The following is a 115,343-nucleotide window of genomic DNA, read 5'->3' as shown; positions in this document are numbered from 1 at the left end:
TCGCTACAAATAATTAATTTAATACAAAGAACTATTCATTACAAGAAATAAACGCTTCACTAAAAAATTGAAAACTAAAGTATTTAAATTAGTAAATTTATAACCAAATTTAAACCCTATTGAAATTACTAAGAATTTTATACTTATTTCTTATTTTTTGTAATGCTATTTCTAGTAACGCACAAGAACCAGTATCTATACATTTAACAGATAAAGATGGTTTACCAGACATAGAATTTTATTCTATGATAGAAGATGAAGATGGTTTTATTTGGTTCGCATCAGATAAAGGGCTGCATAGATATGACGGAAAAGTATTTAAGCAATTCTCTCATCCAGATAAAAAAGGAAGATCTCTTTTTAACCTAAAAATTGATTCGAAAGGAAGAATTTGGTGTAATAATATTGCAGGCCAATTTTTTTATGTAGAAAATGATAAACTTGTTTTATTTAACGATTATCAAAAAGAATTAAAAGGTCAACTTGCAGACTATAACTTCTTTAATAAAAAATTGTTAATAAGGCAGCGAGACAATATTGTTTGTATAAATATCAATACAAAAAAGAGAGAATCTATTTTTAGTAAAGCAAATACTACTAGCATAGGGATTACATTGCCCAACAAGTACCTTTTTTTAAATAGAGATAATAACGTTGTATTGTTAGATACTCTGTTTAAAAAATCTAAATTTAAATTAAAGAACAAAGAAAAACTCACATATTTTTCTCATTTTACAATACATAACAATAATGTATTAATTGCTTTTAAAGACAACATCTTAAACAAGTCGCTATTAGTTTCTTTAGATATAGAACGTAAATCTACAACTCAAATTAAACTTCCACCAAAATTAAAAAACTCTAAAATTGATAGAATAACAATTATCAATAATCAATTATACATAGCAACTAATAAAGGAATTTTTATTACAGAATTTAATCAAGGCCAATTAATTCTTAAGACTCATTTTTTAAAAGATAAAATGATAACCGATATTATTGAAGATAAAAATAATATCATTTGGGTAGCTACATTAAAGAATGGTGTATTTGTAATACCTAATAAAAATCTAAAGCAATATAACACTTTTAAAAACGTACAAATTATAGAGAAAAAAAACGATTCTATTTGTTATTTAGCCAAAAGAAATGGAGAGTTATTAGAACTAAATATTAAAACAAATAAGCTACATAAAAATTTAGTTACAGATAAAACTCCAATAAGAGCTTTAAGCTATAATAAAAACAACAACACACTTCTGTACTTATCCGACTATCAAAATTTAGTTTATTTTGGTAATTCTAATCAAAAAAGAAAATTAAATAAATTCGGTTCTATAAAATCTGTAACTTTTATTAAAGACACTACGTATCTTATTAGCTCTTCATCGGGTACAAAAGTTGTTCATTCTAAAAAGAGTCACGAAATTAGTCATATTAGATCTCACGAATCTATTTATTCTAAATTAAATAAAAAAATATTCTTAGCAGATGTAGAAGGTTTAAAAGTTTATGATGAAAATTATTTAAGAGAACCAAACATTACTTATAACAATAAACCTATTTATGGTTTTAATATTGTAGAAACAAACAATGGGCTAATATGGGTTGCAACATATGATAACGGTATTTTAGGTATTCAAAACAATAAAGTTATCTATATTTTAAATGAAAAAAATGGTCTTGCATCTAATGATATTAATTGTATAACTGCAGATAATGAAAGTTTGTGGATTTCTACAGATAAAGGTTTGCAATATTATAATAGCAACTTAAATGAAGTAAAAGTATTAACCAAGCAAGACGGTATAAACTCTTATAAAATTAAAGATTTAGAAATTTTAGGTGATTTTTTAATATACACCAATAATTTAGGTGTTTATGGCTTTAATAAGACTAAGATTTTTAAGCAGAAGAAGCCACCATCTATTTATATTACAAAGATATCTATTCAAGAAAAACCAGTAGAAATTAAAAAAAAATATGTTTTAAATTACGATAAAAGTAATATTGATATAAGTTTTAACACCAAAGAATTCCAATCTGTTAAACATACTATTTATGAATATAAATTTGCAAAAGATAAAGATTGGACGGTTTTAAGGGAAGAAGTAGATTTTGTTAAATTTATAAATTTAGCACCAGGTAGTTATATCTTTCAATTACGCGGAAAAAATAAATTTAGTAAGAATTATTCGGAAACAATAAAATTAAATTTTGAAGTACTTGCCCCAATTTATCAAAGATGGTGGTTTATTTTAATTGGTTTGCTTTTAATTGTACTGCTAACGATTACTTATGTAAACACAAAAACAAAAAGGTTAAAAAGATTGCAGGCAAAAGAATTAGAAAAAGAGAGAATTAGTAAAGCTTTGGTTTTTTCTCAATTAGAAAATCTTAGATCGCAAATGAATCCTCATTTTATATTTAACGCTTTAAATTCTATTCAGGATTACATCATTTTAAACGAAAAAAAATTAGCTAGACAGTATTTAGTTAAATTTTCTAGATTAATAAGAACCTATTTAGAACACAGCCAAGAAACAAATATTACTCTAGAAGAAGAAATTAAAGCGTTAAAACTCTATTTAGAATTAGAAAAAGATAGATTTAATAACGAACTTATTTTTACTATTTCTGTAGATGATAAAGTAAACACAAAAACAATATTTGTACCTTCTTTATTTATACAACCTTATGTAGAAAATGCCATAAAACATGGCTTATTACATAAAAATGGTTGTAAACTTTTAAATTTATATTTTTCATTGAATTCAACAAACAAAAAAATTATTTGTACTGTTGATGATAACGGAATTGGCAGAAACGCCTCTGAGATTATAAAGAATAGAACTAAATTTCCTAAATCTTTTGCAACAAAAGCAAACCAAAAAAGAATAGATCTCATAAACTCTACAACTTCAGAAAAGATAGAAATAGAAATTATAGATAAATTAGACAACGCTAGTAACCCAAAAGGCACCAAAGTAATACTTAAAATACCAATACAATAAGTTTATGAAAGTTTTAATAATAGATGATGAAAGCCATGCTAGAAATGTTTTAGCCACATTGTTAGAAGAAGAATGCAATGGTATAGATACTATTTATCAAGCCTCTAATTTAAGTGAAGGTGTATCCATCATAAAATCAAAAAAACCTCAACTCGTTTTATTGGATATTGAAATGCCCCAACAATCTGGTTTAGAAATCTTAGATTATTTTAAAGGTGAACCCATAGATTTTAAAATAGTATTTACAACTGCCTATAATCAATACGCAATTGAGGCGTTTAAAACTTCTGCCGTAGATTATTTACTTAAACCTATAGATTCTGATGAACTAAAATCTGCTGTAAATAAAGTAAAAGCAATATCAGAAAACTTATCAGTAAAAGATAAAATACTAACTTTAGAAAAATCTTTTCAGCAATTAGCACTTAATAAAATTGCGTTAGACTTACCAAGAGGTATTAAGTTTATATCGCATGACAAAATTTTATTTTTTGAGGCAGATGGTGTATACACTAAAGTGCATTTGATTAATGGCTCATCAGAAACCATTTGTAAAACTTTAAAACATTTTACAGATCAATTAGCAAACAAACCTCTTTTTTACAAACCTCATCGTTCCTATTTAATTAATTTAAAATTTATGGACGAACTTATTAAAAAAGACGGAATACACATTGTTATGCAAAATAAAAGAACCATACCAATTGCCAGAGATAGAAAAGATGCGTTTTTAAAAATGGTTAATAATACATTTTAGCACTTTAATAAAATTTACGGTTCACTAAATTTTTTAAACGGTTCACAAAATAATTTACTCTAACAACTAGTACTTTTTTCATTTTTACATCAACAAATTAAAAAAAGAAAAAATGAAATTAAAATTACTATTATTAGTGTTATTTGTAACGGTAACAACTTTTGGACAAAACTGGTCTCAAGTTGGTACAACACAATTTACCAACTTTGCCTCTGATGGCGCCATAGCAACAGACCCATCAACAGGTGAACCATATGTAGCTATTGTAGAACCGCTAAGTTCTAGTAAAATATCTGTTAAAAAGTTTGATGGTACGAATTGGGTTCCTCAAGGTACATTGGTAGGTGAAAATGCAATAAATATAGCTTTAGCCATTAATCCTATCAACAATCAACCAGTAGTTGCATATAGAGACACAACAGATTCTACTTTGTATGCCTATACATTTAATGGTACATCTTGGTCTTTGATAATGAATTATAATGTTACTCTTAAAAACCATAAAGTTCAAATTCAATTTAACGCAGCGGGTGATATGCGATTTTCTGGACATGAAAGCAATGATAGATTTGTAGTTGTTGAAAAGAAAGTATCGGGTTCTATAACCAAATATTCGGCTCCTAAATATTTTGGTACAGAAAACAAGTTCGATTTTAATTCATTTAATAGGTTTTATATCGCCAATAGAGTAAATCAAACAAGAACAGCATGGGAAATGCATAAAATTTCTGTTGACAGATACGGTGTAACAGACTTTACAATTAGACCAAATACATACAGAGGAAACCCAGAATTAACTCTAAAAAATATTTCTGGAATATCTGATAATGATTATGTTGCTGCTTTCGATATATCTGCTAGATATAATAATACAAGTGGTATGACAGAACCTGTTAATGAGGTAGTAATCTATAATAACACATCCGAAGTAAAAAGAATTGGTGCCATAAATGATATTGTTCAATTCAGAAAAAACTTTGTAAATAATCAATTATATATCATGTATGCAGAAAAAAATTCTGCAGAAATCTCTTTCCAAAGCTATAATTCTAATACGAGCAGTTGGTCTAACTTACCAAACACATCAATTATTAGTAACAGCTCTAACTTTTTTATAAATATGACCATAGACAAAGTAAACGGCTCTATTTATATAATTTACTCAGACGGAACAAAAGCCTCGGTTAAGAAGTTTACAATAATTAAACCTGCTAATCAAGCTATAATTTATGTAGATAAAAACTCGTCGAATGTAAATGGAAACGGAAGCTCTTGGGCAAATGCAAATATTAGTTTACAAAGTGCTCTAGAAAATATTAGCAGTTCAACTACAGAAATTTGGGTTGCTAAAGGAACGTATACACCAGACGCTTCTGACAGAACAAAATCTTTTAACATAATTTCGAATAACAGTATAAAGTTATATGGAGGTTTTGATGGAACAGAAACCTTAATTTCAGAAAGAGACGTTGAAAACAACCCGACAATTTTATCTGGAGATTTAAATAATGATGATTTTGGTGCAATTACATTTACTAACGCTACTATGGCAGAAAATAGTTACAATATTGTAAAGGTTAGTGCAGAAGATGTTTTAATAGATGGTTTTACAATTAAAGGTGGATTTGGAAACGGCCCCTCGGCAATTGAAAAAGAAGGAAGCGCAATAACACTTTTACCATCTGTAAAAAACTTTGTTTTAAATAATAGTAATATTTTAAACAATTCTAATAGTCGTGGCGGAAGTATAAAAGCTATCGATGGTTCTTCTAATGTTTCAGTGCTATTTTCAAATTCAGTTTTTGGTAATAATTTAGGTGCTTTTGCCAATGTTTTTTACTGTAGACCAAATACTGGTAAAACATTAAATTTCACGAGTATAAACTCTCTTTATGTAAACAATATTACAGATAATGTAAATGGTTCTGGAGTTATTTGGTTTAGAAATGATAGAGCTTCATCTAAAATAAATGCAAAATTTATAAATGACACATTTGCTAACAATACAGGTGATAGAGTACCATCTGCTGGTAATGATTTACCAATTATTAATGTAGGGTTATCAAGCGGTACTGTTAAAACAGATATCTCAAATAGTATATTTTGGAATAACACAGACGGAAATGGTGATATTATACCAGTACTAGGTAGAAATGGCAACGAACCTTATCCTTCGGTTACAGACATGCTTGTGAGTAATAGTCTAGATTCTGATAATTTTTCTAAAGTAACTTACAAACAGAATATTATAACATCAGACCCTTTATTTAAAAACTCAAAAGTTTTTAGTTTACAAGCAAACTCTCCTGCTATAAATATGGGAGATAACTCTAAAATACCCGCAGATATTAACGCAGATATACTTGGTAATACAAGAATATTTGATACAACTGTAGATCTGGGAGCTTATGAGTTTGGAGCTTCTGCTGTAGCAGGATTAGATGATATAAATAAAATTGAATTTTCGGTGTACCCAAACCCAACAATAAATACTTTAAATATTAAGATAAAAGAAGATATAAAGCTAGTTGAAGTATATAATTTACAAGGACAAAAAGTACTTTTAAGCAGACTAAAAAAAATAACCACTAGCAAACTTAGTACCGGAATTTACCTTTTAAAAATTACAACAACAGGTAATAATATTGGCGTAAAAAGATTTGTAAAAGAATAAAATCCCCCAAAAAAAGAAAAAGTCAATAAAACGCAATCATTAAATTGATTGCGTTTTTTTGTATTGTAATATATTTGTAAAAAATATACAACAATGAAAAAAGTATTCTTCATATTCATTTTCCTAATCAGTATTGTTTCTTGTCAGAAAGAAGAAAATACTAACTTCAAAATTGGTGTAATTTCAGACTGCCAATATTGCCATTGTGATGTAAAATGGGATCGTTACTATAAAAAAGCACCTACAAGATTAAAAGAAGCTGTAGCCACTTTAAATAGAGATTCTTTACTTTACACCATTCATTTAGGTGATTTTATTGACAAAGATTTTAAAAGCTTAGATAGTATTTTACCAACTTGGCATAAATTAAAATCAGAAACATATCATGTTTTAGGAAATCATGATTTTGAAGTAAAAGATTCTTTGAAAAAAGAAGTAATTAAAAAATTAAATTTAAAAAATAGATATTACAGTATCGTAAAAAACGGTTGGCGATTTATTGTTTTAGACGGTAATGATTTAAGTTTTTTTGGAGCTCTTTCTAAGGATAAAAAAAGACAAACTGACTCAATTTTTAATTTACTAAAGGATAAAAACCTACCTTTTGTAAAAAAATGGAATGGTGCATTAAGTTTAAAACAATTAAGTTGGATTAAGAATGAATTAGATATTGCAACAAAAAACAACGAAAAAGTAGGGTTTTACTGCCACTTCCCTATCTTTCCAATAGATCAACATAACATTTGGAATAGAGAACAATTCTTAGCGCTAATTAAACCTTATGACAATGTTAAATTTTTCTTTAACGGTCATAATCATGCCGGAGCATATGAGTTAAAAGACAACGTGCATTATTTAACCTTTAAAGGAATGGTAGATACAGAAAACACATCTGCTTTTGCAAACGTAGAATTTAAAAAAGATTCTATAATTGTAAACGGATTTTACAGAGAACCTTCTAGAAAATTAGTGATTAAATAATTACGATTGAAAACCTATAATAAAAGTAATTTTTTTAAACATACTTTTTGTGAATTTACACAAATTGATGATTTCGATTTACCAAAAAAGACTGTTTATGTTAGCAAATCGAATAGTATGTACTTCTATACTGATGAAGGTGTTTATAGAAAATCAAACCATTGGGGAAGAGTTGCTAATTGTAGATGGAAATTGATTGCAAATAAAAATTATAAAAATCAGAATACGGTTACTGCTTTTGCTAAATGGGACGACTTCTACCCTATTAATTCATCAGAAAAAAACTTTTATATTGATGTGAATTTTGATAAAAAAACAGTTGTAATTCGTCCTAAAAAAGAGAAAGAAGTTCTTTATTTATTTTCCTTATCCGAAGCTCAAAAAAGAAGCAAACAAATAATGCATTTATTTAAGAATGATAAATGGGCAAAATATTTTGACAATGATATTGAAATTCTGAGAGTGAAAATTATTGCAGATTTTATCAATTCTAACCTAGCTCTATCAGAAATAAAAAGAAGATTCAAATAAGAAATCATCTGTTTTCTGTAAATTTGTTTTTCTCAATATAAAATCTAAAAGTTTTAACATCAATATGAACATACCACAAACTAGTTTTCCAAGAGTTGTAATTATTGGTGGCGGTTTTGCAGGTTTAGCTGCAGCAAAAGGACTAGAAAAACAAGAGTTACAAGTTGTGCTAATAGATAAACACAATTATCATACTTTTCAACCTTTATTATATCAAGTAGCTACTGGTGGTTTAGAGCCAGATTCTATTGCGTTTCCGTTAAGAAAACGTTTTAATGATGTAGACAATTTCTATTTTAGATTGGCAGAGGTAGATAAAATAGATACAGACAAAAACACTATAGAAACTTCTATAGGCAATTTAGAATACGACGAATTAATTATTGCAACAGGTTCTACAACTAACTTTTTTGGTAATACCAACATCCAAAAATATGCAATGGAAATGAAATCTGTACCTCAATCTTTAAACATTAGAAGTTTAATCTTAGAAAACTTTGAAGAAGCACTTTTAACATCTAATTACGAAGAAAGAAAAGCTTTAATGAATTTTGTAATTGTTGGTGGCGGACCAACAGGCGTTGAGTTGGCTGGTGCTTTGGCAGAAATGAAAAAAGGAATTTTACCTAAAGATTATCCAGACTTAGACATACGTCAAATGCAAATAAATTTAATACAAAGTTCTGGTGAAATTTTAAAAGGAATGAGTGCCCAAGCTTCTGAAAAAGCAGAAGATTTTTTAATAAAGTTGGGCGTTAATGTTTGGAAAAATTTACGAGTTTTAGATTACGATGGTAAAACTGTAACCACGAACGGAGAAGATCATTTTAAAGCAGAAACCGTAATTTGGGCAGCTGGTGTTAAAGGACAAACTATTGATGGTTTAGAAGCAGAATGTGTAATTGAAAGAGCCGCAAGAATTAAAGTAAACGAATACAATCAGGTTTTAAATTATACTAACATTTATGCAATTGGCGACGTTGCTTGTATGTCTAATGACAAAAATCCGTACGGACATCCAATGATGGCACAACCTGCAATACAACAAGGTAATTTAGTTGCCAAAAATATTATTGCTAAATTATTTAATAAAGAGTTAAAACCATTTGTATACAACGATAAAGGTTCGATGGCTACTATTGGAAGAAATAAGGCTGTTGTAGATTTACCAAAATGGAAATTTCAAGGTGTTTTTGCTTGGTTTGTTTGGATGTTTGTTCATCTTTTTTCTTTAATTGGGTTTAGAAATAGAGCCATTGTTTTTTTAAATTGGGTGTATAATTATATTCGTTTCGATAGAGAAACTCGCTTAATAATAAGACCTTTTAAAAATAAAAATTTTTACTCTTTTAAAGAATAATTATGGCTTCTAAAAGAATCGTAAAATGCCCTAATTGTGGTGTATTTAATACAAATAGAGAATATTGTAAAAATTGCAATACTTTAATTTCTCATCAGAAAAAGAGAGAATTAAAAAAACAAGCTGTAGAACAAAAAGAAATAGAAAAAGTAATTTACGAAAAAGAGAATCCTAATTTAGCAGAAAGACTTAAAAATCACTCTAATATTTTTTATAGAATATTCGGTTGGATGTTGTATTCTGTAATTACAATTGTTAGTTTAATTGGTGCAGGTTTGGCTTGGTTTATAGCAATGGTTGCTGCAGGTTAGTATGAAAAAAATATTGTTTTATTATTTTCTTTTTTCTTTAATAACAGGTACTTCTGTTTATTTTTTACAATATTTTGCTATTCGATTACCAAATATAATTCGTTTTTATTTAAATGATTTTTTAATAATTCCCATTGTTTTATATTGTTGCTTAATTGTACTTAAATGGTCTAGAAATGATCCAAATTATAAGTTAAGTTTGCCAATAATTTTATATTTGTGCGTGCTATATAGTGTCTTGTTCGAGTTTGTTTTCCCTAAATTTATGGCAAGATATACCAAAGATTTTATAGACATTATTCTTTATTTTACCGGCGGAATTACGTTTTATATTCTTCAGAAAAAACAACATGAATTCAGGCAAAATAGCAAATCATAATATTGTTCGTTTAAATAAAGCTATAGTATTTATAGAAAATAATTTATCAGAAAAACTGTCTTTAGAAATTATTTCTAAAGAAGTAAATTCTTCTCCTTTTCATTTTCATAGATTATTTAAAATTATTGTCGGCGAAACTTTGCAAAATTTTATAAATAGATATCGAATTGAAAAAGCGGCTTCAATTTTAATTCATCAAAAAGAAAAAAGTATTACAGATGTTGCCATAAATGTTGGTTTTGACAGTTTATCTTCTTTCTCTAAATCATTTAAAAATTTCTACGGAATTTCGCCAAAAAAATTTAAAACCGAAAGTGTTTATAAGTTTAGTCAAATCAACAAAACAGAAAGCAAGATTGGAAAAGTAACTGTTACTTTTGAGCAATATATTTGCAATCTAAATAACACCTTAAATTGGTTAAAAATGAAAACATCACCAGAAATTAAAAAAATACCACGATTAGATTTAGCTTACATTTCTTATAAAGGAAAAATGGAAGCCATTGGCAGTGTATATAATAGATTGGTTAAATGGGCAACGCCAAAAGGATTGATAAATAATGAAACTAGAATGGTAACAATTTACCACGATAGTCCTAAAATTACAGACCCAAATAACCTTAGAATGAGCGCTTGTATGGTTTTAAATGATCCGATTGATTTAGATGGAGAAATTGACCTTAGAATTTTAAGTCCAACAAAATGTATTGTTTCTAGGTTAGAAATTGCACCTCATCAATTTCAGCAAGCTTGGGAAGCATCATTTGCATTTATGGTAAAAACTGGTTACGAAAAATCTAAAACAGATCCTTTTGAAATCTATTACAACAATGCTGCAGAACATCCAGAAAACAAGTTTATTGTAGATTTATGTATTCCTATTAAATAATATTACGGTTCATCAATTAAAAATTACAACTCGGTACTTGTTTTTATTTTTAAGATTGATATGGTTTCATCTTTGTATCATCAAAAAAAACCAAACAGATGAAACGCATATTATTTTTACTACTTATAATTAGTCAAATATCATTATTTGCCCAAACAACCATTTCTGGTAAAGTTACAGATTCTAAAAACATTCCTATTGAAGGCGCTAATGTGTATTTAGATGGAACTTATGACGGTTCTTCTACCAATGAAAAAGGAGAGTTTTCTTTCCTTACATCAGAAAAAGGAAACCAAACAATTGTTATTTCTTATATTTCCTTTGAAACATTTATTAAAACTGCTAATGTTACTTCGTTAAAAAATTTAAAGGTAAAACTAAGAGAAGATGTAAATTCGCTAGATGCTGTTGTAATTAATGCCGGAACTTTTGAAGCCGGAGAAAAAGCAAAAGTTACTGTATTAAAACCGTTAGATATTGTTACAACTGCCAGTGCTTTGGGCGATGTTATGGGAGCTTTACAAACTTTACCTGGCACCTCTACCGTAGATGAAGATGGAAGATTATTTGTGCGTGGTGGCGAAGCAGAAGAAACTCAGATTTTTATAGACGGAATGCGTGTATTTACACCATATGCTCCGGCGGCTAGAAACATTCCTACCAGAGGTAGATTTTCTCCGTTTTTATTTAAAGGAATCTCTTTTTCTACAGGAGGATATTCAGCGGAATACGGACAAGCTCTGTCTAGTGTTTTACAATTAAATACTATTGATGAACCTATAGAAGAAAAAACCGATTTATCTTTTATGACATTGGGTTTAGGTGTTGGTAACACACAAATTTGGGGTAGTAATTCTTTTAGCATAAACGCTTCTTATATAAATTTAGCTCCTTATCAAGAAGCTTTTCCAGACAGAAATACTTGGAATAAGCCTGTGCAATCTTTAAGCGGAGAAATGGTATACAGACATAAGTTTAAAAATGAATCTTTACTAAAATTATATGGCGCTTTTAGTTATACTACTTTCGATTTAATTCAAGAGGATATAAACTTCGAAAACGGATTTCAATTTGGACTAAAAAACAGAAACTTATACTTTAATGCTTCGTATAAAAATAAATTTGAAAACAATTGGAGACTAGAAACTGGGTTAAGTTTTACCAACGATTATTCTGATGTAAACATTTTTGATGATACAGTTTTAGACAATGAAAACTCTATGCATGTTAAGTTGAAATTAAGAAAAAGGTTTTCTAATCGTTTTAAATTAAGTTTTGGATCTGAGTATTTTATTACAAATTTTAATGAAGATTACATTTCTAACACTAACAATCTTTATGAATTTGATTTTGACAATAATATTTTTGCATCTTTTGTAGAAACAGACATATTCTTTTCTAAAAGTTTAGCTGCAAAAGTTGGGTTGAGATTAGAAAATTCTGAGCTTTTAAATCAATTTACCGTTTCTCCTAGAATTTCTGTGGCGCATAAAATAAGCAACAACTCTCAATTTTCTTTAGCCTACGGACAGTTTTACCAAAACCCAAAAAATGATTATTTAAAATTCAGTCAAAATTTTAAAGCAGAAAACACATCGCATTTAATTGCCAACTATCAAGCTACAAAACAAGGACAAATATTTAGAATTGAAGCATATTTAAAAGACTATAATAATCTTGTTAAATTCGATGGAAATACAGCAACATTTTCTAGCAATTATAACAATAACGGTAATGGTTACGCCAAAGGTTTTGATGTATTTTGGCGACAAAACAGAAAAATTAAAAATACAGATTATTGGGTTTCATACTCTTATTTAGATACAGAAAGAGATTATAGAAATTATCCAACAGCGGCTACACCAAGTTTTGCATCTAAACATAATTTGTCTTTAGTAGCAAAACATTGGGTAGAAAGCTGGAAAAGTCAACTTGGTTTTACTTACAATTTTGCTTCTGGCAGAAATTATACAAACCCTAATGAAATTGGTTTTCTTAATAACAAAACAAAAAACTACAACTCTTTAAGTGTAAACTGGGCGTACTTAATAGATCAACAAAAGATACTTTACTTTTCTGTAAACAATGTTCTAGGTACTCAAAATGTATTTGGTTATAATTACAAAAACACACCAGAACCAAACGGAAACTTTAACAGGCAAGCAATTATACCAAATACAGATCGTTTCTTTTTTGTAGGTTTCTTCTGGACTATTAGTAATAACAAAAATACAAATCAATTAGATAATTTATAAAAATTACAATTCGGTTATTAAAAACAACAATTCGGTATGTTTCTTGTTTTAAAGTAGAAAAAACATTCGATATTTACAGTATTAAACAAATTAAAAAAACATTATGAAAAACATTCTTGTAATAATCGTGCTTCTTTTTACTGGTTTATCAACTACAAAAGCACAAGAAACAACAGTAAATTTAACTATTAATATTTCTGGTTTAAATTCTGATAAGGGAACTTTAATGGTAGGACTTTACAATAAGAAAGAACTTTTTCTAAAGAAACAATTTAAAGGAAGTCTTGCTAAAATAAAAAACAAAAAATCTGTAGTTATTTTTAAAGATTTGCCAAAAGGAGAATATGCCGTTTCTTTTGTACATGATGAAAATAATAATAAAAAAATGGATACCAATTTTTTAGGAATACCAAAAGAGGATTATGGTTGCTCTAATAACGCTACAGGATTTATGGGACCACCAAAATACAGCGATGCAAAATTTATACTTTCTGAAGATAAAACAATACACATCGAAATCTAAAAATTAACCAAACCACAAAAACTTTTTTAAAATGAAAAAATCTATTTTAATTATCGCAATTTTCATTGCGACAGGAATTGCCGCACAAACAAAATACCAAAAAGGAATGCAAAAAGCGTTTTCTCTTTGGGAACAAGGTAAAATGACAGAAAGCTCTCAATTATTTGAAAGAATTTCTAAAGCAGAACCTACAAAATGGTTGCCGGCATATTACACTGCAACCGTAGAAATATTAAGTAGTTTTGGTTTAAAAGATGAAACAGCTTTAAAAGCTAAATTAACAAAAGCACAAGAATTTTTAGATATTGCAAAAGCAAACTCAGAAAACAACCCAGAAATATTAATTACACAGGCATTTTTAAATTTAGGTTATATAGCTTTTGATGGTCAAAAATACGGAATGACTTTATCTGGTAAAACAAATCAACTATATGCTAAAGCACTACAAATTGCGCCAAATAACCCAAGGGTAATTTTAGGAAATGCAGAATGGAATATGGGAACTGCAAAATATTTTGGCAAATCTACAAAGCCATATTGTTCAGAAATTAAAAGAGCAATTGAATTGGGAAAAAAAGAAAAAATTGAAATTGAATTTTATCCGAAGTTTATGCAAAATAGAGCGGAAGAAGTTTTAAAACAATGTGAATAAGATAATTTTTTATTGAAAATAAAAAAACTTGAGAATTATCTCAAGTTTTTTTTATGCCTTTTTAATTTTATTAGATTCTGGGTCTACATACAATTTCTTTTTACCGTTTGGTAATTTTATTTTTGCATCATAAAAAGTGCCATAAATAGTTTTTCCTTCAATTACTACAGACTTTTTGGGCTCTAAATACTCATAAATACAGTGTCTGTAAGCATCTAAATATTTTGGTTGAATACGAGTTAAAAACTCCGAATAAACCTCATCAAAATCTTGGTTTATTTTAGATTGTAACCACCTATTCACCAAAGTTGTATCTAAATATGTTTTTTTAGAGTTTTTACCTTGCATAGATTCTTTTGTAGGTAAATCTTCTAAATTTGAATACTTACCTCCTCTTCTACTCGAAAAATCTCCGGTTTCTTTAAACTTAGCTCTAGATCCAGAAGCTTTTCTAAGTAACCATTTAGACATTACCCTATTATTTTATTTATTAAGTCTTGTTTCGCTTTTTCATTGTCTCCAAAAAGCCATTGTAAAACATTGTCTTCCCAAATTTCTTCTTTTTCACTTTCAGAGATTATTTCTTGTTCTATTGCTAAATCTAATATTTTACCAGGATATGATGATTGTTTATCACTTTCCATTTCACCTAAAGGATAAGGATCGTCTAAGCCCATTAAAACTTGATTAGTTCCTTGTCTTTTAAACATTAACTTAAGAGAATCTGTATCGTGTACAAGTGTATCAAAAAATATGTTTTTATGCCCTACTGCTTTTCTAGGATGCGTTTTGCCTTCGAACAAATCTGGTCTTCCGTCAAAACCTTGAATTCTTCTACCCAAATTCATTTGTGCCAATTGCCCACCATGAGCAAAACAAGTTCTAATATTTTTAAAACGTTCTTGCATACCATTTAAAGTATAGAAATGATAAGCATCTCCACATTGTGCCAGCATCCAAATTAAATGAAAACGCCAATTTGTGTTTTCTAATTTAATCATCTTATCACCATCATAAGGATGAATTTCTATTGCCAGTTTGTATTTATCTGCTAACTCGAAAATTCGATCGTTTTCTTCATCAAAAACACAACGCCATTGCCCAATAGAATCCATAAAATGTGTTGGTAAACACAAAACTTTTAAATCTAATTCTTCTACACAACGTTTCATTTCATCTAAAGCTCCGTATATAAATCCTGGGTGTACTACAAATCCGCAAGTAAATTTAGAAGGATGCTCTCTTTGTACTTTTGCGTTAAAATCGTTTTGAAAACGCAACGCTTTTTTCATTTCTTCTAAACGCAAACCATTACCATATAATTGAGAGAGATTTAAAACAACCGCATGATCTATCTTATTTTTCTCCATCCAAAGTAGTTTCTCGTCTAAGAAAAAACTAGAATCTGTTACGGGTCTTCGCCAACCTTTTTGTAACATATGTTTACGCTCATCATCTACCCAAAAAATTTCCTTTTCCTTCATAAATTCAGGAATTTCTTCTGGGTAAGGTAATAAATGAGAATGACCGTTAATACGTAATTTGCGTTTCATTTACTATATTTTATTTGGTGGTTGCATTACAGTACCACAATTACTACAGGTACATTTTTCTTTATCAGAATAGTATTTATCGAAAATTATTGGCATATCAGTCTCAATATTATCCAAAGGAAATTCTTCTCTATACAATTGGTTTCCACAATTTTCGCAATACCATTCTAAAGCATCTAACATTCCTTCAGAACGCGGATATTCTATAACCAAACCAACAGTATTTTCTTTTCTTTGTGGTGAATGTGGAACTTTACCTGGTAATAAATAAATATCACCTTCATTAATTTCAACATCAATTTGTTTTCCATCAGAATCTATAATTTTTAAAATCATATCTCCTTCTAATTGATAGAAAAACTCTGGAGTTTCGTTGTAATGATAGTCTTTTCTATTATTTGGCCCACCAACAACCATTACTATATATTCGCCATTATCCCAAACTTGTTTATTACCAACAGGTGGTTTTAATAAATGACGATGTTCATCAATCCATTTTTTAAAATTTATAGGTTGTACTAAATTCATTTTATTGATTTTTAGATTATTGGATGTATTGATTGTTTGACTTTAAAATTACTAATTTTTAATGTTTTTTTAAAATCTCTTTTTGTTTGCTTTTAATTACTAAATTCTGCAAACAAGTTTAGCCCTGATTGAAACGGCATCCTTTTTTCTTTTTCTGAAAAAAGATATAGTGAAAAGCAGGAAATAGCTTCTTATAACTATTTTGGCGTTCCCTAAAGGTCGGGCTTTTCGCTGTATCTTTTATTCATTCTTCATAAAAGGATGTCGCTTCAATCCCTAACGCAAGATTCTGTATAAATTTACAAAGATTTAGTTCTTCCACCATCAACAGGCAAATTAATTCCGTTTATATAACCTGCTTGTTCACTAGCTAAAAAAGTTATTGCAGCGGCTGTTTCTTCTGGTTTTGCAAAACGACTTGCAGGCACATAACTTTTTAACTGATTCACAATATTTACTTCAGTTGTATTTGCTTGGTTAGCCTTCATAGTAATAATTTGATCTAAACGTGCAGTATCTGTAAAACCAGGCAACACATTATTTACTGTAATTTTAAATTGCCCTAATTCTGTAGCCAACGTTTTTGCCCAATTACCAACTGCATTTCTTATGGTATTAGAAACTCCTAAACCAGGAATTGGTTCTTTTACAGATGTTGAAATTATATTAATAATTCTTCCAAATTTTTCTGATTTCATAAATGGAACAACTGCTTGCACCAAAATTTGATTGCAAACAATATGCATTTGAAATGCGTATATTAACTCTGTAGAAGTTGCAGATAATAATTCGCCTCCTTTTGGACCACCAGTATTATTCACTAAAATATGAAATTTTAAATCTGATGTATCTAATGCTTTTTGCAACTCTTCTGGTTTAGAAAAATCTGCCACCAAATAATTATGATTCTGATTGTTATTTGGTAATTCTGATAAAACAGCTTTTAATTTTTCTTCATTTCTAGCAACAAGCGTAATATTTACTCCTTCTTTTGCTAATGCAAATGCAGTTGCTTTTCCTATTCCTTGTGTACTACCACAAACTAAAGCGTTTTTATTTTGTATATTTAGGTTCATTTCTTACTTATTTATTTTCAATAATCATTTGTTTAATCTTCACAGCTTTTTCAAAATGATCTAATTCGTGTGTTTTAATCCACCAAGTTGCAACTTCCATTAACAATTTCGGATTCTCATTTTTATTTTTGAAAAATGCATAGAAAGACAAACCTACATTTTCTCCTTTTTTAGCAATTTTATCATTACAAACTTCTATTATTTTTTCTCGTATTTCTTTATTCATAACTAATACAAACGTTTTTTGGCTCTGTAAAAAAACGCAATGCTTCAAAGCCTCCTTCTCTTCCTACTCCACTGTCTTTTGCGCCACCAAAAGGTGTTCTTAAATCCCTCATTAACCAAGTATTTACCCAAACAATTCCTGTGTGTAATTGTTTAGAAAACTGCATGGTTCTGTTTAAATTATTTGTCCATATAGTAGCAGATAATCCATATTTTACATCATTAGCTAAATACAGTGCTTCTTCATCTGTTTTAAATGACATAATTGTTACAACAGGACCAAAAACTTCTTCTTGATTCAATCTGCAATTATTGTCTGCAACCTCAATAATTGTGGGTTGCAAATAATAACCATTTTCGAAATTTTTTATTTCAACTTTATTTCCGCCAAAAAGAATTTTTGCGTTTTCTTGTTCAGCAATATCAATATAACTTTTTACTTTTTCTAAATGTTCTCTCGAAACCAAAGCGCCAATATCTGTGTTTTCTTCAGATGGATTTCCGACTTTTAATTTAGATACTTTTTTAATAAAATCTTTCTTAAACTTCTCGTAAATTTTTTCTTCTACTAAAATTCTACTTCCGCATAAACAAATTTGACCTTGATTTGCAAATGAAGAGCGAACTGTAGTTTCTAACATCTTCTCATAATCGCAATCTGCAAAAATGATATTTGGATTTTTTCCTCCTAATTCTAAAGATAACTTTTTAAACATTGGTGCCGCAACTCTAGCAATATGAGCTCCTGTTTTAGTTCCTCCAGTAAATGAAATCGCTTTTATATTCGGATGTTCTACAATTGCTTGCCCTGTTGAAGTTCCTAAACCGTGTACAATATTTAAAACGCCTTTTGGTAGACCAGCTTCGTTACAAATTTCGCCTAATAAATACGCTGTCATTGGCGTAATTTCACTTGGTTTTGCAACCACACAATTTCCTGCTGCAATTGCAGGTGCAATTTTCCATGTGAATAAATACAATGGTAAATTCCATGGAGAAATACAACCGACTACTCCTATTGGTTGTCGTAAAGTAAAATTCACTGCATTTAAACCAACACTTTCATGTGCTTCAGATGAAAACTGTGTTATTGCATTTGCATAAAACTGAAAATTTGCTGCAGCTCTTGGTATATCTATTGCTTTTGCTAAACTAATTGGCTTACCATTATCTTTAGATTCTGCTTCTGCTAAAAAATCTAATTTTCCTTTTATTAATTCTGCAATTTTAGACAAGATTTTACTTCTTGTTGCTAATGTTGTGTTAGACCAACTAGGAAATGCATTTGCCGCAGCTTCAAAAGCTTTTTCTACATCTTCTTTCGAAGAATTTGGAATTTGTCCGTAGATTTCTCCTATTGATGGATTGTAGTTATCAATATATCCTCCCTTTATTGGATCTTCAAATTTTCCGTTTATGTAGTTTTGGATTTTCAATATATATTTAAATCTATTTAGGTTCAATAATTAAAAATACGGCAGTTTCATTACCAATATTTAACACTTCGTGCGATGTTCTTTCTTCATTTGAAAAACTATACCCTGTTGGTACATCTACCTCTCTTACTCCTTTAGCGTCTTTTATTTTAAACTTACTTCCAACAAGCGTATAGCCAAAGTGTTTTTTATGGTAATGTTCTTCGTGACCAACTCCAGGAGCAAACGTACATTTTAACACTCTTAACTCTGCACTATCTTGCAAAACTTCACAAACCTTTTTTCCTTTCCAGCCTGCTTCTAAAGGATCAGGAAGCGCAGTTTTTGGTTTACAAGAGTAAAAGCTAATTATTAAAAAACAAAAAGCGAACTTTCTTATATTGAGACTTGTTTTTAATTTAAACATCTATTGTTTTTTATAAGCCGTTACTTTAATCTCTACCACTAAATCTGGATGTGGTAATTGATGCACTGCAACTGTGGTTCTTGTAGGGCCAGTTTCTTTATCAAAAAATTCTGCATATGCTTTATTATAGCCTGCAAAATCATTCATATTTACTAAAAAGGTAGAAACATCAACTACATCTTTTATACTTGCGCCAACAGTTTGTAAATTTTTATCAATATTTTTTAAAACTTCTCTTGTTTGTGTTTCTGCATTTAAATATTTTGTTCCCATTTCGTCTATAATATCTACTCCTGCTATAGAATTATCTGCTCTTCTAGAACTTGTTCCTGAAACGAAAATAAAATCTCCAACAACTTTTACATGTGGATAAGCGCCTCTTGGTGTTACTTTTTTTTCTAACATATTCTTTTATTTTGACAGTTCTAATAATTTTAATATTGTATTATAATTTCTAGTTGTTGCGGTAACATTCAATTTTCTTTCGAATAAATGATTAGATAGTTTTGTTTTTGCAAAACCTGTTTCACAATAAATATAAACCATATCATTATCTATTAAATATTTATCGTTACTAGAATCTTTTACTTCAATTTTTGTTTCATATACTTTTCTGTTTAAGAAAACAAACGCAACTATTTTGGTGTTGTCTGTTGGAAAAGGGTATTTAGCAATTGCTTTTTTCCATTCGGGAATTGTTCTTGCAATTACAGGAATATCTAAACCAAATTTGGTTTGAATTCCTTCTTTAATTTTATTACAAGTTATAGATTTACCTTCTATTGATTCTAAAATAATGTTTCCGCTTTGAATATATGTTTGTACATTTTTAAAACCTAAATTGTTTAATAAATCACGAAGTTCTGCCATTGGAATTTTGTTTCTTCCTGACACATTAATTCCTCTTAATAAAACAATATATTTTTTCATTTACTTTATAAAAGTGCTATTTATTATTTCTAATTAATTGCTTATATGAATTGGTTTAGCCCTGATTGTAGCATTTGTTTGAGCTCTTTTTTATTCTTTTCTGAATAAAAAAAGCGAGTGCGAAAAGCAGGAATAGCTTCAAAAAAATTACATTCCTGCAATTTTATCTTCTTGTAAAATAGTATTTGTTTCTATTATAACTTTCTCTAGAATAACTTTTAATTCTTCTTTTGTCATATCTAAATGCGTATGAATTGTATCGTCTGCAATTAAATTTAACAATGCTTTATCTTGCGCTCTACCTCTTTTCATGGCTTCATTATAACCTATATTTTCATTAAAAGTTACTAAAGAATATTTAGAAGAATATTGTGTTGGAAACGTTTTTTCCAAATCCATTTCTATTTTTCTTTTTTCTTTAAAAAGCGGATTTGCAACATGGTCTTTCATCTCGTGAAAATTATCTATAGCCAAGTCTGCAATGGCATCTGTGTCTTTTTTTCTTGCCTTTTGATAAGTTTTAAAAACTGTTTCCCAATCGCCTAAATCTTGATTTAAAATTTCATCTAACACAAAAACATCTTCAAAGGAGGCATTCATTCCTTGTCCGTAAAACGGCACAATTGCATGAGAAGAATCGCCAATTAACAATGTTTTATTTTTATAACTCCAAGGCGAACATTTTATAGTTCCTAAAGGGCCAGTTGGGTTGTTTATAAATTCTTGTTTAATATTTGGTATTAGTGCCAAAGCATCTGGGAATTCTTTCTCGAAAAACTCGGTTATTTTTTCTTCTGATATTAAATTCTCGAAATTAAATTCGCCTTCGTCATAACTTAAAAATAAAGTTACTGTAAAACTGCCATCCATATTTGGTAGAGCAATTAACATAAAATCTCCACGAGGCCAAATATGTAAATGTGCTTTGCTTATTTGATGCTTTCCAGATGAATCTGCAGGAATTTCTAATTCTTTATAACCATGATTTAGATAGTTTTGAGAATAGCTAAACAAGAATTTTCGTTCTGAGATGTAGCTTTTTCTTAAAGAAGAACCTGCGCCATCTGCACCAAAAATAACTGCTGATTCTACAGAAAATTCTTCTTGAGTTTTGTAATCTTTAAAATGAGCAATATTATTTTCTATATCTACATTTTTACATTTTTTATTAAAGTGAATGATAACATTTTCATGCTTTTCTGCTTCATCTAATAAAATTGCATTTAAATCTCCTCTAGAAATAGAGTTTATGTATTCGTTTTCTCTTCCTGAATAATTAGAAGAAAATGTATTTCCTTCTCTGTCGTGCATTAACCTACCATACATTGGTATACAGATTTCTCTAGCTTTTTCTTCCATTCCGCATAAACGTAATGCTTTTAAACCTCTGTCTGATAATGCTAAATTTATAGATCTTCCGGCAGAAATATCTACTGTTCTTAAATCTGGTCTGCTTTCAAAAACCTCTACTTTAAAACCTCTTTGTGCTAGTCTTAATGCTAATAAACTTCCGCATAAACCTGCACCAATAATTAAAACATTTTCTTTCATCATATATCTATTGCTCTAATTTAATTTATCCTTTAAAAATTGATAATCATCATATTCTAATTTTAACTTAGACAATGATATTTTTTCTATCTGATTATCTTGATTTACAAAACTTAATAGATCCGTTTTTGTATTGAATTTTATTTTAGAAAAATCTTTATATATAAAATTAACTTTTATGTTTTCTTTTATGGAAACTAAAATTCTTTTATCAGTAATTATAAAATAATCGTTACTTTTTTCCATAAATAAACTTAAAATACCTAATACTTGATATTGCCAAAAACCAATATCACTTTTAGTTTTTATTTTAACTAGAATATCTTCTCCTTTAATATGTTTGTTAAGCATATTCATATTACAACAGTCCTTTTAATATAGTTACCATTCTAAAAACATCTTCAAAAGAATTATACATTGGTGTTGGTGCACAACGTATAACATCTGGCTCTCTCCAATCTGTAATAATATTATTTTCTGTTAATTTTTTATGTAAACTTTTATCAGCATTTTTAACTTGTATAGATAATTGACAACCTCTTTCTTTAGGATTTATGGGTGTAATAATTTTAATATCGTCAGAATTAATTTCATTAATTAAAAACTCGAAATAACCTGTTAGTTTTTCTGATTTTTCTCGTAAAACTTCCATTCCAACCTCATCAAACATATCTAAAGATGCTTTTATGGCTGCCATAGATAATATTGGCGGATTTGATAATTGCCAACCTTCTGCACCTTCCATTACATCAAAAGGCTGACGCATGTTAAAACGTGTTGCTTTGTTATGATTCCACCAACCTGCAAAACGAGGTAAATCTTTATTTTTAGCATGTTTTTCGTGCACAAATAAACCTGCTAAACTTCCTGGACCAGAATTTAAATATTTATAGGTACACCAAGCGGCAAAATCTACACCAGAGTTATGTAAATCAGGAGAAATATTTCCTGCTCCGTGCGCTAAATCTATTCCTACAACACAATTTTTTGCATGTCCAATTTCTGCAATTCTTTTCAAATCTAAAAACTGACCTGTATAATAATTTACACCACCAATTAGTAACAAAGCAATTTCATCTCCTTGTTCTTCAACAATAGTTTCTAAATCGGCTATATTTAATAATTCTTCTCCTTTTCTTGGTTTCCATTCTATAACATCTTCTTCAGAAAAACCATGAAATTTTAATTGCGATTGCACAGCATATCTATCTGAAGGAAATGCATCTGATTCTATAACAATTTTATATTTTGATTTTGTTGGTTTATAAAATGAAACCATTAGCAAATGTAAATTTGTAGTAAGCGTGTTCATTACAACTACCTCTACTGGTTTTGCCCCAACAATTTTAGCCATTTTATCTGTTAGCAATTCATGATAATTTAACCACGGATTCTTTGCCTCAAAATGCCCTTCTACTCCTAAATTTGCCCAATCTTCTAACTCTTGATTAATGTATTCTTTGGTAGATTTTGGTTGTAAACCCAATGAATTCCCTGTAAAATAAAGCCAGTTATTACCATTTTTATCTTTTGGTATAAGAAATCGATTGCGTAAATAAGAAAGTTTGTCTTCTTTATCTTGCTCTTTTGCAAATGCTAAGTTGTTTTGATATTTCATCAATTATAAAAAAATGAGTGTCTTCAAATATAAAACAATCTAATTTTAGAATTAAATTAATCTGAATAAATTACTACCTTTATTTTTTATTTTTAATCAAAAATTTACAATGAAATTTTATAAAACTCTGTTTATATTTATTGGTATTCTTATTGTTTCCTGCAGTGGCAAAAACGCACTTTTGGTTACAGGTCTAGAAGGTGTTAGTAAAAGTATTAAAGCACAATACGCTCCTGATAAAAGAGTCGCAATTTTTGATATTAGTTTTGATAATTCTGATAATAAAATAATAGCCACAGGAATGACAAATTCTAAAGAGGCTTATCAAAAATTAGTAGATAGTTTAACATCTTTAGATGTTTCTTATATAAATAATATACGTGTTTTACCAGATACTGTTGTAGGTAACAAAATGTTTGCCGTAGCAAGAAATTCTGTTATCAATATTAGATCTGCGCCAAAACATTCTGCAGAATTAGGTACGCAGGGTTTATTGGGCATGTCTTTAAAAATTTTAGATAAAGAAGGTGATTTCTACAGAATTCAAACACCCGATAATTATATTTCTTGGGTTGATAAAGGTGGTATTCAGAAAATGAATAAAGGTGAATTTGATACTTGGAACGCCTCTAAAAAAATAATTTTTACAAAGAATTTTGGCTACGTTTATGCCTCTAAAAATAAAAATGCTGAAATTATTTCTGATATTACTTTGGGCGGACTTTTAAAATACCTTTCTGAAGATGCTACTTTCTATGAAGTTAAATATCCTGATAATAGAACCGGATTTATTAAAAAAAGTGAAGCTGTTGTTTATGAAAATTGGTTAACAAACCTGCAACCGTCAAAAGAAAATGTAGAAAAAGTTGCAAAAAACCTAGAAGGTTTCCCTTATTTATGGGGCGGAACTTCTTCTAAAGGAATTGATTGTAGTGGTTTTACTAAAATGGTGTATTTAATGAATGGTTATGTAATTCCTAGAGATGCTTCACAACAAATTAATGCAGGTAAAGAAGTTGACGAAAAACTAAATTTCGAGAATCTAGAAAAAGGCGACTTACTCTTTTTTGGAACTGAAGCTACAGAAACTAAAAAAAGACGGGTTGTACATGTTGGTATTTGGTTGGGTAATAATAAGCAAGAATTTATTCATGCATCTGGCAATGTACATATAAGTTCTATGGATTCTTTACAACCTAATTTTGACCTATTTAATAAAAAAAGGTACTTAGGAAGCAAACGTTATTTAGGAATAAAAGATAAAGAGATTATCAATCTTAAAGAGAAATTAAAATATTAAAAAATAGTTTAAATTTTAAAAAGCCTTTCGATATAAAATTGAAAGGCTTTTTTGTTGTGTTGATTGTGATTTTGATTTTGATTGTTATTAATAAAGAACTCTAAATCTAATTGTTCCTTCAATTTTTCTTAACTCTTCTATAACTTCTTTGTTATACTCTTTATCTAAATCTGTAATTACATAACCTACCTTTGGGTCGGTAGATAAATATTGACCGTTTATATTTAATTCGTATTCTGCTAAAACCTTATTAATTTTAGCCATTACACCAGGTACGTTTTTATGAATATGTAAAAATCTATGAGCATTTGTTTGTCTTGGTAAACGAATGTTTGGAAAATTTACGGCGTCTACAGTATTACCAGAGTTTATGTACGCCATTATTTTACTAGGTACAAAATCTGCAATATCTCTTTGTGCTTCTTCTGTACTTCCACCAACATGCGGAGTTAATATAACATTTGGCAAGCCTTTTAATTCAGTATAAAACTCTCCATTCTTTCTTGGTTCTGACGGATAAACATCAACTGCTGTACCTGCAATTTTACCGCTTTTTAAAGCAGTAACTAAAGCCTCTATATCTACAACAAAACCTCTTGATAAGTTTACTAAATGTGCGCCATCTTTCATTTGAGAAATTTCTTTTTCGCCAAAGAAATTTTTATTTGCAGCATTATCATCTACATGTAAAGTAACAACATCAGAAATTGCCAATAACTCTTCTAAAGTGCTCATTTTCGTTGCATTTCCTAAAGCTAATTTATCTTCTACATCATAATAATAAACATCCATACCTAAAGCTTCTGCTAATACAGATAATTGTTTACCAATATTACCATAACCAACAATACCTAATTTTTTACCACGAACTTCTTTAGAACCTTCTGCTGTTTTGTTCCATTGACCATTATGAATTTCTGTACTTCTTTGAAAAACACTACGCATTAACATAATAATTTCTCCTATTGCTAATTCTACAACAGAACGTGTATTACTATAAGGTGCGTTAAAAACAACAATTCCTTTTTCTTTACAAGCTTCTAAATCGATTTGTTTTGTACCAATACAAAAAGCACTAACAACCATCAACTTTTCTGCTGCATCTACAACTTTTTGTGTAACATTTGTTTTAGATCGAATACCTAAAACATGTACATCTTTAATTTTTTCTATCAATTCGTCTTCAGACAAACTTTTAGATACAGTTTCTACAGAAAAACCATCTTTTGATAACTTTTTAAAAGCATCTGGATGTACGTTTTCTAATAATAATATTTTAATTCTGTTTTTTGGGTAACTAATATTTCTTGGCAAATCGTTTACGTATAAAAATTCATCTAAATTTGGGGCAATATGGTCTGCATTTTCTGTTGTCTTTTCTCTAGAAACATTTTCTGTGTAAGCAAAAAACTTATCAGCAATACCTGCTTCTCTAGTTACATAATCGCTATAACCATCGCCAATCACTTGTATTTCTCCGTCTAAATTCATGTCTTTTAAACATTGAATTTTTCCGTTATGTTTTGATAAAGGATTTTCGTCATCAAAACCAATTATCTCTCCATCTTCTGCAAATGTAAATGTATTTGCATATACACGTTCAGAAGGAATATTGTATTCTTTAACAATAGGATCTATAAATTCTTTGAAACCACAGGAAATTACATAAATATCGTCTGCAAAGTTTTCAAAAAACTCTTTATTACTTTCTATAGATTTAGAAACTTGCTTTTTTAAAGCTGCTACTAAATTACTTAAATCTGCTTTATTGGCTTTTAATAATTTAATTCTTCTTTCTAAAGACTCGGTAAAAGAAATTTCGCCATCAATACCTAAATTGGTTATATCTATTATTTCTTGAATTATAGCTTCTTTTCTAGGATTGTCTGTTAAGGTAATTTCCGCCAAGACATCTAAAGCCTCTACTTTAGTTAATGTACTGTCAAAATCGAAAATATAGTTTCTTTTCGTGGTAATCATTATAAAATATTGATTAATTATTCTTGGTAAATCTACAAATATAGTGGGTTAATAGAAAGCCCAATTAAAGTTTTATGATATCCTTTGTTATTAACATCAATAATATTAAAGTTCATAAAAAAGCTAAAAAAAAAACTTATAAATTACAGAATCCTAAAAGAATTAGCCACCAAATTATGGGTAAAGATTCTACCCAAAAAGAACTGTAGTATTTAGATTGCTTAATTTTAGATCGCATCAAGAAAATTAAAACTAAAAAAAAGAAAATCATAAAGGCGTTTCTAGAAACTCCGTTATTATTTATGGCATATTCTAAAACAAGAGCTATAATCATTAATGATAAACCTAATCTCTTTGTTTTTTGAATTCCTATTTTTTTAGGAAATGTTTGTAAAGAAATTGCATCATATTTTACATCTCTAATATCAAAAGGAAGTATTAAAACAATAACAATTAAAAACCGTTGAAACATTAATAGATATAGTTTAATATTTAATTGAAAACCTACTTCTACACATGGAATTAAAACCGTAAAACCTGCCCACACAATTGAGACTACTATAATTTTTAAATAACTTACTTCTCTTAATGTTTTATCGAAACCACTAAGAAAAGGTACCGCATACAATAAGGTTAAAAGATTAAAAGGAATAGTAAATAATAATGTATCTTTTTGAAGTTTTAATGCGAAAAAACACATTGCTAAGAAGCAAAAAAAAGAAAAAATCTGAATTACCTTTAAGTTCTTTGTTAAACTTCTATGATGCAACTTAGCAACACCTGCATATTTTACAAAATTGTAACCCGTTATAGAGCTAAAAAATATAAATAAGGCTAAATTATGATGTACAGAAAGTTCAAAATATTGTTCAGTAATTTTTACAAGCGAAAAAACAGCCAAAGCCACATGAATACTGGCATTTAGGTAAAAATTTAAAAATATTTTAAAAAACTTCATTAAACAAAAATAACACTTCTGTTCATAACATTAATTTTTAGTTAATAATTAACATCATTTTATACGTTTTCGGTTAGAAAATAATTTATTAAATCCCTATTTTTGAGCGGTCAAAAAAATACGTTTTTTTGAAGACTAAAAAACAACACTAAATCGATTGAAATCAATCGTTCACAAAACTTAATTAATGAATACAAATTCGTTTCAACTTAGACATATTGGTCCTAATAAAATGGAGCAAGAAAAAATGTTAAAAGCTATTAATGCAGATAGTTTAGAGCAGTTAATTAATGAAACTGTACCAGATAACATTCTTTTAAATAGCAAATTAGATTTAGAAGAATCTATGAGCGAGTATAAATACTTAGCACATATAAAAGCTTTATCAGAAAAAAATAAAGTATTTAAAAGTTATATAGGTTTAGGTTATAACGAAGCAATTGTACCAAGTGTTATTCAAAGAAACATTTTAGAAAATCCGGGTTGGTATACAGCTTACACACCATACCAAGCAGAAATTGCGCAAGGTAGATTAGAAGCTTTATTAAATTACCAAACAATGGTTTGTGATTTAACAGGTATGGAGCTTGCAAACGCCTCTTTATTAGACGAATCTACAGCTGCCGCAGAAGCAATGGCTTTATTGTTTGATGTAAGAGAAAGAGCTAAGAAAAAAGCAAAAGCAAATAAATTTTTTGTTTCTGATGAAATTTTACCGCAAACACTTTCTTTATTAGAAACTAGAGCTACCCCAATTGGTATAGAATTAGTTGTTGGAAATCATGAAGAGTTTAATTTTGATGATGACTTTTTCGGAGCAATATTGCAATATCCTGGTAAATTCGGTCAAATATTTGATTATGAATCTTTTGTTGAAAAAGCGAATAATAACGATATTAAAATAGCTGTTGCTGCTGATATTTTATCTTTAGTTAAATTAAAAGCTCCTGGAGACTTTGGTGCATCTGTTGTTGTTGGTACTACACAGCGTTTCGGTATTCCGTTGGGTTATGGTGGTCCACATGCAGCTTATTTTGCTACAAAAGAAGCTTACAAAAGAAGTATTCCTGGTAGAATAATTGGTGTTACAAAAGACATGAATGGTAAACGTGCCTTAAGAATGGCATTGCAAACCAGAGAGCAACACATCAAAAGAGAAAGAGCTACTTCTAATATTTGTACTGCACAAGTTTTATTAGCTGTAATGGCTGGTATGTATGCTGTTTATCATGGTAAAAATGGTTTACAATACATTGCAAATACAGTTCATAAAAACACAAATATATTAGCAAATGCTTTAGAAAACTTAGGTTTTAAACAACTTAATAAATCTTATTTTGATACACTTTTAATTGAAGTTGAAGCAGACAAATTAAAACCCGTAGCAGAATCTAAAGAGATAAACTTTAATTATGTAGATACAAACCATGTTTCTATCTCTATAAATGAAACTGTAGATGAAACTGCCTTAAAAGGAATCATTTCTTGTTTTGAAGAGGCTTTTAATTTAAAACCACAATCTTTACCAGAAGCTACAACTATTTTAGACGAAACTTTAACAAGAAATACCACTTTCTTAGAAAATGAAGTTTTTAACACGTATCAATCAGAAACAGATATGATGCGATATATAAAGAAATTAGAGCGTAAAGATTTAGCCTTAAACCACTCTATGATTTCTTTAGGATCTTGTACAATGAAACTGAATGCGGCATCAGAAATGTTGCCTTTAAGTAATCCTCAATGGGGAAACATACATCCATTTGTTCCATTAAATCAAGCAGAGGGTTATCAAGAAGTTTTAAAAAACTTAGAACATCAATTAAATATTATTACAGGTTTTGCAGGTACATCTTTACAGCCAAATTCTGGTGCGCAAGGTGAATTTGCCGGTTTAATGACCATTAGAGCTTATCACCAAGCAAACAATGATGCACATAGAAATATTTGTTTAATTCCTGCTTCTGCTCATGGTACAAACCCTGCTTCTGCTGTAATGGCAGGTATGAAAGTTGTTGTAACTAAAACGGCAGAAAATGGTAACATTGATGTAGAAGATTTAAGAGAAAAAGCAACGTTACATAAAGATAATTTAGCTGCCTTAATGGTAACGTACCCTTCTACACATGGTGTTTATGAAAAAGAGATTAAAGAAATCACTAAAATTATTCACGATAACGGTGGACAAGTTTATATGGATGGAGCAAATATGAACGCTCAAGTTGGTTTGACAAATCCTGCTACAATTGGTGCAGATGTTTGTCACCTTAACTTGCATAAAACTTTTGCCATTCCTCATGGTGGTGGTGGTCCTGGGGTTGGCCCAATTTGTGTTGCTCCACAATTAGTTCCGTTTTTACCAACAAATCCAGTAATTAAAACAGGTGGAGAAAGCGCTATTACAGCAATTTCTGCGGCTCCTTGGGGTTCTGCTTTAGCGTGTTTAATTTCTTACGGATATATAACAATGTTAGGTGCAGAAGGATTAACTAATTCTACTAAAAATGCTATCTTAAATGCTAACTATATTAAAGAGCGTTTAGAAGGACATTACCAAACTTTATATACTGGCGAAAAAGGACGTGCGGCTCATGAAATGATTATTGATTGTAGAGATTTTAAACAAAATGGAATCGAAGTGGTAGATATAGCAAAACGTTTAATGGATTATGGTTTTCATGCACCAACAGTTTCTTTTCCTGTAGGAGGAACAATGATGATTGAGCCTACAGAATCTGAAAGTTTAGCAGAATTAGATCGTTTTTGCGATGCAATGATTTCTATTAGAGAAGAAATTAAAAATGCTTCTAAAGAAGAAGCAAACAATCCTTTAAAAAATGCACCTCATACGCAAGAAATGTTAACTTCAGATGAATGGGAATTACCATACACTAGAAAGCAAGCTGCATTTCCTTTAGACTATATCGCTGATAATAAATTTTGGCCAACTGTAAGAAGAGTAGATGATGCTTTTGGAGATAGAAATTTAATTTGTTCTTGTAATCCTATAGAGGATTATATGTAATAATTGATTAAATAATCATATAAAAAACCACCTAAAATTTAGGTGGTTTTTTAATATAATTATTTTATTTGACAATATCTCTTACAATCATTTTAGCATGAATTCTAGAGTTTTCTATAAACCATTTATGGGTTTCTAAACCTCCGCAAATTACACCTGCCAAATAAACACCATTTACATTTGTTTCCATTGTTTCTTCATTATAAACTGGTATTTTCTTATCATCGTTAGAAAATTGAACACCAACATCTTCTAGAAAATTAAAATTTGGTTTGTAACCAGTTAAAGCTAGTACAAAATCATTTTCTATCGTTTTAACGCCATTTTTAGTATTTAGAATTACATTTTTATCTGTAATTTCTTTCACTGTAGTATTGTAAAAAACCTTGATACTTCCTTCTTCAATTCTATTAATAATATCTGGTCTAACCCAATATTTTACACGTTGCCCAATTTCTTCTCCTCTAACAATTAAAGTTACCTCAGCACCTTTTCTGTAACACTCTAATGCGGCATCAACAGAAGAATTACTTGCTCCGATTACAGCTAATTTTTGACCTGCATAAAAATGAGGATCGTTATAATAATGAGAAACCTTAGGCAATTTTTCTCCTATAACATCTATTAAGTTTGGCAAATCGTAAAAACCAGTTGCAATTATAACATTATTTGTTTTATATGTATTTTTAGAAGTGTTAACTGTAAAATCCGTTTCAATTTTCTTTATAGAATTTACCGTTTCAAATAAATGCAATGCTAATTTATTTGAAGTTACAATTCTTCTATAATACTCTAAAGCTTCGTTTCTTCTTGGTTTAGCCTCTTTACTAATAAAGGGAATATTATCTATTTCTAATTTTTCTGAAGAAGAAAAGAACTGCATATTTACCGGATAATTGTATAAAGAATTTACAATAGGTCCTTTTTCTATAATTAGATATTTTAGATCTTTCTTTTTTGCTTCTAATCCACAAGCTATTCCTATTGGTCCACCACCAACAATAATAACATCAAATACATCCATAAAAATATTTTTACTTGTAATAAACTTCTTCTAAACTAACAACCTCTTCTTCTTTTCTTCTTCTAAAAATATGGCTTGGTGCTAATTCGGAAATAGAATGCAAACCTAAAGCCGCAATAATTTCTTTAATAGCTACAACAGTTTTTGAATGATAATTTTTTACACGAACATTCTTTTTCTCTACAACAAGTGCTTTAACCAAATCTTCATCTTGTGTTGCAACACCAACTGGGCAAGTGTCTAAATTACATTCTCTAGCTTGAATACAACCTAAGCTTAACATAAAACTTCTTGCCATACCAACTGCATCTGCGCCTAAAGCTAAATATTTTACCACATCAAAAGCATCTACAGCTTTACCACTTGCAATTATTTTAATTTGATCTTTTAAATTGTGCTTTTTTAATTGTTTATTAATAAAAACTAAGCCTTCAATTAATGGCGTACCAATATAGTTTGTAAATTCTAAAGGAGCAGAACCTGTACCTCCTTCTCCACCATCAACAGAAATAAAATCTGGATAATTATTATGCGTTGCAAATGCAGTAATCATTTCTGCAATCTCTTCATTATTACCAACACATAATTTAATTCCGACGGGTTTACCATTAGCTAATTCTCTTACCTTTTGTAAAAATTGAATTAACTCTTCATAATTTGAAAATGCAGAATGTCCTGGAGGAGAATCTACTTGAGTTCCTGGAGTTACAGATCTAATTTCTGCAATTTCTTGTGTGTTTTTTTTAGCAGGTAAAATTCCGCCATGACCTGGTTTTGCACCTTGCGAAAACTTAATTTCAATCATTTTAACTTCTGGTCTAATCGCATTTTTTTTAAATATTTCATCATCAAAAACACGTTTACCATTTATAGATTTTCCTGCACCAAAATAACCTGTACCTACTTGAAAAATTAAATCGCCGCCTTGTAAATGATACGGAGAAATTCCGCCTTCACCAGTATTGTGAGCAAAATCGCCCATTTTTGCTCCTTGATTTAATGCCATAATCGCATTTTTACTAAGCGAACCAAAAGACATTGCAGATATATTTATGATTGAACTTTTATATTTTTGTGTACATTTATCTGACCCGAAAGTAATTTTATCGCCAGTTATATCGTGATGTGCAGTAGGAAAAAGCGAATGTTTTACAAACTCATATCCTTTTTTGTAAACATTATGTTGCGTACCAAACGGAATTGTTTCTTTTTCTAGCTTTGATCTTTGATAAACAATACTTCTTTTTTCTCTATTTATAGGTGTTCCGTTTAAATTGTCTTCTATAAAGTATTGCTGTATTTTATCTCTTTCTTCTTCGAAAAACCAACGCAATCTTGCAACTAAAGGAAATGCTCTTAGTAAAGAATGTTTGGTCTGTAAACTATCGTAAATAGCAATTAAACTTAACAAACCAGATATTGATAGTAATATTATTGTACCTGTTTGAGGTATAAAATAAACTAAAAGACCAGCCAAAATTGTGATTCCTAATAATATTGCGAGTATGTTATTTCTCATTATATAAAGTATATTTTAAAAGGCTTAAAAATAATGAAATTAGTACGAAAATTAAACTTACTGTAGCAAATAGTTTGCGTTAGGGATTGAATTGGAAATCCTTTTTATGAAGAATGAATAAAAAGATTGAAAAGTAAAGCCCGACCTTTAAGGTAACGCCAAAAAAAAACTCTAACAAATTAATGCTAGAGCTTTTTGTATGGATAAAAACTTAAGAGAATTATTTCTTAAATTTTGCATATTTGTTTTTGAACTTGTCAATACGTCCTGCAGCATCGATAAGTTTAGATTTACCAGTGTAAAATGGGTGAGAAGTTCTAGAAATCTCTAATTTTACTAAAGGATACTCTACACCATCAACTTCTAAAGTTTCTTTTGTATCAGCAGTAGAACGTGTTAAAAATACGTCTCCGTTAGACATGTCTTTAAAAGCAATCAGTCTATAATTTTCTGGATGAATTCCTTTTTTCATTTTTAATATATTTAATACTTTAATGTTATGTTTGTAAGAGTAAAGTTGGTAAAGTTTTACTCAAATTTCTAAATAGCTGTTATTAACTATTTTGAGGATGCAAATTTAACCTTATTTTTTAATTTACAAATAAATAAATTGCTTTTATTTTAATAATGTTGTTTTTTATGCTTCTTTTAGTACTTAAAAGTTGTTTTTTATGCTGATTTTTTTGAATCTTTACGTTCTAATATATTGAAATCTATATAAATAATGAAGAAATTTTCTACTTTAGTAACACTCTTAACCACCTTATTTTTAACAATATCTTGTTCTAACGATTATAAATTTATTTTAGAGAAACCAAATAAAGCTGTTTTAAACGATTCTGTTACCTTAAAACTTACAGAAAAAAATAGCAAAGAAATAGAAAAAGTTCAATTTTACGTAAATGGTAAACAAGTAAATAGCAACAATAACATAGCTACAATTGACACCAAAGATTTAGGTGTTGGTAAGCACGCTGTAAATGCAATAGCTTTTTTTAATGGAAAAACTAAAAAAACAAACGGATTTATTGAAGTTTTTGCCAATTCAAAACCAGCTATTTATAAGTTTAAAATTATTAACGAATACCCGCATGATGCAAAAGCTTACACACAAGGCTTAGAATTTTATAATGGTTATTTATATGAAACTACGGGTCGTAGAGGGCAGTCTACTCTAAGAAAAGTGGATATTAAAACAGGTAAAGTTTTACAAAAAATAGATTTAGATAATAAGTATTTTGGTGAGGGTTTAACTGTTGTTAACGGAAAAATTATTTGGCTTACTTGGGAAAATAACAAAGGTTTTGTTTATGACTTAGAGACTTTTGAATTAGAAAAAGAATTTGCTTACAATAAAAGTAAAGAAGGTTGGGGTTTAACTCATAGCGATAAAGAGCTTATAAAATCTGATGGTTCTGATAAAATATGGTTTTTAGACCCAAACACACTTGAAGAAAAGCGTTTTATACAGGTATACACCAATGATCGTTCTGTAAATTATTTAAATGAATTAGAATTGGTTAATGGTAAAATTTATGCCAATAAATATCAAAAAAACACCATTGCCATTATTAATCCAGAAACTGGTATTGTAGAAGGTTTAGGAGATTTAAGAGGTTTAGAGAAGGTGATGTCTAAAACCCAAAAATTAGTTGAAAACGATGAGGTTTTAAATGGTATTGCATACGATGCAGAAAATAACAGATTATTTGTTACAGGTAAACATTGGGGTAAATTATTTGAAATAGAATTGATTAAGCAATAATTAGTACTATTTTTACGTATACCAGAACCTATACTTTAAAAACATTAATTTATGCGTAATTTTATTTCTTTCATAATTTGTATTACTCTAATTTCTGTAAGTTCTTGCAGAAAAGATTTCTCTACAATTGAAAGTTTTGGTGCTTTAGAATTTTCTAAAGACACCGTTTTTTTAGATACCGTCTTTACAAATATTGGTTCTGCAACTTATAATTTAAAAGTATATAATAGAAGTAATAACGCAATCACTATTCCGTATATTACTTTAGAAAAAGGAAACAGTTCTAATTATAGATTAAATGTAGATGGCATTGCTGGTAAAACATTTAATAATATAGATATTCTTGCTAAGGACAGTATTTATGTATTTATAGAAACTACAGTAGATGTTGCTGCGGAAACTAATCCGTTGTATACAGACAGAATTTTATTTGACAACGGAGATAAAGAACAAAATGTAGATTTAGTTACTTTGGTTGAAGATGCAAACTTTATATATCCAGGTAAAGACGCTATTTCAATGAAAATTGATAGTTTAACTTTAGACGGAGAACCGACCACAATTAAAGGACGTTTTTTAAACGATAGCGAACTTATTTTTAATAAGACAAAACCAACTGTAATTTATGGTTACGCAGCGGTTCCGGCAAATAAAACACTTACTATAGAACCTGGTGCTAGAGTCCATTTTCATGATAACTCGGGTTTAATTGTAGACAATAAAGCTACCTTAAAAGTAAACGGAACTCTTAATGAAAAAGTTATTTTTGAAGGAGATAGACTAGAAAAAAGTTTTAGTAAAATTCCAGGACAATGGGGAACTCTATGGATGCGAGCCGGAAGTAGAGAAAATGAAATAAAAAACGCAATTATAAAAAATGGTATCATCGGAATTTTAATTGATAGTATAGGCAGCAGCACATCGCCAACTTTAAAGTTAGAAAACACCGAAATTTACAACCATTCTAACTTCGGAATTTTAGCTAGAGAAACAAATATTGAAGGAAACAATGTTGTTATTGGTTCTGCAGGTCAAGCCTCTTTAGCTGCTACAATTGGAGGAACTTATAATTTTACGCACAGTACATTTGCTAATTATTGGAACAATGGTATAAGACAATTACCTGCTGTTTTAATAAATAATTTTTTCACTTATACAAACGAAACTGGTGAAGAAATCGCTGAAACTAGAGATTTAAAAGCTGCAAATTTTACCAATTGTATTTTTGAGGGAAACAACAGCATCGAATTTATTTTAGATAATTTAAATGCCGGTGGTTTGTTTAATTATACTATTAAAAATTGTATGATTCGTTTTAATGATACCAACAATTCTTTTGAAGGTGTTACTGAATTAGATTTTGAAAATAACCCTAACTTTAGCAATTTTATTTTAAACGGTAATCCTAATTTTAAAGATACTCAAAAGAGTAATTTTATAATTGGTGAGAATAGTGATGCTATAAATAAAGCTTTATCTACTCCTTTTAATATTGATATCTTAGGTGTAGATAGAACTACAAATCCTGATATTGGCGCTTATCAGCATATTATTTTTGAATAATTTTAAAGAATTACTTTTTGTAAACAACACCATTTTTCATCACAAAAACTACATTTTCCATTGTATTGATATTTTTAGTAGGATCTTCATCTACAGCAATTATATCAGCATAAAATCCTTTTTGAATTTGTCCAATTTCATCAGACATCTTTAATAACATCGCATTTGTAATTGTTGCAGATTGTATTGCTTCTATAGCTGGCATACCTGCCTCTACCATAAAACCAAATTCTTTACCATTATTACCATGCTTAAATACACCTGCATCTGTACCAAAAGCAATTCCAACACCTTTTTTATACGCTTTTGCAAAAGTTCCTTGAATCTGTGGACCAACTTTTAATGCTTTCGGAACAACTATTTCTGGATAAAAACCTTCTATTTTAGCTTTCTCTTCTACCTCTTTACCTGCCGTAATTGTTGGCACCAGATAAGCATCGTATTTTTTCATTAACTCCATAGTTCCTTCACTCATATAAGTACCATGTTCTATTGTTTTAACACCTCCTATTATTGCTCTTTTCATACCTTCATCTCCATGGGCGTGAGCAGCTACATGCATACCATAATCTTTAGCCGTTTCACAAATAGCTTTTATCTCTTCTATTGTGAACTGCGGATTATCGCCAGATTTGGCAACACTTAAAACTCCTCCGGTTGCAGTTATTTTAATACAATCAGCACCATTTTTATAACGCTGTCGTACGGCTTTTTTTGCATCATCTACAGAATTTACAACACCTTCTTTTGGCCCAGGATTTCCAATTAGTTTTCTACTACTTCCGTTTGTAGGATCTGCATGACCCCCAGTAGTTGCTAAAGATTTACCTGCTGTAAAAACTCTTGGCCCCATAATTTTACCAGAATTAATAGCATTTTTTATAGAAATATTTACTCCTGTTCCGCCCAAATCTCTTACCGATGTAAAGCCATTTAATAGGGTCGTTTTAGCAAAACCTACAGAATTAAATGCAACATCTGCCTCGTTTAAAATATAATTATTTAGCCTTGTATTTCTATTAAATTCTTGCTCTATATGAACATGAAAATCTATTAAACCAGGTAAAACTACTTTATCTTTTAAATCTATAACATTTGCAGTAGAATTTTTAGGAGCAACATAACCATCTAAAATTTTAGAAACTTTATCTCCTTTTACAACAATTGTTTTTTTAGAAAAAATTACACCAGATTTCGAATCTAATAATTTTCCGCATAAAATATACGTTGTTTGTGCATTAGCGTTTTGTAACATAAAAAGTGCTGTAAAAAGTAAAAGTATTTTCTTCATTAGTAAAAATTTTATCTTTAAATGTATGAAAAAATACCTAATTTGCTGGCTTTAAAATTAAATAATGAAAAACGTAGTTATTACAGGTACAAGTAGAGGAATTGGTTTTGAACTTGCCAAACAATTTGCAGAAAATGGTCATAATGTCTTGGCTTTATCTAGAAACATAAAGCCTTTATCAACATATAATCATAAAAACATTACAGTAATCTCTGTTGATTTATCTAATCCTGATGATTTAAAAAAAGTTTCTGAATTTGTAAACAACAATTGGCAAAGTGTAGATATTTTAGTTAATAATGCTGGTAAACTTATTAATAAACCTTTTACAGAACTTTCTTCTAACGACTTTCTAGATGTTTATAAAGTAAATGTATTTGGGGTAGCAGAAATTACAAAAATTATGATTCCTTTCTTAAAAAAAGGAAGTCATGTAGTTACTGTTAGTTCTATGGGCGGAATTCAAGGAAGCATGAAGTTTGCTGGTTTAGCAGCTTATTCTTCGGCAAAAGGTGCCGTGATAACTTTATCAGAATTATTAGCAGAGGAATATAAAGAACAACAAATTGCTTTTAATGTTTTAGCTTTAGGAGCCGTACAAACAGAAATGTTAGCAGAAGCTTTTCCTGATTACCAAGCACCTCTAACCGCTAAAGAAATGGCAGACTATATGTATAATTTTGCTTTAACAGGAAATAAGTTTTATAACGGTAAAGTTTTACAAGTATCTTCTACAACACCGTAATTAATCTTAATTTTGAATACAGATTATAAAAATTACATACCCAAAAAAGCAATTCCTTTTTTAGAATTTTTAATTAATGAACATAACTTCACTTTAAAAATTGTTAATCAAAGGGCTACAAAACATGGTGATTTTAGAAGTTTACCAAACGGTAAATTTCAAATAACTGTAAATAATAATTTAAATAAGTATCAATTTCTATTGACTTTAGTTCATGAAATTGCACATCATGTTACGCATCAAAAATTTGGAAGAGTTCAAGCACATGGTAAAGAATGGAAAGCCATTTTTCAGCACTTAATGTTGCCTTTTTTGAACCCTAATATTTATCCGAATGAAATTTTACCTCATTTGGCAAACTATTTAAAAAACCCAAAAGCAAGTACAGATTCCGATGTAAATTTATCTTTGGCTTTAAGAGGTAATGCAGCAGAAGTTGGCAAGCATTTTATTTTTAACATACCTTTAAACGGACTTTTTATCTTTAAAAACATTATTTACAAGCGCGGTAATAAAAGAAGAACTCGTTACGAATGTTTAAATATGTCTAATAAAAAAGTTTACTTATTCAATCAAAATGTAGAAGTAGAACTTTATAAAGATTTATAGTCTTAACATAAAAAAAGCTCCTAATTATAGGAGCTTTTTTATTATTTATCTCTTTTTATAAATAAAGTATCTAATTCCATTTCTTTTTGTAGCCAACTTCTTAACTCTCTTTCTTTTGGAGAAATAATACTATCAGGCAATTTTATATTCCACTTAATAGTTGCAACCGGAATCGTATCAATCTTAATAAAATCTTTAGAAGATAAAACACTCGCAAAACCAATTTCTTCGATATCTACATATCTAATTTTGGCATCTTTTGCTATTCTACTAAAAGCAACCACTTTTTGATTTTTATTTAAAGCATCTTGTTCTATTCTGTTATTTAAACTAGAAATGGTTTCCTCTAAATCTGCTATTTGTTTTTGTAAACCCGCAATAATATTTTTGCTTTTTTGCAGTTCTTCTCTTTTCTCTTTGTAGGCTGTTGTAATTAACTCAAAACTCTTTGTATCACTACCTTTTATATTAATTCTAAAGTCTTTTATTCTGTCATAATTAATATTATTTGCTAATTGATTATTCAAAATATTTTCTTCGCCTTCTGTAACTTCGTTAAAGAAACTTAAATTAATCACCTTATCTTCATAACTATAAGAATCATCTATTAATTGAAAGGATTTAATTTTATCAACTTCATTTTTTATAAAATTATTAACCTGAGTTTTAACTTGGTTTTCTTTAAAAACAGTAATAAACGTAAATATTGCAGGTATCATTACAGCAATACCGACAACTGTAGCAATGGTAGAATATCTTTTACGTTTAGCCGCATTTGCGTATTTATGCATTGGAAAACGTAATAATTTTAACACCAAAAATGTTGCCAACGCAATAAAAATAGTATTAATGGTAAATAAATACATTGCACCAAAAAAGTAAGAAAAATTACCTTTAGCTAATCCATAACCCGCTGTACATAAAGGTGGCATTAATGCTGTTGCTATTGCTACACCAAATATTACAGAAGCTATGGTTCCTCTTTTAGTTCTTGCTACCATTAATGCTAATCCACCAAAAAAAGCAATTAAAACATCTCTAATATCTGGACTAACACGTCCTAATAATTCTGAATTATCTTCACTTAAAGGAAAAAAGTAAAAGAATAAAAATGAAGCAAACAAACTTAAACCAATCATGGTTCCTAGGTTCATTAAAGACTTTTTAAAAGTATTAATATCATTTAAAGCAAAAGACATTCCTAAGCCTAAAATTGGCCCCATTAACGGCGATATTAACATGGCTCCAATTACAACTGCTGTTGAGTTTGCATTTAAACCAATTGATGCCACAAATACTGCAAAAAGCAAAATCCAAGCAGTAGCACCTTTAAAAGGTATATCAGCCTTAATAGCCTCTATAGTTGCCTCATGATCTGTGTCATCTCGAAAGTCAAAAAGTTCTATTAAAAACTTTTTTATACTTTCAACTAAACCTTTTGCATCTTTCTGAACGTTTTGTTTAGAGTTTTCTGCTGAATTTGGTGTAGGGTTTTTAAGATCTTCTTCCATTTATATGATTTTATAACTTTGGAAAGATACAAAAAAAGTGTTTTGATTCTTAAAATATATACTACTGTAGATAAATTTTATCCATCTCTAAACTAAAACTTTCTTGTTTCTTATTTCCTATTAAAAACGCAATTTCAGCAATACTGTTAGCAGAAAAATTTCCGATTGATAATTTTCTTCCTCTAAAGGCAGGATACATTTCTGAAAGCTTAATTTTTATAGTTTGCCACTCACCTGAAGTTGTAAAAGGCATTATGTAAGAATGCGCATTATTTAAATTATCTTTTAATCTAAATTGATACTTTTTACCATCTCCCTTTACCTTTAAAACTACCTCTGTGTAACTAAAATTTTTAAAGTTTATATTTTTATTTCTTAATGATGAAAACCCGCCATTATTATCTAAAGAGATTGTTCCGTAAAATTCTCCTTTACCCGCATCATTTAACTTAAAGTTTCCAATAGACTTACCTCCCATTACAACATCGTCTACTATTTTCCAATCATCAATATTTGCAGATTCTTTAAAGTCGAAAATTATTTGGTTTGACAAATTCATAGAGCTAAAATAAATGATTAAAATTATTTTGTTTATCAATTTTGGATAAATAATATTATTAAAATAATAATGAAACTATGTTGAAGTTGTATTAAAAAAAAACTCCACACAAAGTGTGGAGTTTTACTATCAAGTGACCGGGCTGGGGCTCGAACCCAGGACCCTCTCCTTAAAAGGGAGATGCTCTACCAACTGAGCTACCAGGTCATTCTTTTCGCTTAGCGGGTGCAAATATACACCTTAATCTAAATAAAACAAGTTTTTTTTTATTTTATTTCATTTAAATAAACCTGTCTAACTTTCTTTAATAAATTAGAAGAATAAACAAAACTTACAACCGACTCATTTTCAGTAGAAAATATATCTTCACTAGAACCTTCCCAAGCTTTAACTCCTTTATTTAAAAAAATAATTTTTTCTCCGATTTCTATTACAGAATTCATATCATGGGTATTTATTACTGTCGTAATCTTATATTCTTCTGTAATTTCTTGAATTAAATTATCTATTACAATTGCAGTTTGCGGATCTAAACCAGAATTTGGTTCATCACAAAACAAATATTTTGGATTCATAACAATTGCTCTTGCAATTGCCACTCTTTTTTGCATTCCGCCAGATAGTTCTGCAGGTAATTTTTTATTAGAATTCTCTAAATTCACCCTTTTTAAAACAGTATTTACACGCTCTAACATTTCCGATTGAGATTTCTTGGTAAACATTTTTAAGGGGAACATTACATTTTCTTCTACTGTTTGAGAGTCAAACAAAGCACTTCCTTGAAAAACCATACCAATTTCTTGTCTCCACTGCATTTTTTGTTCTTGAGTAAATTCAGTGTTTAATCTTCCGTCAAAAGCAACCGTTCCTTTCTCTGGAATATGCAAACCAATTAAAGACTTTAAAAATACTGTTTTACCAGAACCACTTTGTCCAATAATTAAATTTGTTTTTCCAGGTAAAAAAGTTGTTGTAATGCCTTTTAAAACTTCTGTACCATTAAATCCTTTATGTAAATTCTTTACTTCTATCATGTATTAAGTTAACAGCATTTGAGTTAAAAAATAATTTGCAATAACTATTAAAATGGTTGTCCAAACTACAGCTTGTGTACTTGCTCTACCAACAGCAATCGATCCTCCTTTTACATAATAACCATGATAAGAAGGCACAGTTGCAATTAAAAAAGAGAAAATTACCGTTTTAATTAATGCATATACTATTAAAAAAGGTTTAAAGTCTGTTTGAATACCAGTAATATAATCAGAACCCGCAAACAGTCCAGAGAGTACACCGGCAATCCAACCTCCAAAAATACCAAGTGCCATTGCTAAAGTTATCAAAAAAGGGTAGAAAAAAAGTGCCGCAATAATTTTTGGCAATACTAAAAAATTAAGTGAATTAATTCCCATAACTTCTAAAGCATCTATTTGCTCTGTAACACGCATTGTACCAATACTAGATGTTATGTAAGAGCCTACCTTACCTGCTAAAATAATACAACAAAAAGTAGGTGCAAACTCTAAAATTATAGATCTCTTAGCAGCAAAACCAATTAAAGAGTCTGGTATAAATGGGCTATCTAAATTTAATGCAGTTTGCAATGCAATTACACCACCTATAAAAAAAGAAATAAACATAATAATACCCAAAGATTTAATACCTAAATCTTCAATTTCTTTCATTAATGCTTGGTAAAAAACACGACGTTTCTGCGGTTTTCTAAAAACACGCTTTAACATCATAAAATATTTACCCACATGTTCTAAATACGTCATTTAAACTAATTTTAGGCTAAAGTATTAAAATATGATTAATTGAATGTTAATTATACAACTTCAAAATAAAAAATAATTACTTTTGATGAAATTTATAATATTTTTCAACTAATGAAGAAAGCTATTTTCTACCTATTAACATCAATTATTTTAGTCTCTAGTTGTACTAAAAGTACTACAAAAACATCAGAAAAACCAAAGTTAGTTATTGGTATTGTAATAGATCAAATGAGATATGATTATTTAACGAGATATGCTGACAGGTATTCTGATGGCGGATTTAATAGAATTTTAAAAAATGGGTTCTCTCTTGAAAATGCCCATTTTAATTATATACCAACATATACTGCTGTAGGCCATACATCAATATTTACAGGTACAACACCCAATAACCATGGAATTATTTCTAACAATTGGTATGATAAAAAATTAAAAGAAACAATATATTGTGTAGATGATAACAATTATAATACAGTTGGAAATGATGGTTATGTTGGAAAAAAATCTCCACATAGGTTGTATACAACAACGATAACCGATCAATTACAATTAGCTCAAAATATGCAAGGAAAAACAATTGGTATTTCTATTAAAGATAGATCTGCAATTTTACCAGTTGGCCATACAGCTAACGCTGCATATTGGTACGATGGCGGCGATAAAAATCAATGGATAACAAGTTCTTTTTATATGGATGAATTACCGAATTGGGTAAAAGATTTCAATAAAAATAACAATGCAGATTCTTATTTAAATACTACTTGGGAAACTTTATATGACATTGAAACATATACGCAAAGTAGAACTGATAGTAACATCTACGAAAATAATTTAAATGGAAAAGAAAAACCAGATTTCCCTAAAAATTTAAAAGAACTAAGAAGTAAAAATGGAAATTATAGTTTGATAAAAACAATTCCTGCGGGTAATACTTACACTGTAGACTTTGCAAAAGCAGTTATTAAAGGAGAAAAATTAGGTACTACTAAATTTACAGATTTTTTAAGTGTAAGTTTTTCTTCTACCGATTATGTTGGGCACAGATACGGTGTTGCTGCTGTAGAAACTGAAGATACATATTTAAGACTAGACAAAGATTTAGAAGATTTTTTTAATTTCTTAGATTCTGAAGTTGGAAAAGGAAATTATACATTATTTTTAACAGCAGATCATGCAGCTGTTCATGTTCCTTCTTATCTACAATCCTTAAAAATTCCTGCTCATTATATGAGTACAAAAGATTTTAGTGACTTCTTATTAGGTATTACTCAAAAATATTTTAATTCTAAAGAATTGATTGAAAATGTTTCTAATTATCAAATCTTTTTAGATAAAAATAAAATTGAATCTTTAGGTTTAAATAAAAATGATGTTGCGCAGAGAATTGCTGACGAAGTTGTAAATTTTGATAATATATATAAAGCTGTAACCGCAAGAACACTGCAAACTACTCAGTTTTCTACCGGAATATTAAGCTCTTTACAAAATGGATATAATCAGAAATTTTCTGGAGATGTTTTAATGATTCCTTATCCAGCAACATTAATTAGCAGTAGAAAAGGTACAAGTCATGGTTCTGGTTATTCTTATGATACTCATGTACCAATTATCTTTTATGGCAACGGAATAAATAAAGGAAGATCTACTAAAAAATATGACATTATAGATATTGCACCCACAATTTCTAATTTACTTAAAATCGAAGCTCCAAACGGAACTTCTGGAAAAATTATAGACGAAGTTCTAAAAAAATAATTATCTCTTAAAAACTGAATTATTTTGGTGTTTTTTTATTGCTTTTTTAGAGAGAACAACTCCTATGATAAGTGATATAAAAGCACCAATTGAAATTCCTGGAATAAAGTTTATAAATAGAAAAAAATCATAAGCACCATGAAATAATGTTGCTAATAATAAACCTATTAAATTCAATTGAACTCTATTCTTAGAAAATTTAGCTTTTCCCATAAAATATCCCATCAAAATACCAAAAGTTGCGTGTGCAGGAACAGCCGTAAAAGCTCTTATTAAACCTGTACCAGCACCATATTGAAAAGTATAAATTACATTTTCTAAAGCAGCAAACCCCATAGAAACCATTACTGCATAAACAATACCATCAAAAGGTTCATTAAATTCTTTATGTTTCTGTGCGTAAAATCTAACGATTAAATATTTAGAAAACTCTTCTACCAAAGCAACTACTATAAAAGCTTTTAAAAACTGATGAAATATATCTTTAGAATTTAATGCAGGAAATAATAAAGTAGCAGTATAACCAATAGCAAATGTTAGAATTACACTTATAGTTGCACCCAATACAAATGATTTTGCTAAAATTGCTACTGGTTCTTTTTCATATTTATCTTTAAAATAAATATATAATATTATGATTGTTACGGGCGCAATAGCCAAGAGTAGTAAATTCATGTTTCCATAGCAATTTTAGACTTGAGCTTAATTTTGTGGCAAGAACACTTCTGCCATCATACAACGTGCACTACCACCACCACATGTTTCTATCGTTTCTAAAGAACTAGAAATAATTTTGCAATGATTATTTATTTTAGCTATTTGGCTTTGAGTTAAAGAATCGTGAGCAGTTTTGCTCATTACAAGAAATAGCTCATCGTTAGCACCTCTAACTTGTAACATGTTTCCCGCAAAATTATGCATCTGTGCTTCGGTAATTTCAATTACCTGTTTACCATCTTCCTTTAGATGTTTTAAAACATTTTTCTTTTCTGACTTATTATCTATAGTTTCAAGACAGATTACAGCAAAAGTTTCTGCCACACACATCATAACATTTGTGTGGTAAATAGCTGCTCTCTCTCCTTTTACAGTCTGATTAGCAACAAAAACTACAGGTGTATATTCAAAATCTTCACAAAACTCTATAAATAAATCTTCGTCTGCTCTAGCTGAAAGAGCACAATATGCTTTTCGATTTACTCTATCTAAAATGATACTTCCTGTACCTTCTAAAAATAAATCTTCTTCTTCTGCAGAAGTATAATCAACAATATTTTCGATTAAAAAACCATTTTTTTCTAGTTCATTTAAAATATCATCTCTTCTTTCTAAACGTCTGTTTTCTGCAAACATTGGATACAGCCCAACGGTTCCATCAGAATGAAAAGAAATCCAGTTATTAGGAAAAATTGAATCTGGAGTGTCAAATTTATCAGTATCAGAAACTACTACAACATTAACTCCAAAACTTTTTAATTTAAAAACATAGGCATCAAATTCTTGTTGAGCTTTTTTATTTATTTCAGCATTTTTTAAATCAATGTCTTCCTGAAAATAGTTGTTTACGGCGGTTTGTTCATTCATCCTAAAATTTATAGGACGAATCATTAATATGGTATTTGTAGTTTGTTGCATAAATTTTAAATAAAGTACAAATATAAACACATATTATTATAGAATACGTATTAAATTTAAAAACCGTTTTCTTTTTTTGAAAACGGTTTTTAATAAATTTATTGTAATCTTTATTCTCTTATTAATGGCATTGTAGAACACCTTAGTAAGCCTTCTTGTTTTGCAATTTCTGAGTAAGCAACTTCTTCAACTATAAAACCTTTACTTCTAAGCCATGTATTTAAGCGAGTAAAGTTTTTTTCTGAAATAATAACATCTTCCGAAATCGAAAAAATATTACTATTCATGTTATACATTTCTTCCTTATCAATTTCGAATATATTTTCTTTTCCGAAGAAATCTACCAACCATTGATATTCTTTTTCAACTAAAAATCCGTTTTTATGAAGTATAGCTTTGTCTTTACCTATTGGTTGAAAGCAACAATCTAAATGCAACGCATTCTCTTTAGGATTTACATTATCTTTTCTTAATTCAAAAGATTTTACTGTTTTTTCTGGAAACAATTCTTGCAACGCAATTACAGCATCTGTATTAGTTCTTGCAGTAATAAAATCTGGGTAATCTTCTCCTGAGTAAGTTCCCACAAAAATATAATCATTCCAAGGCATTACATCACCACCTTCTACATGACATTCTTCTGGTAATTTTATAATATCATTGGCATCAATTTGAGTTAATACATGATTAATCGCCTCAATTTCTTGGTCTCTATCTGGTAAAATATTTGCTTTTACCAATTTATCTTCTATCACAAATGCTATGTCTCTAGCAAAAATTTGATTATAATCTTCAATAACTTTTGGTCTAAAAACTTTTACATGATATTTTTCTAAAATAGTTGCAACTGCATCTATTTCGGCAACCATATCTACTTCTTTTGGGTAAGTGCCCGCAAGAACATGTTGTTTACTTTTAGGGTCGTAACAATCTTCTACCTTAGGTGTAGGACCAACACTATTTGCTATTCCTAATACAACAGCTTTAAGTTTAGCTGTTTCATTTTTGATATTTAATTTTAACATATAAAAAATGTAAAAAAAAAGCCTCATATAATTATGAAGCTTTTTATTGTTAGTGTTTTTATTATCTATTTTCTATAGATGTAAAAGCTCTTAAGTTTTCACCAGTATAGATTTGACGTGGTCTACCTATTGGCTCTTTATTTAAGCGCATTTCTTTCCATTGTGCAATCCATCCTGGTAATCTACCTAATGCAAACATTACTGTAAACATTTCTACTGGTATACCCATTGCTCTGTATATAATACCTGAATAGAAATCTACGTTAGGATATAATTTTCTATCTACAAAGTAAGGATCGTTAAGTGCTTCTTGTTCTAATCCTCTAGCAATATCTAAAATAGGATCTTCTATACCTAAATCTTTTAAAACTTCATCAGCTGCTTTTTTAATAATTGTTGCTCGAGGATCAAAGTTTTTATAAACTCTGTGACCAAATCCCATTAAACGGAAAGGATCATTTTTATCCTTTGCTTTAGCCATATATTTCTTAGTATCTCCTCCATCTTCTTTAATAGCTTCTAACATTTCTAAAACAGCTTGATTAGCACCACCATGTAATGGTCCCCAAAGTGCAGAAATTCCTGCAGATAAAGAAGCAAATAAACCTGCATGAGAAGAACCAACTATTCTTACTGTAGACGTAGAACAATTTTGCTCGTGATCTGCATGTAAAATTAATAATTTATCGATTGCATCTTTAATTATAGGATTGATTACGTATTCTTCATTTGGCTCTTCAAACATCATTTTCATAATGTTTTCTACATATCCTAAAGATTTAGAACCATAATTTAAAGGCAAACCTGTTTTCTTACGCATTGTCCAAGCAACTAATACCGGAAATTTTCCTAATATTTTTACAATTGCATTGTACATTTCTTCTTCTGAATTTACATTTACTGAAGAAGGATTAAAAGCAGTTAAAGCACTTGTTAATGAAGATAATATTCCCATCGGATGCGCAGTCTTAGGAAAAGCATCTAAAATTTTCTTAACATCATCATCTACAACTGATTTTGATTTAATATCTGCATGAAATTTATCTAATTGCTCTTTTGTTGGTAATTCTCCAAAAATTAAAGCGTATGCAACTTCTAAAAAGTCTGCTTTTTCTGCTAAATCTTCAATAGAATAACCTCTATATCTTAAAATTCCTTTTTCACCATCTAAAAAAGTAATAGCACTTTCACAAGAACCTGTATTCTTATATCCAGGATCTATTGTAATAACCCCATTGGTAGCTCCACGCAAAGATTTAATATCTATTGCTACTTCATTTTCTGTTCCTTTTACAAGAGGAAATTCATAAGAATCTTCTCCAATTTGTAATTTAGCTATATCTGACATTTATAATGATTTTATTGTGTTTTTCTCAATTCCACGAAGATACCATATTTTATAGATAATTTATATTACTTTTTTATAGTTTTTCAATATTTTAAAATAATATTAACTTATGATTATAAAATAAAAAAACCTCGCATTAAATGCGAGGTTTTTTTATTTTAAAAAGGCTTTAAATTAAATTTTAAAAGCTTTTTCTTTAGGGAAATATGCTACTTCTCCTAATTCTTCTTCAATTCTTAATAATTGATTGTATTTCGCCATTCTATCAGAACGAGAAGCAGAACCCGTTTTTATTTGTCCACAGTTTAAAGCAACTGCTAAATCTGCAATTGTATTGTCCTCAGTTTCACCAGACCTATGAGACATTACAGATGTAAAACCAGCATTTTTAGCCATATTTACCGCTGCAATTGTTTCTGTTAAAGTACCAATTTGATTTACTTTAATTAAAATTGAATTTGCAATACCATTTTCAATTCCTCTAGATAAACGCTCTACATTAGTTACAAATAAATCATCACCAACTAACTGTACTTTATCTCCAATCTTATCAGTTAAGTATTTCCAACCTTCCCAATCATTTTCATCCATACCATCTTCGATAGAAATAATAGGATATTTAGCTGCCAATTCCGCTAAATAATCTGCCTGTTCTTGGCTAGATCTAATCTTTCCTGTTTCACCTTCAAATTTAGAATAATCGTATTTTCCATCCACATAAAATTCTGCTGCAGCACAATCTAAAGCAACCATAATTTCGTCTCCGAAAGAATATCCTGCATTTTTAACTGCTAACGCAATAGTATCTAAAGCATCTTCTGTACCATCTAAAGTTGGTGCAAAACCTCCTTCATCACCTACAGCAGTAGATAAATTTCTGTCATGTAAAACTTTCTTTAAATTATGAAAAATCTCTGAACCCATTTGCATAGCCTGAGAAAAAGTTTCTGCCTTTACTGGCATCACCATAAATTCTTGAAAAGCAATAGGTGCGTCAGAATGAGAACCACCATTAATTATATTCATCATAGGTACTGGTAATGTGTTTGCAGAAACACCACCAACATATCTATATAAAGGCATTCCTAACTCATTTGCAGCTGCTTTAGCAGCTGCTAAAGAAACTCCTAAGATTGCGTTTGCACCTAATTTAGACTTGTTTGCTGTACCATCCAAATCTATCATCAATTTATCAATACTATTTTGTTCAAATACAGAAACTCCTAAAAGCTCTGCTGCAATAATATTATTTACATTATCAACAGCTTTTAAAACACCTTTACCTATGTAAGCATCTCCACCATCTCGTAATTCTACTGCTTCATGTTCTCCTGTAGATGCTCCAGATGGAACTGCTGCTCTACCTAAAATTCCATTTTCTGTAGTTACATCTACTTCAACTGTTGGATTTCCTCTTGAATCAAAAATCTGACGTGCGTGAACGCTAATAATAATACTCATTGTATATTTTATTTAATTAATTTACTATTCTATATTGCTAATTTACAAAATATGATACTCATTTATTTGAGTTTGAACGTATTCTTACGAAAACGATTTCAATATTTTTTGATTAACAATTAACTTTAAGAATGGCTTTTTATCGTTTCTATAAACTGATCGAATAAATATTCTGAATCATTTGGTCCAGGACTAGCTTCTGGATGATATTGCACAGAAAATACAGGCTTATTTTTCATTTTGATACCTGCAACTGTATGATCATTTAAATGAATATGTGTAATTTCTATATCATTGTTACTTTCTGTCTCTTCTTTATTGATTGCAAAACCATGATTTTGAGAGGTTATTTCTCCTTTACCTGTTGCAATATTTTTAACAGGATGATTAATTCCTCTATGCCCATTATGCATTTTATAAGTAGAAATACCATTAGCTAATGCAATTACTTGATGACCTAAACAAATTCCGAATAAAGGTAAATCTCGTTTTATAATTTCTTTAGCAACTTCTTGTGCATCTATCAAAGGCTCTGGATCACCTGGACCATTAGAGATAAAATATCCATCAGGATTAAAAGCTTCTAATTCCGAGAACTTAGAATTGTAAGGAAATACTTTAATATAAGCTCCTCTTTTAGCTAAATTTCTTAGAATATTTTTCTTAATACCAATATCTAATGCAGATATTTTGATTGCAGCATTTTCATCACCTACAAAATATGGTTCTTGGGTAGAAACTTTAGAAGCTAACTCTAAACCTTCCATACTTGGTACTGATGCAAGTTGTTTTTTAAGTTCGTCGATATTATCTGTTTCTGTAGATATGATTGCGTTCATAGCACCATTGTCTCTAATATAAGCAACTAAAGCTCTAGTATCAACATCAGAAATTGCAACAATATTATGCTTTTCGAACCAATCTTTTAAATTACCATTAGAATCTACTCTAGAATGAGTAAAACTAAAATTCCTACATATTAAACCAGATATTTTAATTCCATCAGACTCAACTTCATCATCATTTACTCCATAATTACCAATATGAGCATTTGCAGTAACCATTATTTGACCAAAATAAGATGGATCTGTAAAGATTTCTTGATAACCTGTCATACCTGTATTAAAACAAATTTCTCCTGTTGATGTTCCTTCTATACCTACAGATTTCCCATAAAAGATAGTTCCATCAGCTAATAAAACTAGTGCCTTTTTTCTTGTTTGATATTTCATTAATATATAATTGTGTTTGTTGTTGGTGTAAAAATATAAAAAAAGGGATAAACGTAAACGTTTATCCCTTTTATATAATTTAAAAAATTTTCATTTTTTATTCTTCAGATTTTGCTTCTGTTGCAGTACCTTCTACTTGAGCAGACTCAGATTTTTTTCCTCTTCCTCTTCTTGTAGATTTTTTTGCTTTTTTACCATTAGGGTTATAGATTTCATTGTAATCTACAAACTCTACCATTGCCATAGGAGCATTATCTCCTTGACGGTTTCCTAACTTGATAATACGAAGGTAACCACCTGGTCTATCTCCTACTTTTACAGAAATTTCTTTAAATAATTCTGTAACAGCAAATTTATCACGTAAATAAGAAAAAACAATACGTCTATTATGAGTAGTATCAGTCTTAGACTTTGTTACTAATGGTTCAACAAAAACTCTTAAAGCTTTTGCTTTAGCCACTGTTGTATTAATACGCTTGTGCTCTATTAAAGAACAAGTCATATTAGCTAACATCGCTTTTCTGTGCGAAGTTGTTCTTCCTAAATGATTGTGTTTTTTTCCGTGTCTCATGACCTTGTTTTATTATTCATCTTGCATCAACTCTCTTTGAGGAGCAAAATATGAAAATTAATCTCTATCTAATTTGTATTTGCTTAAATCCATACCGAAACTTAAACCTTTAACAATTACTAATTCTTCTAGCTCTGTTAAAGACTTTTTACCAAAGTTTCTAAACTTCATTAAATCACTTTTGTTAAAAGAAACTAAATCACCTAATGTATCAACTTCTGCAGCTTTTAAACAATTTAATGCTCTTACTGATAAGTCCATATCAATTAATCTAGTTTTTAATAACTGACGCATATGTAATGATTCTTCATCATATGTTTCTGTCTGTGCAATTTCATCTGCCTCTAAAGTGATACGCTCATCAGAGAATAACATAAAGTGGTGAATTAAAATCTTAGCAGCTTCTGTTAAAGCGTCTTTAGGATTAATAGATCCATCAGTATCGATATCGAATACTAGTTTTTCATAATCCGTTTTTTGTTCTACACGGTAATTTTCGATTGCGTACTTTACATTCTTAATTGGTGTGTAAATAGAATCTGTAAAAATTGTTCCTATTGGTGCAGAAGCTTTTTTATTTTCTTCAGCAGGTACAAATCCTCTACCTTTTTCTATTGTTATTTCTGCATTTAATTTAACAGACTTATCCATGTTACAAATAACTAAATCTGGATTCAAAACTTGAAAACCTGAAATAAATTTCTGTAAATCTCCTGCAGTAAACTGCTCTTGACCAGAAATAGATACAGATACAGTTTCTCTATCTGTTTCGTCTATTTGTTTCTTAAAACGTACTTGCTTTAAGTTTAAGATAATTTCTGTTACATCTTCTACAACACCAGATACAGTAGAAAATTCATGCTCTACACCATCAACTCTTAAAGATGTGATTGCAAAACCTTCTAAAGAAGATAAAAGTACTCTTCTTAATGCGTTTCCTATTGTTAAACCAAAACCTGGTTCTAAAGGTCTAAATTCAAATCTTCCAGAAAAATCTGTAGATTCTATCATTATAACCTTATCTGGTTTTTGAAAATTTAAAATTGCCATTTTTTTCTTCGTTTTAATTGTTATTTAGTTGCGCGAAATATAAGTGTGAAGAAATACTTACAAATCCTTTGGCTAAATACCAATATGATTAATTTATTACTTAGAATATAATTCTACGATTAACTGCTCTTTAATGTTTTCTGGAATTTGTAATCTTGCTGGTACTTTAACAAAAGTTCCTTCTTTTTTATCAGAATTCCAAGTTAACCATTCGTAAACATTATTGTTAGAAGCTAAAGCATCCTCAATCGCTTGTAAAGATTTAGACTTTTCTCTAACTGCAACTACGTCTCCTTCTTTTAACCTATAAGATGGTACGTTTACTAATTCACCATTAACAGTAATATGTCTATGAGAAACTAATTGACGTGCACCACTTCTTGATTTAGAAACACCCATTCTGTAAACAACATTATCTAAACGAGATTCACATAATTGTAATAAAATCTCACCAGTAATACCTTGTGAAGCAGAAGCGTCTTTAAACAAGTTTCTGAATTGACGCTCTAAAATACCGTAAGTATATTTAGCTTTTTGCTTCTCCATTAATTGAGTAGCATATTCAGACTTTTTTCCTCTTCTTCTTGCATTACCATGCTGTCCTGGAGGGTAATTTCTTTTTTCGAAGTTTTTATCTTCTCCAAAAATAGCTTCACCAAATTTACGAGCTATTTTTGTTTTTGGTCCTGTATATCTTGCCATTTCGTTTTTGTTATAGATAGGGATTATGAATTAAGGCTTACTCCTTCGATAATCTATTTCCTATCAAGTTAAAATATTTAATTATACTCTTCTTCTCTTAGGAGGACGACAACCATTGTGAGGAATTGGAGTAACATCAATAATTTCTGTTACTTCGATACCTGCATTGTGAATTGATCTAATAGCAGATTCTCTACCATTACCTGGTCCTTTTACATAAACTTTTACTTTACGTAAACCTGCTTCCTTTGCAACGTTTGCACAATCTTCTGCTGCTAACTGAGCTGCATATGGAGTATTCTTTTTAGAACCTCTAAAACCCATTTTACCTGCAGATGACCATGAAATTACATCTCCTTTTTTATTTGTTAAAGAAATAATGATGTTGTTAAAAGATGCAGTTACATGCGCTTCTCCTATTGCTTCAATTATTACTTTACGTTTTTTTGAACTTGCTTTTGCCATAATTATTTAGTTTTAGTAACCTAGTTTTCTATTAATAATTGTTAATACCAATTTATAGATCTTATGTTACTTGTCTAACTTACTTTTTCTTGTTAGCTACAGTTTTTCTCTTACCTTTTCTTGTACGAGAATTGTTTTTAGTTCTTTGTCCTCTTAAAGGAAGACCAAGTCTATGACGAATTCCTCTCTGACATCCAATATCCATCAAACGCTTGATGTTTATCTGAACTTCAGATCTTAATTCTCCTTCAATTGTGAAAGTTCCTACTTGTTCTCTAATTGCAGCGATTTGATCATCAGTCCAATCTTGAACTTTAATACTCTCGTCTACCTTAGCTTCTGCTAAAACTTTTTTAGCTCTGCTGCTTCCAATACCAAAGATGTAAGTTAAAGCAATAACCCCTCTTTTATTCTTTGGAATATCAATACCTGCTATTCTTGCCATTACCCTTGTCTTTGTTTAAATCTAGGATTTTGTTTATTAATTACGTATAATCTACCTTTTCTGCGTACTATTTTGCAGTCGGCACTTCTTTTTTTAACTGATGCTCTAACTTTCATCTGTTTAGTTTTTTTTTAGTATCTGTAAGTAATTCTTGCTTTTGATAAATCATACGGACTCATCTCTAACTTCACCTTATCACCAGGTAAAAGTTTAATATAATGCATACGCATTTTACCAGAAATGTGAGCCGTTACAATATGTCCGTTTTCTAATTCTACACGAAACATAGCATTAGATAATGCTTCTGTAATTGTTCCGTCTTGTTGAATTGCTGATTGTTTAGCCATACTATTTATTTGATTTTCTATTGCTGTTTCCTGTCTTCATTAAACCATCATAATGATTGTTTAATAAATACGAGTTAATTTGTTGCATTGTATCAATTGCTACACCTACCATAATGATTAATGATGTACCACCGTAAAACATTGCCCATCCCTGTTGTACTCCAAACTGAACCACAATTGCAGGTAATATAGACAATGCAGCTAAAAATAACGATCCTGGAAAGGTTATTCTTGATAATACACTATCTAATCTATCAGCAGTATCTTTTCCAGGTCTAATGCCAGGAATAAAACCACCACTTCTCTTCAAATCCTCTGCCATTTTATTAGTAGGGATTGTAATTGCAGTATAAAAGTAACTGAAAATTATAATTAACAAAGCAAATATCACATTGTACTGCCACCCATTAGGATCTGTTAAACCAACTAATGCTGGAAATCTTTGACCTAAAGCTAATGGCAAAAACATGATAGCTTGAGCAAATATAATTGGCATTACACCTGCTGCATTTAATTTCAAAGGAATATAATCTCTTGAACCTGCAACATTTTGTACATTACCTGCAACTGTTCTTCTTGCATATTGTACAGCAATTTTTCTAACAGCTGTAACTAATAAGACAGTTAATAAAATCACTACAAACCAAACAATAATTTCAATTAAAATCATCATTAAACCACCTGCACCAGCATTTTCTGTTTTAGAAACAAATTCTTGCAAAAATGCAGCAGGAAAATTAGCAATAATACCCACAGTAATTAATAATGAAATTCCATTACCAATACCTTTGTCTGTAATACGCTCACCTAACCACATAGCAAAAATTGTACCTGCGGTTAAGATTATGATTGAAGATACCCAAAAAGTTAAACCACTCACTAAAAAAGCTTCTGGTGGCAAGTTAAATTGAGTTTTAATAGCTGTAATATACGTTGGTGCTTGCACTAACGTAATAACTATTGTTAACCATCTTGTAATTTGTGTAATTTTTTTTCTACCACTTTCTCCATCTTTTTGTAATTTCTGTAAATAAGGAACAGCAATTCCCATTAACTGAACTACAATAGAAGCAGAAATGTATGGCATTATACCAAGAGCCATTACTGACGCCCTAGCAAATGCCCCACCTGTAAATGCATTCAATAATCCTAAAAGACCTCCCGAAGTACTTTCTTTTAAAGCTGATAGTTGTAATGGATCTATACCTGGTAAAGGTACAGCAGCCATAAAACGATAAACAGCAATTAAACCGATAGTAAGAAGAATTTTGTTTTTTAACTCTTCAATCTTGAAAATTTCCTTTAGCGTATTAATAAAATTCATCATTTACGTGTTCTTATAAAGCAACAGCCTCTCCTCCAGCTGCTTCTATAGCTGCTTTTGCTGATGCTGTAAATTTATGTACAGTTATATTTAATTTAGCTTTTAACTCTCCATTTCCTAAAATTTTAACTAGGTCATTTTTACCAGCTAATCTGTTAGCAACTAAGATATCTAAATTTACTGTATCTGTTATTTTTCCACTATCAACTAAAGATTGTAATTTATCTAAATTGATTCCTTGATACTCCTTACGGTTTATATTTGTGAAACCAAATTTAGGTACACGTCTTTGAAGAGGCATTTGACCACCTTCAAAACCTATCTTTTTAGAATAACCAGAACGAGATTTCTGACCATTGTGACCTCTTGTAGCAGTACCACCTTTTCCAGAACCTTCACCTCTTGCAATTCTTTTTCCTTTTTTAATGGAACCCTCTGCAGGTGTTAAATTATGTAAACTCATTTTTTATAAATCTTATTTAATTTCTTCGAAAGAAACTAAGTGTTTAACTGTATTTACCATACCAATAATTGTAGGAGTTGCCTCATGCTCTACAGTTTGGTTCATTTTACGTAAACCCAAAGCCTCTAAAGTTCTTTTTTGACTTTGAAGACGTCCGATTTGACTTTTTACTTGTGTAACTTTAATTCTTGCCATCGTTCTTAGATTTATCCGTTAAATACTTTTTCTATAGATATACCTCTTTGCTTAGCAATAGAAGATGCACTTCTTAATTGTAATAATGCATCAAAAGTAGCTTTTACAGCATTGTGAGGATTAGATGATCCTTGAGATTTTGATAATACATCATGTACACCAACAGATTCTAATACGATACGTACAGCACCACCAGCAATAACCCCTGTACCAGGAGATGCAGGCTTAATAAAAATCTTAGCTCCACCAAATTTACCTTTTTGTTCGTGAGGTAAAGTACCATCTAAAATAGGAATTCTAACTAAGTTTTTCTTTGCATCTTCAACTGCTTTTGCAATTGCAGAAGAAACATCTTTAGATTTCCCTAAACCATGACCAACAACACCATTACCATCACCTACAACTACAATTGCAGAGAAACCAAATGCTCTACCACCTTTTGTAACTTTAGTAACACGTTGTACACCTACTAATTTATCTACAAGTTCTAACCCACTAGGTTTAACTCTTTCTACGTTTTTATAACCTTGCATATTTTCTTAAAATTTTAAACCAGCTTCTCTTGCAGCTTCTGCTAATACTTTAACTCTACCATGGTATAAATAACCATTTCTATCAAAAGCAACATTTTCTAATCCTGCTTTAGTAGCTTTTTCTGCAATTGCTTTACCTACCGCAGTAGCTGCTTCAATTTTAGAACTTGCTTTAATATCTTTATCTCTAGATGAAACAGCAGCTAAAGTTACTCCGTTTACATCGTCTACTATTTGAGCGTAAATTTCTTTGTTACTTCTATAAACCGATAATCTTGGTTTTGTAGCAGTACCAGAAATAATTTTTCTAATTCTACGCTTTATTCTAGCTCTTCTTTCTAGCTTTGATAATGCCATATTGCTATATTATTATGCAGATTTACCTGCTTTTCTTCTTAATAATTCACCAACAAACTTAACACCTTTACCTTTATATGGCTCTGGAGCTCTAAAAGAACGAATCTTTGCAGCTATTTGACCAACTAATTGTTTGTCAAATGAAGTTAATTTAATGATTGGGTTTTTCCCTTTCTCTGATACTGTTTCTACTTTCACTTCTGGAGCTAATTCTAAAACAATATTATGAGAGAAACCTAAAGCTAAGTCTAATTTTTGACCTTGATTTGAAGCTCTATAACCAACTCCAACAAGTTCTAATTCTTTAGTCCAACCTTTACTTACACCTTCAACCATGTTATTGATCAAAGCTCTCATTAAACCATGTTGTGCTTTATGGTCTTTGCTTTCCGATGCTCTATCTAATGTGATAACTCCATCTTCAATACTTACTGTAATTCCTTCAGAAATAGTTTGAGATAACTCTCCTAATTTTCCTTTAACAGTAATTACGTTGTCTTTAATGCTTACATCTACACCTTGTGAAATGCTAACGGGATTTTTTCCTATTCTACTCATTTCTTAAAAATTAATAAACGTAACATAAAACTTCTCCTCCAACATTTTCTTGACGTGCCTTTTTATTTGTCATAACACCTTTAGATGTTGAAACAATAGCAATTCCAAGTCCATTTAATACTCTTGGCATCTCTGCAGAGCCAACATACTTTCTTAAACCTGGCGTACTGATACGTTGAATTTTTCTAATTACTGACTCTTTTGTTTCCTTGTCATACTTTAAAGCTATCTTGATAGTTCCTTGAACTTTATCATCATTAAATTGATAACTTAAAATAAACCCTTGGTCAAACAAAATTTTAGTCATTTCCTTCTTCAAATTTGAAGCTGGAATTTCCACTACTCTGTGTCCTGCAGCGATTGCATTTCTAACTCTTGTTAGAAAATCCGCAATTGGATCTGTATACATACTTATTTATATTGCGATTACGGTTTTCAAATACCTCTATTTATGCTACAGATTTCTCTGTGATAAATGAACCTATAATCAGTTAAAATTCTTATACTCAAAAAAAATAGAGCGTGCAAAGATACACATTCTATTTTTATTTTTAAGCTTTATTTAAAATTTCTACCAACTTGCTTTTTTAACACCTGGTATTAATCCTTGATTTGCCATTTCACGAAACGTTACACGAGAGATACCAAATTGTCTCATATATCCTTTTGGACGTCCAGTTAATTTACATCTATTGTGCATTCTTACTGGTGATGCATTTTTTGGTAATTTTTGCAATGCTTCATAGTCTCCTGCTTCTTTTAAAGCTTTTCTCTTTTCTGCATATTTTGCAACTGTTTTTGCTCTTTTACGTTCGCGAGCTTTCATTGATTCTTTAGCCATTTCTTAATTTTTTTTGAATGGTAAACCTAATTCTCCTAATAATGACTTTGCTTCCTTATCAGTATTTGCAGATGTTACAAATGTAATATCCATACCGTTGATTTTCTTAACTTGGTCAATATTTATCTCTGGGTAAATGATTTGTTCAGTAATACCTAAATTGTAATTACCTCTACCATCAAATCCATTTGCTTTAATACCGTTGAAGTCTCTTACACGTGGCAAAGAAGCTGTAACTAATCTGTCTAAAAATTCATACATTTTATCACCTCTTAACGTAACTTTAGCACCAATTGGCATTCCTTTACGTAATTTAAATGATGCAACATCCTTTTTAGACATTGTAGATATCGCTTTTTGACCTGTGATTTTAGTCAACTCTTCTAAAGCATAATCTATTAATTTCTTATCTGCAATAGCAGCACCAACACCTTTAGAAACAACAATCTTTTCTAACTTTGGTACTTGCATTACATTTTTATAACTGAATTCTTCAGTAAGAGCTTTAATCACTCTTTCTTTGTATTCTGATTTTAATCTTGGTACGTAACTCATGATTATTCTTATTTTTTAGTTTTTTTAGAGATTCTAGTTTTAGTATCTCCATCAACCTGATAACCTACTCTTACAGCTACACCTTCTTCTACTAACATTACGTTAGATATATGAAGAGAAGCTTCTTTCTTTACAATACCACCTTGAGGATTTTGAGCATTAGGTTTGGTGTGTTTAGAAACTAAATTTACACCTTCTACTAAAACTCTATCCTTATCTTTGATAATTTGTAAAACCTTACCTTCAGATCCTTTGTGATCTCCTGCAATTACTTTTACAGTATCTCCTGATTTTAATTTAAACTTCTTCATTTTATTATAATGTTAAAGCACTTCAGGTGCTAATGATACTATTTTCATGAATTGTTTCTCACGAAGTTCACGTGCAACTGGTCCGAAAACACGAGTTCCTCTCATTTCCTCTGTAGGATTTAAAAGTACACAAGCATTATCATCAAATCTGATATAAGATCCGTCTTTACGTCTAACTTCTTTCTTTGTTCTTACAACAACTGCTCTAGATACTTGACCTTTTTTTACAGTTCCGTTAGGAGTTGCAGATTTAACCGATACAACAATCTTGTCTCCAATACTTGCGTAACGCTTTTTTGTACCTCCTAAAACTCTAATTACTAAAACTTCTTTAGCTCCAGTATTATCTGCTACTTTTAATCTTGATTCTGTCTGTAACATATTATTTAGCTCTTTCTAGGATTTCTACTAATCTCCAACGTTTAGATTTACTCATAGGTCTAGTTTCCATGATCCTAACTGTATCTCCTTCGTTGCAATCATTCTTTTCGTCGTGTGCAACGTACTTCTTAGTCTTTAATACGAACTTTCCGTACATTGGGTGCTTAACTCTCTTAGTTTCAGCAACAACAATAGATTTTTCCATTTTGTTACTAGAAACAACACCAATTCTCTCTTTTCTAAGATTTCTTTTTTCCATCTTTAAAACTGACTATAGAATTATTGTAATTCTCTTTTTGTTAATTCTGTTGCAATTCTTGCTACAGTTCTTCTTAAACTTCTCAACTGCAATGGGTTCTCCAAAGGAGTTATTGCGTGAGCCATTTTAAGATCAGTATAATTCTTTTGCAACGCTCCAAGCTTTTCATTAAGATCTGCTATAGATAATTCTTTTATTTCTGATTGTTTCATTGTATTTAGAATTAAGCGTTAATATCAAAATCTCTTGCTACTACAAACTTCGTTCTTACTGGAAGTTTTTGAGCTGCTAAACGTAAAGCTTCTTTTGCAACATCCATTGGTACTCCACCAATTTCAAACAAAATTCTACCCGGTTTAATAACTGCAACAAAATGATCTGGTGCTCCTTTACCCTTACCCATACGTACTTCTAAAGGCTTCTTAGTGATAGGCTTATCTGGAAATATTTTAATCCATAACTGACCTTCTCTTTTCATATGACGAGTAGCCGCAATACGAGCTGCTTCTATCTGACGCGAAGTTAATAAATTCTGGTCTAAAGATTTTATACCAAACATTCCGTTAGAAAGTTGATTTCCTCTACCAGAAATACCAGTCATATTTCCTTTCGCCTTCTGTACCTTACGGTATTTTACTCTTTTTGGCTGTAACATTTTTAATTTCTAATTTTAAAAATTATTTTCTTCTACGAGGTTGACGCTTAGATCTATCACCACCTTTAGAACCAGACTGTTTCTTAGACAATCCTACTAGTGGAGATAATTCTCTTTTACCATAAACTTCGCCTTTCATAATCCATACCTTCACACCTAATCTTCCGTATGTAGTATGAGCTTCTACAAGTGCATAATCAATATCAGCTCTAAAAGTAGAAAGAGGAATTCTACCTTCTTTAAAGTGCTCTGAACGTGCCATTTCTGCTCCATTTAAACGTCCTGAAATCTGAATTTTAATACCTTCAGCATTCATTCTCATTGTAGCCTGAATAGCCATTTTAATAGCTCTCTTATAAGAAATTCTATTCTCAATTTGACGAGCAACACTAGTTGCTACTAATCTCGCATCTAATTCTGGACGCTTAATTTCAAAAATATTAATTTGAACTTCTTTTCCTGTAATTTTCTTAAGCTCTTCTTTTAACTTGTCTACCTCTTGACCACCTTTACCGATAATAATACCAGGTCTAGCAGTAGTGATAGTAACGGTTACAAGTTTTAAAGTACGCTCTATAATTACTCTAGAAACACTTGCTTTAGATAATCTAGCATGAATATACTTTCTTATCTTATCATCTTCAGCAATTTTATCTCCGTAGTCATTACCACCGTACCAGTTAGATTCCCAACCTCTGATGATTCCTAAACGATTTCCTATTGGATTAGTTTTTTGTCCCATTTCTACTTTGATTATTTGCTTATTGTTTTAGTACCTAACTCTAAAGTAACGTGATTAGAACGCTTACGAATTCTATGTGCACGACCTTGTGGAGCTGGTCTTAATCTTTTTAACATTCCTGCGCTATCTACATAAATAGTTTTCACATATAATCCAGCATCTTCTATAGCTGCATCTTCATTCTTAGCTTGCCAGTTTGCAATTGCAGACAACAATAATTTCTCTAAGTTTATCGATGCTTCTTTAGGGCTAAATTTTAAGATTTGTAAAGCTTTTTCAACTTCAACACCTCTTACTTGATCTGCTACTAAACGCATTTTTCTTGGTGATGTAGGACAGTTAGTAAGCTTAGCGAAAGCACGTTGCTTTCTATCTGCTTTTAACTGATCTGCCATATTTTTTTTACGAACTCCCATTTCCTACTATTTTTTTCCTTTATTTTTTGCACCAGCGTGTCCTCTAAAAGAACGAGTTGGTGAAAATTCGCCTAATTTATGCCCTACCATGTTTTCTGTAACGTAAACCGGTACAAACTGACGTCCGTTATGAACAGCAATTGTTTGTCCAACAAAATCTGGAGTAATCATACTTGCTCTAGACCAAGTTTTGATTACTGTTTTGTTTCCACCTTCTACATTAGCTAACACTTTTTTCTCTAACTTATAGTGAACGTAAGGTCCTTTTTTTAATGATCTTGCCATAACTTATTATTTCTTTCTACGTTCTATAATATACTTATTACTAGCTTTGGTTTTAGATCTAGTCTTGAATCCTTTAGCAGGTATACCATTTCTTGATCTTGGATGCCCTCCAGAAGAACGTCCTTCACCACCTCCCATTGGGTGATCAACAGGGTTCATTCTTACTGCGTTTGTTCTAGGTCTTCTACCTAACCATCTAGATCTACCAGCTTTACCTGAAACAAGTAATTGATGATCTGAATTAGATACAACACCAATAGTTGCCATACAAGTTAACAAGATTAATCTTGTTTCACCAGAAGGTAACTTAACTGTAGCATACTTACCATCTCTTGCCATTAATTGAGCAAAAGAACCAGCAGAACGAGCCATAACAGCTCCCTGACCTGGACGTAATTCTATACATGAAATAGTAGTTCCTAAAGGAATTTCACTTAAAGTCATTGCATTTCCAATTTCTGGAGCAACATCTTTACCTGAAATAATAGTTTGACCTACTTTTAAACCGTTTTGTGCAATTACATAACGTTTTTCACCATCAGCATAACTTAATAGAGCTATAAAAGCAGTACGATTTGGATCGTATTCTATTGTTTTTACTGTTGCAGGAATACCTTGCTTATCTCTTTTAAAATCGATAATACGATATTTTTGTTTATGACCACCACCAATATTACGTGTTGTCATTCTTCCCTGATTGTTTCGACCTCCAGATCGTTTTTTCGGAGCAAGTAAACTTTTCTCCGGCTTATCAGTTGTTATGGTGTCGAACCCATTTACAACTCTAAAACGCTGACCTGGTGTTATTGGTTTTAATTTTCTAACTGACATTTTTGTCTTTTAAAGATTGTTATAAAAATCAATACTTTCTCCTTCTGCTAACTGTACAATTGCTTTTTTGTACCCACTCTTAATACCAGTTACTAAACCTTTTTTAGTAAACTTCGTATTTCTTTGAATTGGGTAATTTAAAGTTCTTACACTAGATATAGAAACCCCATAAGCAGACTCAACTGCTGATTTAATTTCTAATTTATTAGCATTTTTATCTACTACAAATGCATAACGATTAAATACTTCACTATCGTTTGTAGCTTTTTCCGTAATAATAGGTTTTATTAAAATACTCATTTCGAATCCCTATTTGCTTAAATTAGTGTTTATACCTTCTAAAGAACCTTCAGTTATAACAACTTTATTTGCATTTAACAAACCATAAGTATTAATTTCTGAAACTTTAATTACTTTAGAATTTTTCAAATTACGTGATGATAAGTACACATTTGCATTATCACTACCTAAAACAAATAAAGATTTTTTAGTATCTAACTCTAACGCTTTTAAAACGTTTAAAAAGTTTTTAGTTTTTGGATTTTCAAAATTAAAATCTTCAACTATTACTAAATTTTCATCATTTGCTTGAATACTTAAAGCAGACTTACGTGCTAAACGCTTTAAGTTTTTATTCAATTTAAAAGAATAATTTCTAGGTCTTGGTCCGAACATACGTCCACCACCTCTAAAAACACCAGACTTGATAGAACCTGCTCTTGCAGTACCAGTTCCTTTTTGTTTTTTTATCTTTCTTGTAGAACCAGCAATTTCTGCTCTTTCTTTAGATTTGTGCGTTCCTTGACGTTGGTTTGCCAAATATTGCTTAACATCTAAATAAATAGCATGATCATTAGGCTCAATACCGAATACATCTTTAGAAAGCTCAACCTTTCTACCTGTATCTTTTCCTGTAATATCTAAAACAGCTACTTTCATTATTTCTGAATAGTTACAAAAGCATTTTTGTGTCCAGGAACCGCTCCTTTAACAACAAGTAAGTTCTTTTCAGCAACTACTTTTAATACTCTTAAGTTTTGTACTTTCACTTTATCTCCACCCATTCTACCTGCCATGCGCATTCCTTTGAATACTCTTGCAGGATAAGATGCAGCACCAATAGAACCCGGAGCTCTTAAACGGTTATGTTGACCATGCGTAGCTTGACCAACACCAGCAAATCCATGACGCTTTACAACACCCTGAAAACCTTTACCTTTAGAAACACCAGAAACATCCACAAATTCACCCTCTTCAAAGTGATCCACAGATATAGAATCTCCTAATTTATACTCACCTTCAAACCCTTGAAATTCAACGACTTTTTTCTTTGCAGTGGTGCCAGCTTTTTTAAAGTGACCGTCTAACGCTTTGTTAGAGCTCTTCGCCTTCTTGTCATCGAAACCAAGTTGTAACGCATTGTAGCCGTCAACCTCTTCGGTTCTGACTTGGGTAACAACGCAAGGACCCGCTTCGATTACTGTACAAGGAATATTCTTCCCGTTTTCATCAAATAAACTGGTCATTCCAATTTTTCTTCCTATTAACCCAGACATTTAGTTAAAATTTTAGACGAATAGATATTTATCCAGCGCGTCTATATTAATAATTATATTTTTGAAACAATTGTTTCATTACACATCCTTAAATTTTCACCAAAAAAAACAGCGCAAACAAATTCAACGCTGATTTTGTTTTTTCCGTTTTTCCTTCGCGAAACGCTCCAGACATGTCACTATTAGTGATATTTCTATCAAAAACAGCATTACCCTACTCTATTTCGGGTTGCAAAAGTATAAAAAACTTTCGGTTTAACAAAATTAAACCGAAAGTTAATATTTTACTTAAACTTTAATCTCAACTTCAACACCACTTGGTAACTCAAGTTTCATTAAAGCATCAATAGTTTTCGAAGAAGAACTATAAATGTCTAATAATCTTTTGTAAGCAGCTAATTGAAATTGCTCTCTAGATTTTTTGTTTACGTGTGGAGAACGTAAAACTGTAAAAATCTTTTTATGTGTTGGTAAAGGAATTGGCCCGTTTACAACAGCACCAGTACTTTTTACCGTCTTAACGATTTTCTCAGCAGATTTATCTACTAAATTATAATCGTAAGACTTTAATTTTATTCTAATTTTTTGACTCATCTTAAATTATTTAGTCGATTAACCTTTAGATTTTGCAATTACTTCTTCAGATACGTTAGAAGGAGTTTCTGCATAATGTGAAAATTCCATAGTTGACGTAGCTCTACCAGAAGACATAGTTCTTAATGCGGTAACATAACCAAACATTTCTGATAATGGCACTAAAGCCTTTACAACTTTTGCTCCGTTACGATCACTCATATCATTAACCTGCCCTCTTCTTCTATTTAAATCACCAACAATATCTCCCATGTTCTCCTCTGGAGTTAACACTTCTAATTTCATTAATGGCTCCATAATTTTAGCCTTAGCAGCTTTAGCAGCAGCTTTAAAACCTAATTTAGCAGCTAACTCAAAAGATAATTGATCAGAATCCACTGCGTGGAAAGATCCATCCTTTAAAGTTACTTTCATAGAATCCATTTCGTATCCAGCTAAAGGTCCATTTTTCATAGCTTCTTTAAATCCTTTTTCTATAGAAGGTACAAATTCTTTAGGAACGTTACCACCTTTAATAATAGATTCAAAAACTAATCCCTGAACACCTTCATCAGCAGGCTCCATAGTAAATACTATATCAGCAAATTTACCACGACCACCAGATTGTTTTTTGTAAACCTCTCTATGATCTGCAGAAGCAGTAATAGCTTCTTTATACTCTACCTGAGGCTGACCTTGATTAACTTCAACTTTGAATTCACGCTTTAAACGATCTACAATTACATCTAAGTGTAACTCTCCCATTCCAGAAATAATAGTTTGCCCAGAAGCTTCATCAGAACGAACAGTAAATGTTGGATCTTCTTCAGCTAACTTACCTAAACCAATACCTAATCTATCAACATCGGCTTTTGTTTTAGGTTCAACAGCAATACCAATTACAGGGTCTGGAAAATCCATAGATTCTAAAACAATTGGATGCTCTTGAGAAGATAAAGTATCTCCTGTTTTGATAGATTTAAAACCTACCGCAGCACCAATATCCCCAGCTTCGATAAAATCAATTGCATTTTGCTTGTTTGCATGCATTTGATAAATACGTGAAATACGTTCTTTTTTACCTGAACGGTTATTTAAAACATAAGAACCTGCATCTAAACGACCAGAATATGCTCTAAAAAAAGCTAAACGACCAACAAAAGGATCTGTAGCAATTTTAAATGCTAAAGCAGCAAAAGGCTCATCTACACTTGGCTTACGTAATTCTTCTTTATCTGTATCTGGGTTTACACCTACAATACCTTCTTTATCAGTAGGCGATGGTAAATAACGACAAACAGCATCTAATAAGAACTGAACACCTTTATTTTTAAATGCTGAACCACAAATCATAGGAATAATTGCCATATCCATTACAGCAGCTCTAAGCGCAGCATGCACTTCTTCTTCTGTAATAGAATCTTCATCTTCCATAAATTTTTCTAAAAGATTCTCATCATAACTTGCTACTTCCTCAATTAAAAGTGCACGGTATTTACGAGCTTCTTCTTTCATATCCTCAGGAATTTCGATAACATCGAAAGTTGCCCCTTGAGTCTCATCATGCCATACAATAGCACGGTTCTTTACTAAATCTATAATACCTTTAAACTCATCCTCGTCACCAATGTTTAAAACAATTGGCACCGCATTTGACTTTAACATATCTTTAACTTGTTGACAAACTCCTAAAAAGTCTGAACCCTGACGATCCATTTTGTTAACAAAACCAATTCTAGGTACTTTATAGTTATCAGCTAATCTCCAGTTAGTTTCAGATTGTGGCTCTACACCATCAACTGCTGAAAATAAGAAAACTAAACCATCTAAAACACGTAAAGATCTATTTACTTCTACAGTAAAATCAACGTGCCCTGGGGTATCAATAATATTAAAGTGATATCCTTTTGTTTCTGGAGTTTTTTCTCCGTTTTCTATTGGAAAGTTCCACGTACAAGTAGTAGCTGCAGAAGTAATTGTAATACCTCTTTCTTGCTCCTGCTCCATCCAGTCCATTGTAGCTGCACCATCATGCACCTCACCAATCTTGTGAGAAACACCTGTATAATACAATACACGTTCTGTTGTTGTAGTTTTTCCAGCATCAATATGTGCTGCAATTCCAATATTTCTTGTAAATTTTAAATCTCTAGCCATTTCTATTAAAATCTGAAGTGAGAGAAAGCTTTATTTGCTTCTGCCATTTTATGAGTATCAGTACGTTTTTTAACAGCAGCTCCTTCTTCTTTAGCCGCAGCTAAAATTTCAGCAGCTAAACGCTGTGCCATTGTTTTCTCGTTTCTTTTACGAGTGTACAAAATCATCCATTTAATAGCCATAGAAACCTTACGGTCTGGTCTAATTTGCATTGGTATCTGAAATGTAGCACCACCAACACGACGAGATCTTACTTCTACGTGAGGCATTACATTAGATAAACCATCTTTCCAAATCTCTAAAGCTGTTTTTTCTTCTTCACCCTTTCTTTCTTCTACGATATCTAACGCATCATAAAATACTTTAAAAGCTACTGACTTCTTACCATCCCACATTAAGTTATTAACGAAACGCGTTACTAACTGATCATTAAATTTTGGATCCGGTAATAAGACTCTTTTTTTTGCTGCTCTTTTTCTCATGTCTTTACATTAAAAAAGTTACTAATTTACTTTTTTGGGCGTTTTGCTCCATACTTAGATCTACGTTGGGTTCTACCCTCAACTCCTGCAGTATCTAATGCACCACGTACTACGTGATATTTAACTCCTGGCAAATCTTTTACCCTTCCACCTCTAACTAATACTATCGAGTGCTCCTGTAAGTTATGTCCTTCTCCTGGAATGTATGCATTTATCTCATTACCATTTGTCAATCTAACTCTGGCAACTTTACGCATTGCTGAATTAGGTTTCTTTGGTGTTGTAGTATAAACACGAGTACAAACTCCACGTCTTTGAGGACAAGACGACAAAGCAGCCGATTTACTCTTCTTAGTTATTTTGGTTCTTCCTTTACGAACTAATTGTTGAATAGTTGGCATACTAAATAATTACTGTTTTTCGTTTATAATTAAACATTGTCTCTTTTTTAAGAGTCCGCAAATGTACAACTAATTTCTAATTATTCAAATATCAGTGAGTTATTTTTCAAAAAACATTTTTTTAATACATACATTATCTACAAAACTTATACTTTTGATAATATTAAACCTGATAACGATTAATGCCTTTTAAAAACTTATTAATTCTAACTCTCTGTACTTTTCTTGTGACCAACACACTAAACGCACAAGAATATGAGTTGAATATTATATCAACAAACAAATCAGAAAACACACTCTTAAATAAAATACCTTATTTAAGAAAAATTAATGACTCTATTATCATAACAAAAGAGCTAAGAAAAATCGAAATAGAATTACAAAAACAAGGATACTACACTCATATGATTGATAGTGTAAAAAAAGAAAACGAAACTTTTAATATATATATAAGTCTTAATAATCAAATTAATGATATTAGCATATCTTTTTCAAAATTAAATCCTGACATATTAAAGGTATTAAAAATACCAACCACTAAAGCAATTGTTCAAAGTAATAAAATTGAAGAATACCTAAATAAGCTATCCTTAAAATTAGAACAAAATGGTTTTAGCTTCTCTAAAATTTATTTAGAAAATTACACAACATCAAATAAAACAATAAAAGCTACTTTAACGATAACCAACTTAAAGAAAAGAAAAATAAACAATACGATAATAAAAGGTTATGAAAATTTCCCGAAGAAATATTTAAACAACCATTACAACATTAGCTCTAAAACGATTTTTAATAATAATTTAATAAACAAAGTAAGTAAACTTACCAAACCCTTAAATTTCATCAAAGAAATTAAAAAACCAGAAATACTTTTCACAAAAGACTCTACCATACTATATATGTATTTAAAAAAAACAAACAGGAGTAGTTTTGATGGATTGCTAAATTTTGCAAACAACGATAACGGTAAAATAAAATTTAACGGTTATTTAGAACTAAATCTCTTAAACATAATGAACAAGGGAGAAGAAATAAATCTTGAATGGAGAAGCTTAAATAATGACAGAAGTGAATTTTCTCTAAACTTTACTACTCCTTATATTTTCAAATCAAAGATATCACCACAAATAAAATTTAACATATATAGACAAGATTCAACTTTTACAAATACTAAGTTTGAAACTAACTTAAAGTACAAATTATCTGAATATTCAAAAATATCATTTAACTACACTACAGAATCATCGACAGAAATTATTCAAACTGACAATACAGAAACATTTAATAATAATTTCCTCGGGTTTGGTTATGAATATACAGTTCCTAATTATGATGAATTCAACTCTGACAAATTTTCACTTTCAATCAAACCATCTATTGGAAAAAGAAAAACTACATCAGAAAACACGTCACAAATTAAAATTGAATCGAGAGTTAGTTATTTATTTAATTTAAATAAAAAAAACAAATTATACCTTCAAAACAATGTGGGTTTCTTAAATTCCGACAACTATTTAATTAACGAATTATTTAGGATAGGTGGTAAAAATACTATAAGAGGTGTTTATGAAAAAAGTATATTTACGGAAAACTACATAACACAAAATATAGAATATAGATACCTAACTAAAAAAGACGCTTACCTATACACAATAACAGATTTAGGAATAATCTTTAATAAAGCTGACAATAAAAAATTATATGGAATAGGAATAGGGTATTTATTTAACATAAATAAATCAAAAATTAACCTTTCTATAACAACTTTATTAAAAACAAGAAGCCCGAAACCCCTTGAAAACACTCAACTTTCAATTAATTTCATAAATTTTTTCTAACTAAAAAATGCATTTTAGTTCTAAAATTAACAATTATTAACGTTTTCATTGTTTTATTAATAAAATATTTAGATATTTGACATAATTAATTCAAATCAAATAAATAATGAAAACAAAGTTAAAGGGAATTTTAACGCTGTTACTGGCGTTTGTTGTGCAGATTAGTTTTGCGCAAGAAAAAACAGTTTCTGGAACAGTATCAGACGAAACAGGTCCACTACCTGGAGTAAGCATACTTATTAAAGGAACTAGTAAAGGTACTGACACTGATTTTAATGGTAAATATAAACTTAAAGCAAACGTAGGTGATGTTTTAATTTATAGTTACATTGGTTACGAGACTGTTAATAAAACAGTAGGAAATACAAATACAATAAATGTTACATTAGAAGTTGGAGCTAACGTTTTAGACGAAATAATTGTAACTGGTTTAGGTATTTCGAAAAAAGAAAAAGCAATTGGTTACGCTGTTCAAAAAGTTGAAGGTGGTGCAATTGATAAAGCTAAAGAACCAAATTTAGTAAACTCTTTACAAGGTAGAGTTGCAGGTGTACAAATCCAAGGAAGTCCATCTTCTTTAGGTGGTTCATCAAGAATTACTATCCGTGGATCAAACTCTTTTTTAGGAGATAACCAACCTCTTTTTATTGTGGATGGTGTGCCAATTAGTAACGCTAGTTACTCTTCTAATGCTCAACAAATTGGTTTTGGTGGTGGTAGCTACGATTATGGTAACGCAGCTTCAGAAATCGACCCTTCTAACATTGCAGAAATGTCTGTGTTAAAAGGTGCTGCTGCAACAGCAATCTATGGTTCAAGAGGAGCAAATGGAGTTATCTTAATTACTACTAAATCTGGAAAGAACCAAAAAGGTATTGGTGTGTCTTTTGACTCAAGTGTAACTTTTGATCAAGTAAGAAATTTAATACCTATACAAACAACATACGGAGGGGGTTCAACTTATGATACAGCAAGTGGTTTTAACGAATTCACACAAGATGGTGTAGCTTATTTAGCACCAAACTACGGTAAAGATGGTTCTTGGGGACCAAAATTTAACCCAAATGTATTAGTAAGACATTGGGATTCTTGGGATCCAGGATCTAGTAATTACAAGGAGGTTAGACCATGGGTTGCTCCTGAAAATTCTTATGAAAACTTTTTTAACACTGGAGTTACATTAATCAATACTGTATCCTTATCAGGAGGTAATGAAAAAGGAAATTTTAGAGTAGGTTATACAAACCTAGACCAAAAAGGTGTTACTCCTGAAGGTAAATTAAAAAGAAATACAATTACTGTAAGTACAGATTATAATTTATCAGAAAAATTAAAATCTAGTGTAGCTTTCACTTATGTTAAAACTGAAGCGGAAAATAGAAATGCAACTGGATATAATAATGCAAACCCATTACAAGCATTTACACAATGGTGGCAATCTCAATTAGATGTAACTAGGTTAAGAGATCAACAAAATACTACAGAAGGTAACCAATACACTTGGAACCCTAAAGGAATTATTGAAGATGCTTCAGGAAACTTAATTTCATTTGACGCAACTCCAAACTTTTTCGATAATCCATCATGGGTAAGAGAAAACTATTTACAAGAAGATACAAAAAACAGATTGTTTGGTAACGCTAACTTATCTTACGCAATAACTGACAAGTTAACATTTACAACTCAATTTGGTACTGATTTATTTCAATTCAGCATTAGAGAAGGTATTCCATTAAGATCTTCATCAGGATCATCTTATTCTGAAACAGAAAGAAGATTTCAAGAAACTAACATGGAAGCTCGCTTAAACTATACTACAGATATCAATGAAGACTTTACTTTTAGTGGATTTATTGGTGCTAATAGAATGAGAAGCTTTTCTAAAAGAACTTCATTAGCAACTTCAGGAGGTATTGTTGTTGACAAATTCTTCAACATTGCAAACTCATCTGTTGACCCAACAATAAACACATTTGAAAGTCAAAGAGGAATTAACAGTATTTTTGGTAGTGCATCATTTGGATGGAATGATATGTTATTTTTAGATTTATCAGCAAGAAATGATTGGTCATCTACTTTACCAAAGAAAAATAATAGCTACTTCTACCCTTCAGCATCATTTAGTTTTGCTGTATCGGAATTAGAATCTATCAAAGAAAGTGATGTTATCAATTTTGCAAAAGTTAGAGCTAGTATTGCTCAAGCAGGAAATGATGCTGGTGCTTATAGAATTGCAGATGTTTACAATCCAATTAATCCAAATTTCGGAGGTAATACATTATACAACGTTCCTAATTCTCAACAAAATCCAGATTTAGTAAATGAATTAACAACAGAGGTTGAATTTGGTTTTTTAGTGAAGTTATTAAGAAATAGATTATCTATTGATGCAGCATACTATTCTAGAGAAACAGTTGACCAGATTTTCAATGTTCCTTCTTCTGCAGCAACAGGATACACATCTAGATTATTAAATGCAGGTACTATGAGAAATTCTGGATTAGAATTACAAATAAGTGGTACACCAATTAAAACAGAAGATTTCTCTTGGGATTTAGGTCTTAACTTAACTAGTCAAAACAATGAAGTAGTTGAATTATTAAAAGATGAAGAAGGTAATACTGTAGTGGAAAGTATTGCACAAGGAGCAACTTGGGCAGCTGACTTAAGGATTCAAGAAGGACTACCTTATATGGCTGTATTTGGACAAGATTTTGTATATGACGATAATGGTAACAAACTTGTTGGAGCAGATGGAGGATATCAATTTACAGATGAAAGAGTATATTTAGGATCTGCTATAGCAGATTGGACAGGAGGTTTTAGTACAGCATTTAATTACAAAAACTTTACATTATCTGCTTTATTTGATTTTCAAGTTGGAGGTGTTATTCACTCTACTTCATTACAATGGTCTAAATACTCTGGTATGCACCCTGAAACAGTATCTTTCAACGGAGAAAGTGACGTAAGAGCAAATGGATTACTTTTACCAGGTGTTAAGGCTGACGGAACACCAAATGATATTAGAATAAATCCACAAACTTATTATAGCAATACATTTAGAAGAGCAGCTCCAAATGTTTATGATGCAAGTTTTATCAAATTCAGAGACATCAGATTAAGTTACAGTGTTCCTAATAAGATTTTAGAAAAAACACCATTTACAAGCCTTAGTTTAAGTGCCTTTGGAAGAAACTTAGGTATCTTGTATTCTGATGTACCATATATTGATCCACAAGTTGTTACAGGTTCTGGAAATGCGCAAGGTTTAGAAAATGCACAAATCCCACCTACAAGCTCTTTCGGATTTAACTTATCAGCAAAATTTTAAAAATTATAAAAAATGAGAAAAATAAAGATATACGCTCTGTTATTATTAACAACCACAATGTTTCACAATTGTGATGATAATTTATCAGACATTAATATTGACCCAAACTCAGCAGTACAAGTTGATGCGTCAACATTATTAACTACTGCAGAATATACATTTTATAACGCTATGGCTGGTGTTGGAATAAATGCAAGTTGGGGGTTATTAATGACACAACAATGGGCTGAAAATGAATACACAGATGATAGTAGATATAATCAAGATGTAACTAGTTACAGCGGGACATGGAACGCTATGTACGCAAGTGTATTAAAAGAATTAGATGCTGCAAAAGAACTTGTTGAATTACAAGACGTATCAAGTGCCATAAAAGGTAATAGAATAGCTATCTTAGATGTAATGACAGCAGAAGTTTATGCTTTTCTTACAGATGCTTTTGATGCTGTACCATACACTGAAGCAATATCAGATATAAACACACCTAAATATGATAGTCAAGAAGAAGTTTATAAAGGAATATTAGCTACACTTGACAATGCTTCAAAATCATTCAATTCTTCTGCACCATCTTTCGTAAGTGGAGAAGTAATTTTTGATGGAAATATTGATAGTTGGAAAAAATTAACAAATTCTTTAATGCTTAGATATGCAATGAGAATTGTTGATGTAGATCCAGCAACAGCTAGTAATTATATAAATATTGCAAGTTCTAACTTAATATCAAGTAATAGCGAAAACGCCTTATTTGTATTTGATACAAATCCTGCTAGATCTAATCCTTTATTTATAAATAACGATCCTCAACTTGGTAACAGAGATGATTTCGCAGTATCAAAATATTTAGTAGATACTTTAGAAGGAATGGGAGACCCAAGACTAGAGAAGTACGCCAAAGAAACTCCACAAGGAGGTATTGTTGGTATGCCTTATGGTCTTTTAGATAACGATGCAACAGCATTAAAACCAACAACTTCTAGACCTAGTGATGCAGTTAGATCTGCAACAACACCTCACGTAATAATGTCTTATGCAGAAGTTCAATTTTTATTAGCTGAAGCATACCAGAGAGGAATTTTATCTGGTGATGCTGCTGCTGCTTATGAAAATGCAATTACTGCATCAATGAATTATTGGGGTATTACAGATGCTACAGCAATTAGTGATTACGTAACAAATAACCCTTATGATGCAGCAAACTGGAAAGAATCTGTAGGTGTTCAAAAATGGATTTCATTATACATGGATGGATTTCAAGCATGGAATGAGTGGAGGAGATTAGATTATCCTCAATTAGCGGTACCAGCTGCTGCAGTAATAAACTCAATTCCTGTTCGTATGCCATATCCTTTATCGGAAACACAAACAAATTCAGCTCAATTAAATGCTGTAACAACAAATCCAGGTGATATGACAGCTAAAGTTTGGTGGGATGTAAATTAATTTTTTTAGATCTTCAAAATTTAGGCCGTTTAAAATATTTATATTTTAAACGGCTTTTTTTATATTATTAAATTAATATATTATAAATTAATGATTATTTAACAAAAAGTAAAATAAGGCTCATGATATTGAAAACATTTTATGTTAAAAAATTGTTTATTTAAGTTTATTTTAAGACTTTTGGGACTAATTAATTCAAATAATTATACAATGAAGACAAAGTTTAATGGAATTTTAACGCTATTACTGGCGTTAGTTGTGCAAATATCATTTGCTCAACAAAAGACTGTTAGTGGAACAGTTACTGATGATTCGGGCGCTCTACCCGGAGTAAGTATAGTAATTAAGGGTACTTCTACAGGTACGGAAACTAACTTTGATGGTAAATATACTTTAAAAGTTAGCAAAGGAGATGTCTTAGTATTTAGATACTTAGGGTACAAAGTAGTTGAGAGAGTTGTCAACAATTCTAACAGTATTAATATTAAATTAGTTGAGGATGCTAATGTCTTAGAAGAAATAGTTGTTACAGGTTATACTACTATAACTAAAGCAAAAGCTTCTACTTCATCAACACAACTTAATGCAAGTGCTATTGAGAATAGACCTAGTGGTAACTTAGTAAATTCACTTGCAGGTCAAGTTCCTGGATTAGATATTTCGATTAGTTCTGGTCAACCAGGTGCAAACGCTTTAGTACAGCTAAGAGGTGTAAACTCAATTAATGGTAACACAGAACCACTTTTTATCTTAGATGGTACTCCAGTAGATGAGGATAACTTTAGAAGTATTAATCAAAATGAAATTGCTTCAGTTACAGTATTAAAAGATGCGGGAGCTACAGCAATCTATGGTAGTAGAGGTGCAAATGGTGTTATTGTTATTAAAACTAAAACTGGTAGAAAAAACGCTCCTTTAGCTGTTAATTTTAATAGTGTATATAGTATATCACAATTTCCTTCAGACAAATACAATCTTATGAACTCTCAGCAATATGCTACTTTAGAAAGACAGAGAGGTATAGGATTAGGTTCAGGAGCTAGTGTAGGTATATCTTACCCGGCAAACGGATCTCCTTTAACTGATGAGCAAATAGCTGCTTTACCAAATGGAAATTGGGAAGATGAATTTTTAAGAATGGGACAAACAAAGAACCATACGCTTACATTAACAAGTGGTGGTGAAAACTCAAGTCAATTTACATCTTTAGGTTACTTTGAACAAGAAGGAATCCTTGCTGTAAGTGATTTGAAAAGATTTAATTTAAGAAACAACATCAACGGAGGTTCTGATAAATTTAAATATGGAACTTCAGTTTCTTTAAACTATTCTACTAATAACACTCCTACAAGTGTAGGTACAAGTGGTATTAATCAAAATCCTTTTTTTGGAGCTAATGGTGCACTACCTTACTTGTTACCAGAAGAAACTCCTACTGTTCAAGAATTAGTAGATAATTTAATTTTTGGTTATAGTCCATACTTTATTCAAGAAAAATTATTTAAAGATGTTTCTTTAGTTGAAGAACTTAAAATAATTGCATCTGTAAATGCAAGTTTAAATCTTACTGATAATTTAGTAGCAAGTGTTAATACAGGTGTAGATTATCAAGCAACATCTTTTGTTGGTACAAGAGACCCTGAAGGTTTTAATGCACAATATTTCAATCCTGAAAACCCAGGTTTTTCAAGTCAAAATTCAAGAAGAAGAGCTGCTTTTAATACAACAGCTTCTTTAAACTACAATATAGAATTTGACAAGCATACAATAAATGCAGGGATATATACTGAATATTTCAAAGCATTCTTAAGAGATTTTGGTTTCACATCTAACGGATTAAACCCAAAGACTTTCTTCCCTGGAGACGGAGCTGGATTTATTGGAGACAATGCTAACGACGATTTATTTGTAGATACAGTTTTTGCAAATAGAATTGATGCTGGTTTATTATCTTATTTTGGTACACTAGATTACGATTATGACTCTACTTTAGGGTTAAGTGCTACATTTAGACGTGATGCTTCTTATAGATTTTCTACGACAAATAGATGGGCTAATTTTTGGTCTGTTTCTGGTCGTGTAAATATCGATCAGTTTGACTTTATGGAAGATTCTGTATTCAATCAACTTAAATTAAGAGGTTCTTATGGTACTACAGGTAATCAGAGAATTAATGGAGGTAACTATTATACTTCTCCAGATTTAGCATTTGACTTTTTTGCTACAGGTGTAGGTTACAATGGTGAACAAACAATTGGATTAAGCCAATTAGGAAATGACACGTTAAAATGGGAAACTGTTGCTCAAGCTAACATAGGTTTAGATTTTGGTTTATGGAATAGTAGATTAAGAGGTTCTGTAGATTACTACAGAAAAAAAACAACAGATTTATTTCAGAGTTTACCTGTATCGGCAATTACAAGTGTAACATCAATTAACTCTAATGTTGGTAGCTTACACAATAATGGTTTAGATGTTAATCTTGCTTATGATATTATCAAAAACAATGATTTCAAATTAACTTTTAACACTGTTGCTAATTTTAATAAAAATTATTTAGCTGATTTACCGGCAGAAGTAGATGAAGTAACAGGAGAGGTTCAAATTGTTGGTATAGGTAGAAATGGTGGACCGATATTTGAAAGGTTCGACGTTAGATATGCTGGTGTAAACCCTGCAAATGGTAACGAATTATTTTATGATAAAGATGGAAACATCACTGAGACGCCTAACCCAGATACTGACAGAGTTTGGTCTGGATTAAATACAACTCCAGAAGTTCAAGGAAGTTTCGCATTTAATGGTGACTTTAAAGGTTTTTTCTTCGAAGCACAATTTGCATATGTTTTAGGTGTTGATCAATTAGACTTTGATTATGCAAACTTCATGGATCCAGGAGCAATTAGTCAATTTAATTTATCTTCAGACCTATTAAGAGCTTGGACACCTACTAATAGAATTACAGATGTTCCTTCTATCCAACCAGGTGGTAATGTTGGTACATTTGCTTCAAACAGATTTTTAGCAGATAAAGATTATTTAAGATTAAGATTTGCTTCAATTGGATATGCATTTCCACAGGAAGTACTTAAAAAAGTTGGTTTAAATACTTTAAGAATTTTTGCTAATGGTGAAAACTTAGTAACATTTACTAAATTTAGAGGTTTTGATGCTGCATCAAGATTATCAGGACGTGAATACCCAACTCCTGTAACATTTTCATTAGGAGTAGAAATAGGATTATAAAAAACAAAAACATGAAGAATAAAATATATAATTTAGCAATTATTGTATGCATCGCACTATTTAGTAGTTGTGAAAATGCAATAGATATTAAACAAGTTGGTCGTGTTACAGCAGATGTTGCATTTACCAACGTATCTGAACTTGAAAATGGTTTAACAGGAGCTTACGGATTTTTTGACTTGACAAGAGAAGTAGCTATGGCTGTAAATTATACAGATGAAACTGCTGAAGGTACAGAAAATGGAGGTCAAGGTAGAACTACCGGTGCCATTTTTAACTTAAATGCTGCCTCTGCTGCTGCGTCTACTTTTTGGACAAATGGTTATGATAGATTAAATGCACTTAATAGATTAATTGAAGCTGCAGATCTTATTGAAACTAATGGAGCTGAAGAAGCAAGTAAGAAAAATGACATTTTAGGTCAAGCATACGCACTAAGAGCATATGCCAATTTTCAATTAGTTAGTTACTTTACTACAGATTACACAGATGATAACGCATTAGCCGTAATAAAAGTAGATTTTGTTCCTAGTATAGCTGATAAATTATTAAGAAGTACTAATGGAGAATTATATGCATTAATTGAAGATGATTTAAACAAAGCTTCTTCCTTAATTGAAGATGAAAGTAATCCAATTTTTGTTTCAAAAGATTTTGTTACAGCATTACGTGCAAGAATGGCTGCATATAGACAAGATTATGTAACTGCAGAATCTTTAGCTAGTAGCCTTGTAACAAAATATCCTTTAGCAGATAGAACTGCCTATAGATTAATGTTTCAAGACTCTGATAATTCAGAAATAATTTTCAAATTACAGAGAGATGTTAATGGTATTTATGATAATCAACCTGGATCTGGTACAGTAGCTGCTTCTGGATGGATTGGTGGTGTAACACTATTTGGTGCCAACACTCCATATTTTGAAATAGGTCGTAGTTTATTTAATTTGATCGATCCAGATGATGTAAGATATGACGTAATAGTTGATCCAGTTTCTATTGTAGCTCCAGATTACACTAATACTACAGATTATAGAGTGGAAGATGTATTACAAGTAAATAAATATCCAGGTAAACCAGGACAAGTTTTATTAAATGATAATAAAGTTTTTAGATCTTCTGAAATGTATTTAATCGTTGTAGAAGCAAAGATTGCCAGAAATGACCTAATTGGTGCTGCAGAAGACATTAAAGCCTTAAGAGATATCAGATTTGGATCAGATCAGCCATTACCTAGTTATGGTTCACAACAAGAAGCATACGAAGCTCTTTTAAATGAAAGAAGAGTTGAATTTGCTTTTGAAGGTCACAGATGGAAAGATATCAAAAGATTAGGTGAAAGAGCTAATCAAGGAGTAGAAAGAGATCCTGTAGATGCAGCTGAATTTGGAATGACAGCAACTTTACCTGCAACTGATTACAGATTTACTTTACCAATTCCTTTAGTTGAATTTAACGGTAACCCTGATTTACGTACTCAACAAAACCCAGGTTATAACTAAAATATATTAAAATATGAAAACAAATAAAATTTTATTAGTCTTAACGCTAATAGTAACCACATTATTTACAAGTTGTGAAGAACAAGAAAATGTTCAGTATGATGTTGTAAATGGACAAACTTTTGTTCAATTTTCTTCAACAAGTGCAGCAATACCTGTAAAAGAAAATGAAGCAAGTACAGCAAATGTAAACATTGAAGTAACAACCGTATCTGATCAAGATAGAACTATTAATGTTTCTATAGACGAATCAAGTACAGCTGCAGCTAATGCTTATCAAATTAACTCTATCGTAATACCTGCTGGTGAATTTACAGCAACTGCCTCTATTACTGGCGTATATGAAAATGTACCTTTGAGTGGTAGTGTAGACCTTGTTTTAAATATTACTGGTATCGAAGGTCAAGAAGCAACAATAGGTAATGGAACCTTAACTGTTTCTCTAGAAAGATTCTGTCCTTCAGACTTAGAAGGTGAATACTATTTTTCTGATGGTAATGGTGCTGATGTTACTGTTACAAGAGTTAGTGAAGGTAATTACACTGTAAGTAGAGATAATTATTTTGGTGCTGCTTATGCATTTGAAATAAATGATAGATGTAATATGATTTCAGTTACTGGTTCAGTGATTGAGTCTAGTTTTGGTATTCCAACTTCAGGAGAAGGTACTGTTTTAGCTAACGGTGACATCTCTATTAAATATACTGTAGATGGATATACAGATAAACGACAAATGACGTTAGTAAAAAAATAATATTTATTAATATTATATAACATTAAAACCATCTCTTTTAGAGATGGTTTTTTTTTGCTCTTAAATTAACATACATTTGCAAAATGAATAATGAAATGACAAATATTTTTGGAATTAGAGCGATTATTGAAGCAATCGAAAGTGGTTCTACAATTAATAAAATATACCTTCAAAAAGGTTTAAGGGGAAATCTTTTCTATGAATTAGATAAATTAATAAAAGAAAGAAAACTAACTACAAGTATGGTACCTGTAGAGAAACTGAATCGCTTATCTAAAAATAACAATCATCAAGGTGCCGTTGCTCAAATATCACCAATAGAATTTCATGATTTAGAATCTTTAATTGAAAAGACCTTAGAAAGTGATAAGAAACCACTTTTTCTATTATTAGATCAACTTTCTGATGTTAGAAATTTTGGAGCAATTATAAGAACTGCAGAGTGTACTGGTGTTAACGGAATTATCGTGCAAAAAAATGGTAGTGCTCCTGTAAATGCCGAAACTATTAAAACTTCTGCTGGTGCAGCTTTTAAAATTCCTATTTGTAAAGTAGATCATATAAAAGATGCATTATTTATTCTTCAATCTGCAGAAATTAAAACAGTTGCTGCAACTGAAAAAACAGATGATTCTTTATATGAAGTTGATTTAAATCAACCAATAGCAATTGTTATGGGGTCTGAGCATAGAGGCGTTAATCCATCAATACTTAAAATGGTAGATTATAAGGCAAAATTACCATTATTAGGTGAAATAGCTTCTTTAAATGTTTCTGTTGCTTGTGGTGCTTTCTTATATGAAACAGTAAGGCAAAGAATGAATTAAAAGAATTATTACTCCTCCTCTACTTCACTGTTAAGTTCTGGAGGAGTATAATTTCCTTCTTCATCAAAATATGTATCAAATTCAGTGTTACTAAATTGATACTCTTCTTTAACGATACCTTTTTTTCTATAAATTACAGAAAATAGAAATCCTACAACGAAGCCAGATAAGTGCCCTTCCCAAGACATCCCTTCTTTAATTGGTAGAACATACCAAATCATACTTCCATATAAAAAAATAATTACTAAAGATAAAGCAACTAATCGATAGTGCCTTCTAATTATTCCGCTAAAAAAAACAAAACTAAATAGTAAGTATACTATACCGCTGGCACCAATATGATAAGACTCTCTAGCAATTATCCAAGTTAAAAACCCCGATAATATTCCTCCATAAAATAATATTTTTAAGCCTATTTCTTTATAAAAATAAAACAGACTCAGAAGTAATACAAATAAGGGAATTGAATTATTAAATAAATGTTTAGTATCACTATGAATAAAATGAGTGAACACTATACCTCTTAAACCAGTAAAATCTCGAGGTAGAATTCCGAATTTATTGAAATTAAAATTAAATTTTATTTCTATCCAATACACTAGCCAAATACTAACTACATAAAGTACAGGTATAAAAAAAATAGATCTAGATGTATTAAGTTGATTTTCTTCTTTCATGTTAGATCAAAATTATCAAAAATTCTACCAAATTAGAAATTAACAACATCTGTCATAAAACTTTACTATTTTTACGGTATGAATGAACCTTTGGCAGAAAGAATTAGACCGAAAACTTTAGAAGATTATATTAGTCAGCAACATTTAGTTGGTAAAAACGGTGTATTAACTAATTTAATTAAGCAAGGTATTATTCCTTCTTTAATTCTTTGGGGACCTCCGGGAATCGGTAAAACAACATTAGCAAACATAATTGCCACAGCATCTAATAGACCATTTTATACTTTAAGTGCCATAAGTTCTGGTGTAAAAGACGTTAGAGAAGTTATTGATAAGGCAAAAAAAAGCGGCGGATTATTTACTGCTAAAAATCCGATTCTTTTTATTGATGAAATACATAGATTTAGCAAATCTCAACAAGACTCTTTATTAGGCGCAGTAGAAAAAGGTTGGGTAACATTGATTGGAGCAACTACAGAAAACCCAAGTTTTGAGGTGATTCCTGCATTATTATCTAGATGTCAGGTTTATATATTAAATTCTTTTGATAAAGAAGATTTAATTGCATTATTAAATAGAGCCATTGAAAAAGATGAATTTTTAGCAACTAAAAAAATTACCTTAAAAGAAACAGATGCATTGCTTCAGGTTTCTGGTGGAGATGCTAGAAAACTTTTAAATATTTTTGAATTATTAGTTTCTGCTGATGATGAAATAGAAATAACTAATGAATTGGTTTTATCTAAAATTCAAAAAAATACTGCCAGATATGATAAAACTGGTGAACAACATTATGATATTATATCAGCATTTATTAAATCTATAAGAGGTAGCGACCCTAATGCCGCAGTTTATTGGTTAGCAAGAATGATTGAAGGTGGTGAAGATGTAAAATTTATTGCGAGAAGAATGTTAATATTAGCGTCTGAAGATATCGGAAACGCAAACCCAACAGCACTAATTTTGGCAAACAATACTTTTCAAGCAGTATCTGTTATCGGAAACCCCGAATCTAGAATTATATTAAGTCAAACTGCTGTTTATCTTGCAAATTCTGCTAAAAGTAATGCTTCTTACATGGCAATAGGAGCAGCACAAAGTTTGGTTAAAGCAACCGGTGACTTATCAGTACCACTAAATTTAAGGAATTCGCCTACAAAATTAATGAAGGACTTAGAATATGGTAAAGATTACAAATATTCACATAATTACCCTAATAACTTTATAGATCAAGAATTTTTACCTTCAGAAATTTCTGGCACAAAATTATATGAACCTGGCAATAACCAAAGAGAAAATCAATTTAAAGAAGTATTAAAAAATAGATGGAAAAATAGATACGACTATTAAAACTTAACCTGATATTTTTCTTGAACCAACTTACCATTTTTGTAGTATTCTGCAATCCAGTTATTATCTTTCAAGTAGAATATTCCGTTTTTACCTTTAATAATGAAGACATCTTTAACTTTACTATTTAAAATAACAAAAACAACTTCTGGTTTTAAATTGATTAACTGAAATCCATTTTCTTTTGCTTGAGCATATAATGCACTGCTACTACTAGATTTAGTAACTACATCTGTTTTCTGGTTATTCTTTACCTCCAAATTAATATTATTAGTTTTAACTAAAGGTTTTAAGTTTGATGATTTTAGATTATCTTGATTATTAATAACTGTCGATTTAGTATTGGTAGCATGTATAGAATTATTATTATCATTCGTTTTAGTAACTTCTATACTTGGTTCATATTTAACATCAACCATTGATGCATGCGCTCTTCTAATTGCCTCTTGATAACTTTTTTTATACTCTTTAATTCTACTGTTTCCCTCTTTAGAAGTATAGACTGTTTTATTTAAACAATCTCTTAATTCTATAAAAACAATGGTTTTAAACATCGAAGATTTATCTTCTACAATAATATTTAATGCGTTACATGGATTGTTTTTAAGTTCTAACGGAAATTCGTCTGTATCTAACAAAACTGTAAAACCATTTTTTTTAAAAAGGAATTTGGTTAATGAACTTGTTTGATATTGATCTACTTTTTTTAAAAATCCAAACTTCTCTGGTACAACTAAATATTTATAATTATTAATTTGTTTTTGTTGACTAAATATAGAGTTAAAAGTTAATAAAAATAGAAGTGTATAAATTAATTTCATTTTAGTTAAATAAAAGGTTAAAACCGAATTGTAAAGAAACATTATTTGCAGAAGAAATGTCGGATAATTTTGTGACATTATCCACAAGTCCGTAAAAATTAATTTTCCATATTTGGGTAGAAAGCCCAAAACCTATGTTCGAATATGAAAAATCGTCAACTGTGTAGGTAATTTTTGCATGTAATTTATTAGAAAAAGACTTTTCATAAAAACCAGTTAAAGCAAATTGCTGATTTAAAGGTCTAAAAACTGAATACAATTGTGCACCAAATGCATCTGTATAAAAATCTTTATAAGTATCATCATAACAATATTTACTTCTTTTTTCACCAAAACTGTATTTAATTGCAGCGTTAAATTTGGTGGGTCTCCATGAAATGTAAGAATCTTTATTTTCTTCTGTTGGTAATTGTTCTTCAAAATCATCATTTAAATTCTGCCAATAATTTGTATTATTAGTGTTATAATCAAAAGCAATTCCTTCGAAAGTAAAACTACCCTTTGTAGTGGTGTTTTTAATATTTTTTTTATGGTTAATGAAACCTATATCTAATAAACTTGCAGAAAACTGTAATTGCGGAGAAAATTTATAAGACAACCCAAAATCTAATCCAACACCCATATTTCCGCCAAAAAAAGTATTTCCAATATAAGTACTTGCATCATTAATATATTCATTGTCTTTAATCAAACCAGAGGTTCTAAAATTTATATCTATATTTTCTAAATAATGCACATAAATATTATTATTGCCAAGGTTAGAAGTAAAAGTACCTGTGTTATTTGTAGATTCTACGTTTAACGAAGATGAATAAATTTTAAAACGCGCTCCTAAAGTTAAATTGTCATCCATTTTTCTAGTAATTCCTGCATGAATTACACCAAGATAATCAAGTTTATATAGTATTTGAGAGATACTAAAGCTTTTGTTTAAATACGCCGCATTACCTTCGTTCAAAAGTGTAATTCCGTCTTTAGGTAAATAACCAATACCGTCTACTTCATTATAAAAACCGCCACTTAAATATGTCTTATCATCTAACCTATACCCAACATTTATTACATCGATCTTAGCATTTAAACTTACATAATCAGTTGATGTTATATTTGCTAAAACAGCTGTTACTTTATCTGTAATACTTCTGTTATCCGCAGCAAATAAGTCTGCAACAGAAAAACCTGTTGATCCTAATTCTGATGAAAAACCAGAAAGAATAGGTACGCCAATATGATATTTATAATTAGTTTCTAAACCTGGGTTTAAAAGTAATGTTTGTGGTAAACCTGCAAAGTCATACATTACTTGCTTATTTTGACTATTGACACCAATGCTAAAGATAAATACTAAGTATAATAGTTTTGTTTTCATTTTATAAAGGCGCTTCTAAATGAATTGTTGCTGCAGAATTAAATATTATTTCACCAACATCTGATGCAAGTATAGGCGTGGTTCTATCATCTAAACTAAGCTTTACCTCTACTCTAGTAAAATTTCTTACATTCGGGTTTAATTCGATATTTAAAATTTCTTTTTGCTTAAATTCTAAATTATTTGCCGTCACTTTTAAGTCGTTTAATTTATAAATAAGAGTATCATTTTCATCTAAAAGAGAAATTTCTACCGTAAAATCTCTGTTGAATCTATTTGTAATTTCAAAATCGAAATCTAGCTGCACTAAATTTTCTCTTATAAATTTTGTTTCAAATATTTTAACGTCAGATTTTTCTGAAATTTCAGTAATTGGTGGAGCGCCTGGTATTGGCACAAAATTATCTGGAGATATTGTAAAATAGGTTAATGATAAAGCATATGTAGGTTTTATGGTATAGTTGTCTATTTGATCGAAATCTACTGCATCTGAACAGCCAAATATCAAAACAAAACACAAAAGCATTTTTAATATTATATTATTTTTCATCTTAAATATTTAAAAAATTAAACGCATAATTACCTACAAATATTGCTTAATCTCTAGTAAATTTGCAACGGAGGTTACATTTGCATCTGTAGGTGTTTCTTCATTAAAAACACAATGAATAGCCTTAAAACCAACATTTAAAGCACCGTTAATATCTGCTTCTAAACTATCACCAATCATTACCGAGTTTTCTGCAGTTGCATTGGCTTTCTTTAATGCATAATTAAATACTTTCGGATTCGGTTTTTTTACGCCAACCGAATCAGAAGTTATGATAGCATCAAAATAATCAATAATTTTTGAACTTGTCATTTTTTTTGTTTGAACTTCGTCGAACCCGTTTGTTATGATATGTAATTGATATTTACTTTTCAAATAGTCTAAAATTTCAAAAGTTCCTTCAAACAAATAATTAAAACTTGATAAGTTATCTATGTAATCGATCGCTAATTTATCAATCAATGCATCAGAAATTTCAAAGTTCAATTTATCAAAAGACTTTTTTAACCTTTTGTATCTTAATTCTTCTTTGGTAACTTTTTCATCTCTATAAAGACGCCAATACTCTAAATTAATAGGCATATAGATTCTTAGAAAGTTATTAATTTCTATATCTACATCATTTAATTTAAAAATTTTTTTGAATGTTAAACCAGAGTTTTTATCAAAATCCCAAAGCGTGTGGTCTAAGTCGAAAAATACATGTTCTATTTTCATCCTTTAAAAGTAAAGATTATAAATAAACTATTAGCACATTAAGTTGTTATATTTGTAATAATAAATCATTTTTTTTGAGTAAAAAACTTCATATATTATTCCTTTGTGGCTGGTTTCCTTCTAGGGTATTACCAACGAATGGCGATTTTATAGAAAGACATGCTAAAGCTGTTTCACATAAACATAAGGTTACAATTTTGCATATAATTTCTGATGAAAATTGTAATCAAAAAATAGAAATAGTTTCAGAAAAAAAAGACGAATTAAATATACATATTGCTTATATAAAAAAGACGAAAAATCCCTTAAAGAAGATTCTTTTATATAGAAAAGCTTTTCTATCTTTATTAAAACATATTGGTGATTTTGATGTTGTACATTTAAATAAATTATACCCTTTTGGTATTTTTACTTTGTATCTAAAAAAAACTCGTAAGAAACAATTTATTATTTCTGAACATTTTACGGGTTATCATTTACCTTTATCTAAAAACATTTCTTTTCTTGAGAAATTTATCAGTAAAAAAATTGCAAAAAGTGCAGCATTTATTTGCCCAGTTTCTAACAATTTAAAAGATGCAATGCAGCAGTTAGGTTTCAAGGGAAATTACGCAAGAATACCCAATGTTGTTGATACAAATTTGTTTGTTCCTTCAGAATCTAAAAATTCGGTTTTTACAATATCGCATATTTCTAATATGGTTAATCCTCATAAAAATATTGAAGGTTTACTGCAAGTGATAAAAAATCTAGAAGCTAAATTAGTTAATTTTAAGGTTGAAATTATTGGTGAAAATTCTAGTAAATACATCACTTTTGCCACTAAAATTGGTATAAACCTAAATAATGTAACATTTATTGATCAAATTCCTCATAAAGAAATCGCAAATCGATTACAAAATAGTGATTTGTTTATTTTATTTAGTAATTACGAAAATCTACCATGTGTAATTTTAGAATCTTTTTCTTGTGGTGTACCTGTAATATCTACCGATGTTGGCGGAATAAATGAATATTTTCCAGATGATTTTGGCAAACTTATCCAAAGAAATAACCAAGAAGAATTATTAGAAAGTATTTTAAATTTTGAAAAAAGTTTTAAAACTAAGACACTAAATAAACAAAAAATGCACAATTATGTTATTAATAATTTCTCTGAAAGTAAAATTGCGCTAGAATTTGAAAAATTATACTTTAAATCATTAAAATAAATTAACCTGAACTTAATTAAAACGTACATATTAAATTTTTTAAAACGCTCTGGAAGTTATGTATTTCTGGCTACAGTTTTTGCTAAGATTTTATCTTTAGCTGCTTCTTGGGTAGCTTTACAATTTATAGATAATCAAGATTTAGGTGTATTGCTTTTTGCTAACAATGTTATTGTGTTTATTTTGCCAATCAGTGGTTTAGGATTACATCAAAGTTTGCTTCGGTTTAGTGCATTAAACAACAATACAGAAGATAAAAATCATATTTTTTTATATGTTTTAAAATACGGGTTAATTTCATGCCTTGTATTAATAGGTATTATAATAACTAGTAGCTTTTTTATTTCTTTTCAATTTGAAAAAGCACAGTTTTTTATCATTATTTTATCGTTTTTATTAATTCCGGCTTTTCTTTTTGAAATCATAAAATCGCAATTAAGACTAAACCACGACAACAAGAACTATGCATATTCCGAGTTTTTATACAGCCTAATTTTCTTAATTCTAATTATCGTTTTAACCTATTATTATCAAGAAAATGGTTATATAATCTCTTTGTTGTTGTCACCTATTTTATCGTCATTATTTTTTATCAAAAAGATAAAAATTAAAGCAACTAAAATAAAAATAGTTTCAGAATTAAATTTTCAATTCTGGCGATACGGTTTCTTTGCTAGTTTATCTAACGTTGTTACACAATTACTTTTTGCTATTGATATTTTACTAATTGGTTACTTAATAAACGATGCAGAAATGGTAACAAATTTTAGATATGTTTCTATTATTCCGTTTAGTTTACTATTTCTACCAAGAGTTTTTATTAACACTGATTTTGTTGCTTTTACAGAAAAAATATTAGACAAAAACTACATTAAAACGTATATAAAAAGCTACATACAACTGTTTACTATAGTAAGTTTCTTATTAATTATCTTTAGTTATTTTTTTGGTAGTTTTTTACTAGGTCTTTTAGACGAAAGCTTTATTAAATACCAAACAACTTTCTTTATTTTAATGCTTGGAATTTCTGGAATATTTATTTTAAGAGGTTTATTTGGCAACCTACTTTCGTCTATCGGAAAAGCGCACGTAAACTATTATATTGCTAGTATTGCGCTTACAATAAATATATTTAGTAATTATTATTTGATACCAAAATACGGCATTAAGGGGGCTGCAATAACTTCTGCTTTGTTAATGTGGCTAACAGGTTTGTTCTCTTTTATTTGCTTTAAAAAGCTCTATAAGAAAATTCTTTTAAAAGCAAAATAGTTTTCTTCTTCTGCGCCAAAGCTTCGGTAAAATTTGGCAATATTTGGCATATTACCGCCTTCAAAATCTAAAATTATACCAGTTTGTTGATGTTTTTTAATAACCTCTGATAGTAAAAAACTAGATGCTTGTAAAGTTTTACCTTTTGCAGTGAAAGTTGCAAACAAATAGGTTATTCGGTTATTATGATTTGTAAAAAGTGCGCCACCCAACAGTTGCCCGTCTTCAAAAACTCCCAATAAAAATCCTTTTTTATTTGATAAAATAGATTTTGATAATTCCCTTAAAACATTATACGGAATCTTATATAGATAATTATCATTGTGTATTTTAATCAACTCGTCGATAGTTGTTTCTTTTAAAACAAGCGATGCCTTCTCTCCTACTTTAATTGCGTGCTTTCTTCCTTTAGAAAACCTCTTTTTTAAAGAATCATAATCAGTATTTAAGCTTAGTTTATAGTTTTTTAATGTTGATGTATTTTCTGTAGAATAATTCTGAGAATTTAAATGAATAACTACTTTAAAAAATTTAGCTGATACTTGAGATAAAAACTCTTCTTGTAATTCTTTTGAAATTTGTTTTTTTGAAAAAACACCTAATTGCTGACTAAAATATGGTTGATTACTATATTTAAAGAACAACTTACGCTGCCAAGAAATTGGTAAAACAGCTTCATAATCTTTTAAAACTAAAACACTCCAATTTTTTGAAACTCTATCTAAATACCAAGAAAATGCATAAATTCTAGATTGAATTGAATGTTGAATGCAATCATCATATTTATCAATATTGATATTTTTTCTTGAGATAAGCTTAATCATCCTAAGAAGTTGCTATTTTAATCATAGATTCGTACAATCTTTTCCAACCTTTCCATCTTAAATGATTGCTTAAACTTTCATTATGAAATAAAGTTATAAAGGTTCCGTTTACAGCTTTCACCTCATTTCTTAAATCTCTAATTTTTCCTAAAGATTGTTTAGGCGTTATCTTTAAATAATCGTTTAAAGTCGTATCCATCAACGCAAAAGGAAATACTTTTAGAGGGGTTTGAATTTCGAAATCTAAATCATAAAAATAATATGGTGTACAAGTACTTGCTCTAAAACCAAGATTACTTGCATATCCCATAGAATAATCTTCTTTAACTTCTAAATCTATCAATTGCTGATACGTTTCTGGTAAATTAAAACGTAAATAATGTTGTCTAGATCTAATAACAGGCATATTGGTAATAGATTCTAATCTTTCTTTTTCTTTTTTTAGCAACCCCGGATTTTGCATTGTAAAATAAGATGGATGCAAACCAACTCTAGCGTAATCTACCAAATCTTTAATAAGCAATCTGTATTTATTTTTAGATGCTGAAACATTGGTATCAAAAGTGGTGTAATCTCCTATAGAACAAAAAAATATGGTTCTAATATCAGATGCTTTTTTTATATCTAAAATCTTCTGAAAATTATCAAAAGGATCTTTCTTAATGTTTAAAGAAACAGCAAATCTATACCAAACATTTATCAATCGAAGTTTAAATAAATCATTAAAAAAACCACCAAAGGTTCTAACAAAATTTTTATGTTTATAAGCAAATGCATTATCTATATCAATAGTAGATAAATATTTATAAGACCTTGTTTTGTAATCGTAATCTGGAAATTTTTCTTTTAAATTTTCTAACAATTTATAAGCCCAAATATCTACTACAGGTTTTTCTAAAAATCCGTTTTTATATGCTAAACTTTCTGTTGCCGTGTAACGACCATGTACATCTTTTACATGTGGTAAATATTCTTCGTAACGTGATATTAAATAAAAACTCGCAGCAAAAATATCAAAAGGAATTGCAGATTTACTTCCGGCACCAAAAAAACACGGAGTGTTATCCCACTTTTGGATATTGATATCCAAATCGTTTACACCTTGCTCAAACAACAAATCGTTACTTTTTATAAAAAATTCATTTCCTAAAGGTGTTTTTGTATATGTTAATTTTGGACCATTATGTGCCACAAACTCTTCTACTTTCGTTGTAAAATCTACAGAAATTAAAAGCGTTCTAGTTAAAATATGTTTAAAAATATAACGAACTCTTGGTGTTATTTTATGTGTATAAACTAATATCATTTATATGTTTAGAAGTTTTAATTAATTGTAAATTCTATAAAATTCCTTCGTCTGCAAAGCTAAAATAATCTTTTTGTGTAATTATTAAATGATCTAAAAGTTTAATATCTAATGTAACGCCTGCATCTTTAATCTTTTTAGTAAGTTGTTTATCTGCATTGCTTGGTTGTAATTTACCTGACGGATGATTATGAGCTACAATTATTGCTACACTAGCCAACTCTAAAGCTCTTTTAAACAACAACCGAACATCTACAACTGTTGCAGTTAAACCTCCTTTACTTACTTGGGTTTTAGCAATAACTTTATTAGAATTATTTAAAAACAATACCCAAAATTCTTCGTGTTCTAAATCGCCAATTATACTTTGTAAAACTAAAGAAGCATCTTTACTACTGGTTATTTTTGGTATTTCTAAGGCTACTTCTAACTGCCTTCTTTTACCCAACTCTAAAGCTGTAATTATGCTAATTGCTTTTGCTTCTCCAATACCTTTAAATTCAATTAATTTTTCTAAAGAAAGTTTTGCTAGTTGGTTTAAGTTACCATCAACCGATTTTAAAATTCTTTTAGATAAGGCAACTGCACTTTCATTTCTATTACCAGAGCCTATTAAAATAGCAATAAGTTCGGCATCAGATAATGATGTTTTACCTTTAGCAATTAATTTTTCTCTGGGCCTATCGTCTAAAGCCCAAGATTTAATGGTTAATTTTTCCATGCTTTTTTTTATAAAAATACAAAATCAGATTTAAGTTACTTAGTTATGATTTTTAAATGGTTGAAAAGAAAATTCAATTTTAAAAAAACAATTTATAGACTTTCGTATCTTTGCAACTTATATTCTATCTATTTTTACATATGAAGATTATTATAGCTGGAGCTGGAGATGTTGGCTTTCATTTAGCAAAATTACTTTCTTACGAATCTCAAGATACTTATATCATAGATTTTGATGGAGAAAAACTAAATTATATTAACAATCATTTAGACGTAATTACCAAAAAAGGTGATGCCACTTCTATAAAACTTTTAAAAGAAATTGGTATAAATTCTGCCGATTTATTAATTGCTGTTACAGAAAGTCAGAATACAAATTTTACAATTTCTGTAATCGGTAAATCTTTAGGTGTTAAAAAAACCATTGCTAGAATAGACAACCCAGAATTTTTAAATGAATGTGAAGTAAACTTTAAAGAGTTTGGTTTAGATTTTATGATTTCGCCACAAGAATTAGCAGCAAATGAAATAAAAATGTTGTTAAAACAATCTTCTTTTAACGACACTGTAGAGTTTGAAAGTGGTTTATTTAATGTAATGGGTACTGCCTTAACATATAAATCTCCGTTGGTAGATTTAACTGTAAAAGAAGCTAAACAAAAATTTAGTAATATCGATTTTATAACTATTGCTATTAAAAGAGATAATGTTGCGCAAACTATTATCCCTAGAGGAGACACGAAGTATCAACTTAACGACCAAGTTTATTTTTCTGTACCAAGTTATAATATGAAGGATTTATATCCGATTATAGGAAAGAAAAAATTTGACATTAAAAATGTTATTATTCTTGGTGGTAGTAGTATCGGGCAAAAAACTGCAAGAAATCTTTGTCAAGATAGTTTTAACATCAAACTAATTGAAGAAAGCAGAGAAAAAGCAGAAAACTTAGCAGAAGAATTAGAAAATGTTTTGGTAATTCATGGTGATGGTAGAGATTTAGAATTATTAGAAGAAGAAAATATTAGAGAAACCGACGCATTTATTGCAGTAACTGGTAATTCTGAAACTAATATTATGTCTTGTTTAGTTGCAAAATCTAAAGGAGTAAAGAAAACCATCGCTTTAGTAGAAAACATGGATTATATTGAGATTTCTCAAACCATAGGTATAGAATCTCTAATCAATAAAAAATTAATTGCTGCAAGTAATATTTTTAGACATATTAGAAAAGGAGAAATACTTGCATCTGCAAATTTACACAATATAGATGCAGAAATTTTTGAGTTTGAAGTTCAGCCAAATGCAAAAGTTACAGAAAAACCTATTAAAGATTTAAATTTCCCTAGAGATGCTGTTTTTGGTGGCTTAATTAGAAACGGCAAGCCATATATGTCTTTTGGTGAAATGCAAATTCAAAGCGGAGATAAAGTGATTGTTTTCTGTTTACCAGAAGCAATTAACACCGTAGAAAGCCTATTTAGATAAATGGGAAATTTAAACACAAAAATAATTTATCGTTTTTTAGGTATCACAGCAATACTTAATGGCCTGTTTATGTTTTTAACAGTTCCGTTTAGTATTTTTAATGATGAAATTGAAAAATGGGGCATACTAAATGCTGGTATTATAACTACCTTTATTGGAAGTTTACTTTACTTTTTTAACAAACCCACAAACACTAATATTCAGAAAAAAGAAGGTTATTTAATTGTAACGCTTGGTTGGTTAATTCTTTCTTTTACAGGAATGTTACCTTATTTACTTTCTGGTGCAATACCTAGTATTTCTGATGCTTTTTTTGAAACAATTTCTGGATATTCTACAACTGGCTCTTCAATATTAACCGATATTGATAATATGCCTAAAGGAATTCTTTTTTGGCGTAGTGCAACACATTGGATTGGTGGAATGGGAATTATTGTTTTAACAATTGCAATTTTACCACTCTTAGGAATTGGTGGTATGCAATTATTTATGGCAGAAGCTCCAGGACCATCGGCAGATAAATTACATCCAAGAATAACAGACACAGCAAAAAGATTGTATTTAATCTACGTACTATTAACATTATTAGAATTCTTTTTATTGAAATTTGCTGGTATGACATGGTTTGATGCAATTAACCATGCAATGGCAACAATGAGTACCGGTGGTTTCTCTACAAAATCTGATAGTATTGCATTTTATAACGGAAAACCTTTAATACAATACATTATTATCTTTTTTATGTTTGTTGCCGGTACAAATTTTGTGTTGACTTATTTCGCTTTAAAAGGAAAAATGCAACGTGTATTTAAAAGTGAAGAATTTAAGTATTATTTGTTTGGTACTTTGGGTGTCTCTGCAATAATTGCAATTATTATTATATTCTTTCAAGACCCTAATTTAGAATCTGTATTAGCACATCCTAAAGTATTAGGAGAAACAGAAAGTGCCATTAGACATTCTTTATTTATGGTAATTTCTGTAGTAACTACAACTGGTTTTGTTTCTGCTGATTTTACAATGTGGAACTTTTTTGCAACCGGAATCTTTTTTGCACTATTTTTTACAGGTGGTTCTGCTGGATCAACAAGTGGTGGTGTAAAAGTTGTAAGACATATTGTTATGCTTAAAAACAGTTTTTTAGAATTTAAAAAAGCATTACACCCAAATGCAATAATACCTGTAAGATATGATGGAAAAACAGTAAATCAAACCATTGTTTTTAACATTCTGTCTTTCTTTATAATTTACATGTTAATTTTTATCATATCTTCTGTAATCTTAACGTTATTAGGTTTAGATTTTATGTCTGCAATTGGAGCCGCAGCATCTTCTCTAGGAAATATTGGTCCTGCAATAGGCTCTGTAAGTCCTGTTGATAATTTTGCTCATTTAACCAACTCTGCAAAATGGTTTTGTTCTTTTTTAATGTTGATTGGTAGGCTTGAGTTGTTTACTGTTTTGATATTATTTACACCTTTCTTTTGGCGTAAAAATTAATAAACCTTGGTTTTTCAATTTTAACATATTGTTAACAAACACTAAACATTAGTACTCGCATTCATTTTTTTGTATATTTAGACTACCTAAAAAACTAACGATATGAAACAAAAGTACTTTTTAAAGGCACTCTGCCTTATTATTTTGGCATTATACACAGTTAATTCTGTAAATTCTCAAACCACTGGTGATATTGCTTTCACAGCATTTAATGCAGATGGAGATACAGATTTTTCTTTAGTAAACTTAGTAGATCTATCTCCAAACACAATAATATATATAAAAGATGGTTCGGGTTTTATAACATGGAACACTGGAAGTGATATTATAAAATCTGGAAGTATCACTGTATTTACAGATGTTGATGCCGCAGGAAATCCTTTATTAGGAGTTTCTAAAGGAACCATAGAAAAAAGTGGATCTTTTAATTGGAACAAAGGTGGCGAAGCTGTTTTTGTTTATTTAGGCACTGATAAAGATACACCTACAACGTATTTGACAGGTTTAAAAAATGGAAATTTGAGTGGAGAGTTAACAGGTACTGGTTTAACAGCGGATGTAGATTTTTTAGAACTGAATCCTGTTTCCCACCCTGACGGAGGATTTTATAATGGTTCAAGATCTACAGAAGCATCGTATTCAAATTACTTTAATCTTATGATAGACAAAAATAATTGGATACACAACACTAGTAATGGAGAAGCTACATTGCCTATTTCTAAAGAATCTTTTACAATATTAACCACAAATTGGTTAGGTGCAATTAGCTCTGATTGGAATAACCCTTTAAATTGGGATAATGGTGTTCCTAACTCTAGTTCTTTAGTTAGTATTCCTGATTTAATGACAAATGCACCTGAAATTAGTACAACTACAAATGCAGAAGTTGGAAATATATCAATTTCTGAGGCTGATGGATTATCTGTTTTATCTGGCAGTTTAACTGTACATGGAAATATTACAGTGGATGCAGGGAGCTCTTTATATTTAGAGTCTAAAATTACTGCATCAAAAACTTTAGATGCAGCAACACTAATTTTAAACGGAAGTTATACTTCTGTGGATGATAATTCCTTTTTCTATTTTACAGAAACTTTTATTGATGATACATCTGGTTGGAGTTTAATCTCTTCGCCAACCGTTGGAGAATTAATTGATGGTAATACTGGAGATGGAAATTTTGCTGTTTTTAATGCATTACAACAAAGTGCTACAAACTACGGAATCGCATTTTACGATAACTCTCAATCTGATGCTAATCTTCGTTGGGATTATTACTCTAAAGCCGAAGTTGATGTTGCCAATGCAAGTGCTGTTTTAACAATGGAACAAGGTAAAGGGTACAGCATTTTACCAAATTCTGCTTTAAATTCTGATACTGCGAAAGGAAACTTAGGATTTAAAGGTGATGCACCTACTTCTGATGTTTCAATTACAGTTACCGACAAAACAGCCACTTCAGGTAATGCTTTTAACTTGGTTGGAAATCCTTATCCTGCTTATTTACCTTTTAATACCAATGCTAATTCAAACAATTTATTGTCTGAAAACTCGGGTGTATTAGATGAAGAAACACTTTGGATTTGGGATAAAACTTCTGATGAATACATAACAGTAAATCAAACAACAACCATAGGAACCGGAACAAATCAAAGACCATCTCTTTACATAGCTCCTGCTCAAAGTTTCTTTGTAAAGTCTAACAGTACTGGTGGAGACTTTAAATTTAAACAAGCAGATCAAAATCATCAAACAACAGGAACATTTAATAAAGTAGAAAATTTAAGACCAGAAATTAATTTAAATATTACAACCGAAGGTAAAACTTCGAATACATCAATCTACTATTATTCTGAAAAAACAACAGGTTTTGATAATGGCTATGATAGCTCTATTTTTACAGGTGCTGGTGATTCTTTTATAGTATATACAAAATTAGTATCTGCAGAAACTAATAAAAAATTAGCCATTCAAACCTTACCCAAAACTAATTTCGATTCAATGATTATTCCTGTTGGTGTTAATGCACCTACTGATTCTGAAATTACATTTTCTGCAAACAGCATCAATCTACCTAAAGAACATAACGTATATTTAGAAGATAGATTAACTGGTACTTTTACGTTACTAGATACATCTTCTACTTATGTTGCTACTGTAAAAACTAATAATACAGAAGATCGTTTTTTTATTCACACAAAGACAAACGAAGCTCTAAATGTAGAAAATCTATTAGTTAGTAATATTTCCATTTTTCAAACAAGCAATAAGAACTTAAAATTAACAGGATTTAATAATGAAAAAATAAATATTTCTATTTTTAATATTTTAGGTAAAAATGTTTTGAAAAAAGAGCTAAACATCGTTGACACAAAAAATATTACACTACCAAATTTAACGCCTGGTGTATATGTTGTAAAATTAGAAACACTTTCTAATAGCATCAATAAAAAGATAATTTTAAAATAATTCTTTAGAGATAAAACATTTCACCATGAAAAAAAACGAAACAAAAATTACTCGTAAAGAAGCTATAAAAAAAATTGTTAATTATGGTAAATATACCGCCCTAACTGCCTTAGGAACTTACATGATTTTAAATCCACAAAAAGCGCAAGCTCAAAGTCCAGAAAAACCTGGATCAGCATTTTAAACTGAAATTTAATATAATTATAACGCTTCAATTTTATTGAAGCGTTTTTTATTGAATATCATTTAGAAATTACCTACATTTATTTTTCATGAAAAATCAATCTGAAATATTACTTAAAACCATAGAAGACAAAACAATTGTTTGGTTTAAAAATAGTAACGAATATCTAGTATTAGAGAATACTACAGCAGATATTTTAAAACGATTAAGTAAAGGGATTTCTGTAAAAGAAATAGCTACTGCATTAGCTAAAAAATTACAAGTCCCTTTGGATAAAACTATAGACTTTATTTTAGATCTTGAAAAGAAAATTTATGCCAATAAGTCTATAATTAATAATACAATTATTAACGATTATAGAGATGTTACTAAACCAACTTCTTTTGAGTTCACAAAGTATTATAAAATAAATAACGAAGTTTATAAAGTTGAATTTAATTCTGAATATGAATTGTATTTAGTACATCCAAAATTTGCGCATTTAGAAACCAAAGAATCAAAGGATATTGATGCTATTTTTACGGTTTTTTTAAATAATAACTTTGTGTTTTTTTATATTGACAACAATTTTATTGGTGCTTGGAATAAAAAAGACATTCATTATTTTCAAGGAAAATTTTCAATGGAATTAATTCAAAAAATCCATAAGAGAAAAGAGAATGAATGGATGGGAGTTTTTCATGCTTCTGCAGTTTCTAATGGCAAAAAATCAATATTATTTCTAGGAGACTCAGGCAACGGTAAAAGTACCTCTTTGGCTTTATTACAGGCAAACGGTTACACTTGTTTAGCTGATGATTTTGTGCCGATCGACATAAAGCAAAATGAAGTTTTTAGTTTTCCTGCATCCATTTCAATAAAAAAAAATAGCTTAAAAACATTATTACCAATATATCCTGAGTTAGAAAAATCAGCAGAATTTCATTTTAAAAGACTAAATAAAATCGTTCGCTACTTAGAGCCAAACAACAACAACTTTTTAGCACATTTGCCTTGTGAAGATTTAGTTTTTATAAAGTATGAGAAAAATTCTGATATCTCTTTTAGTAAAATTTCTAAGATTGAAGCTTTTCAGCAATTAGTACCAGATTCTTGGCTTTCTCCAATTAAAGAAAATGCTGCACTATTTTTAGATTGGTTTTCGAATATCAATTGTTATCAAATTACATATGCTGATAATGAAAAAATGATAAATGCGGTTTCAAAAATTTTCGAAAATGAATTATAAAGAAACATTATTTTTTGTTGCTAAATGTCTTACAATAACATTAGAAGAAAAAAACCGAATCGAAATTGAAATACTATTAAAAAAGACAGAAATAGATTGGGATTCTGTTGTTAAAGTAAGTACACAACATTATGTTTTTCCTGCATTATATTGTAATTTAAAAAGAGCAAATCTATTACAATACTTACCTGAAGAATTGGTAGATTACATGATCCATATTACCGATTTAAACAGGGAAAGAAACAAACAAATTATAGAACAGGCAAAAGAAATTAACACTCTTTTATTAGCAAATAATATAACACCAATTTTCTTAAAAGGAACCGGTAATTTACTAGAAGGTTTGTATTGTGATATTGCAGAAAGAATGGTTGGTGATATTGATTTTATTGTTTCGAAAGATAATTTTAGTAAAGCTGTTTCAATTTTAAAAATTGATAAATATTCTAGTAAAAATGAAACTTATATGGATTTTCATTGGCACTATCCAAAAATGACTAAAAAAGACAGAATTGCAGCTGTAGAAGTACATAATAAAGTTTTAAAAAAGCCTTACACTTCACTTTTAAATTATCAAGCCTTAAAAAACAAATCATTTGAATCAGAAAAATGTAATATAACTTCATTTGAAAACCAATTATTGATTACAATTCTACAAAAACAAATAAATGACAACTTATATCATTCTAAATCTTTGGCTTTAAGAAACATTTATGATAGTTTTTTGCTTGCTAATAAGACACAGAATTCTTTAGATTTAGAGATATCAAATTCCAAGATTAAAAAGTATCTAAATAATTATAAAGCATGTGCTCACTTACTTCTAAATAAGCCTGAATCTTTAAAATATATAAAAAATTCTGATGCTAAAAAATATGTTGATTCATATTTAAAAACAATCGAGAATTCAAAATCTGAATTAAGGAAAATAAAATATATAGATTCTCTTATAAAGTTAAAAGATAAATTAAAAATTTTACAATATTCATTTACAGATAGGGAATATAGTAACTATACATTTAGAAGATTAAAAAATTTAAACTTCTATTTAAAACAATTAAAACTTATTAAATCTAAACCAAATTCTTAACTTCATCAAAATCTAAACCACCATAATTTCCAGAGCTCATTAGTACTAATGCTGTATTATCTAAATTCTGTTTAATTAAAAACTCTTTAAAAGCTGTTGGATTGGTATAAATAATTAAATCTTCTCTTTCGAAGGCATTTGCTATTTGCGTTGAAGTTACTTCTTCTAGTTGTTTAATTTTTACTGCATTTGGAGAATAAAATACAACCGCTTTATCTGCTGCATCTAACGCACCTTTGTATTCTGCCAAAAAATCTGCATTTAAACTAGAATACGTATGTAATTCTAAACAAGCTAAAACCATTCGATCTGAATATTGTTCTTTGACAGCTTTTGTAGTTGCTGCAACCTTACTTGGGCTATGGGCAAAATCTTTAAATATTACCGTAGAGTTATTTTCTGCAATTTTTTCTAAACGCTTACTTGCTCCTTTAAAACTTGCTATTGCTTCATAAAAATCATCTTCATCTACTCCCATATGCTGACAAATCCATTTTGCACCAGCCAAGTTTTGCAAATTGTGGTTTCCGAAAACTTCTAAAGGTAAATCACCTTCTTCTGTCTCTAAAAAAGTAACACCATTATCTACAAAATGTTTCGGTGTCTGGTAAGGATATTTTTTAATATGATTTTGAGAAGACTCTACCACGTCTTTTACGTTTTCGTCTTCAACATTGTACACCATACTTCCGCCATTAACCATAGAATCCGTAAAAATTTGAAACTGATCTTTATAATTTTCAAAAGTTGGAAATACATTAATATGATCCCAAGCAATACCACTTAACAATGCTATATTTGGCTTGTATAAATGAAATTTAGGACGCATGTCTATTGGTGAACTTAAATATTCATCTCCTTCTAAAACAATAAAATCATTTTCTTCTGTTAAATGCACCATCGTTTCAAAACCTTCTAATTGCGCACCAACCATGTAATCTACTTGTCTTTCATGATAATTTAAAACATGTAAAATCATAGACGTTATTGTTGTTTTACCGTGAGAACCACCAATAACAACTCTTGTTTTATTTTTAGATTGCTCATATAAAAACTCAGGATAAGAATAAATTTTTATTCCTAATTCTTGGGCTTTTTGTAATTCTAAATTGTCTTTTTTAGCATGCATTCCTAAAATAATAACATCTAAATCTCTTGTTATTTTTTCTGGAAACCACCCAAATTCTTCTGGCAATAAACCATATTTTTCTAATCTAGATTTAGACGGATTGTGAATTGTATCATCACTTCCAGAAACTTGGTATCCTTTTTGGTATAATGCTATTGCAAGATTGTGCATTGCGCTACCACCGATGGCAATAAAATGAATATTCATTTAACAAAATTTTAAAAAGTAAAAGTACAAAAGCTCTTTACATTATTGATTATATTTATGACGAAACTAAGCGAAAAGTTAACTTTACTTGTAAAAAGTATCGCCTAAATAGAATTGGTATTAGTTTCAGTATAATTTACACTTATTTTAAAGTGCAAACAATTTAACTATGAAAAAAATCATAACAACTTTATTTTCAATATTTTTAATTTCAACAACGATTAATTCTCAAGATAATTTTGACGAATTATGGACAGATGTAGAAAAATTTGAGCTAGATAATTTACCTAAATCTGCTTTAAGAATTGTAGATAAAATTTTCAACAAAGCTGCAAAAGAAAATAATTCGCCACAGTTAATTAAATCTTTATTTTACAAAAGTAAATTCTCACTTACTTTAGAAGAAAATGCACAACTAAATGTAATAAATCAATTTAAAGAACAAATTGCGCAACAGACATTTCCTACAAAGAATATTTTAGAAAATATTTTAGCCAATTTATATTGGCAGTATTTTAAACAAAATAGATACAAGTTTTACAATAGAACTTCAACTAAAGAAAAAGCGAATCTCGAAGATTTTAGAACTTGGGATTTAGCTACAATTTTTAAGGAAATATTATTTCACTTCGATAATTCTTTACAAAATGATCAACAGCTTTTAGAAATAAAAATTACAGATTATAGTGATATCTTAAATATAGACGATGAAACTGTTCAATTTAAGCCATCTCTATTTGATTTTTTAGCAAATTCGGCACTAAAATTTTATAGTACAAATGAAAATTCAATTCATAAACCTTCTTATAAATTCGAGATAAACAATCCTGATTTTATTAAAAGCTCTTCTATCTTCACTTCATTAGAAATCAAATCAAAAGATAGTATTTCAAATCAATTACAAGCTTTAAAATTGTATCAAAAATTAATACAATTACACACACAAAAAAATCAAAAAAATGCACTTGTAATTATAGATCTTGAAAGATTAAATTTTGTAAAGAATAATGCCACTTTTAAAAGTGTTAAAACAGCGCTTTTAAAAACACTTCAGATTAGCAAAAGCAATCTTAACTCACATGAATCTAGCGGTTTGTATGCATTTGAAATCGCACAAATTTTTAATGAAAAAGCATTAAATTATAAGGATACTAAAAAAGATGAAAATCAATTTAAAAACAAGGAAGCTTTAGAATTGTGTAACCAAACAATTTTAAAATTTCCAGAAAGTTTAGCTGCAAAAAAATGCAAAGTATTAAAAGCAAATATCTTAAACTCGTCTTTAAATATAACTACCGAAGAATTTTTACCGATTCAGTCTAATTCTAGATTTTTAATCTCTTATAAAAACCTGAATAAACTTTACTTTTCTGCATATAAAGTCTTTGAAAGTGAATTGAACACATTTAATAATATTTATGACATCCAAAAGAAAAAAACTTTTCTAACAAAGCTTTCTAAAGTAAAAACCTGGACGAGTAATCTAAAAAACGAAGCAGATTATTTACAACATACTACAGAAATTGTTGTGCCTAAATTTGATGGTGGTAAATATTTAATTATTGCATCAGAAAAAAAAGATATAGAAACCAATTTTATACACGCTTCAACAGTAATACAAGTTACCAATTTAACATTGGTAAGTAATACTTTTAATAATTTGTATAATTACCAAGTAGTAAATCGAAATACAGGAAAACCAATTGAAAACGCAAAAATAAATTTAAAAAACACTAAAAGAAATTACGGTTCTTATATCAACAAAACTTTAGTTACAAATAAACAAGGGTTTGCAACTTTTAAAAGTAATAGCAGATACAACAATGTTCAAATTAAAGTTAAAACCAAAGATGATACTGCTACTTTTGGTTCTTCTTATTTATACAATAGAAACAATAATAATTTTAATAATAAAAGCAATTATATAGATATTAAAGGATTTATTTTTACGGATAGAAGTATTTATAGACCTGGACAAATTGTTTATTTTAAAACTATTTTAACTCAGAATGAAAATGAAATTTCTAAGGTTGTAAATAACAAAAGTATAGAAATTAGTTTGAGAGATGTAAACAATCAAACAGTTAAAACTAAAACTTTAGAATTAAATGATTTTGGAAGTGTTGCTGGCGAATTTCTCTTACCTAACAATGGTTTAACAGGTAATTATAAATTACACATAAGCTCAAATTCTTTCACTAATAAAAACGTACGATTTAATGGTGCAAACGCAACAATCGCTGTAGAAGAATATAAAAGACCAAAATTTAAAACAGAATTTAAACCTGTTACAGAAAATTTTAAAATTAATGATTCGATTGTTGTAAACGGTTTTGCAAAAGCTTTTTCTGGGGCTAATATTACAGATGCAAATGTTGTTTATAGAGTTCACAGAAAAACACAATTTCCGTCTTGGTATTCGTGGAGAAGACCTTTTTACAACTCAGAAACACAAGAAATTTCTAACGGAGAAGTTATTACAGATGCTTCTGGAAATTTCTCAATAAAATTTAAAGCAATACCAGATAAAAGTATTTCAGAAGAAAGTTTACCAATTTTTACGTATGAAATTACAGCAGATGTAACAGATGTAAATGGAGAAACTAGAAGCGCTACATCTACTGTAAAAGTTGGTTACCATAGTTTGTTGGCTTCAATTTCTATGGATAATAATATTGATAAAAATCAGCAAAAAACAATAATTAATATTAAAACCACCAATTTAAACAATCAATTTACCGCTGCTCAAGGAACCTTAAAAATTTACAAATTACTAGCACCTAAATCTCCTGTAAGAAATAGACCGTGGCAAGAACCAGATTATCAACAAATTTCTAAAGAAGAATTTAAACGATTATTTCCGAATGACCCTTACTCTAATAATGAAGATGACGTAACTAATTGGCAAAAAGGAACTCTAACTTTTTCTAAAAAGTTCAACACTAAAAATTCTGAAGAATTAAAAATATCAAATCTAAAAAAATGGGAATCTGGTAAATATATCGCTATACTAGAAACCAAAGACAAGTTTGGTAAAAAAGTGAAAGACGAAGTTAACTTTTCAATATTTTCGACATCAGAGAAACAAGTTGCAGACAATAAATTGTTTACAATTAATACTGATAAAAACGCTTATAAAGAGGGTGAAACAGTAAACTTAAAAGTTGGTTCTGCTTCTAAAGACATCACCATTGTTGTTCAAATAGAAAAAAATTATAAAATAGTTGATACACAACTAATTCATTTAAACAACACTACTAAAACGATTAAAATTCCTGTTGAAAAAGAAGATGTTGGTGGTTTTGCTATAAAATATCATTTTGTAAACTTTAATTACTTTAAAAGCGGTAGTATTCTTGTAAATGTTTTAGATAAACCGAAAAGTAATATTGAAATTGAAACCAACGTTTTTAGAGATAAAATAAGTCCTGGTCAAGAAGAAACATGGAGTTTTACAATCAAAAATGATAAAAACGATAAAGTTGCTGCAGAATTATTAGCTTCTATGTATGATGCCTCTTTAGACGAATTTAAAACACATAATTGGTATTTTAATCCTGTAAAAACAACTAAAAAATACTACTCTTACAAATCTAGCAATGCAAATCTAAGCTTTGGAGTAAATAATTTTAGCGTAATAAATAATAAAAATAAGTATTTCAACTATCCTTCTATAAACAACATTACATATAACTGGTTTGGGTTTAGTTTGAATAATAATTCTTGGTTAAACAATAGTTATCTAAGACAAATTAGACAAAAAATAAATTCAAAAAAGATTAAAATCACAAAATCTGGCTCGTTTAATGGTACAATTACAGGTTTTATTACTGATGAAAATAATGAACCTTTACCTGGAGTTACAATTCTTATTAAAAATAAAACTAAAGGCGTAAATACAGGTTTTGAAGGTAATTTTACAATTGATATTAAAAAAAATGATATCATATCTATAAGATATATTGGTTATCAAAGTATAGAGGTTAAAGTAGAAGATTTTTCTAGATTAAATGTTCAATTAATTCCAGATTTAGAATCATTAGATGAAATAGTGGTAACAGGTTATGGTACTCAAAAAAGAAAAGCATCCGATGTTACAGGTTCGATAAGTATACCACAAGAAGAAGCTGAAATAACTACTGTTTTAAGCGGAAAAGCGGCAGGAATAAATATTACTGATGATAATCCTACAATAAGAATTAGAGGGAATTCTTCTCTAAACTCAGATGAAAAACCATTAATTATAATCGATGGTAAGATTAGTACTGTAGAAATTGCTGAAGGATTAAAAACTCGAAATATTGCTAGTTATCAAGTCTTAAAAGATTCTGAAGCTATTGCATTATATGGCTCGAAAGGAAGAAATGGTGCTATAATTATTACAACAAATATTATTGAAGATTTATCGCAAATTAAAGCACGTAAGAACTTTAAAGAAACTGCATTTTTTTATCCGCAGTTAAAAACTGATAAAGATGGTAAAGTAAGTTTCACATTTACAATGCCAGAAGCATTAACCCGATGGAAACTACAATTATTAGCACATACTAAAGATTTAAAATATGCCGTAAAAAGTATGCAAACTGTTACTCAAAAAGAAGTAATGGTAATACCAAATGCACCAAGATTTTTAAGACAAAAAGATACAATTACTTTAAGTGCAAAAATTACCAACTTAACAAATAATGCGTTAAACGGAATTGCACAACTTGAGTTAACAGATGCCATTACCAATAAAAAAATAGATGTTTTAATGCAAAATCTCAAGGCAAACAAAAAATTTACAGTGGCTAAAGATGGTAATACAAATGTTTCTTGGGAAGTTTTTATTCCGGAAACTGTGCAAGCTGTTCAGTATAGAATTGTTGCAAAAGCAGGTTCTTTTTCAGACGGAGAACAACAAGTATTACCTGTTTTATCTAACAGAAAATTAGTTACAGAAACCTTACCAATTTGGATAAATTCTAACGAAACTAAAACTTTTACTTTAGATAAATTAAGAGAAAATAATTCTACAACTTTAAAAAATCATAAATTAACATTAGAAGTAACTTCTAACCCAGTTTGGTACGCAATTCAATCTTTGCCATATTTAATGGAATATCCGTACGAGTGCTCAGAGCAAACTTTTTCTAGATTTTATGCAAATACATTGGCAAGTTTTATTGCTAATTCAAATCCAAGAATTCAAGAAGTTTTTAATATGTGGAAGTCTTCTGATGCTTTGCTTAGCAACTTAGAAAAAAATGAGGAATTAAAATCATTAATTATTCAAGAAACACCTTGGTTAAGAGATGCACAATCTGAATCTGAACAGAAAAAAAGAATTGCCTTATTGTTCGATTTGAATAAAATGAAAAATGAGCAAGAAAGAACAATCGCGAAACTTAAAGATATGCAAATGAGTTCGGGCGGTTTTCCTTGGTTTAAAGGCGGAGAATATGAAAATAATTACATTACACTTTATATTGCTACTGGCTTTGGTCATTTAGAAAAATTAGGTGCTGCTCAATTTAACACAGAGACAAAAAAAATGATTACCAATGCTGTTAATTATTTAGACAGCCAACTCGTAAAAAAATACAAGATTCTTCTAGAAAATGCAGATAAGTTAAAAAGAAAATCTAAAAACAAATCTGCAGTAGAAAAAGTATATAAAAATTATTTAGAAAAAAATCATTTAGATTATACAACAATTCAGTATTTATACATGCGAAGTTTTTATCAAAATTTAGCTAAAAATTCATCATTAGAAGAAGCTGTTAATTATTATCAAAAACAATCAGAACAATATTGGACTGAATTTAATCTATATGCTAAAGGACAAATTGCATTGACATCATTTAGAAATGATGAAAAAACATCAGCAATAAAAATTCTTAATTCTTTAAAAGAAAATGCTATCTCTTCGGATGAATTGGGTATGTATTGGAAAACTAACAATGCTAGTTATTATTTTTATCAAGCTCCTGTAGAAACACAAGCATTAATGGTAGAAGTTTTTACAGAACTAGAAAATGATACCCAGACAATAGACAAATTAAAAGTGTGGTTGTTAAAAAATAAGCAAACCAATAGCTGGAAAACAACCAAAGCAACATCCGAAGCCATTTATGCTTTACTTTTAAACGGAAGCGATTGGGTTAAAAACAGCGAAGAATTAGTTACTATAAAAATTGGTGAACATCAAATTGAACCTACCAAATTAGAAAGTGCAAAAATAGAAGCAGGAACAGGTTATTTTAAAACTTCTTGGTCTGGTAAAGAAATTACAAAAGAAATGGGCACTGTAACTATCAGCAAAAAGAATAAAGGTATTGCTTGGGCTGGTTTGTATTGGCAGTATTTTGAAGATTTAGATAAAATTAGTGTTGCAAATACACCACTTAAATTGTCTAAAAAATTATTTTTAAAAGTGAATTCTGATACCGGAAAAGAGTTGATAGAAATTACAAATAGCAGTCAGTTAAAAGTTGGTGATTTAATTACGGTTAGAATAGAATTATCTTCTGATAGAAATATGGAATTTATTCATATGAAAGACATGAGAGCTGCTGGTTTAGAACCAATAAATGTAATTTCTAGATATAAATATCAAGATAACTTAAGTTACTATGAAAGTACCAAAGATGCCGCAACAAACTTCTTTTTTGATTATTTACCTAAAGGTGTTTTTGTTTTTGAATATGACTTAAGAGTTAACAATGCTGGTAACTTTAGTAACGGAATAACAACCATACAAAGTATGTATGCTCCAGAGTTTAGTAGTCATTCTAAAGGTGTAAGATTAGATGTAAAATAAATTTCGTTTGAAGCAATTTTAAATTCATATGAGTTACTCTTAAAATAAGTTTACGACTAATTTTGCCATTAAATAAACATAAACAATCATGAAAAAAACATTTTTAATTATAGGTCTTTTAGTCGCAGGAGCTTTTTCTGCAAATGCACAAAGTATTTCTAAAAACGCAATTGGTTTGCGATTAGGAGATAATGATGGTTTTGGTGGTGAAATTTCTTATCAAAGAGCCTTAAATAATAACAATAGACTAGAAATAGATTTAGGGTTAAGAGATAATTCTAATTACGATGGTTTCAAAGCCACAGGTATTTACCAATGGGTTTGGAACATCGAAAACAACTTTAACTGGTATGCTGGTGTTGGTGGTGGATTAGCAAATTACAATGGTAACGGAAATGATAATTTTTCTGAAACCTTTATTTTTGCTGCTGGTGATATTGGTATTGAATATAATTTTGATTCTGCACCAATTTTACTTTCATTAGATTTAAGACCAGAGTTTGGCTTTGGAGATAATTTTAATGACTACGATAATGATATCGCATTTAGTATTAGATACCAATTCTAATAACTGTAAAAAATAAAAAAATCCTCTAAATTAATTTTTAGAGGATTTTTTTATTTACACAATACTAAAATTAGAATGTTAATTACTTGGCGGAAATTGTTCTAAAATTTGAGTAACAACAACCTTTAAATGAGCCTCTCTTTGTTCTGGTGATCTTTTCTTACGAACTTTAGATTCTAGAGAACCTTCCCATATTAAATTATTAGTATTTGCTTCTATAAATTTTATGATTAGTTTCTCATTTACCTTATTATTTTCTATCGGAATTCCGCCCGAAACACCCACATTTCTATTTCCTAAACCAATAGAAATTGATTTATTATTTCTTACAATTGATGTTTGCGTATCAAAATAAATAAAAAAGTCTGGTAAATTATCTTGCTCTAAATTATCATTTTTTAATTTAGACGTGATGTAGTTTGTAATTCTTTTTACATCAAAATCATTTAAATTATCTCCATTATCTTCATAGAAATTAAACGTTTTATATTTTGAATAAGTTGTATTCGAATCATAATCAGAAACTACTTTCGAACTAGAACACCCAAAAACTAAGAACAATAAAATTAACCTAAAAACTTTCATTTTACGTTTTATTTAATAATTACTCTTGTAGGTGTATCTGTACCATTAATAATGCTTTCTGTACCTTTTGCAACTGCCTGAATTGTTTGTGTTATAACAGTCATATTTAAAGTTTCAGCCTCATCTGTTAATTTATGATAATCTGGATCTACATCTATTGGTGTTGTAGAAAATGTATGCGATGGCACGCCTAACCTTGCTAATGAAGCGTTGTCTGATCTAAAAAATAAATTGAACTTTTTATAAGGATCTGGAAATAACTGATAACCGGTACCTTCTAAATTCTTCTGAATAATTTTACCAAAATCAGAACGCTCAAAACCTGTTAACCATGCTGTATTTGGCCCAGAACTTGGTGTTTTCCCTATCATTTCTAAATTAATTCCGACAACAAATTTATCCGCATCAATACCTTTACCAAAATGAGTAGAACCAATTAAACCCATTTCTTCTGCTGTAAAAGAAGCAAAAACAATTGTTCTTTCGTTACCAATTTCTTTAAAGTATTTAGCTAAAACTAACAATCCTGTAACACCAGAAGCATCGTCATTTGCCCCATTGTAAATTAAGTCTCCTTCACCACTCTTTTTCATACCTAAATGATCGTAATGTGCAGAAATAATAACATATTCGTTCTTTTTACTTTTTCCTTCTAATACACCAATAATGTTGCTAGAAGTAATATCTTCTTTAGTTCTTCTATTTTTAAAAGTAAAAGTTTGTCTATAATCTTTTAAACTGTTAAAAGTAGTCAATCCTATTTTTTTGTATTCATTTTCTATGTAAACAGCCGCTTTTTCGATACCTGCTGTTCCAGATTTTCTACCTTCCATTTCATCTGCAGCCAACGTATATAAATGTTTTCTAACCAAATTAGAATCAATAAAAAAAGTTTTTTCTGGTTTTTTAAGTTTTCCAGAAATACCATCAGCCCCATTTTTTCCATTTAAACCTGGTTCACCAGCTGTTCCTGCTTTTCCATCTTTTCCTTTTGTAACAATAGCACAACTAAGCATTAAGCTCATGGCTAAAAAAACACCAATAATTTTTCTCATAAAATATCTATTTAGAGGATAAATATAACTATTTTAAATTGAAGGTTGTCTTATAAAATTCGATTATAACTCTTTAAATAACCGCTAAAATTTTATGTATTTTTGTTGAAAATTTTACAAATGATTTTATCTGAAATTCCGAATATAAAAAATACCGATGCAAATAACTTTTTTTTATTAGCAGGACCTTGTGCTATAGAAAGTGAAGAAATGGCATTAAGAATTGCTGAAAAAGTAGTTACTATTACAGACAAATTAGAAATTCCTTACATATTTAAAGGTAGTTTTAAAAAAGCAAACAGAAGTAGAATTGATAGTTTTACAGGTATTGGAGATGAAAAAGCTTTAAAGATTTTGCGTAAAGTTTCAGAAACATTTAATGTGCCAACAGTTACAGATATTCATGAAGTATCTGATGCAGAAAAAGCAGCTGCGTATGTAGATGTTTTACAAATTCCTGCATTTTTAGTGCGTCAAACAGATTTAGTTGTCGCTGCTGCAAAAACGGGTAAAGTTGTAAACTTAAAAAAGGGTCAATTTATGAGTCCCGGTGCTATGAAACATGCCGTACAAAAAGTTAAAGATGCTGGTTCTAATAAAGCTTGGATAACAGATAGAGGTACCATGTTTGGTTACCAAGATATGATTGTAGATTTTAGAGGCATTCCAGAAATGAGAGAATTTGCACCAACAATTTTAGACGTTACACATTCTTTACAACAACCAAATCAAACAGTTGGTGTAACAGGCGGAAGACCAGAAATGATTGAAACTATTGCCAGAGCCGGAATTGTAAATAACGTTGATGGTTTATTTATTGAAACTCATTTTGATCCGAAAAATGCAAAATCTGACGGTGCTAATATGTTACATTTAGATAATCTAGAAAGTTTATTAAGTAATTTAGTCGCTATTAGAAAAACTATAAATAATTTATAAACTACAAGTTATTGATACATATTTTAACCATTCAGATTTTAATTTGAATGGTTTTTTTATGAATAAAATATAAAGGCATAATAATTGTTTAGCTTAATTGTTAACATTTACTATATGAAACAATTTATATATTTTTTCTTATTAATTTCTTACACGACTTTTTCTCAAAATTTTGATAAAGTTGATAAAATCGTTTTAGAATACCCTAGATTCTCTAAAATTGAAAATTTAGCTTTAAGAATAGATACTGATTTTTCTAAAGATGAAGAAAAAGTTAGAGCAGCATTTTTTTGGTTGGCAAAAAATATTAGATACGATTTAAATCAATACTATAATCCGAAAGGAAGAAGTTTTAAATTTAGTTATAGGAATGAAATTGAAAAAGAACAAAAGTTAGAAGCAGCAAAAAATAAAATTATTGATAAAACTTTTAAAACCAAAAAAGGTTTGTGTGAAGAATATGCACAATCTTTTAAGAAAGTTTGTTCTTTGTTAAATATTGAAGCAGCAGTAATAAAAGGTTACACAAGAAATTCACCAGATGATATTGGTAGGTTTGTTTCTGAAACAAACCATGCTTGGAACGCTGTAAAACTTAATGATAAATGGATAATTTTAGACCCAACTTGGGCGGCAGGATATCTAATGAATGGAAAATGGACACGAAAATTCAACCCTTATTTTTACGACATTCCTAAAGATAAATTTTTTAAAACACATCTACCCGAAGAAAGTATATGGGTTTTGAGGTTGGGCAGAATTACTAAAAAGGAGTTTTATAATCAGCCAATTTATGGTCAAGAATTTCTAGCATCTACTATTGAGTTAATTTCTCCGAAAAATGGAATTATCAAAATTAAAAAAGGTGAAAATATTGTTTTAAAGTTTAAAAATTTATCCGAAAAAGCTTCAATGCTATACAACTATAAAAACCACAACTATGCAAAGAGACCAATTTTAAAATCAGAAAACAATATAACTACTTTAACAATTCTAAACCCATTAAGAAACTCTGAATTATTTTTATTTTTAAATAATAGAACTGCGCTTCAATTTAAAGTTGAGTAATTAGCTTCTCTTGTAGAAACCTTTGTCTTTAAGCGAATGTGCCTCTGCTAAAACAGATAGTAAAATTTCTTCATTTATATCTTCAATTTTAAAATATCTAAGAGATTTAACAACCTTTCTATTTTCTGATATTAGATGTTCGTTGTATTTTGTTAAATGTGCAGAAACCCAAAAAGCTACATCAACATATCCTTTCTTTTTAGACGGATTTAGATAACAAAAAGGTTTTTCGTTTAAATAATAAAAAGGGATTTTCCATTTAAATTGTAAATCAACGTTAGGGAAACTAGACTCTATTAATATTTGCAAATGCAACAAAATAGACATGAAAGGTTCTGGTTGATTTAAAATATATTCTTCAGCAGGTTTCATAAATAAAGATAAACAATACGGCTCTTTTTGTATCTTTACGAAAGTTATAAAATTTAGAAGAGAAACCATGCAATTGCAAGATAATTTTAAAAACAACTTTTTTTTAAGAGGGTTCGCAAGTATACTAATAGGATTTTATTTTTTTTTACTTGCTTATGCTTATAAGTATATTATTGATGGTTTTTTAATTGAAAATCATCCTTTAGGTGTTATAAGTCCTCAAATACTAGAAATTCTTTTTATTGGTTTAGCTGCTGTTTTTATGGTGTTTTCTTCTCTAGCTATTTTTTTTAGAGCAAAAAGGAAAGTTAAAAAAGAAGGTTCTTTATTATGGAATAAGCAAAGTAAAAATGCTTTTAAAAAATACTTTTTAGCAGTAATAATAGGATTTAGTGCCTTGTTCATTTTAAAATTTTACGGATATGTAGATATTTTAACACCAGTATTTCTATGCTGTTATGCTTCTATGTTATTTCTATTAAAGAGTAAGGATAATAATAAATTATATGCTTTAATTGGTTTAGCTATTCTATTAGCTTTGTATTGCTTTATTATACCAAGTTATTGGTATTCATCATTTACAATTATGGCAATTGCACATGCAGCTTTTGGTTTGGTCGAAAAAAATTAATTTTCTACTTTAAATCCAGGTTTCACATATCCTTTTGGCACATTTTCTGGCGGAACGGTTAAAACACTTCCATCTCTAACCGCATTATAATGCGGTGATAAAATTTCTATGCCCGCATTATGCAATTCATTTTTAATACTTTCGTGTAATAAAGAGTAAATTACAGCTCCTTTTTCTGGATTTTTAGTATGGCAATTTATTTCGTAATTTATATAAAAATCATCTAAGCTTTTCACTAATACAAATGGTTCTGGCGATTTTAAAATCATATCAGTATTTTTTGCCCCCTTTACCAAAGCTTTAATAACTTCTCCGCTGGAAACATCGTAACCAATAGTAACAGAAGTATGTAAAATAACACCAACTTCTTCTGCCGCATTTTTACTGAAATTAATTATATGATTTCCTAAAATCGTAGAATTTGGAACTGTTACATCTAAATTTTTTATAGTTCTAACCCTTGTTACTAATAAACTTCTTTCCGTTACATCGCCAACGGTATTTCCTATTTCTACTCTATCACCAACTTTAAAAGGTCTCATGTAAGTAATTACAACACCAGCAACAATATTAGAAATTGCAGCTGTTGATCCTAAAGAGAATAATACTCCAAAAAATATTGAAACTCCTTTAAAAGCATCTGATTGTGAACCTGGTATATATGGAAAACATATAACCGCAGCAAAAGCTATAATTACAACTCTTATTAAATTAAAAGTTGGTTTTGCCCAATCTGCATGAAAACCATCTAATCTTACTGCTTCTCTTTCTAATTCACCAGTTAAATACTTTAAAAATTTAAGTAAGTATTTAGTGATAAAAACAATTACTAAAATAAAAAATAAACCAGGTATAAATTGCAAAAAACCACTTACGATAAATTGAACGGGTTTCATAACATAATCGAAAACCGTAGATGCAACTTCTTTTGTTTCTGGTATAAAACTAAAAACAAAAGGTAAATAAACCACTAAGAAAAAAATACTAATTGCTATTCTTAATGCTCTAACCGAAAACTTTAAAATATGTTTTTCTCTTCTAGGTGTTATAAATTTAAAGATGTTTAAGAGTTCTTTTTTC

112 protein-coding genes and 1 tRNA gene (1 of these 113 cut by a window edge) are annotated in these 115,343 nt (G+C 29.7%); 39 read left to right on the top strand and 74 right to left on the bottom strand.

The genetic code is table 11. The features are described from left to right. Nucleotides 1-119: 119 nt before the first annotated feature. The 11 genes from ACYPV9_RS08190 to ACYPV9_RS08140 all read left to right on the top strand — a co-directional run bounded on the left by ACYPV9_RS08190 (nt 120) and on the right by ACYPV9_RS08140 (nt 14,326). Nucleotides 120-3,014 (top strand): sensor histidine kinase, encoded by a 2,895-nt coding sequence (locus ACYPV9_RS08190; protein WP_459742917.1) that lies wholly within the window; start codon nt 120-122, stop codon nt 3,012-3,014. A gap of 4 nt (nt 3,015-3,018) precedes the next feature. Continuing rightward, nucleotides 3,019-3,771, top strand: a complete 753-nt coding sequence (locus tag ACYPV9_RS08185) for a LytR/AlgR family response regulator transcription factor (RefSeq protein WP_299064931.1) — start codon at nt 3,019-3,021, stop codon at nt 3,769-3,771. Between the two features lie 112 nt (nt 3,772-3,883). Further along, entirely contained in the window at nt 3,884-6,445 is a 2,562-nt protein-coding gene (locus tag ACYPV9_RS08180) for a T9SS type A sorting domain-containing protein (RefSeq protein ID WP_459742914.1), read from the top strand. Nucleotides 6,446-6,538: 93 nt separating this feature from the next. Next, on the top strand, nt 6,539-7,426 hold the full coding sequence (locus ACYPV9_RS08175; protein ID WP_459742912.1) for a metallophosphoesterase: 888 nt from the start codon (nt 6,539-6,541) through the stop codon (nt 7,424-7,426). A gap of 6 nt (nt 7,427-7,432) precedes the next feature. Beyond that, on the top strand, nt 7,433-7,957 hold the full coding sequence (locus ACYPV9_RS08170) for a hypothetical protein (RefSeq protein ID WP_459742910.1): 525 nt from the start codon (nt 7,433-7,435) through the stop codon (nt 7,955-7,957). 64 nt (nt 7,958-8,021) lie between these two features. Next, the gene (locus tag ACYPV9_RS08165) at nt 8,022-9,317 is read left to right on the top strand and encodes an NAD(P)/FAD-dependent oxidoreductase (RefSeq protein ID WP_459742908.1); all 1,296 of its coding nucleotides are present in this window, start codon (nt 8,022-8,024) and stop codon (nt 9,315-9,317) included. Nucleotides 9,318-9,319: 2 nt separating this feature from the next. Beyond that, nucleotides 9,320-9,628 carry a hypothetical protein gene (locus tag ACYPV9_RS08160; protein WP_299064926.1) on the top strand — a complete coding sequence of 103 codons (309 nt, stop codon included), beginning with the start codon at nt 9,320-9,322 and terminating at the stop codon, nt 9,626-9,628. A 350-nt stretch (nt 9,629-9,978) separates the two neighbouring features. Next, nucleotides 9,979-10,896 (top strand): AraC family transcriptional regulator, encoded by a 918-nt coding sequence (locus ACYPV9_RS08155; protein WP_459742906.1) that lies wholly within the window; start codon nt 9,979-9,981, stop codon nt 10,894-10,896. A gap of 98 nt (nt 10,897-10,994) precedes the next feature. Beyond that, nucleotides 10,995-13,151 carry a TonB-dependent receptor gene (locus ACYPV9_RS08150; protein WP_459742904.1) on the top strand — a complete coding sequence of 719 codons (2,157 nt, stop codon included), beginning with the start codon at nt 10,995-10,997 and terminating at the stop codon, nt 13,149-13,151. A 103-nt stretch (nt 13,152-13,254) separates the two neighbouring features. Continuing rightward, the gene (locus ACYPV9_RS08145; RefSeq protein ID WP_459742902.1) at nt 13,255-13,674 is read left to right on the top strand and encodes a DUF2141 domain-containing protein; all 420 of its coding nucleotides are present in this window, start codon (nt 13,255-13,257) and stop codon (nt 13,672-13,674) included. A 31-nt stretch (nt 13,675-13,705) separates the two neighbouring features. After that, the gene (locus tag ACYPV9_RS08140) at nt 13,706-14,326 is read left to right on the top strand and encodes a hypothetical protein (RefSeq protein ID WP_299064922.1); all 621 of its coding nucleotides are present in this window, start codon (nt 13,706-13,708) and stop codon (nt 14,324-14,326) included. Between the two features lie 51 nt (nt 14,327-14,377). Here ACYPV9_RS08140 and ACYPV9_RS08135 read toward each other — a convergent pair whose 3' ends face one another. From ACYPV9_RS08135 to kynU, 12 genes are all read right to left on the bottom strand, one after another. After that, the gene (locus ACYPV9_RS08135) at nt 14,378-14,797 is read right to left on the bottom strand and encodes a hypothetical protein (protein ID WP_299064921.1); all 420 of its coding nucleotides are present in this window, start codon (nt 14,795-14,797) and stop codon (nt 14,378-14,380) included. Continuing rightward, nucleotides 14,797-15,879 (bottom strand): amidohydrolase family protein, encoded by a 1,083-nt coding sequence (locus ACYPV9_RS08130; RefSeq protein WP_299064920.1) that lies wholly within the window; start codon nt 15,877-15,879, stop codon nt 14,797-14,799. The genes ACYPV9_RS08135 and ACYPV9_RS08130 overlap by 1 nt, the downstream gene beginning before the upstream one ends. 3 nt (nt 15,880-15,882) lie before the next feature. After that, nucleotides 15,883-16,407 carry a 3-hydroxyanthranilate 3,4-dioxygenase gene (locus ACYPV9_RS08125; RefSeq protein ID WP_459742898.1) on the bottom strand — a complete coding sequence of 175 codons (525 nt, stop codon included), beginning with the start codon at nt 16,405-16,407 and terminating at the stop codon, nt 15,883-15,885. 299 nt (nt 16,408-16,706) lie between these two features. Further along, a complete protein-coding gene (locus ACYPV9_RS08120) occupies nt 16,707-17,483 on the bottom strand; it encodes an SDR family oxidoreductase (protein WP_459742896.1) in 777 nt (258 codons plus the stop codon). A 7-nt stretch (nt 17,484-17,490) separates the two neighbouring features. Next, nucleotides 17,491-17,709, bottom strand: a complete 219-nt coding sequence (locus ACYPV9_RS08115) for a DUF6500 family protein (protein WP_459742894.1) — start codon at nt 17,707-17,709, stop codon at nt 17,491-17,493. After that, nucleotides 17,702-19,144, bottom strand: coding sequence for an aldehyde dehydrogenase (locus ACYPV9_RS08110; protein WP_459742892.1), 1,443 nt, complete (start codon nt 19,142-19,144; stop codon nt 17,702-17,704). The genes ACYPV9_RS08115 and ACYPV9_RS08110 overlap by 8 nt, the downstream gene beginning before the upstream one ends. Before the next feature lie 13 nt (nt 19,145-19,157). Further along, nucleotides 19,158-19,550 (bottom strand): cupin domain-containing protein, encoded by a 393-nt coding sequence (locus ACYPV9_RS08105; RefSeq protein ID WP_299064915.1) that lies wholly within the window; start codon nt 19,548-19,550, stop codon nt 19,158-19,160. After that, nucleotides 19,551-19,955 carry a RidA family protein gene (locus ACYPV9_RS08100; RefSeq protein ID WP_299064914.1) on the bottom strand — a complete coding sequence of 135 codons (405 nt, stop codon included), beginning with the start codon at nt 19,953-19,955 and terminating at the stop codon, nt 19,551-19,553. It abuts the gene before it with no gap. A gap of 6 nt (nt 19,956-19,961) precedes the next feature. Beyond that, nucleotides 19,962-20,480 (bottom strand): DUF1697 domain-containing protein, encoded by a 519-nt coding sequence (locus ACYPV9_RS08095; RefSeq protein WP_459742889.1) that lies wholly within the window; start codon nt 20,478-20,480, stop codon nt 19,962-19,964. 147 nt (nt 20,481-20,627) lie between these two features. Continuing rightward, a complete protein-coding gene (locus ACYPV9_RS08090) occupies nt 20,628-22,034 on the bottom strand; it encodes an FAD-dependent oxidoreductase (protein WP_459742887.1) in 1,407 nt (468 codons plus the stop codon). A 12-nt stretch (nt 22,035-22,046) separates the two neighbouring features. Further along, nucleotides 22,047-22,388 (bottom strand): hypothetical protein, encoded by a 342-nt coding sequence (locus tag ACYPV9_RS08085; RefSeq protein WP_459742885.1) that lies wholly within the window; start codon nt 22,386-22,388, stop codon nt 22,047-22,049. A 1-nt stretch (nt 22,389) separates the two neighbouring features. Continuing rightward, nucleotides 22,390-23,649 (bottom strand): kynureninase, encoded by a 1,260-nt coding sequence (gene kynU, locus ACYPV9_RS08080; protein ID WP_459742883.1) that lies wholly within the window; start codon nt 23,647-23,649, stop codon nt 22,390-22,392. Between the two features lie 109 nt (nt 23,650-23,758). On the opposite strand from kynU, the gene ACYPV9_RS08075 reads away from it, so the two are divergent. Then, nucleotides 23,759-24,949 (top strand): NlpC/P60 family protein, encoded by a 1,191-nt coding sequence (locus ACYPV9_RS08075; protein ID WP_459742881.1) that lies wholly within the window; start codon nt 23,759-23,761, stop codon nt 24,947-24,949. An 87-nt stretch (nt 24,950-25,036) separates the two neighbouring features. Here the strand turns inward: ACYPV9_RS08075 and serA are convergent, their stop codons facing one another. Further along, nucleotides 25,037-26,929 carry a phosphoglycerate dehydrogenase gene (serA, locus tag ACYPV9_RS08070; RefSeq protein ID WP_299064908.1) on the bottom strand — a complete coding sequence of 631 codons (1,893 nt, stop codon included), beginning with the start codon at nt 26,927-26,929 and terminating at the stop codon, nt 25,037-25,039. A gap of 136 nt (nt 26,930-27,065) precedes the next feature. Continuing rightward, on the bottom strand, nt 27,066-27,887 hold the full coding sequence (locus ACYPV9_RS08065) for a UbiA prenyltransferase family protein (protein WP_459742878.1): 822 nt from the start codon (nt 27,885-27,887) through the stop codon (nt 27,066-27,068). A 187-nt stretch (nt 27,888-28,074) separates the two neighbouring features. On the opposite strand from ACYPV9_RS08065, the gene gcvP reads away from it, so the two are divergent. Further along, on the top strand, nt 28,075-30,912 hold the full coding sequence (gene gcvP / locus ACYPV9_RS08060) for an aminomethyl-transferring glycine dehydrogenase (RefSeq protein WP_459742876.1): 2,838 nt from the start codon (nt 28,075-28,077) through the stop codon (nt 30,910-30,912). A 64-nt stretch (nt 30,913-30,976) separates the two neighbouring features. Here gcvP and ACYPV9_RS08055 read toward each other — a convergent pair whose 3' ends face one another. From ACYPV9_RS08055 to ACYPV9_RS08045, 3 genes are all read right to left on the bottom strand, one after another. After that, the gene (locus tag ACYPV9_RS08055; RefSeq protein WP_459742874.1) at nt 30,977-31,936 is read right to left on the bottom strand and encodes a YpdA family putative bacillithiol disulfide reductase; all 960 of its coding nucleotides are present in this window, start codon (nt 31,934-31,936) and stop codon (nt 30,977-30,979) included. A 10-nt stretch (nt 31,937-31,946) separates the two neighbouring features. Then, on the bottom strand, nt 31,947-33,455 hold the full coding sequence (locus tag ACYPV9_RS08050) for an FMN-binding glutamate synthase family protein (protein WP_459742872.1): 1,509 nt from the start codon (nt 33,453-33,455) through the stop codon (nt 31,947-31,949). A 220-nt stretch (nt 33,456-33,675) separates the two neighbouring features. Continuing rightward, the gene (locus ACYPV9_RS08045; protein WP_299064903.1) at nt 33,676-33,927 is read right to left on the bottom strand and encodes a type B 50S ribosomal protein L31; all 252 of its coding nucleotides are present in this window, start codon (nt 33,925-33,927) and stop codon (nt 33,676-33,678) included. 252 nt (nt 33,928-34,179) lie between these two features. Between ACYPV9_RS08045 and ACYPV9_RS08040 the strand changes: the two genes are divergently transcribed. Further along, nucleotides 34,180-35,220 carry a glutaminyl-peptide cyclotransferase gene (locus tag ACYPV9_RS08040; protein WP_459742869.1) on the top strand — a complete coding sequence of 347 codons (1,041 nt, stop codon included), beginning with the start codon at nt 34,180-34,182 and terminating at the stop codon, nt 35,218-35,220. A 51-nt stretch (nt 35,221-35,271) separates the two neighbouring features. Beyond that, complete coding sequence (locus tag ACYPV9_RS08035) at nt 35,272-36,783, top strand: hypothetical protein (RefSeq protein WP_459742867.1); 1,512 nt, start codon at nt 35,272-35,274, stop codon at nt 36,781-36,783. A gap of 10 nt (nt 36,784-36,793) precedes the next feature. Here ACYPV9_RS08035 and ACYPV9_RS08030 read toward each other — a convergent pair whose 3' ends face one another. Next, the gene (locus ACYPV9_RS08030) at nt 36,794-38,074 is read right to left on the bottom strand and encodes a metal-dependent hydrolase family protein (protein WP_459742865.1); all 1,281 of its coding nucleotides are present in this window, start codon (nt 38,072-38,074) and stop codon (nt 36,794-36,796) included. Nucleotides 38,075-38,138: 64 nt separating this feature from the next. On the opposite strand from ACYPV9_RS08030, the gene ACYPV9_RS08025 reads away from it, so the two are divergent. Then, nucleotides 38,139-38,819, top strand: coding sequence for an SDR family NAD(P)-dependent oxidoreductase (locus ACYPV9_RS08025; RefSeq protein ID WP_459742863.1), 681 nt, complete (start codon nt 38,139-38,141; stop codon nt 38,817-38,819). Nucleotides 38,820-38,831: 12 nt separating this feature from the next. Further along, entirely contained in the window at nt 38,832-39,428 is a 597-nt protein-coding gene (locus tag ACYPV9_RS08020; protein WP_459742861.1) for a SprT-like domain-containing protein, read from the top strand. Nucleotides 39,429-39,469: 41 nt separating this feature from the next. On the opposite strand, the gene ACYPV9_RS08015 is transcribed toward ACYPV9_RS08020, so the two are convergent. From ACYPV9_RS08015 to ACYPV9_RS07995, 5 genes are all read right to left on the bottom strand, one after another. Then, entirely contained in the window at nt 39,470-40,939 is a 1,470-nt protein-coding gene (locus ACYPV9_RS08015; protein WP_459742859.1) for a DUF389 domain-containing protein, read from the bottom strand. A 61-nt stretch (nt 40,940-41,000) separates the two neighbouring features. Beyond that, nucleotides 41,001-41,498: a CIA30 family protein gene (locus ACYPV9_RS08010; protein WP_459742858.1), complete on the bottom strand. Its 498-nt coding sequence runs from the start codon at nt 41,496-41,498 to the stop codon at nt 41,001-41,003. A gap of 134 nt (nt 41,499-41,632) precedes the next feature. Further along, nucleotides 41,633-41,705: transfer RNA gene (locus ACYPV9_RS08005), tRNA-Lys, on the bottom strand. Between the two features lie 59 nt (nt 41,706-41,764). Then, nucleotides 41,765-42,532 carry an ABC transporter ATP-binding protein gene (locus ACYPV9_RS08000; RefSeq protein ID WP_299064895.1) on the bottom strand — a complete coding sequence of 256 codons (768 nt, stop codon included), beginning with the start codon at nt 42,530-42,532 and terminating at the stop codon, nt 41,765-41,767. 3 nt (nt 42,533-42,535) lie between these two features. After that, nucleotides 42,536-43,276 carry an MlaE family ABC transporter permease gene (locus tag ACYPV9_RS07995; RefSeq protein ID WP_299064894.1) on the bottom strand — a complete coding sequence of 247 codons (741 nt, stop codon included), beginning with the start codon at nt 43,274-43,276 and terminating at the stop codon, nt 42,536-42,538. 111 nt (nt 43,277-43,387) lie between these two features. Here ACYPV9_RS07995 and pafA point away from each other — a divergent pair, with 111 nt between their 5' ends. Beyond that, complete coding sequence (gene pafA, locus ACYPV9_RS07990; protein WP_459742855.1) at nt 43,388-45,031, top strand: alkaline phosphatase PafA; 1,644 nt, start codon at nt 43,388-43,390, stop codon at nt 45,029-45,031. Here the strand turns inward: pafA and ACYPV9_RS07985 are convergent, their stop codons facing one another. The 38 genes from ACYPV9_RS07985 to rpsL form a co-directional block, all read right to left on the bottom strand. Further along, a complete protein-coding gene (locus tag ACYPV9_RS07985; RefSeq protein ID WP_459742853.1) occupies nt 45,032-45,706 on the bottom strand; it encodes a PrsW family intramembrane metalloprotease in 675 nt (224 codons plus the stop codon). Nucleotides 45,707-45,733: 27 nt separating this feature from the next. Further along, nucleotides 45,734-46,666, bottom strand: coding sequence for a citrulline utilization hydrolase CtlX (gene ctlX / locus ACYPV9_RS07980; protein ID WP_459742851.1), 933 nt, complete (start codon nt 46,664-46,666; stop codon nt 45,734-45,736). A gap of 110 nt (nt 46,667-46,776) precedes the next feature. Continuing rightward, a complete protein-coding gene (locus ACYPV9_RS07975) occupies nt 46,777-47,691 on the bottom strand; it encodes a dimethylarginine dimethylaminohydrolase family protein (protein WP_459742849.1) in 915 nt (304 codons plus the stop codon). 61 nt (nt 47,692-47,752) lie between these two features. After that, nucleotides 47,753-49,039, bottom strand: coding sequence for a citrate synthase (locus tag ACYPV9_RS07970; RefSeq protein WP_299064889.1), 1,287 nt, complete (start codon nt 49,037-49,039; stop codon nt 47,753-47,755). 174 nt (nt 49,040-49,213) lie between these two features. After that, the gene (gene eno, locus ACYPV9_RS07965; RefSeq protein ID WP_459742846.1) at nt 49,214-50,500 is read right to left on the bottom strand and encodes a phosphopyruvate hydratase; all 1,287 of its coding nucleotides are present in this window, start codon (nt 50,498-50,500) and stop codon (nt 49,214-49,216) included. 125 nt (nt 50,501-50,625) lie between these two features. Further along, the gene (gene carA, locus ACYPV9_RS07960) at nt 50,626-51,732 is read right to left on the bottom strand and encodes a glutamine-hydrolyzing carbamoyl-phosphate synthase small subunit (RefSeq protein ID WP_459742844.1); all 1,107 of its coding nucleotides are present in this window, start codon (nt 51,730-51,732) and stop codon (nt 50,626-50,628) included. A 97-nt stretch (nt 51,733-51,829) separates the two neighbouring features. After that, complete coding sequence (gene rplQ, locus ACYPV9_RS07955; RefSeq protein ID WP_077809815.1) at nt 51,830-52,303, bottom strand: 50S ribosomal protein L17; 474 nt, start codon at nt 52,301-52,303, stop codon at nt 51,830-51,832. Nucleotides 52,304-52,360: 57 nt separating this feature from the next. Then, nucleotides 52,361-53,353: a DNA-directed RNA polymerase subunit alpha gene (locus tag ACYPV9_RS07950; protein ID WP_077809816.1), complete on the bottom strand. Its 993-nt coding sequence runs from the start codon at nt 53,351-53,353 to the stop codon at nt 52,361-52,363. 96 nt (nt 53,354-53,449) lie between these two features. Next, nucleotides 53,450-54,055, bottom strand: a complete 606-nt coding sequence (gene rpsD, locus ACYPV9_RS07945; protein ID WP_459742841.1) for a 30S ribosomal protein S4 — start codon at nt 54,053-54,055, stop codon at nt 53,450-53,452. Between the two features lie 81 nt (nt 54,056-54,136). Then, a complete protein-coding gene (gene rpsK / locus ACYPV9_RS07940; RefSeq protein ID WP_077809818.1) occupies nt 54,137-54,520 on the bottom strand; it encodes a 30S ribosomal protein S11 in 384 nt (127 codons plus the stop codon). Nucleotides 54,521-54,599: 79 nt separating this feature from the next. Further along, complete coding sequence (gene rpsM, locus ACYPV9_RS07935) at nt 54,600-54,965, bottom strand: 30S ribosomal protein S13 (protein ID WP_299064886.1); 366 nt, start codon at nt 54,963-54,965, stop codon at nt 54,600-54,602. Then, nucleotides 54,965-55,081: a type B 50S ribosomal protein L36 gene (gene ykgO / locus ACYPV9_RS07930; protein WP_004568720.1), complete on the bottom strand. Its 117-nt coding sequence runs from the start codon at nt 55,079-55,081 to the stop codon at nt 54,965-54,967. The genes rpsM and ykgO overlap by 1 nt, the downstream gene beginning before the upstream one ends. A gap of 15 nt (nt 55,082-55,096) precedes the next feature. Then, a complete protein-coding gene (infA, locus tag ACYPV9_RS07925) occupies nt 55,097-55,312 on the bottom strand; it encodes a translation initiation factor IF-1 (RefSeq protein ID WP_004568721.1) in 216 nt (71 codons plus the stop codon). Nucleotide 55,313: 1 nt separating this feature from the next. Next, a complete protein-coding gene (gene secY, locus ACYPV9_RS07920; RefSeq protein WP_299065069.1) occupies nt 55,314-56,636 on the bottom strand; it encodes a preprotein translocase subunit SecY in 1,323 nt (440 codons plus the stop codon). A 13-nt stretch (nt 56,637-56,649) separates the two neighbouring features. After that, complete coding sequence (gene rplO, locus ACYPV9_RS07915; RefSeq protein ID WP_299064885.1) at nt 56,650-57,099, bottom strand: 50S ribosomal protein L15; 450 nt, start codon at nt 57,097-57,099, stop codon at nt 56,650-56,652. Between the two features lie 12 nt (nt 57,100-57,111). Continuing rightward, nucleotides 57,112-57,294: a 50S ribosomal protein L30 gene (gene rpmD, locus ACYPV9_RS07910; protein ID WP_077809822.1), complete on the bottom strand. Its 183-nt coding sequence runs from the start codon at nt 57,292-57,294 to the stop codon at nt 57,112-57,114. An 11-nt stretch (nt 57,295-57,305) separates the two neighbouring features. Beyond that, nucleotides 57,306-57,827, bottom strand: a complete 522-nt coding sequence (gene rpsE, locus ACYPV9_RS07905; protein WP_077809823.1) for a 30S ribosomal protein S5 — start codon at nt 57,825-57,827, stop codon at nt 57,306-57,308. Between the two features lie 6 nt (nt 57,828-57,833). Then, on the bottom strand, nt 57,834-58,184 hold the full coding sequence (rplR, locus tag ACYPV9_RS07900) for a 50S ribosomal protein L18 (RefSeq protein ID WP_079737040.1): 351 nt from the start codon (nt 58,182-58,184) through the stop codon (nt 57,834-57,836). A 12-nt stretch (nt 58,185-58,196) separates the two neighbouring features. After that, entirely contained in the window at nt 58,197-58,742 is a 546-nt protein-coding gene (rplF, locus tag ACYPV9_RS07895) for a 50S ribosomal protein L6 (protein ID WP_299064883.1), read from the bottom strand. 10 nt (nt 58,743-58,752) lie between these two features. Then, a complete protein-coding gene (rpsH, locus tag ACYPV9_RS07890) occupies nt 58,753-59,151 on the bottom strand; it encodes a 30S ribosomal protein S8 (RefSeq protein WP_299064882.1) in 399 nt (132 codons plus the stop codon). A gap of 162 nt (nt 59,152-59,313) precedes the next feature. Continuing rightward, entirely contained in the window at nt 59,314-59,583 is a 270-nt protein-coding gene (gene rpsN, locus ACYPV9_RS07885) for a 30S ribosomal protein S14 (protein WP_068363324.1), read from the bottom strand. A 3-nt stretch (nt 59,584-59,586) separates the two neighbouring features. Then, entirely contained in the window at nt 59,587-60,138 is a 552-nt protein-coding gene (gene rplE, locus ACYPV9_RS07880) for a 50S ribosomal protein L5 (protein ID WP_299064881.1), read from the bottom strand. Nucleotides 60,139-60,146: 8 nt separating this feature from the next. Further along, entirely contained in the window at nt 60,147-60,449 is a 303-nt protein-coding gene (gene rplX, locus ACYPV9_RS07875; protein ID WP_077809828.1) for a 50S ribosomal protein L24, read from the bottom strand. 12 nt (nt 60,450-60,461) lie between these two features. Beyond that, nucleotides 60,462-60,830 (bottom strand): 50S ribosomal protein L14, encoded by a 369-nt coding sequence (gene rplN, locus ACYPV9_RS07870; RefSeq protein WP_015482230.1) that lies wholly within the window; start codon nt 60,828-60,830, stop codon nt 60,462-60,464. A gap of 1 nt (nt 60,831) precedes the next feature. Then, on the bottom strand, nt 60,832-61,089 hold the full coding sequence (gene rpsQ, locus ACYPV9_RS07865; RefSeq protein ID WP_018943599.1) for a 30S ribosomal protein S17: 258 nt from the start codon (nt 61,087-61,089) through the stop codon (nt 60,832-60,834). 20 nt (nt 61,090-61,109) lie between these two features. Next, a complete protein-coding gene (gene rpmC, locus ACYPV9_RS07860) occupies nt 61,110-61,301 on the bottom strand; it encodes a 50S ribosomal protein L29 (RefSeq protein WP_077809829.1) in 192 nt (63 codons plus the stop codon). 11 nt (nt 61,302-61,312) lie between these two features. Further along, complete coding sequence (gene rplP, locus ACYPV9_RS07855; protein ID WP_079737041.1) at nt 61,313-61,744, bottom strand: 50S ribosomal protein L16; 432 nt, start codon at nt 61,742-61,744, stop codon at nt 61,313-61,315. 22 nt (nt 61,745-61,766) lie between these two features. Continuing rightward, nucleotides 61,767-62,486 (bottom strand): 30S ribosomal protein S3, encoded by a 720-nt coding sequence (gene rpsC, locus ACYPV9_RS07850; RefSeq protein ID WP_077809831.1) that lies wholly within the window; start codon nt 62,484-62,486, stop codon nt 61,767-61,769. 11 nt (nt 62,487-62,497) lie between these two features. Next, the gene (gene rplV / locus ACYPV9_RS07845; RefSeq protein WP_077809832.1) at nt 62,498-62,902 is read right to left on the bottom strand and encodes a 50S ribosomal protein L22; all 405 of its coding nucleotides are present in this window, start codon (nt 62,900-62,902) and stop codon (nt 62,498-62,500) included. Between the two features lie 6 nt (nt 62,903-62,908). Beyond that, on the bottom strand, nt 62,909-63,187 hold the full coding sequence (gene rpsS, locus ACYPV9_RS07840; RefSeq protein ID WP_077809833.1) for a 30S ribosomal protein S19: 279 nt from the start codon (nt 63,185-63,187) through the stop codon (nt 62,909-62,911). A 6-nt stretch (nt 63,188-63,193) separates the two neighbouring features. Beyond that, on the bottom strand, nt 63,194-64,018 hold the full coding sequence (gene rplB / locus ACYPV9_RS07835) for a 50S ribosomal protein L2 (protein WP_077809834.1): 825 nt from the start codon (nt 64,016-64,018) through the stop codon (nt 63,194-63,196). Nucleotides 64,019-64,027: 9 nt separating this feature from the next. After that, nucleotides 64,028-64,318, bottom strand: coding sequence for a 50S ribosomal protein L23 (gene rplW / locus ACYPV9_RS07830; protein WP_299064880.1), 291 nt, complete (start codon nt 64,316-64,318; stop codon nt 64,028-64,030). Between the two features lie 9 nt (nt 64,319-64,327). Continuing rightward, entirely contained in the window at nt 64,328-64,957 is a 630-nt protein-coding gene (rplD, locus tag ACYPV9_RS07825) for a 50S ribosomal protein L4 (protein ID WP_299064879.1), read from the bottom strand. After that, complete coding sequence (gene rplC, locus ACYPV9_RS07820) at nt 64,957-65,574, bottom strand: 50S ribosomal protein L3 (protein ID WP_077809837.1); 618 nt, start codon at nt 65,572-65,574, stop codon at nt 64,957-64,959. The genes rplD and rplC overlap by 1 nt, the downstream gene beginning before the upstream one ends. A 288-nt stretch (nt 65,575-65,862) precedes the next feature. Continuing rightward, a complete protein-coding gene (rpsJ, locus tag ACYPV9_RS07815) occupies nt 65,863-66,168 on the bottom strand; it encodes a 30S ribosomal protein S10 (RefSeq protein WP_068363283.1) in 306 nt (101 codons plus the stop codon). Nucleotides 66,169-66,186: 18 nt separating this feature from the next. Further along, nucleotides 66,187-68,304: an elongation factor G gene (fusA, locus tag ACYPV9_RS07810; protein ID WP_299064878.1), complete on the bottom strand. Its 2,118-nt coding sequence runs from the start codon at nt 68,302-68,304 to the stop codon at nt 66,187-66,189. Between the two features lie 5 nt (nt 68,305-68,309). After that, the gene (rpsG, locus tag ACYPV9_RS07805) at nt 68,310-68,786 is read right to left on the bottom strand and encodes a 30S ribosomal protein S7 (protein WP_077809839.1); all 477 of its coding nucleotides are present in this window, start codon (nt 68,784-68,786) and stop codon (nt 68,310-68,312) included. Nucleotides 68,787-68,812: 26 nt separating this feature from the next. Then, nucleotides 68,813-69,187: a 30S ribosomal protein S12 gene (gene rpsL, locus ACYPV9_RS07800; RefSeq protein WP_018943587.1), complete on the bottom strand. Its 375-nt coding sequence runs from the start codon at nt 69,185-69,187 to the stop codon at nt 68,813-68,815. A gap of 260 nt (nt 69,188-69,447) precedes the next feature. On the opposite strand from rpsL, the gene ACYPV9_RS07795 reads away from it, so the two are divergent. From ACYPV9_RS07795 to rlmB, 7 genes are all read left to right on the top strand, one after another. After that, nucleotides 69,448-71,025 carry a BamA/TamA family outer membrane protein gene (locus ACYPV9_RS07795; protein ID WP_459742826.1) on the top strand — a complete coding sequence of 526 codons (1,578 nt, stop codon included), beginning with the start codon at nt 69,448-69,450 and terminating at the stop codon, nt 71,023-71,025. A 106-nt stretch (nt 71,026-71,131) separates the two neighbouring features. After that, nucleotides 71,132-74,359, top strand: coding sequence for a SusC/RagA family TonB-linked outer membrane protein (locus ACYPV9_RS07790; RefSeq protein ID WP_459742824.1), 3,228 nt, complete (start codon nt 71,132-71,134; stop codon nt 74,357-74,359). Between the two features lie 12 nt (nt 74,360-74,371). Beyond that, nucleotides 74,372-75,802, top strand: a complete 1,431-nt coding sequence (locus ACYPV9_RS07785) for a SusD/RagB family nutrient-binding outer membrane lipoprotein (RefSeq protein WP_459742822.1) — start codon at nt 74,372-74,374, stop codon at nt 75,800-75,802. Between the two features lie 210 nt (nt 75,803-76,012). Beyond that, on the top strand, nt 76,013-79,048 hold the full coding sequence (locus ACYPV9_RS07780) for a SusC/RagA family TonB-linked outer membrane protein (RefSeq protein ID WP_459742820.1): 3,036 nt from the start codon (nt 76,013-76,015) through the stop codon (nt 79,046-79,048). Nucleotides 79,049-79,059: 11 nt separating this feature from the next. Beyond that, nucleotides 79,060-80,550, top strand: a complete 1,491-nt coding sequence (locus ACYPV9_RS07775; protein WP_459742817.1) for a RagB/SusD family nutrient uptake outer membrane protein — start codon at nt 79,060-79,062, stop codon at nt 80,548-80,550. 13 nt (nt 80,551-80,563) lie between these two features. Continuing rightward, entirely contained in the window at nt 80,564-81,304 is a 741-nt protein-coding gene (locus ACYPV9_RS07770; RefSeq protein ID WP_459742815.1) for a hypothetical protein, read from the top strand. Nucleotides 81,305-81,387: 83 nt separating this feature from the next. Then, nucleotides 81,388-82,131 (top strand): 23S rRNA (guanosine(2251)-2'-O)-methyltransferase RlmB, encoded by a 744-nt coding sequence (gene rlmB, locus ACYPV9_RS07765; RefSeq protein ID WP_299064872.1) that lies wholly within the window; start codon nt 81,388-81,390, stop codon nt 82,129-82,131. 8 nt (nt 82,132-82,139) lie between these two features. Here rlmB and ACYPV9_RS07760 read toward each other — a convergent pair whose 3' ends face one another. After that, a complete protein-coding gene (locus ACYPV9_RS07760) occupies nt 82,140-82,808 on the bottom strand; it encodes a rhomboid family intramembrane serine protease (RefSeq protein WP_459742813.1) in 669 nt (222 codons plus the stop codon). Nucleotides 82,809-82,886: 78 nt separating this feature from the next. Between ACYPV9_RS07760 and ACYPV9_RS07755 the strand changes: the two genes are divergently transcribed. After that, a complete protein-coding gene (locus ACYPV9_RS07755) occupies nt 82,887-84,158 on the top strand; it encodes a replication-associated recombination protein A (protein ID WP_459742811.1) in 1,272 nt (423 codons plus the stop codon). Here the strand turns inward: ACYPV9_RS07755 and ACYPV9_RS07750 are convergent. The 4 genes from ACYPV9_RS07750 to ACYPV9_RS07735 are packed head-to-tail and all read right to left on the bottom strand — an operon-like array spanning nt 84,155 to nt 87,615. Beyond that, entirely contained in the window at nt 84,155-84,979 is an 825-nt protein-coding gene (locus ACYPV9_RS07750; protein ID WP_459742809.1) for a hypothetical protein, read from the bottom strand. The genes ACYPV9_RS07755 and ACYPV9_RS07750 overlap by 4 nt on opposite strands. A 1-nt stretch (nt 84,980) precedes the next feature. Next, nucleotides 84,981-86,348 (bottom strand): DUF5723 family protein, encoded by a 1,368-nt coding sequence (locus ACYPV9_RS07745; RefSeq protein ID WP_459742807.1) that lies wholly within the window; start codon nt 86,346-86,348, stop codon nt 84,981-84,983. A gap of 1 nt (nt 86,349) precedes the next feature. Beyond that, entirely contained in the window at nt 86,350-86,898 is a 549-nt protein-coding gene (locus ACYPV9_RS07740) for a hypothetical protein (RefSeq protein ID WP_459742805.1), read from the bottom strand. 33 nt (nt 86,899-86,931) lie between these two features. Then, nucleotides 86,932-87,615 (bottom strand): YjjG family noncanonical pyrimidine nucleotidase, encoded by a 684-nt coding sequence (locus ACYPV9_RS07735; RefSeq protein ID WP_459742803.1) that lies wholly within the window; start codon nt 87,613-87,615, stop codon nt 86,932-86,934. A gap of 74 nt (nt 87,616-87,689) precedes the next feature. On the opposite strand from ACYPV9_RS07735, the gene ACYPV9_RS07730 reads away from it, so the two are divergent. After that, nucleotides 87,690-88,826, top strand: a complete 1,137-nt coding sequence (locus ACYPV9_RS07730) for a glycosyltransferase family 4 protein (protein WP_459742801.1) — start codon at nt 87,690-87,692, stop codon at nt 88,824-88,826. Then, entirely contained in the window at nt 88,827-90,098 is a 1,272-nt protein-coding gene (locus ACYPV9_RS07725) for an oligosaccharide flippase family protein (protein WP_459743055.1), read from the top strand. Here the strand turns inward: ACYPV9_RS07725 and ACYPV9_RS07720 are convergent. From ACYPV9_RS07720 to radC, 3 genes are read right to left on the bottom strand one after another with little or no spacing between them, the layout of a single operon-like run. After that, entirely contained in the window at nt 90,068-90,922 is an 855-nt protein-coding gene (locus ACYPV9_RS07720) for a hypothetical protein (RefSeq protein WP_459742799.1), read from the bottom strand. The genes ACYPV9_RS07725 and ACYPV9_RS07720 overlap by 31 nt on opposite strands. A gap of 1 nt (nt 90,923) precedes the next feature. Beyond that, entirely contained in the window at nt 90,924-92,228 is a 1,305-nt protein-coding gene (locus ACYPV9_RS07715; RefSeq protein ID WP_459742797.1) for a polysaccharide deacetylase family protein, read from the bottom strand. A gap of 34 nt (nt 92,229-92,262) precedes the next feature. Next, entirely contained in the window at nt 92,263-92,949 is a 687-nt protein-coding gene (gene radC / locus ACYPV9_RS07710) for a RadC family protein (RefSeq protein ID WP_299064862.1), read from the bottom strand. A gap of 140 nt (nt 92,950-93,089) precedes the next feature. On the opposite strand from radC, the gene trkA reads away from it, so the two are divergent. The 6 genes from trkA (at nt 93,090) to ACYPV9_RS07680 (ending at nt 100,907) form a co-directional block, all read left to right on the top strand. Further along, nucleotides 93,090-94,436 (top strand): Trk system potassium transporter TrkA, encoded by a 1,347-nt coding sequence (trkA, locus tag ACYPV9_RS07705; RefSeq protein WP_299064861.1) that lies wholly within the window; start codon nt 93,090-93,092, stop codon nt 94,434-94,436. Further along, entirely contained in the window at nt 94,437-95,936 is a 1,500-nt protein-coding gene (locus tag ACYPV9_RS07700) for a TrkH family potassium uptake protein (RefSeq protein WP_299064860.1), read from the top strand. Nucleotides 95,937-96,038: 102 nt separating this feature from the next. Continuing rightward, on the top strand, nt 96,039-98,405 hold the full coding sequence (locus ACYPV9_RS07695; RefSeq protein WP_459742794.1) for a T9SS type A sorting domain-containing protein: 2,367 nt from the start codon (nt 96,039-96,041) through the stop codon (nt 98,403-98,405). Between the two features lie 25 nt (nt 98,406-98,430). Next, entirely contained in the window at nt 98,431-98,589 is a 159-nt protein-coding gene (locus ACYPV9_RS07690) for a hypothetical protein (protein ID WP_459742792.1), read from the top strand. An 88-nt stretch (nt 98,590-98,677) separates the two neighbouring features. Beyond that, complete coding sequence (locus tag ACYPV9_RS07685) at nt 98,678-99,817, top strand: phosphoenolpyruvate carboxykinase (ATP) (protein WP_299064857.1); 1,140 nt, start codon at nt 98,678-98,680, stop codon at nt 99,815-99,817. Then, nucleotides 99,807-100,907 carry a nucleotidyltransferase family protein gene (locus tag ACYPV9_RS07680; protein ID WP_459742789.1) on the top strand — a complete coding sequence of 367 codons (1,101 nt, stop codon included), beginning with the start codon at nt 99,807-99,809 and terminating at the stop codon, nt 100,905-100,907. Before ACYPV9_RS07685 ends, ACYPV9_RS07680 begins: the two co-directional genes overlap by 11 nt. On the opposite strand, the gene ACYPV9_RS07675 is transcribed toward ACYPV9_RS07680, so the two are convergent. Further along, a complete protein-coding gene (locus tag ACYPV9_RS07675; RefSeq protein WP_459742787.1) occupies nt 100,891-102,243 on the bottom strand; it encodes a UDP-N-acetylmuramate--L-alanine ligase in 1,353 nt (450 codons plus the stop codon). The genes ACYPV9_RS07680 and ACYPV9_RS07675 overlap by 17 nt on opposite strands. A gap of 169 nt (nt 102,244-102,412) precedes the next feature. On the opposite strand from ACYPV9_RS07675, the gene ACYPV9_RS07670 reads away from it, so the two are divergent. Further along, nucleotides 102,413-109,045, top strand: a complete 6,633-nt coding sequence (locus tag ACYPV9_RS07670) for an alpha-2-macroglobulin family protein (RefSeq protein ID WP_459742785.1) — start codon at nt 102,413-102,415, stop codon at nt 109,043-109,045. A gap of 88 nt (nt 109,046-109,133) precedes the next feature. Further along, entirely contained in the window at nt 109,134-109,613 is a 480-nt protein-coding gene (locus ACYPV9_RS07665; RefSeq protein ID WP_077809861.1) for a hypothetical protein, read from the top strand. Nucleotides 109,614-109,691: 78 nt separating this feature from the next. On the opposite strand, the gene ACYPV9_RS07660 is transcribed toward ACYPV9_RS07665, so the two are convergent. Beyond that, complete coding sequence (locus tag ACYPV9_RS07660) at nt 109,692-110,198, bottom strand: DUF4136 domain-containing protein (protein WP_459742783.1); 507 nt, start codon at nt 110,196-110,198, stop codon at nt 109,692-109,694. A gap of 8 nt (nt 110,199-110,206) precedes the next feature. Continuing rightward, the gene (locus ACYPV9_RS07655) at nt 110,207-111,253 is read right to left on the bottom strand and encodes a M28 family peptidase (RefSeq protein WP_459742781.1); all 1,047 of its coding nucleotides are present in this window, start codon (nt 111,251-111,253) and stop codon (nt 110,207-110,209) included. A gap of 120 nt (nt 111,254-111,373) precedes the next feature. On the opposite strand from ACYPV9_RS07655, the gene kdsA reads away from it, so the two are divergent. After that, a complete protein-coding gene (kdsA, locus tag ACYPV9_RS07650) occupies nt 111,374-112,192 on the top strand; it encodes a 3-deoxy-8-phosphooctulonate synthase (RefSeq protein WP_459742779.1) in 819 nt (272 codons plus the stop codon). 114 nt (nt 112,193-112,306) lie between these two features. Beyond that, the gene (locus ACYPV9_RS07645) at nt 112,307-113,260 is read left to right on the top strand and encodes a transglutaminase domain-containing protein (RefSeq protein ID WP_459742777.1); all 954 of its coding nucleotides are present in this window, start codon (nt 112,307-112,309) and stop codon (nt 113,258-113,260) included. Here the strand turns inward: ACYPV9_RS07645 and ACYPV9_RS07640 are convergent, their stop codons facing one another. Then, nucleotides 113,261-113,632, bottom strand: coding sequence for a DUF1801 domain-containing protein (locus ACYPV9_RS07640; protein ID WP_459742775.1), 372 nt, complete (start codon nt 113,630-113,632; stop codon nt 113,261-113,263). A 67-nt stretch (nt 113,633-113,699) separates the two neighbouring features. On the opposite strand from ACYPV9_RS07640, the gene ACYPV9_RS07635 reads away from it, so the two are divergent. After that, complete coding sequence (locus ACYPV9_RS07635) at nt 113,700-114,263, top strand: hypothetical protein (protein ID WP_459742773.1); 564 nt, start codon at nt 113,700-113,702, stop codon at nt 114,261-114,263. On the opposite strand, the gene ACYPV9_RS07630 is transcribed toward ACYPV9_RS07635, so the two are convergent. After that, nucleotides 114,260-115,343 carry the 3' portion of a mechanosensitive ion channel family protein gene (locus tag ACYPV9_RS07630; protein WP_459742771.1) on the bottom strand. 128 nt of this gene lie beyond the right edge of the window, so 1,084 of the gene's 1,212 nt are visible here — the last part of the coding sequence; its start codon lies off the right edge, out of view; it ends in the stop codon at nt 114,260-114,262. The genes ACYPV9_RS07635 and ACYPV9_RS07630 overlap by 4 nt on opposite strands.

Source organism: Polaribacter sp. OB-PA-B3 (assembly GCF_054589375.1).
Note: the sequence above shows the minus strand (reverse complement) of the source record. Positions and strands in the feature narration are given on the sequence as shown.

Coding starts and splice junctions, on each gene's coding strand:
- ACYPV9_RS08145 (WP_459742902.1), top strand. CDS start 13,255: ATGAAAAACATTCTTGTAATAATCGTGCTTCTTTTTACTGGTTTATCA.
- rpsN (WP_068363324.1), bottom strand. CDS start 59,583: ATGGCTAAAGAATCAATGAAAGCTCGCGAACGTAAAAGAGCAAAAACA.
- rpsM (WP_299064886.1), bottom strand. CDS start 54,965: ATGGCAAGAATAGCAGGTATTGATATTCCAAAGAATAAAAGAGGGGTT.
- ACYPV9_RS07790 (WP_459742824.1), top strand. CDS start 71,132: ATGAAAACAAAGTTAAAGGGAATTTTAACGCTGTTACTGGCGTTTGTT.
- ACYPV9_RS07750 (WP_459742809.1), bottom strand. CDS start 84,979: ATGAAATTAATTTATACACTTCTATTTTTATTAACTTTTAACTCTATA.
- ACYPV9_RS07950 (WP_077809816.1), bottom strand. CDS start 53,353: ATGGCAATTTTAAATTTTCAAAAACCAGATAAGGTTATAATGATAGAA.
- ACYPV9_RS07665 (WP_077809861.1), top strand. CDS start 109,134: ATGAAAAAAACATTTTTAATTATAGGTCTTTTAGTCGCAGGAGCTTTT.
- ACYPV9_RS08040 (WP_459742869.1), top strand. CDS start 34,180: ATGAAGAAATTTTCTACTTTAGTAACACTCTTAACCACCTTATTTTTA.
- rplV (WP_077809832.1), bottom strand. CDS start 62,902: ATGGGAGTTCGTAAAAAAAATATGGCAGATCAGTTAAAAGCAGATAGA.
- infA (WP_004568721.1), bottom strand. CDS start 55,312: ATGGCTAAACAATCAGCAATTCAACAAGACGGAACAATTACAGAAGCA.
- kdsA (WP_459742779.1), top strand. CDS start 111,374: ATGATTTTATCTGAAATTCCGAATATAAAAAATACCGATGCAAATAAC.
- ACYPV9_RS08015 (WP_459742859.1), bottom strand. CDS start 40,939: ATGGAAGAAGATCTTAAAAACCCTACACCAAATTCAGCAGAAAACTCT.
- ACYPV9_RS08105 (WP_299064915.1), bottom strand. CDS start 19,550: ATGTTTAAATTAAAAACAAGTCTCAATATAAGAAAGTTCGCTTTTTGT.
- rpsC (WP_077809831.1), bottom strand. CDS start 62,486: ATGGGACAAAAAACTAATCCAATAGGAAATCGTTTAGGAATCATCAGA.
- ACYPV9_RS08160 (WP_299064926.1), top strand. CDS start 9,320: ATGGCTTCTAAAAGAATCGTAAAATGCCCTAATTGTGGTGTATTTAAT.
- ACYPV9_RS08085 (WP_459742885.1), bottom strand. CDS start 22,388: ATGAATATGCTTAACAAACATATTAAAGGAGAAGATATTCTAGTTAAA.
- rpsJ (WP_068363283.1), bottom strand. CDS start 66,168: ATGAGTCAAAAAATTAGAATAAAATTAAAGTCTTACGATTATAATTTA.
- ACYPV9_RS08165 (WP_459742908.1), top strand. CDS start 8,022: ATGAACATACCACAAACTAGTTTTCCAAGAGTTGTAATTATTGGTGGC.
- ACYPV9_RS07640 (WP_459742775.1), bottom strand. CDS start 113,632: ATGAAACCTGCTGAAGAATATATTTTAAATCAACCAGAACCTTTCATG.
- ACYPV9_RS08090 (WP_459742887.1), bottom strand. CDS start 22,034: ATGATGAAAGAAAATGTTTTAATTATTGGTGCAGGTTTATGCGGAAGT.
- rplO (WP_299064885.1), bottom strand. CDS start 57,099: ATGAGTTTACATAATTTAACACCTGCAGAGGGTTCCATTAAAAAAGGA.
- ACYPV9_RS08010 (WP_459742858.1), bottom strand. CDS start 41,498: ATGAATTTGTCAAACCAAATAATTTTCGACTTTAAAGAATCTGCAAAT.
- ACYPV9_RS07675 (WP_459742787.1), bottom strand. CDS start 102,243: ATGAATATTCATTTTATTGCCATCGGTGGTAGCGCAATGCACAATCTT.
- ACYPV9_RS07975 (WP_459742849.1), bottom strand. CDS start 47,691: ATGTTAAAATTAAATATCAAAAATGAAACAGCTAAACTTAAAGCTGTT.
- ACYPV9_RS08025 (WP_459742863.1), top strand. CDS start 38,139: ATGAAAAACGTAGTTATTACAGGTACAAGTAGAGGAATTGGTTTTGAA.
- rpsQ (WP_018943599.1), bottom strand. CDS start 61,089: ATGGAAAAAAGAAATCTTAGAAAAGAGAGAATTGGTGTTGTTTCTAGT.
- ACYPV9_RS08130 (WP_299064920.1), bottom strand. CDS start 15,879: ATGAAACGCAAATTACGTATTAACGGTCATTCTCATTTATTACCTTAC.
- ACYPV9_RS08180 (WP_459742914.1), top strand. CDS start 3,884: ATGAAATTAAAATTACTATTATTAGTGTTATTTGTAACGGTAACAACT.
- ACYPV9_RS07685 (WP_299064857.1), top strand. CDS start 98,678: ATGAAAAATCAATCTGAAATATTACTTAAAACCATAGAAGACAAAACA.
- ACYPV9_RS07635 (WP_459742773.1), top strand. CDS start 113,700: ATGCAATTGCAAGATAATTTTAAAAACAACTTTTTTTTAAGAGGGTTC.
- ACYPV9_RS08045 (WP_299064903.1), bottom strand. CDS start 33,927: ATGAAAAAAGGAATTCATCCAGAAAATTATAGACTGATTGCTTTTAAA.
- fusA (WP_299064878.1), bottom strand. CDS start 68,304: ATGGCTAGAGATTTAAAATTTACAAGAAATATTGGAATTGCAGCACAT.
- rplP (WP_079737041.1), bottom strand. CDS start 61,744: ATGTTACAGCCAAAAAGAGTAAAATACCGTAAGGTACAGAAGGCGAAA.
- ACYPV9_RS08135 (WP_299064921.1), bottom strand. CDS start 14,797: ATGTCTAAATGGTTACTTAGAAAAGCTTCTGGATCTAGAGCTAAGTTT.
- trkA (WP_299064861.1), top strand. CDS start 93,090: ATGAAGATTATTATAGCTGGAGCTGGAGATGTTGGCTTTCATTTAGCA.
- radC (WP_299064862.1), bottom strand. CDS start 92,949: ATGGAAAAATTAACCATTAAATCTTGGGCTTTAGACGATAGGCCCAGA.
- rplC (WP_077809837.1), bottom strand. CDS start 65,574: ATGTCTGGGTTAATAGGAAGAAAAATTGGAATGACCAGTTTATTTGAT.
- ACYPV9_RS08000 (WP_299064895.1), bottom strand. CDS start 42,532: ATGATAGAAGTAAAGAATTTACATAAAGGATTTAATGGTACAGAAGTT.
- rpmD (WP_077809822.1), bottom strand. CDS start 57,294: ATGGCAAGAATTAAAGTTACACAAGTAAAAAGTCAAATCGGACGTCTT.
- ACYPV9_RS08150 (WP_459742904.1), top strand. CDS start 10,995: ATGAAACGCATATTATTTTTACTACTTATAATTAGTCAAATATCATTA.
- ACYPV9_RS07715 (WP_459742797.1), bottom strand. CDS start 92,228: ATGATATTAGTTTATACACATAAAATAACACCAAGAGTTCGTTATATT.
- rpsG (WP_077809839.1), bottom strand. CDS start 68,786: ATGAGAAAAAGAGCAGCAAAAAAAAGAGTCTTATTACCGGATCCAAAA.
- pafA (WP_459742855.1), top strand. CDS start 43,388: ATGAAGAAAGCTATTTTCTACCTATTAACATCAATTATTTTAGTCTCT.
- secY (WP_299065069.1), bottom strand. CDS start 56,636: ATGAATTTTATTAATACGCTAAAGGAAATTTTCAAGATTGAAGAGTTA.
- rplN (WP_015482230.1), bottom strand. CDS start 60,830: ATGTTACAGACAGAATCAAGATTAAAAGTAGCAGATAATACTGGAGCT.
- ACYPV9_RS07760 (WP_459742813.1), bottom strand. CDS start 82,808: ATGAAAGAAGAAAATCAACTTAATACATCTAGATCTATTTTTTTTATA.
- rpsK (WP_077809818.1), bottom strand. CDS start 54,520: ATGGCAAAAGCAAGTTCAAAAAAACGTAAAGTAATAATTGAAGCAATA.
- ACYPV9_RS07780 (WP_459742820.1), top strand. CDS start 76,013: ATGAAGACAAAGTTTAATGGAATTTTAACGCTATTACTGGCGTTAGTT.
- ACYPV9_RS07695 (WP_459742794.1), top strand. CDS start 96,039: ATGAAACAAAAGTACTTTTTAAAGGCACTCTGCCTTATTATTTTGGCA.
- kynU (WP_459742883.1), bottom strand. CDS start 23,649: ATGAAATATCAAAACAACTTAGCATTTGCAAAAGAGCAAGATAAAGAA.
- ACYPV9_RS07770 (WP_459742815.1), top strand. CDS start 80,564: ATGAAAACAAATAAAATTTTATTAGTCTTAACGCTAATAGTAACCACA.
- rpsS (WP_077809833.1), bottom strand. CDS start 63,187: ATGGCAAGATCATTAAAAAAAGGACCTTACGTTCACTATAAGTTAGAG.
- ACYPV9_RS08065 (WP_459742878.1), bottom strand. CDS start 27,887: ATGAAGTTTTTTAAAATATTTTTAAATTTTTACCTAAATGCCAGTATT.
- rplF (WP_299064883.1), bottom strand. CDS start 58,742: ATGAGTAGAATAGGAAAAAATCCCGTTAGCATTTCACAAGGTGTAGAT.
- ACYPV9_RS08120 (WP_459742896.1), bottom strand. CDS start 17,483: ATGAACCTAAATATACAAAATAAAAACGCTTTAGTTTGTGGTAGTACA.
- ACYPV9_RS07985 (WP_459742853.1), bottom strand. CDS start 45,706: ATGAATTTACTACTCTTGGCTATTGCGCCCGTAACAATCATAATATTA.
- rpsD (WP_459742841.1), bottom strand. CDS start 54,055: ATGGCAAGATATACAGGACCAAAAACAAAAATAGCTCGTAAATTTGGT.
- rplD (WP_299064879.1), bottom strand. CDS start 64,957: ATGAAAGTAGCTGTTTTAGATATTACAGGAAAAGATACAGGTAGAAAG.
- ACYPV9_RS07740 (WP_459742805.1), bottom strand. CDS start 86,898: ATGAAAAATAATATAATATTAAAAATGCTTTTGTGTTTTGTTTTGATA.
- ACYPV9_RS07775 (WP_459742817.1), top strand. CDS start 79,060: ATGAAGAATAAAATATATAATTTAGCAATTATTGTATGCATCGCACTA.
- ctlX (WP_459742851.1), bottom strand. CDS start 46,666: ATGCAACAAACTACAAATACCATATTAATGATTCGTCCTATAAATTTT.
- ACYPV9_RS08115 (WP_459742894.1), bottom strand. CDS start 17,709: ATGAATAAAGAAATACGAGAAAAAATAATAGAAGTTTGTAATGATAAA.
- ACYPV9_RS08125 (WP_459742898.1), bottom strand. CDS start 16,407: ATGAATTTAGTACAACCTATAAATTTTAAAAAATGGATTGATGAACAT.
- rpsH (WP_299064882.1), bottom strand. CDS start 59,151: ATGTATACAGATCCAATTGCGGATTTTCTAACAAGAGTTAGAAATGCA.
- ACYPV9_RS08185 (WP_299064931.1), top strand. CDS start 3,019: ATGAAAGTTTTAATAATAGATGATGAAAGCCATGCTAGAAATGTTTTA.
- ACYPV9_RS07755 (WP_459742811.1), top strand. CDS start 82,887: ATGAATGAACCTTTGGCAGAAAGAATTAGACCGAAAACTTTAGAAGAT.
- ACYPV9_RS07670 (WP_459742785.1), top strand. CDS start 102,413: ATGAAAAAAATCATAACAACTTTATTTTCAATATTTTTAATTTCAACA.
- ACYPV9_RS07970 (WP_299064889.1), bottom strand. CDS start 49,039: ATGTCAGATATAGCTAAATTACAAATTGGAGAAGATTCTTATGAATTT.
- ACYPV9_RS08175 (WP_459742912.1), top strand. CDS start 6,539: ATGAAAAAAGTATTCTTCATATTCATTTTCCTAATCAGTATTGTTTCT.
- ACYPV9_RS07680 (WP_459742789.1), top strand. CDS start 99,807: ATGAATTATAAAGAAACATTATTTTTTGTTGCTAAATGTCTTACAATA.
- ACYPV9_RS08100 (WP_299064914.1), bottom strand. CDS start 19,955: ATGTTAGAAAAAAAAGTAACACCAAGAGGCGCTTATCCACATGTAAAA.
- ACYPV9_RS07785 (WP_459742822.1), top strand. CDS start 74,372: ATGAGAAAAATAAAGATATACGCTCTGTTATTATTAACAACCACAATG.
- ACYPV9_RS07995 (WP_299064894.1), bottom strand. CDS start 43,276: ATGACGTATTTAGAACATGTGGGTAAATATTTTATGATGTTAAAGCGT.
- ACYPV9_RS07690 (WP_459742792.1), top strand. CDS start 98,431: ATGAAAAAAAACGAAACAAAAATTACTCGTAAAGAAGCTATAAAAAAA.
- serA (WP_299064908.1), bottom strand. CDS start 26,929: ATGATTACCACGAAAAGAAACTATATTTTCGATTTTGACAGTACATTA.
- rplX (WP_077809828.1), bottom strand. CDS start 60,449: ATGAAGAAGTTTAAATTAAAATCAGGAGATACTGTAAAAGTAATTGCA.
- ACYPV9_RS08055 (WP_459742874.1), bottom strand. CDS start 31,936: ATGGATGTATTTGATGTTATTATTGTTGGTGGTGGACCAATAGGAATA.
- rplQ (WP_077809815.1), bottom strand. CDS start 52,303: ATGAGACACGGAAAAAAACACAATCATTTAGGAAGAACAACTTCGCAC.
- rpsE (WP_077809823.1), bottom strand. CDS start 57,827: ATGCAAGGTTATAAAAACGTAGAAAGAGTTAAACCTAGTGGGTTAGAA.
- rplE (WP_299064881.1), bottom strand. CDS start 60,138: ATGAGTTACGTACCAAGATTAAAATCAGAATACAAAGAAAGAGTGATT.
- rplB (WP_077809834.1), bottom strand. CDS start 64,018: ATGTCAGTTAGAAAATTAAAACCAATAACACCAGGTCAGCGTTTTAGA.
- ACYPV9_RS08155 (WP_459742906.1), top strand. CDS start 9,979: ATGAATTCAGGCAAAATAGCAAATCATAATATTGTTCGTTTAAATAAA.
- rlmB (WP_299064872.1), top strand. CDS start 81,388: ATGAATAATGAAATGACAAATATTTTTGGAATTAGAGCGATTATTGAA.
- ACYPV9_RS08050 (WP_459742872.1), bottom strand. CDS start 33,455: ATGAGAAATAACATACTCGCAATATTATTAGGAATCACAATTTTGGCT.
- rplR (WP_079737040.1), bottom strand. CDS start 58,184: ATGGCATTATCAAAGCTAGAAAGAAGAGCTAGAATAAAGCGTAGAATT.
- ACYPV9_RS07660 (WP_459742783.1), bottom strand. CDS start 110,198: ATGAAAGTTTTTAGGTTAATTTTATTGTTCTTAGTTTTTGGGTGTTCT.
- ACYPV9_RS08140 (WP_299064922.1), top strand. CDS start 13,706: ATGAAAAAATCTATTTTAATTATCGCAATTTTCATTGCGACAGGAATT.
- gcvP (WP_459742876.1), top strand. CDS start 28,075: ATGAATACAAATTCGTTTCAACTTAGACATATTGGTCCTAATAAAATG.
- ACYPV9_RS08095 (WP_459742889.1), bottom strand. CDS start 20,480: ATGAAAAAATATATTGTTTTATTAAGAGGAATTAATGTGTCAGGAAGA.
- carA (WP_459742844.1), bottom strand. CDS start 51,732: ATGAAATATCAAACAAGAAAAAAGGCACTAGTTTTATTAGCTGATGGA.
- ACYPV9_RS07700 (WP_299064860.1), top strand. CDS start 94,437: ATGGGAAATTTAAACACAAAAATAATTTATCGTTTTTTAGGTATCACA.
- ACYPV9_RS08035 (WP_459742867.1), top strand. CDS start 35,272: ATGCGTAATTTTATTTCTTTCATAATTTGTATTACTCTAATTTCTGTA.
- rplW (WP_299064880.1), bottom strand. CDS start 64,318: ATGAGTATTTTAATAAAACCTATTATTACGGAAAAAGCTACAAACGAT.
- ACYPV9_RS07745 (WP_459742807.1), bottom strand. CDS start 86,348: ATGAAAACAAAACTATTATACTTAGTATTTATCTTTAGCATTGGTGTC.
- ACYPV9_RS08075 (WP_459742881.1), top strand. CDS start 23,759: ATGAAATTTTATAAAACTCTGTTTATATTTATTGGTATTCTTATTGTT.
- ACYPV9_RS07720 (WP_459742799.1), bottom strand. CDS start 90,922: ATGATTAAGCTTATCTCAAGAAAAAATATCAATATTGATAAATATGAT.
- ykgO (WP_004568720.1), bottom strand. CDS start 55,081: ATGAAAGTTAGAGCATCAGTTAAAAAAAGAAGTGCCGACTGCAAAATA.
- ACYPV9_RS07645 (WP_459742777.1), top strand. CDS start 112,307: ATGAAACAATTTATATATTTTTTCTTATTAATTTCTTACACGACTTTT.
- ACYPV9_RS07735 (WP_459742803.1), bottom strand. CDS start 87,615: ATGAAAATAGAACATGTATTTTTCGACTTAGACCACACGCTTTGGGAT.
- rpmC (WP_077809829.1), bottom strand. CDS start 61,301: ATGAAACAATCAGAAATAAAAGAATTATCTATAGCAGATCTTAATGAA.
- rpsL (WP_018943587.1), bottom strand. CDS start 69,187: ATGCCAACTATTCAACAATTAGTTCGTAAAGGAAGAACCAAAATAACT.
- eno (WP_459742846.1), bottom strand. CDS start 50,500: ATGAGTATTATTATTAGCGTTCACGCACGTCAGATTTTTGATTCAAGA.
- ACYPV9_RS07655 (WP_459742781.1), bottom strand. CDS start 111,253: ATGAGAAAAATTATTGGTGTTTTTTTAGCCATGAGCTTAATGCTTAGT.
- ACYPV9_RS08030 (WP_459742865.1), bottom strand. CDS start 38,074: ATGAAGAAAATACTTTTACTTTTTACAGCACTTTTTATGTTACAAAAC.